General features: G+C 32.1%; 71 protein-coding genes and 4 pseudogenes (1 of these 75 running past the window's edge). 17 read left to right on the top strand and 58 right to left on the bottom strand.

Annotation, left to right across the window (positions count from 1 at the left end; all coding sequences use genetic code 11):
- The 3 genes from ACZDYH_RS17450 to ACZDYH_RS17460 all read right to left on the bottom strand — a co-directional run.
- Positions 1-674 (bottom strand): NAD(P)-binding domain-containing protein (locus ACZDYH_RS17450; protein WP_474886719.1); only part of this gene is annotated, 674 nt, incomplete at its 3' end.
- Positions 675-770: 96 nt separating this feature from the next.
- On the bottom strand, positions 771-1,352 hold the full coding sequence (locus tag ACZDYH_RS17455; RefSeq protein ID WP_458894655.1) for a TetR/AcrR family transcriptional regulator: 582 nt from the start codon (positions 1,350-1,352) through the stop codon (positions 771-773).
- A 480-nt stretch (positions 1,353-1,832) separates the two neighbouring features.
- Entirely contained in the window at positions 1,833-4,553 is a 2,721-nt protein-coding gene (locus tag ACZDYH_RS17460) for a sensor domain-containing protein (protein ID WP_142384931.1), read from the bottom strand.
- Between the two features lie 1,216 nt (positions 4,554-5,769).
- Between ACZDYH_RS17460 and ACZDYH_RS17465 the strand changes: the two genes are divergently transcribed.
- Positions 5,770-6,174 (top strand): DUF3221 domain-containing protein, encoded by a 405-nt coding sequence (locus tag ACZDYH_RS17465; protein ID WP_102956942.1) that lies wholly within the window; start codon positions 5,770-5,772, stop codon positions 6,172-6,174.
- 144 nt (positions 6,175-6,318) lie between these two features.
- On the opposite strand, the gene ACZDYH_RS17470 is transcribed toward ACZDYH_RS17465, so the two are convergent.
- Positions 6,319-6,573 carry a hypothetical protein gene (locus ACZDYH_RS17470; RefSeq protein ID WP_142384932.1) on the bottom strand — a complete coding sequence of 85 codons (255 nt, stop codon included), beginning with the start codon at positions 6,571-6,573 and terminating at the stop codon, positions 6,319-6,321.
- Between the two features lie 492 nt (positions 6,574-7,065).
- Entirely contained in the window at positions 7,066-7,368 is a 303-nt protein-coding gene (locus tag ACZDYH_RS17475; protein ID WP_258009785.1) for a hypothetical protein, read from the bottom strand.
- 704 nt (positions 7,369-8,072) lie between these two features.
- Here ACZDYH_RS17475 and ACZDYH_RS17480 point away from each other — a divergent pair.
- The 3 genes from ACZDYH_RS17480 to ACZDYH_RS17490 all read left to right on the top strand — a co-directional run bounded on the left by ACZDYH_RS17480 (position 8,073) and on the right by ACZDYH_RS17490 (position 9,854).
- The gene (locus tag ACZDYH_RS17480) at positions 8,073-8,369 is read left to right on the top strand and encodes a hypothetical protein (protein WP_088021233.1); all 297 of its coding nucleotides are present in this window, start codon (positions 8,073-8,075) and stop codon (positions 8,367-8,369) included.
- Positions 8,370-8,595: 226 nt separating this feature from the next.
- Entirely contained in the window at positions 8,596-9,696 is a 1,101-nt protein-coding gene (locus ACZDYH_RS17485; RefSeq protein ID WP_434714953.1) for a response regulator aspartate phosphatase, read from the top strand.
- Positions 9,696-9,854: a Phr family secreted Rap phosphatase inhibitor gene (locus ACZDYH_RS17490; RefSeq protein ID WP_082044991.1), complete on the top strand. Its 159-nt coding sequence runs from the start codon at positions 9,696-9,698 to the stop codon at positions 9,852-9,854. Before ACZDYH_RS17485 ends, ACZDYH_RS17490 begins: the two co-directional genes overlap by 1 nt.
- Before the next feature lie 326 nt (positions 9,855-10,180).
- Here the strand turns inward: ACZDYH_RS17490 and ACZDYH_RS17495 are convergent, their stop codons facing one another.
- A complete protein-coding gene (locus ACZDYH_RS17495) occupies positions 10,181-10,357 on the bottom strand; it encodes a hypothetical protein (RefSeq protein WP_180985051.1) in 177 nt (58 codons plus the stop codon).
- 485 nt (positions 10,358-10,842) lie between these two features.
- Here ACZDYH_RS17495 and ACZDYH_RS17500 point away from each other — a divergent pair, with 485 nt between their 5' ends.
- Positions 10,843-11,517, top strand: a complete 675-nt coding sequence (locus ACZDYH_RS17500; RefSeq protein WP_102956939.1) for a hypothetical protein — start codon at positions 10,843-10,845, stop codon at positions 11,515-11,517.
- A gap of 260 nt (positions 11,518-11,777) precedes the next feature.
- On the opposite strand, the gene ACZDYH_RS17505 is transcribed toward ACZDYH_RS17500, so the two are convergent.
- From ACZDYH_RS17505 to ACZDYH_RS17545, 9 genes are all read right to left on the bottom strand, one after another.
- The gene (locus tag ACZDYH_RS17505) at positions 11,778-12,029 is read right to left on the bottom strand and encodes a DUF2164 family protein (protein ID WP_000947505.1); all 252 of its coding nucleotides are present in this window, start codon (positions 12,027-12,029) and stop codon (positions 11,778-11,780) included.
- Between the two features lie 139 nt (positions 12,030-12,168).
- Entirely contained in the window at positions 12,169-12,942 is a 774-nt protein-coding gene (locus ACZDYH_RS17510; protein ID WP_102956938.1) for a ParB N-terminal domain-containing protein, read from the bottom strand.
- Between the two features lie 132 nt (positions 12,943-13,074).
- Positions 13,075-14,043, bottom strand: a complete 969-nt coding sequence (gene sbnB / locus ACZDYH_RS17515) for a 2,3-diaminopropionate biosynthesis protein SbnB (protein WP_474886725.1) — start codon at positions 14,041-14,043, stop codon at positions 13,075-13,077.
- Positions 14,044-14,070: 27 nt separating this feature from the next.
- Entirely contained in the window at positions 14,071-15,048 is a 978-nt protein-coding gene (sbnA, locus tag ACZDYH_RS17520) for a 2,3-diaminopropionate biosynthesis protein SbnA (protein WP_474886727.1), read from the bottom strand.
- 164 nt (positions 15,049-15,212) lie between these two features.
- Positions 15,213-16,145 (bottom strand): ornithine carbamoyltransferase, encoded by a 933-nt coding sequence (locus ACZDYH_RS17525; protein ID WP_474886729.1) that lies wholly within the window; start codon positions 16,143-16,145, stop codon positions 15,213-15,215.
- Positions 16,146-16,556: 411 nt separating this feature from the next.
- Positions 16,557-17,756, bottom strand: a complete 1,200-nt coding sequence (locus tag ACZDYH_RS17530) for an MFS transporter (RefSeq protein WP_474886731.1) — start codon at positions 17,754-17,756, stop codon at positions 16,557-16,559.
- 75 nt (positions 17,757-17,831) lie between these two features.
- Positions 17,832-18,881 (bottom strand): Gfo/Idh/MocA family protein, encoded by a 1,050-nt coding sequence (locus tag ACZDYH_RS17535; protein WP_102956933.1) that lies wholly within the window; start codon positions 18,879-18,881, stop codon positions 17,832-17,834.
- A 16-nt stretch (positions 18,882-18,897) separates the two neighbouring features.
- Positions 18,898-19,758: an HAD-IIB family hydrolase gene (locus ACZDYH_RS17540; RefSeq protein ID WP_474886733.1), complete on the bottom strand. Its 861-nt coding sequence runs from the start codon at positions 19,756-19,758 to the stop codon at positions 18,898-18,900.
- Positions 19,745-21,070: a DegT/DnrJ/EryC1/StrS aminotransferase family protein gene (locus ACZDYH_RS17545; protein WP_102956931.1), complete on the bottom strand. Its 1,326-nt coding sequence runs from the start codon at positions 21,068-21,070 to the stop codon at positions 19,745-19,747. Before ACZDYH_RS17545 ends, ACZDYH_RS17540 begins: the two co-directional genes overlap by 14 nt.
- A gap of 98 nt (positions 21,071-21,168) precedes the next feature.
- Here ACZDYH_RS17545 and ACZDYH_RS17550 point away from each other — a divergent pair.
- Positions 21,169-22,159, top strand: a pseudogene (locus tag ACZDYH_RS17550) (LacI family DNA-binding transcriptional regulator).
- A 133-nt stretch (positions 22,160-22,292) separates the two neighbouring features.
- On the opposite strand, the gene ACZDYH_RS17555 reads toward ACZDYH_RS17550, so the two are convergent.
- The 19 genes from ACZDYH_RS17555 to ACZDYH_RS17645 form a co-directional block, all read right to left on the bottom strand.
- On the bottom strand, positions 22,293-22,991 hold the full coding sequence (locus tag ACZDYH_RS17555; RefSeq protein ID WP_102956929.1) for a 4'-phosphopantetheinyl transferase family protein: 699 nt from the start codon (positions 22,989-22,991) through the stop codon (positions 22,293-22,295).
- Between the two features lie 58 nt (positions 22,992-23,049).
- Positions 23,050-29,592 (bottom strand): amino acid adenylation domain-containing protein, encoded by a 6,543-nt coding sequence (locus tag ACZDYH_RS17560; RefSeq protein WP_474886735.1) that lies wholly within the window; start codon positions 29,590-29,592, stop codon positions 23,050-23,052.
- 242 nt (positions 29,593-29,834) lie between these two features.
- The gene (locus ACZDYH_RS17565; protein ID WP_102956559.1) at positions 29,835-30,566 is read right to left on the bottom strand and encodes a thioesterase II family protein; all 732 of its coding nucleotides are present in this window, start codon (positions 30,564-30,566) and stop codon (positions 29,835-29,837) included.
- Between the two features lie 43 nt (positions 30,567-30,609).
- Entirely contained in the window at positions 30,610-35,106 is a 4,497-nt protein-coding gene (locus ACZDYH_RS17570; protein WP_474886738.1) for an amino acid adenylation domain-containing protein, read from the bottom strand.
- Positions 35,088-36,167, bottom strand: coding sequence for an HAD-IIIC family phosphatase (locus ACZDYH_RS17575; RefSeq protein ID WP_474886739.1), 1,080 nt, complete (start codon positions 36,165-36,167; stop codon positions 35,088-35,090). Before ACZDYH_RS17575 ends, ACZDYH_RS17570 begins: the two co-directional genes overlap by 19 nt.
- Positions 36,164-39,247 carry a cyclic peptide export ABC transporter gene (locus ACZDYH_RS17580; protein ID WP_474886741.1) on the bottom strand — a complete coding sequence of 1,028 codons (3,084 nt, stop codon included), beginning with the start codon at positions 39,245-39,247 and terminating at the stop codon, positions 36,164-36,166. The genes ACZDYH_RS17575 and ACZDYH_RS17580 overlap by 4 nt, the downstream gene beginning before the upstream one ends.
- A gap of 15 nt (positions 39,248-39,262) precedes the next feature.
- Positions 39,263-40,339, bottom strand: coding sequence for an LLM class flavin-dependent oxidoreductase (locus ACZDYH_RS17585; protein WP_474886743.1), 1,077 nt, complete (start codon positions 40,337-40,339; stop codon positions 39,263-39,265).
- Between the two features lie 18 nt (positions 40,340-40,357).
- Entirely contained in the window at positions 40,358-48,046 is a 7,689-nt protein-coding gene (locus ACZDYH_RS17590; RefSeq protein ID WP_474886744.1) for an amino acid adenylation domain-containing protein, read from the bottom strand.
- Positions 48,021-49,598 carry a zwittermicin A synthase ZmaJ gene (gene zmaJ / locus ACZDYH_RS17595; RefSeq protein ID WP_474886746.1) on the bottom strand — a complete coding sequence of 526 codons (1,578 nt, stop codon included), beginning with the start codon at positions 49,596-49,598 and terminating at the stop codon, positions 48,021-48,023. The genes ACZDYH_RS17590 and zmaJ overlap by 26 nt, the downstream gene beginning before the upstream one ends.
- The gene (locus tag ACZDYH_RS17600; RefSeq protein ID WP_474886748.1) at positions 49,595-50,788 is read right to left on the bottom strand and encodes an acyl-CoA dehydrogenase family protein; all 1,194 of its coding nucleotides are present in this window, start codon (positions 50,786-50,788) and stop codon (positions 49,595-49,597) included. Before ACZDYH_RS17600 ends, zmaJ begins: the two co-directional genes overlap by 4 nt.
- Positions 50,788-51,033 carry an acyl carrier protein gene (locus ACZDYH_RS17605; protein WP_001152970.1) on the bottom strand — a complete coding sequence of 82 codons (246 nt, stop codon included), beginning with the start codon at positions 51,031-51,033 and terminating at the stop codon, positions 50,788-50,790. The genes ACZDYH_RS17600 and ACZDYH_RS17605 overlap by 1 nt, the downstream gene beginning before the upstream one ends.
- Before the next feature lie 30 nt (positions 51,034-51,063).
- Positions 51,064-51,912 (bottom strand): 3-hydroxyacyl-CoA dehydrogenase family protein, encoded by an 849-nt coding sequence (locus tag ACZDYH_RS17610; RefSeq protein ID WP_000473351.1) that lies wholly within the window; start codon positions 51,910-51,912, stop codon positions 51,064-51,066.
- A gap of 40 nt (positions 51,913-51,952) precedes the next feature.
- Entirely contained in the window at positions 51,953-53,170 is a 1,218-nt protein-coding gene (locus tag ACZDYH_RS17615) for an ACP S-malonyltransferase (RefSeq protein ID WP_474886751.1), read from the bottom strand.
- Between the two features lie 19 nt (positions 53,171-53,189).
- Positions 53,190-54,317 carry a GNAT family N-acetyltransferase gene (locus tag ACZDYH_RS17620; protein ID WP_474886753.1) on the bottom strand — a complete coding sequence of 376 codons (1,128 nt, stop codon included), beginning with the start codon at positions 54,315-54,317 and terminating at the stop codon, positions 53,190-53,192.
- The gene (locus tag ACZDYH_RS17625; RefSeq protein ID WP_474886755.1) at positions 54,314-55,462 is read right to left on the bottom strand and encodes an acyl-CoA dehydrogenase family protein; all 1,149 of its coding nucleotides are present in this window, start codon (positions 55,460-55,462) and stop codon (positions 54,314-54,316) included. The genes ACZDYH_RS17620 and ACZDYH_RS17625 overlap by 4 nt, the downstream gene beginning before the upstream one ends.
- A complete protein-coding gene (locus ACZDYH_RS17630; protein WP_474886757.1) occupies positions 55,459-55,722 on the bottom strand; it encodes an acyl carrier protein in 264 nt (87 codons plus the stop codon). Before ACZDYH_RS17630 ends, ACZDYH_RS17625 begins: the two co-directional genes overlap by 4 nt.
- Positions 55,723-55,754: 32 nt before the next feature.
- Positions 55,755-58,409, bottom strand: a complete 2,655-nt coding sequence (locus ACZDYH_RS17635; RefSeq protein ID WP_474886758.1) for a condensation domain-containing protein — start codon at positions 58,407-58,409, stop codon at positions 55,755-55,757.
- Between the two features lie 318 nt (positions 58,410-58,727).
- Entirely contained in the window at positions 58,728-64,451 is a 5,724-nt protein-coding gene (locus ACZDYH_RS17640) for an amino acid adenylation domain-containing protein (protein WP_474886760.1), read from the bottom strand.
- A gap of 26 nt (positions 64,452-64,477) precedes the next feature.
- The gene (locus ACZDYH_RS17645; protein WP_474886762.1) at positions 64,478-74,488 is read right to left on the bottom strand and encodes an SDR family NAD(P)-dependent oxidoreductase; all 10,011 of its coding nucleotides are present in this window, start codon (positions 74,486-74,488) and stop codon (positions 64,478-64,480) included.
- A 1,096-nt stretch (positions 74,489-75,584) separates the two neighbouring features.
- On the opposite strand from ACZDYH_RS17645, the gene ACZDYH_RS17650 reads away from it, so the two are divergent.
- Entirely contained in the window at positions 75,585-75,761 is a 177-nt protein-coding gene (locus ACZDYH_RS17650) for a hypothetical protein (protein WP_474886763.1), read from the top strand.
- Positions 75,762-76,413: 652 nt separating this feature from the next.
- Here the strand turns inward: ACZDYH_RS17650 and ACZDYH_RS17655 are convergent.
- The 3 genes and pseudogenes from ACZDYH_RS17655 to ACZDYH_RS17665 all read right to left on the bottom strand — a co-directional run bounded on the left by ACZDYH_RS17655 (position 76,414) and on the right by ACZDYH_RS17665 (position 85,430).
- A complete protein-coding gene (locus ACZDYH_RS17655) occupies positions 76,414-76,908 on the bottom strand; it encodes a hypothetical protein (protein ID WP_098326493.1) in 495 nt (164 codons plus the stop codon).
- 508 nt (positions 76,909-77,416) lie between these two features.
- A pseudogene (locus tag ACZDYH_RS17660) lies at positions 77,417-77,515 on the bottom strand (TetR/AcrR family transcriptional regulator); the annotation flags it as partial.
- 316 nt (positions 77,516-77,831) lie between these two features.
- Entirely contained in the window at positions 77,832-85,430 is a 7,599-nt protein-coding gene (locus ACZDYH_RS17665; RefSeq protein ID WP_474886765.1) for a non-ribosomal peptide synthetase, read from the bottom strand.
- 365 nt (positions 85,431-85,795) lie between these two features.
- On the opposite strand from ACZDYH_RS17665, the gene ACZDYH_RS17670 reads away from it, so the two are divergent.
- The 4 genes from ACZDYH_RS17670 (at position 85,796) to ACZDYH_RS17685 (ending at position 90,041) form a co-directional block, all read left to right on the top strand.
- On the top strand, positions 85,796-86,722 hold the full coding sequence (locus tag ACZDYH_RS17670; RefSeq protein WP_102956573.1) for an aldo/keto reductase: 927 nt from the start codon (positions 85,796-85,798) through the stop codon (positions 86,720-86,722).
- 484 nt (positions 86,723-87,206) lie between these two features.
- Entirely contained in the window at positions 87,207-88,859 is a 1,653-nt protein-coding gene (locus ACZDYH_RS17675; protein WP_474886767.1) for a pyridoxal phosphate-dependent decarboxylase family protein, read from the top strand.
- Between the two features lie 103 nt (positions 88,860-88,962).
- Entirely contained in the window at positions 88,963-89,607 is a 645-nt protein-coding gene (locus tag ACZDYH_RS17680) for a GNAT family N-acetyltransferase (protein ID WP_474886769.1), read from the top strand.
- Between the two features lie 167 nt (positions 89,608-89,774).
- Positions 89,775-90,041 (top strand): hypothetical protein, encoded by a 267-nt coding sequence (locus ACZDYH_RS17685; protein WP_000404243.1) that lies wholly within the window; start codon positions 89,775-89,777, stop codon positions 90,039-90,041.
- Positions 90,042-90,319: 278 nt separating this feature from the next.
- On the opposite strand, the gene ACZDYH_RS17690 is transcribed toward ACZDYH_RS17685, so the two are convergent.
- Positions 90,320-90,445, bottom strand: a complete 126-nt coding sequence (locus ACZDYH_RS17690; protein WP_255289100.1) for a hypothetical protein — start codon at positions 90,443-90,445, stop codon at positions 90,320-90,322.
- Between the two features lie 117 nt (positions 90,446-90,562).
- On the opposite strand from ACZDYH_RS17690, the gene ACZDYH_RS17695 reads away from it, so the two are divergent.
- Positions 90,563-90,865, top strand: a complete 303-nt coding sequence (locus tag ACZDYH_RS17695; protein ID WP_326304656.1) for a hypothetical protein — start codon at positions 90,563-90,565, stop codon at positions 90,863-90,865.
- Between the two features lie 530 nt (positions 90,866-91,395).
- On the opposite strand, the gene ACZDYH_RS17700 is transcribed toward ACZDYH_RS17695, so the two are convergent.
- From ACZDYH_RS17700 to ACZDYH_RS17730, 7 genes are all read right to left on the bottom strand, one after another.
- Entirely contained in the window at positions 91,396-91,962 is a 567-nt protein-coding gene (locus ACZDYH_RS17700; protein WP_097842244.1) for an acyltransferase, read from the bottom strand.
- On the bottom strand, positions 91,955-93,085 hold the full coding sequence (locus tag ACZDYH_RS17705; protein WP_474886773.1) for an aminotransferase class I/II-fold pyridoxal phosphate-dependent enzyme: 1,131 nt from the start codon (positions 93,083-93,085) through the stop codon (positions 91,955-91,957). Before ACZDYH_RS17705 ends, ACZDYH_RS17700 begins: the two co-directional genes overlap by 8 nt.
- Positions 93,086-93,104: 19 nt before the next feature.
- The gene (locus tag ACZDYH_RS17710) at positions 93,105-95,663 is read right to left on the bottom strand and encodes a glycosyltransferase (RefSeq protein WP_474886775.1); all 2,559 of its coding nucleotides are present in this window, start codon (positions 95,661-95,663) and stop codon (positions 93,105-93,107) included.
- 176 nt (positions 95,664-95,839) lie between these two features.
- Positions 95,840-96,631 carry an enoyl-CoA hydratase gene (locus tag ACZDYH_RS17715; RefSeq protein ID WP_474886777.1) on the bottom strand — a complete coding sequence of 264 codons (792 nt, stop codon included), beginning with the start codon at positions 96,629-96,631 and terminating at the stop codon, positions 95,840-95,842.
- A gap of 734 nt (positions 96,632-97,365) precedes the next feature.
- A complete protein-coding gene (locus ACZDYH_RS17720) occupies positions 97,366-98,175 on the bottom strand; it encodes a class I SAM-dependent methyltransferase (protein ID WP_000651406.1) in 810 nt (269 codons plus the stop codon).
- A gap of 384 nt (positions 98,176-98,559) precedes the next feature.
- The gene (locus ACZDYH_RS17725; RefSeq protein WP_474886963.1) at positions 98,560-98,970 is read right to left on the bottom strand and encodes a hypothetical protein; all 411 of its coding nucleotides are present in this window, start codon (positions 98,968-98,970) and stop codon (positions 98,560-98,562) included.
- A 126-nt stretch (positions 98,971-99,096) separates the two neighbouring features.
- Positions 99,097-99,315, bottom strand: coding sequence for a helix-turn-helix transcriptional regulator (locus tag ACZDYH_RS17730; protein WP_061667279.1), 219 nt, complete (start codon positions 99,313-99,315; stop codon positions 99,097-99,099).
- A 145-nt stretch (positions 99,316-99,460) separates the two neighbouring features.
- Here ACZDYH_RS17730 and ACZDYH_RS17735 point away from each other — a divergent pair, with 145 nt between their 5' ends.
- A complete protein-coding gene (locus ACZDYH_RS17735; RefSeq protein ID WP_098348692.1) occupies positions 99,461-99,787 on the top strand; it encodes a helix-turn-helix domain-containing protein in 327 nt (108 codons plus the stop codon).
- Between the two features lie 767 nt (positions 99,788-100,554).
- Entirely contained in the window at positions 100,555-100,848 is a 294-nt protein-coding gene (locus ACZDYH_RS17740) for a hypothetical protein (protein ID WP_000972460.1), read from the top strand.
- A gap of 792 nt (positions 100,849-101,640) precedes the next feature.
- On the opposite strand, the pseudogene ACZDYH_RS17745 reads toward ACZDYH_RS17740, so the two are convergent.
- The 7 genes and pseudogenes from ACZDYH_RS17745 to ACZDYH_RS17775 form a co-directional block, all read right to left on the bottom strand.
- Positions 101,641-102,057: pseudogene (locus tag ACZDYH_RS17745) on the bottom strand (hypothetical protein).
- 13 nt (positions 102,058-102,070) lie between these two features.
- Positions 102,071-102,493: a tetratricopeptide repeat protein gene (locus tag ACZDYH_RS17750; RefSeq protein ID WP_474886780.1), complete on the bottom strand. Its 423-nt coding sequence runs from the start codon at positions 102,491-102,493 to the stop codon at positions 102,071-102,073.
- 16 nt (positions 102,494-102,509) lie between these two features.
- Positions 102,510-102,692, bottom strand: coding sequence for a hypothetical protein (locus ACZDYH_RS17755; RefSeq protein WP_474886782.1), 183 nt, complete (start codon positions 102,690-102,692; stop codon positions 102,510-102,512).
- 314 nt (positions 102,693-103,006) lie between these two features.
- Positions 103,007-104,383, bottom strand: a complete 1,377-nt coding sequence (gene tet / locus ACZDYH_RS17760) for a Tet(L)/Tet(K)/Tet(45) family tetracycline efflux MFS transporter (RefSeq protein ID WP_474886783.1) — start codon at positions 104,381-104,383, stop codon at positions 103,007-103,009.
- A 33-nt stretch (positions 104,384-104,416) separates the two neighbouring features.
- Positions 104,417-104,479: a tetracycline resistance efflux system leader peptide gene (locus tag ACZDYH_RS17765; RefSeq protein ID WP_106081929.1), complete on the bottom strand. Its 63-nt coding sequence runs from the start codon at positions 104,477-104,479 to the stop codon at positions 104,417-104,419.
- A 148-nt stretch (positions 104,480-104,627) separates the two neighbouring features.
- Positions 104,628-105,038 carry a hypothetical protein gene (locus ACZDYH_RS17770; RefSeq protein ID WP_474886786.1) on the bottom strand — a complete coding sequence of 137 codons (411 nt, stop codon included), beginning with the start codon at positions 105,036-105,038 and terminating at the stop codon, positions 104,628-104,630.
- A gap of 105 nt (positions 105,039-105,143) precedes the next feature.
- On the bottom strand, positions 105,144-105,341 hold the full coding sequence (locus tag ACZDYH_RS17775; RefSeq protein ID WP_088120180.1) for a helix-turn-helix transcriptional regulator: 198 nt from the start codon (positions 105,339-105,341) through the stop codon (positions 105,144-105,146).
- 152 nt (positions 105,342-105,493) lie between these two features.
- Between ACZDYH_RS17775 and ACZDYH_RS17780 the strand changes: the two genes are divergently transcribed.
- Positions 105,494-105,853 (top strand): helix-turn-helix domain-containing protein, encoded by a 360-nt coding sequence (locus ACZDYH_RS17780; RefSeq protein WP_474886787.1) that lies wholly within the window; start codon positions 105,494-105,496, stop codon positions 105,851-105,853.
- Between the two features lie 435 nt (positions 105,854-106,288).
- On the opposite strand, the gene ACZDYH_RS17785 is transcribed toward ACZDYH_RS17780, so the two are convergent.
- Complete coding sequence (locus ACZDYH_RS17785) at positions 106,289-107,161, bottom strand: hypothetical protein (RefSeq protein WP_474886788.1); 873 nt, start codon at positions 107,159-107,161, stop codon at positions 106,289-106,291.
- Between the two features lie 308 nt (positions 107,162-107,469).
- Between ACZDYH_RS17785 and ACZDYH_RS17790 the strand changes: the two genes are divergently transcribed.
- Both ACZDYH_RS17790 and ACZDYH_RS17795 read left to right on the top strand, forming a co-directional pair.
- Complete coding sequence (locus ACZDYH_RS17790; protein WP_474886790.1) at positions 107,470-107,652, top strand: hypothetical protein; 183 nt, start codon at positions 107,470-107,472, stop codon at positions 107,650-107,652.
- Positions 107,653-107,715: 63 nt separating this feature from the next.
- Positions 107,716-107,984 (top strand): annotated as a pseudogene (locus tag ACZDYH_RS17795) (IS3 family transposase); the annotation flags it as partial.
- A gap of 77 nt (positions 107,985-108,061) precedes the next feature.
- Here the strand turns inward: ACZDYH_RS17795 and ACZDYH_RS17800 are convergent.
- The 5 genes from ACZDYH_RS17800 to ACZDYH_RS17820 all read right to left on the bottom strand — a co-directional run.
- On the bottom strand, positions 108,062-110,608 hold the full coding sequence (locus ACZDYH_RS17800; protein ID WP_474886792.1) for a DEAD/DEAH box helicase: 2,547 nt from the start codon (positions 110,606-110,608) through the stop codon (positions 108,062-108,064).
- A 13-nt stretch (positions 110,609-110,621) separates the two neighbouring features.
- On the bottom strand, positions 110,622-112,151 hold the full coding sequence (locus tag ACZDYH_RS17805) for a Hachiman antiphage defense system protein HamA (RefSeq protein ID WP_474886793.1): 1,530 nt from the start codon (positions 112,149-112,151) through the stop codon (positions 110,622-110,624).
- A 45-nt stretch (positions 112,152-112,196) separates the two neighbouring features.
- The gene (locus ACZDYH_RS17810) at positions 112,197-113,477 is read right to left on the bottom strand and encodes an MBL fold metallo-hydrolase (protein ID WP_474886795.1); all 1,281 of its coding nucleotides are present in this window, start codon (positions 113,475-113,477) and stop codon (positions 112,197-112,199) included.
- A gap of 903 nt (positions 113,478-114,380) precedes the next feature.
- The gene (locus ACZDYH_RS17815; RefSeq protein WP_474886797.1) at positions 114,381-114,629 is read right to left on the bottom strand and encodes a hypothetical protein; all 249 of its coding nucleotides are present in this window, start codon (positions 114,627-114,629) and stop codon (positions 114,381-114,383) included.
- A 604-nt stretch (positions 114,630-115,233) separates the two neighbouring features.
- Positions 115,234-115,343: the 3' end of a hypothetical protein gene (locus tag ACZDYH_RS17820; RefSeq protein ID WP_474886799.1), read on the bottom strand. 178 nt of this gene lie beyond the right edge of the window; the window shows 110 of its 288 coding nt (coding positions 179-288); the start codon falls outside the window, past its right edge — the gene reads right to left on this strand; its stop codon occupies positions 115,234-115,236.

Consider the following 115,343-nt stretch of genomic DNA (forward strand, 5'->3'; position numbering starts at 1 on the left):
GTGTAGTTTTCTAGATTATCAGGCAAGTGGGTAACCAGTTGGTGACCCACCACTGGAAGTGCTGCCTTAATATGTTTGCAATACTCGGAGATAGGTAATTTGTTTCGTATACAAAGCGCTGAACCTAGTAGGACAAACCAGTAAAGACCAAATTGCAGAGCTGACGTGCTCATCTCAATTATTTCTGCAAAGCTAATGTCTGTCCCAACAAAATGTGGCGAAGAAAGTGCCGAAAGTTGATCTTCAATTTGGTCAAAAGCCTCCTTGGGGCCAGAATATACAAGATATGCGCGATGTGTGCCAATATCGTGAGGATAACAAATAATCACACTTTCAAGGGCGATAGCGCCTCTGTCTTTAATCATTTGCTCAAAAATTTGGGCTTGAGTTGGGGTTGTTGTAGTAGTGTTTACAATGATTTTTCCTTTGATAGCTTTCGATTTGCATTGTTCAATAACCTGCATTGCTATCTTATGATCTGGTAAGTTTAACAGAACGAAATCGCAATCTAGAGCGTCATCCAATGATAATTTGAACGTAGCTCCTTCAGCTACAAATGGCTTGGCTAGCGTGGGATTTTTATCGACAATGGTAATAGTATGACCTGCTTTCATAAACGCGCGAATCAGAGCGCTTCCCATAACACCACAACCAACTACAGTAATTTTTGACATAAGCGACCTCCAATATGATTTATTCAGTCCACTTGGACTAAATAAATCATATTACTCACATCAAGTTTCGTCAATGTTTTTTGAACAATCAAAAAATCACAACGTAATATTTGCTAGCACAGCATCTATTCTTGACTCATCTATCTTTTCGTGAAGTGAATAAATAAGAAGCCCATCAATAATGATTAAAACTGCTTCTGCCTTATATACCATGTGATCATCCTCGCCTCGATAAATCTCTTCCAAAACACGTTTGATAGACTCTCTCCAATCGTTATAAACATTTTTGATTGCAGACCTTATTTCCGTATTGTATTGACCCATAGTGCTTATTTGCGTGAAAGCCCACGATTGTTTTTGATGACTTATCAAAACCATATCTTTGATGAAATGTTTTACTATCGTTTGTGAACTTTCGTTGAGATTGGCTTTATTTTGTTTATACTTTATGTACCAATGCTCAATCTCCGTTTTATATGAAATAGCAAAAAATTCGATATAAGCCAGTAGAAGTTTCTCTTTTGTATTAAAATAATAGTTGATTTTTGAATGAGCAATTTTGGCCTTTGCTGCGATATCTCGCATAGAAACCTTTAGAAGAGGCTTTTCCTCTAAACATTGCTGAAGTGCATGCAGTATTTCTTGCCGTACCTGTTCTCTGTCAACAATAAGTGGCATATCCTTCCTACTCCTTTTCTAATTTGATGTGCCTGATATCTTTTTCCAATCGATACCTCAACACATGAGATTATAGCACATTATTGACCTGTTCGATCTTGAGCATTTTTGCTTTTAGATCCCCATCAATCCAAGATTATATAACTTTAATTCCATGTAAGTTTTTTTCTTTTTTTTAATATCAGTCCGATTTATTTAAAAATAGGAAAATCCCCATCACCATCCACTTAAGAAATTGATTGTTGTTCAAAACGAAAGAATTGAGCCGAATTTTCATGAATAATTGTAAAAAGTTGAAATTTTCGTTATGGGAATAATTAAAAAACCTTAGGTTGATGGGCATTGAGCGGTACCCCTTAAAGGCTGAAACATAGCTGCATAACTATTGAAAATAAACATAAGAAAGACGTTCTACTCCATATAGATAGAACGTCTTTTCACTTTATCTCATAACATATAAAGATTTTTCACTTACTTAAATCACATTGTACTTAAAAAATCGATAAATTCATCTTCATTTACAGGTTTACTGTAGTAATACCCCTGAATTAGATAACATGCATTACGCTGTAACACTGTTAATTGTTCCTTCGTTTCTACCCCTTCTGCGATCACTTTCATGTTTAAAGTATGTGCTAGTGAAATAATGGTTTGTATAATTTCATTTCCATCCTTAGAAGTTCCGATCCTGTTAACAAATTCTCTTGGAATTTTCAAGGTATCAATTGGATACAAAGGAAGATACGCTAATGAGGAATATCCTGTACCAAAATCGTCAATTGATAAATGTACACCATATGATTTCAATGCTTTTAACTTCGATAAGGTTTCTTTTTCATCTACCATTGCTATTCGCTCTGTTAATTCCAAATCAATCGAATTGGCGGGTACTCCTACCTCTTCTATGGTAGATATGATTGTTTGAACAAAACCTTTCTGTTCAAACTCTATAGCTGATAAGTTTATCCCCATCTTTAGATTTACATAGCCCGCTGAATGCCATTCTTTCAGTTGTCGACACGCTTCCTGTAACGTCCATTTCCCAATTGAAATAATCTGCGAAGTTTCTTCCGCGATAGGTATAAACTCAAAAGGTGAAATTAGCCCTAGCTCTGGATGTTGCCAACGTATTAAAGCCTCTGCACCAATAACGATACCCGTCTTACTATCAATTTGTGGTTGATATAATAAAAATAACTCATTATTTTCTAATGCATTCGGTAAATCCTGTTCTAATCGCAATCGTCTTGTTATTTTTTTTGATAATGTCTCGTCATATATGCAAACAGCATTGTTACCTTTTTCTTTTGCACTATACATAGCAATATCAGCATGTTGTAAAAGTGTAGTAGTATTTATTCCTCCAAACGGATACACTGCTATTCCTATACTAAGAGTTAAGTAAAAACTATGTTGATTAACTAAAAATGGTTCTTCAGTTATACGAAATAGAGTTTCACATAACTCCAATAGCTGTTGCTCTGTGCGTTTATGGACAATGATCGCAAACTCATCTCCACCTATTCTTGCTAGAGGAATAGTCGGTGACAGACATGTCCTAAAACGTTTGGCAACTTCTTTTAAAACCCTGTCACCAATCGAATGCCCCAGTGTATCATTAATAGTCTTAAAGCGGTTTAAATCAATATATAGGAGTCCAAACTTATCCTGTGATTTTTGTGCATGCTTAATGGATCTATCTAATTCTTGTTGGAAGAATGTTCGATTTCCAATCTCCGTCACCATATCATGGAATGCTAGATAATTTATCTCATCCTGTTGTTGCTTCATCCTCGTTATGTCTTTTACCATTACATAACTTCCAAAAGTTTGTCCTTCTATCATAATAGGAACAATTGTGACATACCAAAAATGTATGTCCTTCACATTGTTATTTTTTACACGTAACTGTAACGAAGACGAACTACATCGTTTCCCCTTCTTTATAGCCGCCTCCAATTCAGTTTTATCTTCATCTAAAAAAATAGAGAAGCACTCTTGTCCTATTAATGCAGCACTGTCTTCGCCTAATAACATACTTCCAGACTGGTTTATATTTAATACGATACCATTTGAATCAATTGTTAATATAGGATCTGGATGATACTCATATAAAGACTTAAATCTCTCTTGATTTTTTACCAAATCATTAGATTTGTTTATTAAATCCTTTGTTCTTTGAGATACTGTTTGTTCTAATTGGTTATTAAACACTTTTAATGTTTCAGTTAAATCTTTGTTTTGCATTCGTACGATTGTATGACGAATCAGTACAAATACAAAAGCAATACAATTTCCCGTAATCAATGTAGCTGAAGAAGTTTGCTCTTTCAAAGTAAAGCCAATTAAGACTGCAACTGCAAGATAAGGGAATATGACAAGAATTTTCTTTCCAAATGTCGGATTAATAATAAAATAATTTCTTTTAGAAGAAGCATCCTTTGGGATTGTAGCAGCAATAGCGATACATAATAGGAAAACTCTATACAAGCACCTTAATAATATAACTGAGCGGTCTGACAAATCATCTTGTAAGTAGAAATACAGATAGTCCGTAATAGCCAATCCAGTTAATACTAGGATAAAAATAAACAATTTACTTTTTGCATTGAAAATAGCGGGTCGAAAGATTAAGGTAAATCCAAGTAATAGAAGCAATAAATCTATAATCGGAAAAATAAATGATAGAAAAACATCTCCAATTGATAAGAATAAGATATTTGCAGAAGGCTTATTAAATAAATACCACTCTAATGTAAAAATAGCAGTAACAACAATACATAAATCACAAAGTAAATATGCTTTCTCCCATTTGTTACATTCCATCATGATTTTATAAAAGAACGCAAAGAGAAAAAAAAATAAGAAAAACAGTAGAAACACATCAGAAATATTAAAATTTTGTATTGGTAATTCTACATTAAGTACTTGAAAAGCGGATATGAAATTCCCTATCCAAAAACACCCTATTGCAATAGTAATGCAAACCCAGAATACTCCTAACTTAATTTTTTTGGATAATATAGAATACAGTAATGAGATAAATACAGTAGTTTCAACGACTAAAGATGATAGTCGGATATTAAAATCTGATACGAAATAATGATTCGGAAAAACAAATAAAAATATAAAGCAAAAGCTTATATAAGTTATTAAAGCCAATATCAATACATAAAATTGCACATATACATGTTTACGCAATGAACTCACCTTCTTAAATTTTTCTATACGTTTATTAAAAAATGTCTTGATGGTGGCACAAGTCCTACTAATTAAAATGTGTGCTACCTATTATCTATATTATGACCTTTTTAAAAGATTTCTTTCTACATACAACAGTCTTGTTAACTTTTTGTAGATGTTTACAGTTTTCAATATTGAGGATTCCAAAAAGGATCAGTTGAAAAATGTAGTTTTTTAAGTATTTGCACAAAATTTAGAGAGTAAAACTTATCTACTCTTTAAATATGAGATAGAATTTAATCCTCTATTGGATTATAGCTAGTTGCTAACTGTCACACTTAAAAAGGAATGAAAACATACTATCAATAACATAGAAATTCGAATTAGTTTACGAAACCGAATGTAACCATTATAGTTACAACTCAGACTGATGTCAATTTCACATTACTCCCCTTTTTATGGACAAAAGACATGACATTTTTAAAATTCAGTTCATACTTTATTTGCCATGATTCAAATGATTAATAAGTACTTATTAAGTATAGACGAAAGACTAATCCTTCCGATTAATTGGGAGATTTTTTATTCCCTTTTATGTAAGTTGAAATTTATTAATCGTTACATGTACCTAGCAAACGAAAAAAGCCTAATCTCTCTATAATACATTGAGAAATTAGGCTTTTTAATCGAAATAGTAAGATTCATAAAAAATGAATAATGTACATGTTAGGTTTATCTGTTAAAGCAGTAACAACCCTATTTATTAAGCCTTCAGGCATACATTCATAATTAGTATCATTCGTTTCATTTGATCCTAAAGAATCAATGAGTGTTTTAAAATTTGGAAATAAAACAAATGACTTTGAATCCTCCTATAATATAATCAGTTGCTGCTATGAATACTAGAACTTATAATATTATATCCCTTAAAAAACATCGAAAGACACCTTTGAGCTTTACAAGAGACAAAAAAAGAAGAGGGATCTCTTCCCTCTTCACCAATAAAATCGAACATATTTACAATTAAGGAAGGGCATACATCCATCAAAAGATGAAAGGAACAATAATAGTTCACATAGTGAATTATAACACAAAAACACTCCCATTAATAGATAATATTAACATTTATGGAATAGTTGTGACAAAATTGTTAAACATCTTAATATTAAAAGGCTTTATATGTATATAACCAGAAAACGGATATTGTAGGGATAAAATATAAGGGGGATATATGATGTTTACAAAAAAACAAAAATTAGTAACAGCCGTAACAACCTTAACATTAGGATGTGGATTTACTTTCGGATTAACACCAGCTTTTGCAGATTCCAATAAGTCGTCGGTAAGCGCTACACCAATTCATTCTATTCAGAACCAAGAACAAGAGCCTTTTACTGGATATGTTATTTCAGTAGATAATCATTACTTAGTAGTTGCTGCTACATCTACAAAGGACGAAGCACTTGCTTATCAACATGATTGGTGGGAGTTAGTTTCTCAGAATAAGATTTTAAGAGTTCCTATTTCAGGTGGTGCAGACTACACAATAGGTGATAAATTAAACGTATATGCAGTTGGTTGGACCGCATCATTACCACCAATTGCTGTAATGCCTACAATTGAAAAAGTAACTCAGTAGGTAATGTATAGCATGATTAGGGCATTATTCTTAGAATGATGCCCTTTATTTTACCAACGTTTTCCCTTTTAATAACTTTGTCTATTGTTAGATAAGAAAATGGTTGCACCAAGTAAATCCCACACCCTTTATTTAATAATCAATCTACTCCTTAAAAAAGAATACTGAATATAATAATAGAAAAACTCCACTCCCAAATAATATACCTCCTGATATTTGAAAAACATTCGTATAATTGTTTAACATAATATTATATGTCGATGTTTCTACATCACCGCCTAAACTTTGCACCCAAGAGTGAGTAAGGTTATTTGCAAAGTCCAAACTCTTCACAAGAAGTAAAATGCCGATTAATACGATAAATGTTAAAAACACATTACGTATTTTTATATTCTTCAAACAATTCACCCCTTTCCTACCATATTATCAAACTATGAAAAAGAATCCTGAATTTCAAGGATTCTTTTTCTTAACATTATATTAACGATATGTCACAAAGCATATTCCAACAGGTCTTAACGCTGTCCAGTCTCTAACTTTTTTATCACCAAACCATCCAGACTCCCATACATCAAAGCGATAACCAGTATATTCTCCATAAGCTCTAATCTCAGCATATCTTCAATTTGTATCAATTGTATTACTTTGAGTTACAGAATACTCAGCTGATACATTAAATCCTACTCCTGCTGAACACTTACACCTACACTTACATTCCATGAAGCAGCAATTTTTGAAGAAAAACTTAATGTTAAAGAACCTGAATTACCGCTTACTTTTTTAATACAGAACTTCCACAAGCTGAAATAGCTGTTTTATTTTTAAGATAATATGAAACTGGTGCTATACTTTGCGAGTAATTATTTTGATTATTTTCGTTTGATAGAGACCTTACAAAAGTAAGTTCAGCTGGTATAAGATTAGATGGTTTTCAAAATCATTCTCTTCTATATATTTTTTAACAATGTCTTGGTTTGTAATTTTAATAGTTTCAATATTATTCTCCAACGATACAGTCCTCTCAAACTCTTCAACAGAAACACTGTCCAATAGCTTATCACAACTATTAACATGAGGAGGTGCTAAAGGCTCTGAAGAGCTTTCTGCAAAACTTACTGAGGATGTCTGCAAAATAAAAATTAAACATACTAACGACGACACAAACTTAAAAAGAAAATCTCTTCTTTTCTTCACATAACCACCGCTTATGTGAAATTTTAACATAAATTAACCGTGCCTTTATGGATATTTTTGTAAACTTATTTAATTTTATAAATTTTTAACAGAACTTTCCGTAAACTAATAATTTCACTCTTATTATTCATCTGCATAGTTTATCAATATTATAATGGAATAGCATTTAAAAATCTCCCTAACAATATAAATCCCCCTTCTCCAATTCCCCTGAAGCTGAGCAATCCGTACATCCTTACTGCTCTTTTGTTTTTATCGTCACCTTTTCAAATCATCTTCATATGTTGTATATAGATATCTCCTTTCAAATTGCAATGATGCCTCTTTCAAGTCCTAATGTACGCCTTACAAAGAGCACTTTTGAAAAGTGCTCTTTGTACTTTCTAATACACTCACTCTATAATAAAGTAATTTTAATGTATGAATTGTAACTATTTGCACACACTATAATTGGAAGGCTTGAATCATTGTCATTGAAAAATGTTCAGCGCTTCCGCTCCTTAAGAGAACAGTCTACGCAACTGTTCTCTTTTCCTTTTTTTACAAATATAACAGGACAAGCATAGTTAACTATGCTACGATCAATTGCCTTGCAACATTCTCAACGTTCCCTCAACAATTTCTCAATATTTTTCATGGACAATAGCACACTTCCTCAACGTTATTAATATCTTAATATTAAATACTGAAGGAGGTGCTAGAAAATGACTTGGTTCATTATTTTAGGATTTATGCTTATTTTAAGTATAGGCGGCTTTCATACACATAGTATTCATATCATTTTCAAAATAGATTCAGATACAAAAGCTATGCCAAGTTGGTCTTTCGTTAATAAAATAAACTTTCGAACATTTAAAGAATTGTTAAAAAAACCAAACAGGAATAAACTCAAAAGCCTTACCATAGGAGAGCTGTTTATCCCTTTAAGTCTATTCAATAAATTATTTGGCAAAACATTAATTTTTCTAATCCTATTCTTCTATTCTCAATTCTTAAACTAAATATAATATGAGATGAGTAAAAGAATAGCAGTCACCGACCATAACAAACAACAGACCGCCTATTACAGACGGTCTGTTTTAAAACAAATTGACTATATCAACAGAATAAGGATGCCTTTATTATTCAGAATATTCTTATTATTCATGAAAAAAATCATAGTTAAATATAAACTATCCATTTCCTGTTATTATCAGATTAAGCCTTTACAGAGAAAAGGGGGATATTATGACTGTTCAAGAAAAAAGTAATAAGCAACTGATGGAATTGTTAAATGAATGGTATGAAAAAATTCGTTTGTATCATGTAAAAGAAGCAAAACAAACATATCTACAAGTAAAGGAAAGTTTAAAAGTAATAGAAACTGATCAATATTTATCATTTTTTTACTCACTACTGGATTTCAGATATAAAGTATTGGTAGATGGAGTGAGTATTACAAAAGATTCCTTTAAGAATATAGAAAAACTCCCTAATATTGAAGAGGATTTTTTATTTTTATCTTATTATTATCATTTCTTTAAAGCAATCCACTTTACAATTATAGCAAATTATACTGAAGCGAAAACACATTATGAAAAGGCGGAAAGGCTTTTAATTGATATACCTGATGAAATAGAACAGGCCGAGTTTGAGTATAGATTATCAACTTACTTTTATCAATCTTATCAACCATTTGAAGCGATTCAACATGTAGTAAAAGCCAAAAAAATATATTTGAACCATGTAGGATATGAAATTAATACTGCTTTATGCGACAATGTATATGGTTTAGCCTGTATAGATCTAAGAGAATTTGAAAAAGCGGAAGAATGTCTCAATACGGTTATTGATGTTTTTAATAAGCATAATGAGGAACATTTATTATTAAGAGCACGTTACAATTTAGGCTGGTTATATAATATTCAAGATTTATATCCATTGGCGATCCGACAGAGTTCTGAAATTATAAATAAAATACCGAATCATTTTAAAGCATTATTTGTCTTAGCAAGAGCATATTATAAATTAGAAGGCATTGAAACAGCTAAATCATATATCGAGTATGGAATAAACTATACGAATGAAGCAGGAAATGAGGAATATAAGCACCGTTTCGCAGTTTTAAATGAACTACTCACAGAATCACCTAGAATTAAACTAGAAAAAGTAGTTACTGATGCAATGTCTTATTTTGAAAAAGAAGAAATGTGGGATTGTGTAAAAGAATATGCAGAGATTCTAGCAATTCAATTTTATGAGACAAATAACCATGTTAAGGCGAGCAAATATTTCTACATTAGCAGTAATGCTGGTAAGAAACATTTGAAAAAAGGAGCGTTAAAGTGATGAAAAAAATAAAAAAAATTGTATTAAGTATGGTAGTAATAAGTGCATTAGCATATAGTATGAATAGTTTACATGCACCTCAACAATCTTCTTCTAATGGGGGAGATACACCAGCACCAACAATACCTAGTGTCTCTGTAGAAGTATCTATTGATTAACGTAATACATTTTTCTCACTTTTAAAAATCAGAAAATTCAACCTTTTAATAAATAAATATTGAATCCCTAGTCCGAAACAGCTTTGTTTCGGACTATTCACATTACTATACTTGTACCTAGGAAGATATACTAAAAGTTGACGAGATTTTCTATATATAAAAAACGAGCATCCTATCACCAAATATAGGATGCTCGTATATATACTTTTAGTTAATAAGATTTAAATCTATTTCTTAGAAAAATCATAATTCTATAATCATTTATCATGCCTACAATGTATTAGTTAGACTACAAGATTGCAAAATGATACCCACCCTTTGAACACCTAAAGGCGATGGGCTTTCTCGTTCGGAAAGGACTGTAGTTTCTTCTCTTTTTGAACTAAGGCCTTTAACTTTTTTAAACAAACGATTTCCATACGTAAACATTCATTTTCATCTTTTAATGCCTGTATAACCCCTTCAATAGCTGCATTATTTAACTTTGATCTTGTTTTTTCCATAGCTGAACCCCCTTTCTTCTTTTTATATAGGAATTCCACGACTTTTAAATCATATATTTCCCTTCATCTACGAACTATTCCAATAAATCCTTTAACACAAACAACTTATTTATTTATTTATTTCGTTTGTTTTTATTTTATTTTATTTCTCAAAATTTCAGATATATCTTTTGAAAAATCTACTGTATCCCTCCTATATCTATCTCCCCTAAACGAATCGTAATACATATTATACCCAAAACATTTATAAGCTTTAATCGTATTTTTAACAAAACCTACTTAATTTCAAACAGATATTACACTTTATTCTGTCAACTCCTCCTATATTGATAAATATAAAATATCTAATATATTTGACATTTCAATGACTTATGACAGGAAAATATATACATTAAATTAAACCTAATGTATCTTTGATTTGTAAGTCGTAGTTAGTTGGCCAACTTTCAATACACTTTAATAATTAAAAATAAGGGGGATTTAAAATGAATCAAGTATTAAGGAAAAGTAAGAAAAAAATGATGTATCTAGTCGGTTCACTTCTAATTTCTCTATCAATGTTTTCAACTACAAGTTTTGCAGCTACAGAAGGTGCTGTAAAAAGTGTTACAAATAGTAGCTATACCGGGATTGCAGCTGATATAAATCTCCCCAAATCGGTTGTTGTTAAAGATGGATATGTGAATTGGTATTTAGGTATTGGAGCATCTAAAGTTGAAGGCGGTATTTCAAAAACACCAAGTGGATATAAAGTATTTCTTAATTCAGGATATAATGAATCTGGTCAAAACAGTAAGTATTGGAACACACAATATGATACATCAATTAAAGATGGTGATCGAGTAAACCTTAAAATAATTAATAACGGAAATGGTACGGTTACTATGTATGTAAATGGAAGCCCTAGATATGCAAATCAGCCTGTATATGGCTCATTTTCTCAATACGAACCAGTAAAAATGGTTCAGGGCGTTGAAGATACTGGACGTAATTCTTTTAGCCAAGCTAGCTTTTCAAACGTACTTCTAAGAGCAGATACATCTGGATCTAACTACATAAGTTGGAATGGTTCAATTTCTTCCTCATTTTCTAAACACGGTACTTATAGTAACAATTTCACAGTTTATTCTCAAGTACCATTAAGCGCAAGTTTACGCTAAGGTTGTTCTTGTATACGAAAATTTTTTAAAAAGGTAGCTGTATGTACCTTTTGTACAGCTACCTTTTTCATACTTTAATTACAAAAGCGTGTCAAAAATAAAAAGATGAAATTGTAAGTATGTTCACTTCTCAATTTCATCTCTTCTAAAAATTGTATATCACCAATTCTCTTGTTCCTCGCTATTCTATCAAATTAATAGCAATACATTATGTAAGTATAGGTTTATACTATTCTACATTTAAATACATATAATATTGCCTATACTTTGTTATTTTCATGTGAAACTAATTCACTATATATCTCTTTCTCTATATTTTTTAAGAGAATTTCCAACCTATTTTTTGTAGCTAGATTAAAATGTGGATTTAATTCTTTTATTATAAATTCAAGTATCTCAAAGCTTATGTAATCTCCTAATTCAAGTGAATATTGATCACCCAAGAAAGTTTTTAATTTTTTAGAAATCTCCACTTTATCTTTTTTGGTAATATTTACCCCATCCGATAACAAACCTCTCTTAGATTAGTCTTAAATACTAATTCATACAGTTTTTATAGCATAATAAAAATATTTTAGAATTAATATAAATCAAATAATGAAATTTTTACAAATAAATAAAAAATACACATCATAATCACTAAACAATATATTATGCATCATAAACATATATTGGCTCGTCATAAAGGCGTAAACATTTTGACCAATTTCCACATAACGTTTCCCATTCACCAGCAGGATATACTTCCGTACGCAATATATGAAGTGGTATACGTAAATTCAATAACCGACCACTAAGCGTCGTACGAGTAACTCCCGCTGGCATTAAAAACTTTGCTTCAATTACCTTTTTCAGTTCCATCAACGAGTATTCTGGGTAACTCATCAATATTTCATTTGAATGAGGCCAGACCTCAGTATCATTTGAATGACGGCGTACCGTATACTCATGTTGATATAAGCCGACAATACGATGCCATATCTCTAAATGGGTAAATAAATCGCTATTTAAATCCCTTGCATATAAAAAATGTTCTTGTTTATTTGCTTCTGTAATTTTTGCAAGCAAACGTTTATTAGTAATAATCTTACCTGACCAAATTATTGTAGGTTCTTTCTTTAAATTATTTACCCATTCCCCCATTGGTAATAAATGATTCCAAGCACGAATTTTTATTTTTTCATCAGGTACTACTTGTACAGCAACGCGTTTACAACCTAATGCCATCATAGCCTTCATACGATGGGCACCATCAAGTAACAGATAATTACCATCACTAAGCTCAGATACTAAGGGAGGATTCCGTAAAACACCTTCGCTTTCCATTACACGACAAATTTGTTCCAATCTTTTGTGTTCATATGATTCATGAAAGCGGATTTGCTTGGGGTGTAAGAGATCTAAGGCCGAAATAATTTCACTCATAAAAACAGCTCCTCAAATAATTACATAAATTCTAAGCTTATCAAATAACTAATTTTCTATAATGATTAGTCGTGTTTACCGATATTTAGCAGCTATTAGACAATTATTTCAAACTGCGTTTTAATAATTTTACTAGTCTTCTAATAAAACACCAATTTCATTTTCCCTAGCCCTTTGATAGTAATAAGCAGCAATGGCTACATCAAATATAGCCATACCCATTGGATTAAATAATATTGCTTTGTCATAAGGGAAATTTTGCAGTGCTCCTCGGATTACAACATCAGCAATTGATACTGTATCTTCTTTTTGTAAACCTCTTTCAAGGTGCATCCTTTCAATATCAGTTTTTTCACGACAGACTTCTTCCCAATTATCAACAACTAGGGATTTTGTATATTCTAAGATATCAGGCTTAAAATCACGAAGAGAAACATTGAGTAGTAGCGCCCCATCTTTAGGTTTCTTATCAATATAACCTTCTGCAGAAACAGTACAAGTAATAAAAATATCAGCATCATTATAGGCTTCTTCATATACATTAACCTTTTGAGTTTTAGAATAAATTTCCCCAGGAATTAATTCGTCTTTAATTCCATTGATATCATATAAGTAGACACTTTCGATTTTATCGCCTAATAGGGCAGTTACCATCTTTAAATGCATCTGACCAATAGGCCCAAATCCAATAATTCCAACTTTAATATTATTTAAATCTCTTAATTTGGCAAACTCTCGAATCATTAACCCTGTAACAGAAGCTGTTCGTATTACACTAACCATTGCTGTATTAAGTGTCGCAAATGGTTTTCCAGTCATAGCATCATTTAATATAGTAACTGAATGAGCACGTTGAATACCTTTCTCAATATTCTTTGGAAAACTAGCTATCCATTTGATTCCTGAAACCTTAAATTCTCCTCCAATATAAGCTGGCATAGCAATAATTCTATTAGCCGGATCATCGAAACGTAAGTATGGCTTAATTGGCTGAGAAAAATCTTCTGAATCAAGACTTTGTACTGCCTTTGAAATGACATTTATTGTTTCTTCCCAATTAACACCCATTTCATTGATATGTTTAGTATTTAAATACATCATAATTGCTTCCTCATTTCTATATCATTTTTATAAAGAAACTAATTGATCTTCTACTGATTTTTGTGTATTAAGCCATTCTACCCATTCTACGTTGTAAATAGTAGATGTGTAAGCTTGACCATTATCAGGACATAAGAAAACAACATTAGGGGTATTTTGAACATCCCTATTTTCAAAATACTTTTGGATTGCATAATATGAAGTCCCTGATGATCCACCGGCAAATATTGCATGTTTATTAAATAGCTCATAACAACCTGCAACAGTATGAACCTCCGGTACAATCATTACATCATCAATCAATGCTTTTTTAACCATACCAGGTACCATACTGGCACCAATTCCTGGTATATATCGTTTACGAGGCTTATCACCAAAAATAATGGATCCTTGACTATCTACCGCAATAATTTTAATATTAGGGAATTTTTCTTTTAATCGTGTAGATACCCCAGCGATAGTTCCTCCAGTACTCACTCCAATGAAGGCATAATCTAACTGTTTAAAATCATTAGATATTTCTCCACCAATTCCTTGATAATGAGCTTCAAAGTTATCGGCATTATTATATTGATTTGTCCAGTATGCATTAGGAATAGTATTTAAAAGCTCTTTCACCTTATTTAAACGCGTTATTAAGTAGCCACCTGTTTCATCTCGTTCATCCACTTTAGCTACTTGATAGGAAGTTGCTCTCAAAAAACTCTCATAACTATCATTAATATTTGGATCAATAACTGGTATGAATTTCAGACCAATATACCTACAAAGAGTAGCAAGAGCAACCGCAAAGTTACCAGATGAAGATTCGATAATTGTAGAATTTTCAGTCACTTCTCCGCGACTTATTGCTGATTTTAAAATATGGTAAGCAGCACGCACTTTAACACTATTCATTAAATTGTGATATTCTAGTTTTGCATACAGATTAATCTTTTCATACTCTAATTTAATCATAGGTGTGTTGCCGATTACCCTTTCTAAACTTTCTAATTTCTTGAGCATCATTTGCTTCCTTTCTTGGTTAAAATCTAAAAAAATTAATTAAACATTTATAAATTCAAATATAAATCACTTTTAAATAACTTATATTCAGGTTTACTTTAAATGTCCTTTCGAATGTAGATCAAATAGAACTTATAGCTGAAAGACAATAAATGCTAGATTCTTTAGTATTGGTAAGCTAAGCACCATTCAAGTACTGCCATAGCACTATTTAGCTTGTTTTCGGCCTGGGTAAATACAATACTTTTCGGTCCATCAATAACTGTTGCTGCTACTTCTTCACCCCGGTGTGCTGGGAGGTCATGCATAAAAGTAGCTTCCGGATATAAAGTCAAAATTTCCTCTGTCACTGCAAATGGATTAAATGCATCTTTCCATAAAGAATCTATTTTGCTTGTCCCTGTTGTTTGCCACCTTGTTGTATATACAACATCCACTTCACCAGGTAACATTTTTATGTCATGACATTCAATAACTTTAGCACCAGAAAATCGTGCATATTCTTTTGATTTTTCAAGTACACTTGGAGACACTCCATAACCAGCAGGTGTAAAAAGATATAACTCTGTACCTGGAAAACGAGATAAAGAAAGAGCTAGAGCTGCTGCACTGTTATTACCTTCTCCCATATATAAAACCCGTAATCCAGCTATCTCACCAAATTTTTGTTTCATTGTTGTTAAGTCTGTTAGTGCTTGTGTTGGATGTTCTTCCGCACTCATTGCATTAATGACTGCCATACGACTTTGAGATGCCAGTTTTTCCATTTCCTTTTGACTATCTGCAGTTCTTGCTACTAGTCCATCCAGCATTCGCGAAAGTACTTGAGTAGTGTCTTCTATAGACTCTCCTGTATTTTCTTGCAAATCATTTGGACCATACGATACAATTTGTGCACCCATCTTTAATGCTGCAACAGAAAATGCCGATCGAGTTCTAGTCGATGTTTTACGGAAGTAAATCCCAATTATATTTCCCGCTAATATGTGATTAGGTTGCGATTTACCTGTGGCAAACTCTACCCCACGAGTTACAATTTGGTTAATATCACTATCAGTAAGATCCTCAAGAGTAATTAAATGTTTTCGAATAGCCATTATTATATTACCTCCCTTTTGAATAAGTGCATGTAACAAAAATGTATTTACACATATATTTAAATCAAAACTATTAAACAGCTAAGGTAAAAAATAATAGATTACAAATATAATTCATGTGAATCCATTACCACACTTTTCTATATTTGTTTTTAAACTAATGTATAGCAGTTGATATATAGCCTATATGAACTCGAATACTATGTTTACCCATAAATACTCAAATATAATTCTATTGTTAGTCTATATTCCTATTTTTTATGATATAGCTCTGCTGAATATATTACACACTACAACGCTAAAAATATACTCAAAATACTGAATTTTCAGCTTTCTCAACTCTTTTATCAATTTTCTGTAAATTTATACTATAATTTTCTTTTTTACACATTCTATACATAAAAATTTTTTCTATAAAGATTTCATGCTTTCTATTTTTTTAACATCTTTATTACTATAATTGGAGATTTTCCTCATCTTTAAAATAATGCAACCAAGAATAAAAGCAAAAAATGAAAATATCCAAAAGGTAATATTTATAGTATTTAATGATAAGCTCCAACTAATTAGAAAAGAAACTAGAGCTCCTCCCAAACTTGCCGATGCAATAAATAAACTAGTCACTTCATCAATATTATTTTCCATAATACGGGAAGCTAAAATAAGTGTTATCGGAAAAATGCCAGCTATGACTAAACCAATAATGAAGATTACAGATAAATACATACCTGTACCACGAACAAAGGGGAATAGAAATAAGAGAATTACTAATGTGAAGCAACTAGATGAAATATATATCCAATAATTAAACTTATGAACAAGCTTACCTACAAAAATCCTTCCGATAACTATTGCTAGCCAGAAACAAGATATACTTATTGAATTAATTAATTCATTATTAGTAAGAATCATAATTGTAGATAAAAAATTTGCAAGATTGGTTTCTATACCTGCATATAAGAATGCAAAAAGTGATATAAATAATATAATTTTTACTTTTCCATTTTTAAAACTATCAGTTAATGGGGGTAGTGATACTTCCTTTTCATTCTTTGGAGGAAAAAGATTATTAAATCTAGCACTCCCAAACAAGTACCAAACTAATAGTGTGAAAATAAGAAATAGCAAGATTCCATATAAAATGAAATACCATGTATAAAATTTTATAAAATAATTGACTAATAAAGGAAATCCAAGTGCTCCAATCCCAAACCATACTTCAAGAATGCTGAATTTAGCAGCACTATTCTTTTCTGCTGAAATAACAAAGGAACCCATAGTAGTTTCTAACAAACCCGCTCCATAACCCAATCCAAATGCAATTACCGCTAAATATACCCAATCTTTAACAAATATAAAACCTCCTAAAACTATCGACATTGCCAATATCCCAAATGTTAATGTTTTAAAGTAATGATATTTTTTTACTAGAATAGGCGAACTAAGAACGCCAAATAAAAATCCAGTAAATTGAAAAAATATTAAAATACCTAGTTGATCGGGTGTTCTTTCATAATATTGTAGTAACGAAGGAATTAGACTGCCCATACAAACATGTATTACTCCTACAATAAAATAGAACAAGCATCCATAATAAAATATTAACCGCATCTTTTATCAGCTCCAATTCAAAAGAAAAACAGGGATTTATGTTACAAATTATAAATCCCTGTTTTTACAATAAAACTAAATAGTTGTTACAGATAACTCTTTTTTACTTTTGTTCTTATTGAAGAATAAATCTAATATAACTTGTGAACGTAGTCCATCTTCAAATGTTGCAATCGATTCTTTAGGACCACCTGCTGCAGCATTAACCCAGCTTATAATTTCATTTCTAAAGGAATCTGCCCATTCAAAAATCTCGTTTTCTGGATCAACTAATAATGGTAAAGGCAAAAAGATTTCTTGTTTTTCCAAACCATCAAAAATTATATATTTATTAGGTTCTTTAGAAGAGTACTTGTATTCTTTCTTAGTACCTATTACCTCTATACTAAAGCCACAATCTTCAGGAAATGAACTTTTAGATGTTGTAATATTAACAAATACTTTATTTGTTAATTGACCATAAACTTCTGCATAGTCATCTACAAATACTTTTTGTTTTTCTTTTTCTTTAACATTTGTTTTAATTTTAGTTCGAACAGTATCCTCTCTAAAATCACTTTCAAATAAAAACCAAAGTAAATCTATTAAATGAATTCCTAAATCCCCCAGTGCCCCACTAGTTTTATTACTTTGATTATTATCCCGCCAAGTAAACAAAGTTCTTCTAAAGGCACTATTCTTTTTAAAATGTAGTCTTATAACTACTATCTCTCCTAATTCCCCATTTTGAATTAAGCTTTTCAAAGCCTTAATATAAGACAAGTAACGATAGTTAAACCCCATTGCAGCAACTACATTGGTATCTTTGGCTATTTTCATCATGTATTTTGCTTCTTCACAAGAAATTGCCATCGGTTTTTCAACTAAAACATGTTTGTTTTTTAATAACGCTTGAACAGCTTGAGATTTATGACAAAAATTAGGGGAAGATATTATTACCCCATCAACAACTTTAAGTAGCTCCTCATAACTATTAAATACTTCCCCATCATAATCTTCTACTAACCCTCGAGCATTCTCGTAATTAACATCATATACTCCAACTAGTTTACAATTATCAACTGTTGATAAAGCTCTAGAATGAGCTTTTGCAATACTACCTGCACCTATAATTCCAATATTCATTATATGAACATCCCCTTTAATTAATAATGTGCTTTAGAGTATTTAAAATTCCTATTGAGTATTCACCTTGAGTTAGCATTGAGTGTGTTTTTTTAGCCTCTTCTGTTGCATTTTCTACTAAGTAACCATGTCTTACTGCTTGTAGCATCCTTAAATCATTTCCACTATCTCCAAAAGCAATTGCATTTGATTTATCTAATTCATACTTATCTAACATAAATTTCACAATTTCATCTTTACCTGTTCCAAGTGGAATAAAATCTACATCATAGCAATTTTCTGGATCACCAGCTAATGGATTACATTTGTTAATATTAACCCCAACTTGGAATATATTACTTATTTCTTCTATCATCTCTAAATTTTTTACATCAATAGCTTCATTTTGCTCTTCATAATAAAAATTAAATTTGTACTTAGAACTTCCTAATTGTGTCTGAGGTCTTAAAAAAATTCCATATTTTATTTCTAACAATTTGATAATTCTTTCAATCTTTGACGAATCAAAACCACCCTCTACGATTCTCTCTTCCCAAGTTTGATCATCTATAGTAGTCCCATTACTGACAAAGTATGTTATTTCTGTACCTAATCCACTTGCCACAAAATGAGGAAGATACTGAATCCCACCTTTTTTCATTTTTTCAATAATTGATTCTAAACTACTTCCAGTTACCCAACCAATTACTAGCTCCCCATTACTTCCGTGTTCATACAAATATTTTTCTAACAATTTCATATTGTTTCTTTTAGAATCATCCATGTTATGAGGATAATAAGTTTCATCAAAATCACAGAACACTACATATTTAGGGCTTTTAACCTGTGGTAGTCTTTCGAAATTTAAAGTCTTTAAAACTTCATTACTTATTGACATTAATTAATCCCTCCAAAACGAAATTTTGCTCTTCTATCATCATATTTGGGTGTAAAGGTAAATGTAATATCTCTTTATGAACTTGCTCTGTATTTAATAAAGAATCCTGCATATAGTTTTCTTTTACCAACTTAGTATTATGTTTATGAGATAATACTGGATAATAAATATCTGTTTCAATGTTATACAACTGGTACAATTTATTTTTCATCTCATCTCTTCTTCCATTTTCAACTCTAATCGGAAAAAGATGCCAAATATTATCTTCTGTCATCTTAGGTAGTTTTATTAATTCTCTATCCTCTAATTCTTTTAAATTACGAATATATCGTTGAGCTAAAAATGCTCTTTTTAAATTGTTATACGATAGGAACTTAATTCTCTCTAAACCAATAGCTGCTTGGAGGTTATCAATTTTAGAATTAAAACCAAAATCTAATACTTTTTTATTTTTTTTATCAACTTCAAATCCATGATAACTATATTGATTGCAACGAATTGCAAGATTTTCATTATTAGTAACTATTGCACCTGCCTTACCACATACACCAAAGTTTTTATATGGATTAAAACTAAGGACAATAATATCTCCATATTCTCCAAGGTTTGAAGAACCAATAGCCTGACATGCATCTTCAATAACACTTAACTGATAAACATCTGCAATTTCACGAATTTTTTTCATATCACATTGTTTGCCATACAAATGTACAGGTAAAATACATTTTGTCTTTTGGGTTATAGCTTCTTCTATTTTAGATGGGTTAATACAATAACTCTTGTGATCTATATCTACAAATATAGGTTTTGCACCAATTGCTAACACAGCATTTTCAGTAGCAGCAAAACTATTAGCTGGCATAATTACTTCATCACCCGGCTGAATACCAATAGATAACAATGACACCATAAGTGCGTCTGTACCGCTACTTGTTGCAATTACATACTTCTTGTTTAAATACTCCCCAATTACTTCTTCTAATTTTTTAGAAAATGGTCCACTTGTGAATTGACCTGTCGGTAAAACCTCTTTTAAAGTTCCCATTATTCCGTCAATTTCACTTTGAGAAATCAGCCGATTAACTGGCATAAATTCTATTTTTTGTATATTTTTTCTGCTATAATTGAAAATGTCTTTTTCTATATCAATATCTATTTTCAATTTATTTTCTCTAAATAATTTCTCTTTCATTTTGTGATTCGGCAATATATTACTAATTTCAAATTCTTTCTCTTTCGTTTCTCCCTGCAGGCACTTTAATAAAGCTAAATTGTCTTTGCTATGACCAGAAATTGTAGTAAGAGTTTTCACGTTAAATCACCCCTAAGAAATTATTTTAAAAATCATGAATAGACTATATTTTATGTTATCGATTACATGTCAATATTTTTTTTGCGGAGGGATTCTCTATGGTAACAATTAATGAAATTGCTAAATTATGCAATGTATCAAATGCTACAGTTTCAAGAGTTTTAAATAACCATCCATATGTAAATTCGGAAAAACGTGAGAAAATAACAAAAATAATGAAAGAATTAAACTATACTCCTAGTTCTATCGCTAGAAATCTTAGGATAAATAAGACACAAACCATCGCTCTATCGATTCCAAATATAGATCATCCTTTTTTCGGAAAATTAGCTAGAGAAATTTCTAAAGAACTTTTAAAACATAATTATAAATTACTGATTTATCAGACTTTTTATAAAAAAAAAAATAGAGCTTGAATTACTTTCATTACTAAAGAATAAAGCTGTGGATGGTGTAATTCTCGCATCCTTAGAAAATAATTGGGAAAATATAGAGCATTATTTAGCATATGGCCCTATATTACTTTGTAATGAGTATGAGGAAAATGCACCTATTCCGATAATTTGCTATGATGAATTTGAAGCCGGATACAAAGCTGTTAAGCATTTAATAAGCAAAGGACATAAAAAAATTGGCTTTTGTTTTGATACTCTTAATAGTCAAGCACAATTAAAACGCAAACAAGGATATCTGCGTGCATTAGAAGAAAAACAATTATCATACAAAAAAAGTTGGTTATTTGGAGATGCAATTACTATTAAAGATGGAATTAAAATCTTTGAGAGGTTAGATAAATTAAAAGATAAACCTACTGCACTATTTACTGGAAATGATCAAGTTGCTGCTGGAGTAATTAAAGGGGCTTCTTTAAAAGGATATACTATTCCTACTGACCTTGCCGTTTGCGGTTATGATAATCAATTAATTTGTACAGTTACAACTCCAACAATTAGTACAATTGATATTCCAATCGTTGAACTAAGTAAGCGAACTGTTAGTGAAATACTCCTATATATAAATGAAAAGGAATCTATTAAGCGTAAAATTATTGAATATCCAGCAAGCTTAATTATTCGTGAATCGACATAAATAAATAAAAAGCGTCATTTTCAAATTAAAATGACGCTTTTATACAATATCCTAAAATTTACACCGATAGTTTATATAATTTTCTGATTTTATTTTCTAAAAACTTTCTTCAACAATGAGGACACGAGCCATCTTAATCTAAGTAGAAGTTTTTATTTTCTATAAAGTAATTACACAAATCAATAAAATTGATATCAATTATTGATTCTGGAAAACTATCTGAAGAATTACAACAAGAAAGCTTATAATCATTACCAATAGTAAACTTTTTAAAATAAACCTCCTTAGATAGCATATCACCATAAAATATTTTATTTTTATTAATAACAAAAGAATTTAAAGGTATAGTTAATCCTTTTCCCATCCATTTAACAAAACTTTCTTTTATAGTCCATAATTCATAAAAGACATCTAATTGTTGTTCTAAATTTAACGAATTTAGATAATCAAATTCTTCCTCAGTAAATATATTTTTAAACATTGTAGTATCTAAAGGACCTATTTTTTCTACATCTATTCCCACTTCTTCCTCATGAAAAACTCCAACAACCCAACTTTCGGAATGTGATATGTTAAAATGAAAGTTATTTAAATCATCAACATAAGGCTTTCCGTGTTCATTGTATTTATATTTGATGTCCTTATTTTTTTTTGAGAATCTTTTAGTAATTAAATATCTTATTAAAATGTCTGCAATTAAAGCTCTATATTGGTCAGGCTTTCTTTTGTATTTCTGTATTTTCATCTGCTTTTCATTTGAGACCAATCGTATAAGCTTCTGCATATGATCATATTCTATACTTTCAGGCACATGTACCTTATATATATTCATTATATCCTTCCCACCTAATCCCCATAAAATTAATAGTGTACATTTCTTAAAAAGTATTTCACTTATTTACATGTGCTAATATAAGCATTTGTTTAAAACTCCTTTTTATACTCTTTACCAATTCATGAATATGGGGTTTCTCTAACATACTCAGATGGGAACCTGGCACTTGCATAGCGTATACTTCCCCTGATGTGTATTCATTCCATCTAGTATAATCTACCAGTGGGTGAATATCATTAATAGATGCATTAAATAAAAAGACATCTGCTTTTATTTTTTGTTTACAATTATATTTTAGGTATGCATATCTATTAGCTATCATTACTTTTAACTTATTCATCATTGGATCTTCAAAATTTTGCTGACAACTATTTTCATTCAATGTAAATTTTTTCAGTAAAGATTCTATTAATTGTTCTTCACTCATTTGCTCAAAACTATTTTTCTCAATCCCTAACTGATCATTGAATTTTTCCAATTCTTCAAATGAATTCCTAATATTTAAACTAAGAATCTCCTTACCTTGTTCAATAGGATGAACATCAAGTAAACCTAGAAAACTAACTTTATCACCTAGTTCTTCTAATTTTCTAACCATTTCAAATGCAACTATTCCTCCAAAAGACCATCCTAATAAGGTATATGGCCCTTCCTTTTTTACTTGTTTAATCTCTTCTATATATCTTACCGCCATTTCCTCTACAGATAAGTTTGGAAATCTACTATCATCATATCCTATAGATTGTAACCCATATACAGTCTTATCTTCTCCTAATTCTCTAGCCAAATCATAATAGTTTAATATCCCCCCGCCTTGCCCATGAACAATGAACCATTGACTATCCTTGTTTGTTCCATTTTGAATTGGAATTAAACACTCACTGTCTATTCCTTTATTCCTACTTATTACATCACTTAATTGTTCAATAGTAGCCTTTTGAAATAATAAACTTAATGGCAGTTGCACATTAAACATTCTCTTGATATTTTCGAATAACTTTAATCCCTTAAGAGAATGACCACCTAATTCAAAAAAATTATCATTTATACCAATATTATTTACGCCTAATATACTACTCCAAATATCAATTAAACTACTATCTATTTCATTTCTTGGTGGTACATAATTACTATTGCTCATTGTATTTAGCTTTGGTAACTTGCTTCTATCTATTTTCCCATTTTGTGTTAATGGTATATTGTGAATTGGTATGAGTTGTTGAGGTATCATATAATGTGGTAACTTTGTTGCCAAATATGCTCTTACCTCTGGAATACTAATATCTTTTTCGGTAACTACGTATGCACATAAATACTTTTCTCCATCTTCATCTTCTTGATCTATTACTACGGCCGTTTTGATTGTCTCATATTTTAACAAACTCGCTTCTATCTCACCTAGTTCTATTCGATATCCCCTTATTTTTACTTGATGATCCACTCGGCCCAAGTATTCAATGTTACCATCAGGTAGCCACCTTGCTATATCTCCTGTTTTATATAGTTTCTCACCAGGTTCAAATGGATGATCAATAAATTTATCTGCTGTTAATTCTTTTCGATTGATGTATCCTCTAGCTAACCCTATACCAGAAATACATATTTCTCCTGGAACACCTATAGGTTGTATCCTGTGAAATGAATCCAATATATAAATTTTAGTATTTAACAATGGCGAACCTATCGGTACGTTTTGTGTTGTAATTTCTTTATCACTCTCATATCGATAAGTTGTACAACAGACTGTAGCCTCTGTAGGTCCGTATCCATTTAATATTTGGAGGTTCCCCCTAAATAGATGATCGTATTTTGCGAGTAATTCTGTTTTAATTGGTTCTACTCCTACAAGTAGTTTATTTAACACTATCTTCTGGTTATCTCTAACAAAATAATCATATATTTCATTTAATAAAGTAGGTGGAATATATGATAACGTGACCTGTTCCTCAAGAATGACTTGTACAAGTTTTGGTACATCAAACTTCTCACCTTGATAAATAGTCATTCTTGCGCCATATACCAATGGGACAAATATTTCAAATATGGTAACATCAAAAGAGATGCTACTAGAGAATAGAACGTTATCAGATATCCCTATATCTTGAGAGAAATCTTCATACATTGCACACACAAAATTCGTTAAGGATCGATGTTCAATCATTACGCCTTTAGGTTGTCCTGTAGAACCTGATGTATAGATAACATACGCTAAGTTGTGAGGTTCTAACATCATTTGCATGTCTTCTCCTTGCTCTTCTTCAAAAGACATATCCATTAGATCTATTACATTACCTTGGAATTCTATCTCCTTAATAATAGAGTTTTGATGTACTAATACATGTGAACATCCACTGTCTATAAGCATATACTCCACTCTTTGTTTTGGTAAGTCAGTATCAATTGGTAAATACGCCCCACCTGCTTTTAAGACACCTAATATACCTATAACCATCTCGATGGAGCGTTCCATCATCACTCCAACAATGGACTCTCTTTTAACTCCCTGGTCTAATAACCTTCTCGCCAACTGATTAGCTTTTATATTTAATTCATTATATGTAATTCCTTTTTCATTACATACAACGGCTATTTGATTAGGGTTCCGTTTTACTTGTTCTTCAAACATTTTATGCACTAAAAAATGATTAGAATTTGAATTCTCTTTTTTGTTAAATTCATTCATTATACAATGTTCTTCTTCTACAGATAACATATTAATATTACGCAATCGTATTTTAGGGTTATTAGTTACTTCTTGAACTATATTTGTAAAATGTACCATTAACCTTTCTATTGTCTCCGCTTTAAATAACTTAGTACTATATTCTACTTTTAAATGAATGTTATTATCTATTTCCGTTGCTACTAATGACAAATCAAATTTTGAAACTGACTGCTTAAATTGATACGGTGTAAATTCTAATTCACCAATAGATATTGGATTCATATCCATGTTTTGAAAAACAAACATGGTATCAAATAATGGATTTCTACTTGTATCCCTATGCAAGTCTAAATCTTCTAATAGTTCTTCAAAAGGATAGTCTTGATTTTCATAAGCTTCTAATGTATTGAGTTTTAATCTACTCAAAAACTCAATACACTCATCGTCATTTTCTAGATAATTTCTCATTACCAAAGTATTAATAAACATACCAATCATATGATTAGTATCAGAATGAGACCTTCCAGCAATTGGCGAACCTACAATAATGTCTTCTTGACCTGTGTATCTAGATAAAAGTATGTTATAAATGGCCAATAAAATCATATATGGCGTGGTACCAGTTTCAGTTGCTAGCTTATTTACTTTAAAAGTTAAATCTGTTCCCAAATTAAAGGAACAAACCTTACCTTTAAAGCTTTGTATAGTCGGTCTTTGAAAATCGGTTGGAAAATTTAAAACCGGGAGTTCTCCTTTTAAAGTTGTTAACCAATAATTCTTTTGTTCACTAATTAGATTCTTATAGTAAGTTCCATTTTGCCACATCACATAGTCTTTGTACTGCACTCTCAATTTTGGAAGTTCATTTCCTTTATACAATTCTACAAATTCTTTTATTAATATCCCCATTGATAAACCATCAGAGATTATATGATGCATATCTACTACAAGGATATGTCTTTCTTCTGCTATCCTTAAAAGCAACACCCTTAATAATGGAGCTTTTGATAAATCAAATGGACTTATAAACTCATGTATTAAATAATCCGCATCTTTTTCATTTGCATGAACGTATTTAATATTGAATTCTACATTAGGCTCAATTTTCTGCACTAATTCTCCATCTAAGATTTGAAAAGAAGTTCTTAATATTTCATGTCTTTGCATTAAAGATTGAAATATATTTTCAAACTTATCTTTACAAATATCCCCTTCTACTTTAAGTATTGTGGGCATATTATAAGTTGTATTTGTACCATCTTCGAATTGATCTACTATAAACATTCTCTTTTGTGACGTAGAAGCTAAATAATACTCTTGTTGTTTTATAGGTTCTATGGAAATATAATTACTTTTTTCCATTTCTAATATACATTTTGAAAAATCAATCAAAACAGGAAATTTAAATAGGGTTTTAATAGATAATTGCACATCAAATTCTTTATTAACAATAGAAATTAACTTAGCAGCCTTTAATGAATGACCACCTATCTCAAAAAAGTTATCCTGTATTCCTACCCTTTGGATTCCTAAAACATCTTTCCAAATCTCAACTAATTTTCTTTCTGTAGAATTTGTCGGCTCTATATGACTTGATTTTAAATTATAAGTAGGTTGAGGTAATTTTTTTCTATCTATTTTTCCGTTTTGTGTTAACGGTATGTTTTGAATGGGTATGATCTGTTGAGGTATCATATAATATGGTAACTTTGTTGCTAAATATGCTCTTACCTCTGGAATAGGAATATCTTTTTCAGTAACTACATACGCACATAAATACTTTTCTCCACTTTCATCTTCTCGCTGTATTACTACGGCGGTTTTGATTGTCTCATATTTTAACAAACTTGCTTCTATCTCACCTAGTTCTATTCGATATCCCCTTATTTTTACTTGATGATCCACTCGGCCCAAGTATTCAATGTTACCATCAGGTAGCCACCTTGCTATATCTCCTGTTTTATATAGTTTCTCACCAGGTTCAAATGGATGATCAATAAATTTATCTGCTGTTAATTCTTTTCGATTGATGTATCCTCTAGCTAACCCTATGCCAGAAATACATATTTCACCTGGAACACCTATAGGTTGTATCCTGTGAAATGAATCCAATATATAAATTTTAGTATTTAACAATGGCGAACCTATCGGTACGTTTTGTGTTGTAATTTCTTTATCCGTCTCATATTGATAAGATGTACAACAGACTGTAGCCTCTGTAGGTCCGTATAAATTTAATATATGGAGGTTCCCCTCAAATAGATGATCGTATTTTGCGAGTAATTTTGTTTTAATTGGTTCTACTCCCACGAAAAGTTTATTTAACAATATCTTCTGATTCGCTCTTACAAAATAATCATATATTTCATTTAATAAAGTAGGTGGAATATATGCTAACGTGACCTGTTCCTCAAGAATGACTTGTACAAGTTTTGGTACATCAAACTTCTCACCTTGATAAATAGTCATTCTTGCGCCATATACCAATGGGACAAATACTTCAAATATAGTAACATCAAAAGAGATACTACTTGAGAATAGAACATTATCAGTTATCCCTATATCTTGAGAGAAGTCCTCATACATTGCACACAAAAAATTAGTTAAGGAACGATGTTCAATCATTACCCCTTTGGGCTCGCCTGTAGAACCTGATGTATAAATAACATATGCCAAGTTGTGAGGTTCCATCGTTATCTGCAAATCTTCTACTTGTTCTTCTTCTTCTTCAAAAGGAATATCCATTAGATTTATTACACTACCTTGGAATGCTACTCCCTTTATAATAGAGTTTTGATATGTTAGTACATGTGAACACCCACTGTCTGTCAGCATGTATTCCACTCTTTGTTTTGGTAAATCGGTATCAATCGGTAAATACGCCCCACCCGCTTTTAAGATACCTAATATGCCTACAATCATCTCAATAGAGCGTTCCATCATCACACCAACAATGGATTCTCTTTTAACTCCCTGGTTTAATAACCTTCTCGCCAACTGATTAGCTTTTATATTTAATTGCTTATATGTAATTTCTTTTTCATTACATACAATCGCTATTTGATTAGGATTCTGTTTTACCTGCTCTTCAAATAATTGAGGAGCTGTTACAGTCTCACAAAGTAATGTTTTATGAACTCTAGTCGTATGATTGAAATCATATAATATTTGATTCTTTTCTGTTTTAGACATTACATCTAGATCCATTGCAGATTTATTTGGATCTTTCATTAATATATCTAAAATATTATATAAATGATTAACTATTCTACTAACTAATCCTTCACTATATAAAGTAGAATTGTAATCTACTTGAACCTTTAACTGTTCTTCATTTTTCATAAACCTAATAACCATATCCGAGTTTATTTTATCTGTACTCTCATAACAATGAATATCATCTAACATTACTATTGTATTTAATAAGGGAAGATTATTACTCTCTCCACTTAGACTTAATAATTGAGTAAGTTTATTAAAAGGAAAATGACAATGTTCATTTGACTCTAAAATTGTTTCTTTAATTTTATATATTATTTCTTTGAAATTATCTTCTTGATTTATTTGAGTACGTAATAATAAAAAGTTGTTTTGAAAAACCGTCTCTTCTTGACCTTGCTTAAAAACTGGCATTCCAATTACTATATCATCCCTATCGGTATATCTACTTAAGAGATATTTCACACCTGATAATAAAATAGTGTACAGTAACATATCAGAATTATTGCTAATTGCTACAGCTCTCTTCGCAATATCCGATGGGAATTGACAATAATAACTTTCTTTAGAAGCCTGAATACTATTTAAAGACAGACAATCACAAGGAAATCTACTTAACTCAACATCACCTGATAACTTGTCTAACCAATATTCTTTTTCTTTTTTAAATTTTTCACTAGATAATAAAACCTGCTGGGTAAATTTATCAAGCATTTTTTCTTCCCACCATTCTCTATGATATTGATACTAAATACTACATATTTAGTGGTTATGTTCCCCATAGACCCATCCGTTTTATCATGAGGGGACACAATCATACTCGTCATTGGGAGTTTTCTTCCTCGGTAATAAAGCTCCCAATGACGACCAATTGGATTGCTACTTTAGCGATAGAAGTTTCAACATAAAGCATAGAAATGCACTTTTCTCTTACTCAGATACATCTCTTAATTTTTTTACTTCACAGATTTTACCCTATCTAGTATTTTCATAATTAACTCGCCCACGATGTCAGCTTGATGTAGTAAAAACATATGACCACCATTCACTGTTAGAAAATGAACCTCATTGCCCCATTCTACCCACTTCTTAGCCCCTTTTACTGTATAATTGAAGTCTGTTGTTCCACTAATAATGTATAGGGGCGCTTTCAACAATGTTGTGTCATCATTTATATAATTCTCAATGGCGCGAAAGTCTGATCGAATGACTGGAAGGATATAGTTTAAAAGCTCCTGATGTTGTAATACTTCATCCGGTAATCCTCCCAAAGACTTTATATAATCTATAAAGTCTTTATCATCTAAATGATTTGTTTTTCTTCTTATTTCCGGTGGATTCATAGCTGAGATAATAACATTTTTAGGATTTATACCTTTACTTTCTAAAATTTGCGCCATACGGTGAACTATAATTCCTCCCATGCTATGGCCAAATAATGTAACTTCTCCCTCTAAAATTGGTTGCATCTCCATTAAATATAAATTAACAAGATCATCTATGTTATCAACTAGTGGAGAAAGATTGGGACCATGGCCTGGGGGATCAAATGAAATAAGTTTTATATCTTTCGGCAAATAATTCTTTAAAGGTAAAAAAGAATTCGAATAGCCCCCAGCATAAGGAACACAAACCAAATATTTGTTACTATTCAATCCTGGCGATAAATCTTTTATTAATTTTCTCAAGTGACTTCTCCTTTATTAAATAAAATTTTCATCAAATAGTTGTTTAGTCAAACAAATTATCAATTTCTTCATCACTAAGGTTTAAGGTTTCAAAATCTGATGAAGTAAATTCTTTTGTTTGCATTTGACAACAGGATTGGATATATATCTGTAGTCGTTCTAGATAATCTGAAAATAAATTTTCTACAAAATTCTTTTGAAAATGACTTGTACTAAATGTCACATGAATTTCTAAGTTTTTATTCTTAACCATGGCCACAATATCTAATAATGCAGTAATATGATTATCTTTTGATTGTTCACTGCCACTTTGATAATCAACAATAGTAAACCATCCATCCCCGAGAGAATTATCTATCTCTCCTAAATAGTTAAAACGAATTGTATTTTGAGTTAAATCTTTGCAAGAAGGAAACCTCTCTTTAAGAATTCCATATCCAATTCCCTTATTAGGTCTTTTACGAACTTCTTCTTTAACACTCTTTATTTGATTAGCTATATTATGCGAAACTTGTAATACAATAGGATACATCGTCGTAAACCACCCTACTGTACGTGAAATATCAAGATGCTCAAATAATTCCTCTCGACCATGACCTTCTAACTCAAATTTAATTTGATCTTGGTTTGTATATTTACCTAAATTTTCTGTCAACACAGCAAGTAACAACTCCATTGGCTGTGTATTGTAAGGCACATTTGCAGTAGTTAATAGTTTTCTTGTATCATCTGCATTCAATGTAAAGGTAAGAGTAGTACAACTTTCAACAGTACTATTTTCTTTTTCTCTATTAATTTGAAAATTATTATCTAGCGTGTTATCTATGGATTCCCAATAATCTAATTCAGCACGTACTAAATTAACTCCTCGACTATTTAAAGCTTCAGACCAATCTTGGAAAGAGTTAGTTTTTAATGGTAGCGATGGAACTTCTCCTAAATACAAGCTATTCAAACATCGGTTTGCATCTTCAATTAAAATACGCCAGGACACAGCATCAACAATAAGATGGTGTGCAGTTAATAACAACAACTGTTGATCATTTGGAAGCCGGAATAAGACCCCTTTAAATAATGGTCCTTCATTCAAATTTAAACTTCCTTTTAACTCTTCACCTTTTATATGAACTTGATTCAAAGCTATTTCAATTGGAATTTCAGACAGATCAAACATGGTAACCTTAGAATCAGCAATGGACATATCTTCGTCATAATAGAAGTAATCCTGCTTATCCTCATACCTTAGCCGCAACAAATCATGATGATGCATGATCGTATTTAACACCTCATTAATATATTCTTCTTTAACTGACTTCTTCAAAGACAGTAGTACCGATTGATTCCAATGATGCGGGTTCTTAAACTGTTGATCAAGGAACCAACGCATAATAGGAGTAGGCTCTACCTTTCCTGTTACCAATGTTTGTGAGACTGTAACATCTTTTTGTTTAACTAACATTGCTGCCAATTCACTTACAACTGGATAATTTAGTACATCTTTAACTCTAATTTTCCATCCCAGTTCTTGTAATCTAGCGCTCACTTGGATCGCTTTAATAGAATCTCCACCTAAATGATAAAAATTACTATGCAATTCGATTCTATCAGTCTGTAATATTTCCTTGAGAACTTCACTAACCATTCCAGTAACATCTTCATCTACTTCTTCTAAATGAGTATGGTTAGAACCGTTATTTAACATCGGATCTGGCAATGCTTGACGATCTACCTTTCCATTGATAGTAAGCGGTAGCTGATCCATATAGATAAAAAATGAAGGAATCATATAACTTGGTAGCATATGCGAAATAAAGCTGCGTATTTCTATATTTTGAACACTGTCTTTCAAAACAATGTAAGCAACTAGATGATTTGAATTATCCTCACCTTGCCAATTCACCACTACTACATCTTTAACAGACTTGTGTTGTAACAGTGCATTCTCAACTTCCCCTATTTCAATACGATATCCTTTAACTTTCACTTGAGAATCCATCCGTCCTTGATACTCGATTAATCCATTTGGCAACATGACAGCTAAGTCACCACTTCGATACATCTTCTCACTCGAAATAAATGGATTGGATAAAAAACGTTGCGCTGTTAAATCCGGACGATTTAAATAACCTTTAGCTACCCCATCACCCGATATATAAATTTCTCCTTTTACACCAATAGGAACCGGCTGAAGATTCTTATCCAATAAATATATTTGAACATTATCAGCTGGTGTACCAATTGGTACGGATGCTCTTCGATCTAGATCTGGATCATAACGATGAATCATACATCCAACCACAGTTTCAGTTGGTCCATATTCATTAATTATTTCAACTTTACCGCTAAAAAGATCATATATCTTTTCGGCTACTGAGGTTTTCAAATCCTCTCCACCCACAATCAATCTGCGAAGAGATGAAACTCTTGGGGGTGAATAGTTATTTAACAATGCTAAATGTGAAGGCGTAACTTTCAACACTGTTACTACATTTTCCTTTAGGATTTTTGACAAAATAAACTCATCTTCATTATCATGATATATTACTAACAATAAACCACTTATTAAAGGAGTGAATATTGAAGTTACTGTTAAATCAAAAGAAACGGATGAATATAATGCAAAAACATCATTTTCACTACTAATATAGTTCTTTTTAGCCCAGGAAATATAGTTAACCAATCCACGTTGAGTGATTACAGTTCCTTTAGGATTCCCCGTGGTTCCAGAGGTATAAATTATATATATTGGATCATTTGGTGCAGTTACTAGGGTTAGATTGGCATTATCTCCTTCATAAAGTTTCTGATCACATATATTAATTTTCTCACCTAAATATTTTAAATTACCCTCATTTGTATAGTCAGTTAAAAGTAATGTTGTACCGCTATCATTCAAAATATAACGAATTCGGTCCTCTGGGTAGGAAGGATCTATAGGCAAATATGTACCTCCAGCCTTAATAACTCCCCAAATGGCAATTACTATCTCAAGTGAATGTTTAGCTAGTATACCCACGACTTGACCATTTTTGACTCCTTTTTCTCGTAACTTTCTTGCTAACTGATTAGATTTCTTATTTAATTCAAGATAAGTCATTGATCTATCAGCATGTTGAATTGCTATTTTTTCTGGTGTCTGTTTTACTTGTTCTTCAAATAATTCTTGAATAGTTTTTTCTTTCGGATACACAACAGCTGTATTGTTAAATTTCTCTAACATAAACTTTTGTTCATCATCCGATAACAAAGATAATTCTTTTATCGATTGATCTTCATTACGTAAAACTTGTTCTATTAAAGCTAAAAACCTCTCATGCATACAATTGATTTGATCTTCTTCAAAATCCGCGACTTTATAATCATATTGAATTTCTAAACCTTCATCTGCCCATTCCTTAATAACTAACTGCAATGAATAGGCTTGGTAGCCACTATAAAACTCCACGTTTTCTAAAGAAAATCCATCGATAGTATTTTTAAGTTTTGTATTATAGTAATTCACACTATATTGAAATAAACCATCGTATCCTTTACTAGTCAATTGCAAGTCTTTTACCAATAAGTTATAAGGATAACGCTGGTGAAATAGACATTGTTTTATTTCATGATTTACTCTTTTAATGAAAGATAGAACACTCTCATCTTCATCCACATTTAACCGTAACGGCATTGTGCTAGTAAACATACCTACTATTTTCTTTTCTAGTACGCCGGAACGATTTAGTACAGGAGATCCAATGATTATGTCTGATTGATCATACATTTTATGAATATAAATAAGCATAAAGGTTGAAAATAATGTATTCATAGATATTCTATGTTTTTGTATAAAAGACTGTAGTGCAACCGATTTTTCTTTTTCAATTAAAAATATCTTTCGTTTCCCTTCTAGAGAATGAGATGTTTTTGATAAAAAGAAATCTGGTAGATTCATAAATTTCTCATTCCAATAATTCTTATTTTTTACGTATCGAGGGGATTCCAGATATTTCTCCTCTGCTTGTAAATAAGACAGATAAGTAGATTCAACAGTATCATTTATATGCTCATCATTCTTTAACTTAGAGTAAAAATCGATAATTTGACTCGTCATAAGTTGGATTGTCCAACCATCAGCTATAATATGATGAAACTTAACAAAATAGGAGCTTTCTACATCACTTATTTTCAAGAGCACAAATTCAAACAGAGGGCCTCCTTCAAGTGGAATTTGTTTTTGAAATTCATCCTGGGCCCATTTCCAAGCTTCTAAACTTGGATTATGATGATTTGAAAAATCAATTAAACGTATTGGTGTAGGTTCAAATGGTGATATATATTGGTGGGGTTCTCTATGTTGTTGAAAAATCCGTAGACGTAAACCATCATTTTTCTTAATGAATAATTGAATTGCTTTTTCTAAAATTGTAAAATTAATTTCCCCATTAATAAGAACCATCCCTCCGATGTTATACATAGATGTGTTTGGATAAATTTGTTCATTATACCAAACTCTTTTTTGTGGATGCGTAAGAGAATGCTTTACAATTGTTTGTTGCATATTTCCACTTCCCCTCTATCCACATCCGTTGGTGTTTCCGGAAATTGTATATTAATATAGTGAGGATAAGGATTTATATTCTCAAGATTATGTTCTAAAATTAATATTCCATTTTCGTTGCTAGTTTCCTTAAATCCAGCTAATCGATACGTAACAAACATCATACGGTTACGGTCAGTCTGTCGAAACTCAGCCAAAAAGCGTTTACCTGCCTGTTTTGTTCTTTCCATTAGATATGTGAGGAGTATAGTACCAACGCCACGGGACATTACACGACAAGACATGAGAAGAAGTTTTAGACAGTCGGCTTCCTCCGTCCTTTTTACAAGTGTTAAACCAATCTTCCCATAGGAGCCATATTTATCTGATAACTCACAAACTAATAATAAATAATCTGGATGATTACGATAATAGTTTAATTCATCATAATCATAGGTAATACCAGTCGAATTTAATTGATTCGTACGTACTGTTAACTCCTCTGCACGCTGCAAATCTTCCTCACGAGCCTCACTAATCACAAAATTCATCCCAAGTGAAGCTAAAAATTCTTCTTTTGGGCCTTCATATTCTTCTTCATCCTTCGTTCTCTTAAGATTTTCTAAATACATCAGTCTTCGACGGCGTGAATCTTCTGTAATTCTTTTTGGTTGTAGTCGTGGCAAGTCTAATAACGACTTATATTCATTTACATGTATACACAGAATATCATTATGAACACTCTGTACTTCTTCTAATTCAAAAGGTTGGTCATCAATGAACGCAAAAGTATCAATACCTATGTTTAAATTTTTTCTAATTTTCTCAATGGAACTAGATTTAGAGTTCCAATGAATCTCTGGATATAAAAAATACTCTTCTATTCCAAATTCTCGTAATTTAGCTATTGCATCTTCGTAGTTATTTTTACTAGCAACTGATTGCAGTATTCCACGTCGATCTAATTCACATATAATTTCATAAACTCCAGGTTTTAAAGTAACTGTACCACTCTCTAATAAAACACCATCCCAAATTGTACAATCTAAGTCCCAAACAACACATTTAATTTCCTTACTCATGATAATGCCTCCTTTGTTTTATTCATTTTCACAGTTCCCATCTCCATCACTATAAGCTTATCTGCTAAATGAAAATATTGATCGTCGTGAGTAATAGCAATAATACATTTACCCTTCGCTCGCATTTGAGGTAACAATTCTTCATAAAAGAAGCGTCTATAACCAGGATCTTGATCCGCTGCCCATTCATCAAATAAAAGTATAGGTCGATCTTCCAAATACGTAACCAGCAATGCCAACCTTTTCTTTTGTCCAGTTGATAGTTGCGTAGTAGTAAAACGCCCATTCTCAATGCCAACCTTTTCACTCAGTTGGAGAAGTTCTAAATAATGATTGATTTCTGCTTTTATTCCTTCTGTATTAATCCCATATAGCCTATCAAAAACATGAAAATCACTAAGGATAGCTGAATAGTATTGATTCAATTCCTCTGGAGCTATTTCTTTTCCATTTAATAAAACGTTACCTTCATTAGGTTCATATAACCCAGTAATCAGTTTTGATAAAGTAGATTTTCCACTCCCATTACCACCAGCAATAAAGACTATTTCTCCAGAATTAAACTCCATGTCTATTGGACCAATACCAAAACCAGTAAAATCTCCATCTTTATTCTTATACTTATAACTTACATTTTGCAGCTGCAAACAAATTGGCACATCTAAGTACTCTTTTGTTGTCGCGATTTGCTCATTTGCCTTTATATGATCTACACTCTTCACCATTTGTTGAATACGTTGCCAAGAAATACGTACATTTACGAGCTGAGGGATACCGCCCAGTATTTCATTAACTGGACCTGTCATATACAGAAAAACAATTACATAGTTACTTATCGTCTCTTTCGGCATATTAACAAAAATTTCTGGAAATACGAAAACTACAATACCAATAACAAAAATGAATAATAGTTCTCCCAGAACAAACACATTTGCAAATTTAATATCTCCTATCGTTCGTTTAACACGATAGTTATTACAGCTTTCATTCATAACTTCTCGAAAATCGTTTCGTTTTCCAGTATGAAGCCTAAGCTCTTTAAAACCATGCCTTAGATCACCAATCAAACGAAAATATACATTCTGAATATCTCTTGTTTCATTCCAAACTTTATCTGCTTGTCGTCCGATCAGAGAATATACCCCTGCAGTAATAAAGATGATACACAAGGATAGTAAAAAGGCATACATATTCATTACACCAAGATAGAGAAAACAAAACAGTAACGTTAATAAACTTGTTCCAGCAGTAACTAATAGATTGAGAGAACGAGAGATAACTTCCGTATCGTTATTTAATGTCGCCTCTATTCGGCCCTCCTCAATCAACTCCAATTTGTAATAAGGAGTCTGTAACAACTTATCTGTTAATTCCATCCTTTTTTCATAAACTAGCTCGTTTGTATACGATACAATGCTAGTTCTAATAATACGTTGTGAAAAGACATACATAACGATTCCAAGTACAAAGTAAAACAACAAGCCATTTTCCAAATTATTTGATCTAACAAACGTTTCATTAATCACAAAAATGAGAAAGGCATTACCAAATCCTGATATTAATCCCAAAACAATTAAAGTCAAAAGCGACTTTCCCTTTTGTCTTGGAAAACAAAGATTAAAGAATGTATGGATAACATAGGCCAAACCCACCCCAGCAATTGCATATATTGCAAGTACAACAGTTGAAGGAGCCCAAACTTTTATAAATGCCCACGGAAGCCCTCCAAACAAGAGATTTGGTAGTTGATAGAGTGCATAAATCATTAGCCCATATATCGCAACAACTAATACCATATGTAACCATGTTTTTCCCGTTGGTAATATAAATTTTCTTTTTCTAAAAATAATCTCCCTGATTAAATGAAATAACATGACCAATAACGTTAGTAAACACAAAGATGAGATCACAAATAAGGCTGTTCCTATTTGATCCGTTTTCTTATATTCATCATAGAGTAACGGTTTAACTTCTTTATCTATCATCATATTTAAAAGACTGCTACCGATATAGTAAGTGTAATTACTATTCAGATTTGCTAATACTACGACTCCTATCTGTTCCTCATCACGGAAACCAATATACGATGAATAATTTGGGTTACTTCCACCATGTGAAATCTCTCCTCCACCACTTTGATAGACCTCCCATCCAGCTGCATATGAAGCTCCATTGTTATCTGGGGCAACCTTTCTATTCGCTTTATGAGAAACGTTAATCAATTCCTCTGGAAACATCCTAGGCTTTTCAACCCCAAGCTGTAATTTTAACCATCTTTCCATATCATTTATATTTGAAATAAAATATCCAGCCGGTGTATTCCCCCTATAATTAGGAGCGTCATAGGGTAATGATTGTAAGAAATTACGCTTGTAACCTTGGGCCATGTTATCTAATGGGGCCATCTCACGTCCAGCGTATGTACTCAATAAATCCAACTTTGATAGCACATGATCTTGAACATATCTTTCAAATGATTGATTAGTTGCCTTCTCGATTACTAAGCCTAATAGATCGTAGTTAACCGTAGAATATTCAAAATTGCTACCCGGCTCTCGGTTGAGTCCTATTGGCATAACATTTCTAATCGTTTTCTCAATAGAATCTTTGCCATTGGTTATAGGAATATATCCAATGGCCTTTTCCGGTATTCCACTAGTATGGTGTAATAAGTCATAAAGTGTAATTTCATAAGGTTTGCCTTTATACTCCATTTCAAACCATGAAACATATTTAGTTAAAGAATCACTAAATTTAATTTTCCCTTCTTTTTCTAGCTGCAATAAAGCTAATGCCGTAAAAGCTTTTGAAGTAGAACCTAGCTCGAAAAGCGTCTCATTCGTAACTTGACGTTTTTTGTCTGTATCGGCATAGCCATAATTCTTCTTATAAATCGTTTCATTTCCTTTTACAATTACTACTGAAAGTCCAGGAATACCCGCTTGAGATATTTGTTCTTCTATATGCTTCTGTATTTTCTTCTCATTAAACTGTACCGTTTCCTGTGCTTCCACCTGTCGATAAGGGAGTACTATTAAAGTCATTAAAATGATAAACTTCAACCATATGTTTAACTTCATATTTTTAGCCCTCTTTTAGTTAACTTGGATTAACTTTTCAATTTTCTTTTTAAATGGTTGCACAACATTTTGACCAATACGTTCAATTTCATGCTCACTAATCTGAGAAGTAATAAGAAAATAATTTGCCCCTATTTCCCAAAAATCAGTTAACGTCGAGATGACTTCCTCATAGCTACCAACTATAGAAATTGAATTAGATGGGTTAACTAAACTTAGACCTCCCCAAAGATGATCATCTATCCACATACTATCTTTTGTAATTAAATCTTTGTATCGGCGAAGTCCAACAGAATCTGCATTATCTAAAAATAGCTTAGTCATCCTCTTTAAGGCTGCTGGTGTTCTCTCAAGTAGTTCATATGCTTCTTCATATGCTTCTTCCGAAGTCTCACGAGCAATGATGTCTACTAAAATAGCACCCGGAATTTTCTCACGCCCATATTGCTTAGCGTAATTATTAACTGTTTGAAAATGTTCTCTAAGACTTTTGCGGTCTGTTGCATAAAGTATATAAGCATCACCATACTCTGCAGCTACTCTCATTGCCTCCTCGGAGGACCCCGCTACAAAGTAGCGGGCACTTCGAGAGAGATCTTCCTTTGGATAAATATCACTATTTTCTACTTGATAAAACTCACCTTTATAGCTAGTTACTCCTCGTCTTAATTGTTGTAACAGCTCAATATATTCTTTTGTCCGAGCATATCGAACATGGTGTGGTTCTGGTAATCCATCACGTGCAAGGACAAGCGAGGCACTACCAGTTACAATGTTAATATCTGCACGATTACCAATTAAACTATTTAAAGTATTCAATGCTTTTGCTGTTACGGTAGGAAGCATCTGGTTTGTATTTTGCGCAACCAAAATCTTTACAAACTCCGTATTCATTCCAATCATAGACGCTGCTATCATTGGATCAACAGATGTTGGTGCAATGGAAACCAATACCGAGTCAAAGTTATTCTTCTCAGCTCTTTTAGCTTGACTAACATATTCCTCTAGAAGTTCTTTTGTTTGTGGTGTTGGAATAACCGGTAATCCCCAGCAAAATTCAACTTTTGACGGAACTACTTCTTTATTAATCATGTTGTTCCCCTCCCTTTACTACTTTCTACTTTTTAAAGCAGATAATGTATTTTTCATAACTGATTTCGCTTTCAATAACTCTTTTTTATTTGTTAAATTGTTATTTACTTCTTGATTACTTAAATATTTAGCAAGAGATTTAATTGACGTATGCTCATAAAGAACAACTATAGGTAAGTCTCGTTTAAAGGCCTCTTTTAATTTCACATTAATACGAACAAGATCTAAAGAACTCATTCCTAGATCGAAGAAATTATCGTAAATTCCTATTTCTTCGATTCCAAACATATCTTTTAATAATTCGTATAATCGTTGTTCAATTTCATTAGTTGGTGGTCTATACGTTGCGGAAACATCTGAACGATTCTGCTTTAATCTATTCTTACTTCCTTTTTCCAATAGTTCATTATAATAGTTGGCACCATTTAAAAGTTTCCAATGTAAATCTATTGGAGAAACCACGACTTGTTGTTGATTTCTATTGATAATACTACGGAATACTTTTAAGCCCTCTTCTACAGTTACACCATCATGTAATACACTTTCCATATCCATATTAAATTGCTTTGCCCATATTTCAGCCGACTTAAGTGACATACCCACCTCTTGCCAATCTGGCCAGTTAATAGCTACAGTGAACACTCCATCATGAGCCCGCTTATAAAACGCAAATGCATCTAAAAATTCATTCGCTGCATTATAACCACTCTGACCAAATTTCATATGATACGCCACATTACCAATTGATGAACATAGTACGAAGAAATCAATTGGTTCATCTTTTAATAAAGCATCGAGTACTAGTGTACCTTTAATTTTCGAAGCTAAAATTTTATTATTAGATTCTTTTTCACGATTCATCATAATACCTAGATAATCAGCGACACCTGCTGCATGAATTACGCCATTAATAGAACCAAAACGAGATTTAGCCTTTTCAATTGCCTGTTTCATATCATCTTGATTGGAAACATCAGAACTTAGGATCATGTATTCTGCACCTTGAGACTCTATTGTCAACAAATCAGAAATAACTCGACTTACACGCTCGTCTTTATTTTCTAGGTACTGTTCCCATTGATTACGAGGTGGGAACTCTGAGCGACCAATCAATATAAGTTTGACATTTGGTACGCTATTAGCTAAATCTTTTGCAATTTCAAATCCAATTCCACCAAGTCCACCTGTAATTAAATAGACGCCACCCTCTCGTAATCTATCAATTTCTACATCTTCTTCCTCAAAAGGACTTTGAATAATCGTTTGCGCCCATCGATGACGTCCTCGATAAGCTACAACTATATCAGTAGAATCCACAAAACTCTCCATTAAACCCGCTTCTTCAAACATTTGTTGAGAATCTGTATCCATATCAATGGTACGACATTTTATATTTTGAAACTCAAGATTGCATATTTTTGAAAAGCCTAGAATTGTAGCTTGCTCTGGTTTTAAATTCAGCTCTGTACCTGTAACTTCAAACATACGGTCAGTAAAGATATTTAACTGTAATGCTCCCTCATAATTAATTTTCCCAATTGCTTGTGCAATATAAAGTAACGAATAATAGCCTTCATCCATTGACCGTTCAATTCTCTCTTGATCGAGAATAACCTCATTAACTGGATTAAAGCTCCAAGCATGTATCATCTTATTTGGTAATAAATCTTTTTGTTCTAATTCTGAAAATAGCATTTCATAATGCATTTTTTGAGATGGACATATCGTATATAAACCGTCGGATTTTTCAGAGAAAATACCACCTGTTTTAACTTCAATTACATCATGACCTTCTCTTTTTAATTTTTCTATCAGTCGATTGAATCGATTTAGATGATCATTGAAAATAAGCCATTTATATTTTTGTTCTTTCTTTATTTGTATAGATTTTAATGTTTTGCGTTCCCAAGAAGGCAAATAAAACCAGTCTTTAATATTAGCCTGTTTATTATGGCCTCTTGTTTCCTGAGTTAAACTCTGAGATTGAGTATTAAAAAATGGATCAGCTTTAAATCGTTTTTTCATGAAAGGATACGTTGGTAAATCTAATAACCTTTTATTCTCACTGTTATTAAAAGTATTCCAATTTATAGTTCCACCTTGCATCCATAACCGTCCCATTTGCTTGCATAAATGCTCGAAGTCATTTGATTTATCCAGAGGATGACGTAACATGTTTAAAGCCAATTGATCTTTACTTCTATTTAAATGTTTTAATACAAAAGTTGATAATGCATTACCTGGGCCAATCTCAAGGCAAATTACATTTTTTAAATGAAAAATTTCAGATAATCCCTTTGAAAATTGAACAGTACTTCGTAGATGCTGTGCCCAATAAGAAGGTGATGTGGCTTGATTTGCTGTAATCATTTCACCTGTAACATTAGATATATAAGGTATTTTAGGACTTGATAATTTTATATTTCCTACAGCTTGGTCAAATGAATCTAGAACTTCATCCATCATTCGAGAATGGAAAGCATGCGAAGTAAATAGACGCGTTGTCTTTACTCCATGATTTAAAAGTAATTCCTCAATCTTATTGATTGAAAGTACAGTACCAGAAATTACTGAATGTTGAGAGGAATTTACAGCTGCTATATCTACATCAACTGTTATATAGGTTTGTAATTCTTCAACAGATAAATTTACACTTAGCATAGCGCCTTCTGGTACGCTATTCATTAACTTGCCTCTAATCATTACTAAATGTAATGCATCTTCATAAGACATTACTTCTGCTAAACAAGCTGCTACAAACTCACCAATACTATGGCCAAACATGACCCTTGGATAAACTCCCCAATTCATTAGAAGCTTGGCTAATGCATATTCAATAGTGAATAGTAGAGGTTGCGTCATTGAGGTTCTATTTAACTGTTCAGTTGCTTTATCCCCTGTCTCCTTTGTAGGATACAAAATATTTTTCATGTCTATATCTAGCCAATTTGAGAGTAAGGCTAAACCTTGATCAACGTGTTCACGAAATACAGGTTCATTTTCATATAAATCTCTACCCATATTGATATACTGTGATCCTTGCCCTGAAAAAAGAAAGGCTAAAGGTCTACTCTCCATTGCGTTTGTTTTCTCTAGTCCCGTATCACCAAGTTTTTCTATGGCATCCTCTATTCCATTAGCAACTACTGCAGTTCTATATGGAAATTCACGACGACCTTTTTGTAATGTATAAGCTGTATCAGATAGTGATATCTCTGGATTCTCCTTCAAATGCAATAATAGATCGTTAGTAGCTTTATCTAAAGATTCCTCTGTTTTTGCTGAAACAGTTAATAAGTTCCAAGATTGTTTTTCAAAATTCTTAGCATTGTCAGGAACAGACTCTAACACTATATGTGCATTAGTTCCACCCATCCCAAACGAACTAACACCCGCTCTTCTTACCTCTTCTTTCCATGGGATAAGTTCCGTATTTACACGAAACGGATTTTTTCCAAAATCAATGCTAGGGTTTGGGTTATTATAATGAAGGCTCGGCGGAATTTTCTTGTTTTTCAAAGCTAAGACCGTCTTTATAAATCCTCCAACTCCTGCTGCAGCATCTAAATGTCCAATGTTCGTCTTCACTGATCCAATTAAAACTCTACCTGGTTCTTGCTTACCAAAAGCTAACTTCAATGCTTCTATTTCTATAGGATCACCTAGTTGCGTACCAGTACCATGAGTTTCTATATATGAGATTTCTTCAGGCTTAACACCAGCTATTTCATGAGCCGATTTTATAACAGCAGCTTGTCCATCAACCCCTGGCGCTGTAAATCCAGCCTTATTGGACCCATCATTGTTTACTGCAGCTCCTTTAATAACTCCATGTATTAAATTCCCATCTCGAAGAGCGTCCTCTAACCTTTTCAGTACTACAATGCCAGCACCATTTCCACCCACTGTTCCTTGAGCATCCTTATCAAAAGCTCGACAATGACCATCTGGTGAGAAAATCATACCATCTTCATATAAATATCCTGTTTTTGTTGGATAAGTTATACTTACTCCCCCGGCCAAGGCTATGTCGCATCGTTCATCGATAAGATCTGCCCATGCGTTTTGAATAGCAACTAAGGAGGTAGAACAAGCAGTTTGTACTGTAATCGCTGGTCCTTTTAGATTTAATTTATAAGCCAATCGAGTAGCAAAGAAGTCTTTTTCGTTTAACAACATTGCTTGGAAATCTTCTAATGTATTAGAAGATTCACTAGCAATAGAACGAAGCCAGTGGAAATTTGGTGATCCTCCAACATAAACTCCTGTATTCATATGAGAAGAATTAACCTCACCTGCTTGTTCTAGTGCTTCCCATGCGCATTCATGAAGTATACGCAGTTGTGGATCCATCATTTCAGCTTCTTTTAGACTGTAATCAAAAAATTCATTATCAAATGCATCTACATCTTCTAAATACCCTTTAGATTTTATATAATTAGGTTTTTGAATCACTTCTTTTGGTATGCCCATCTCACTAAGTTCTTCATCTGTAAATGTACGAATGGATTCTATCCCTTGTTCTAAATTTGACCAGAATTGCTTAAGATTAGAAGCGCCTGGCATACGAACCGCCATACCAACCACTGCTACATCATTTTTATTCATAGATAAAAGATTTTCTTTCTTAACTTCTTCAGGTTGGTGTTCCATAGCATTATCACTTCTAAAGTAGGAAGCTTGATCATGAACCGTTGGGTATCGGAATAACATAGGCATTGTAAGTTCTTTTTCAAACTTGCTTCGTAAACGAGAGAACAATCGAACCATTTTTAAGGAGTTCCCTCCAACATCAAAGAAATTATCATACAACCCTACTTTTTCTACCCCCAAAACTTCCTTCCAAACATCAGCTACCGTTGTTTCAAGCTCATCTAGTAAATCATTTGGTTGTACTAACTTAGTAGGCTTAGGTAAAGCACGACGATTAACTTTTCCATTCGTAGTTAATGGCATTTCACTTAAAAGCACAAAATACATAGGTATCATATACGAAGGTATTTTGTCAGTAAGATAATAACGTAATTCATTTTGAGATATATCTTGATCAGTTAGTATATAAGCACACAGTTCTTGTTCCTCTCCAAAAGCAATAGATAAAACTACCGCTTCCTTCACATCCGCATGCTGTTGTAAATGATGTTCTATTTCTCCTGTTTCGATTCGATAACCACGTATCTTTACTTGATGATCACTACGACCTATATACTCCATTTCGCCATTTTCAAGAATACGGACTAAATCTCCTGATCTATATAATCTTTCACTTAGATTATAAGGATTCTGTATAAAACGTTCACTGTTTAGTTCAGGACGATTTAGATATCCCCGTGCAACTCCATGTCCTCCAACATAAAGTTCCCCTTGCATTCCCTTAGGTGTAGGATTCATATGTTTGTCAAATACATAGCACGAATACGTAGGAAGAGGCACGCCTATAGCACTAAGATTACTGTGCATTTCTTTTTCTCCAATTTCCTTATAAGTAACATGTACTGTCGTCTCAGTTATTCCATACATATTTACTATGACCGTATTAGGTGAACGCTTAAACCAACTTTGCAGTAAACCTGGCTTCAGCATTTCCCCTCCAAATGTAATTAACCTAATTTTGAAAGAAAGTTTAGGCATTTCTTCAACTACTTGCTGAAAAACATAGAATGCAGATGGAGTTTGATTCAATACCGTTACTCCCTCATCTGCAATCAACTGAGCAAGTTTATACGTATCACGAATTGTTTCTTTTGTTGCCAGGACAAGACGTCCACCATAAGTAAGTGATCCAAATATCTCCCAAACTGACATATCAAAACAGAAAGAATGAAATAGTAACCACACATCATTACTAGAGAATTTAAAACTATTTGGTTGATGCATGACAAGTTGTATTACATTACTATGTTCAATCATAACCCCTTTAGGACGTCCTGTTGTTCCAGAAGTATAAATGACATATGCTAAATTATTTGGGGCAACATCTACTCTCTCGAAATCTTGCATCGGTGTCTCATTAAGTTCTTCAATAAAAAGCATTGTGCTATCAAATTTAACTTTATCCTCAAATAAATTTGAGGTTATTATTACATTTGAACCACTATCTTGAAGAATAAAATCAATTCGTTCCTGAGGATAATCAGGATCAATTGGAACATAAGCCCCACCTGCTTTTAAAATACCAAGTAGAGAGATAATCATATTAAATGAGTAATCCAACATTACAGCTACTGGAGAATCTAAAGTTACACCTTCTTTTAAAAGAGCAAATGCCACCTTATCCGCACGCTCATTCAACTCTCCATAAGTCATCTCACTATTCTCAAATGTAAGTGCCACTCTCTCAGGATGCTTTTCAGCTTGCATCTCAATTAATTGATGAAGTGTTGTTTGTGGGAATGTAGCACTTTGATTTTGACCACCTTGAAGCAAAAACTTTTCTTCTGCCTCATCTAACATTTTAAGAGTTTGTATTGGTTGCCCTTCATCTAAAAGCATTGAATCTAATAGCTGTATAAAATGGTTAGTTATACTGGTAATAATGGATTCATCAAATACATCTTCAGGCCACATCATTGCAAGTTTAATAGAATCGAAACATTCTATTGAGACGGTTAAATCATAGTTGGTCATTTCATTTACTTCATAACCTGAAATTCTTACACTTTCATCAATTTCTTTCAGCTTTGCTATATCAAGAGGATAATTCTCAACTACCATAATAGTGTCAAATGACACGTTTAAATCAACAATTGGAGTCGTTTCATATTCAGTTCTTCTTTGGACATCACTTTGAATTCTTTGTAAAAGATCTGAAACAGTCATTTTCCCATCAGCACTTACACGAAGTGGTGGTGTATTTATAAATAAACCTACCATTTCACTCAGACCGTGCATTGGAATTGAACGCCCGGATACTGTTGTACCGAATATTACGTCCTCTGAATTTTTGTACCTTTGTAATAATAGACCCCAGGCTGTATAGAATAATGTAGCCAATGTTACACCTTGATTACTTGCAAAACTTCGAAATCTATCACTTTGCCCTTTATCTATCTCTTTTACATATGTTTTTGCTTTTTTTAGTTGATTAGAATTTTTATTGGATAAATTTATTTGTTCAGTTAATTCATTTAAATATTGTTCCCAAAAAAGCTTTTGTTTTGATTTATCTTGTTTTTGTTGCCATAGTATATATTCTTTAAATTTCTTTTTATTTATAGATGATGGTACATCTCCCTTTATTAACTCTCGATATACCTTAATAAACTCTTGTAAAATAATACTATTACTCCAACCATCAAACAAAATATGATGATGACGTAAAACCATTTCATATTCGCCTTCGTTCAAATGGCACAGTTCGATAGAAAAGGGAACTGTTTGTAAATCAAAGCTTTCTGTATCATTAGAGACTTTGCCATCACTATAAATAATGTTCGGAGTATGCTCTTTTAGTATAAGTTGTACAGGTTGTTTAACTTTTTCCCATCGAAAAATTGTACGCAGCATTTCATTTTCCCGCGTTACATAATTCCACGCCTCTTCAAATTTTGGAATATTAATTTTTCCAGTTAAGCAAAGTCGAAGTTCTTCATGATATAGCTTTCCTTCGGGTTCTTTCAAATAATGATAAAGAATACCTTCCTGCACTGGTGTAAGGGCGATTACATCTTCAATATCTTCTTTATGAATCTTTACTGCTTTCCTCATTAACAGAACCTCCTACAAGTGTGGTATGGTGTGAATATTTATCGGAACCTAATAAGGCAAGTGCTTTTCTATCTATCTTTCCGCTATCCGTTAATGGCATTTCATTTACACGTACAAAACTGTTAGGTATCATATAATCTGGTAAAAATAAGCGAAGATATTTTTTTAACCTCTCTAACTCAATATCATTTTCTGACTCATAGAAAGCTATTAACTTAACTACCATCTCAGATTCTTGTCTTACAATTACCGCACATTGTAAAACTCCTTCACAAGGCATTAAACACGATTCTATTTCCCCTAACTCAATACGAAGCCCATTAACTTTAACTTGAAAATCAATTCTTCCATGAAACTCAATATTCCCATCCGATCTTATTAAAGCTAAGTCACCGGTTTTATATATACGGGTATCAAGGGAATATTGTACAAACTTTTCTGCCGTTAATTGCGGCCTATTTACATATCCACGTGCTAATCCTATACCTGAGATACATAATTCTCCTATATGGCCTTTCGGAAGTTTATTACCATATTTATCAACAACAAACATCTCAATATTCTTAATTGGTCGCCCTATTGGAACGCTCCCTTCTTTAATCTCATGTGTCGGACAATCATAAGCAGTCACATCAATGGTTGCTTCAGTAGGTCCGTACAGATTAGTAAGAAGTGTACCATTAGAGAAATTTAGCAGCTTGTTAAAACGGTTTACATGTTGAGACAGTAGTGCCTCACCACTAACAAATACTTGTTTCAACGATTTTATTCGGTTAGTTTCACCTGTCACATCAAGATAGTGTAAAAATGCACTTAACATAGATGGTACAAAATGCATAATTGTCACGTCATTACTTTCAGTTGTCTCAATAATAGCCTGTGGAAACTTCTCCATCCCCGGCGCAAGAATACATACTTTGGCTCCAACTATTGCCCACCAGAACATCTCCCATACGGATACATCAAATGTATAAGGGGTCTTTTGTAATATAGTATCCTTTGAACTAATTGGATAAGCCTCTTGCATCCACTCAATTCGATTTATTAAGGCCGAATGCTCAATCATAACACCCTTAGGTTTCCCGGTTGAACCAGAAGTGTATATTACGTACACAAGATCAGAGGGTTTGTTAATACACTCTAGATTTTCATCCTTTCCTTCATAGGAAATCGAATCTAAAGCCAACATATCAGCTTTCAAACTATCTTGAAAACGATGTAGGATTTGCTTTTGCGTAAGTATTAATTTAGCACCGCTATCTTCTATAATGAATTGTAATCGTGATGATGGATGATTCGGGGAAAGCGGAAGATATGCTCCGCCCGCTTTCAATATCCCGAAAATTCCGACAACCATTTCGATAGATCGCTCTACCATAATACCTACAACTGTATCTGGACCAACTCCACCTTCACGTAAAAGACGAGCTAATTGGTTACTTTTTTCATTTAATTCCTTATAGGTTAATGTTTCTTTTTTAAAGATAACAGCAACCTCATCTGGCGTACGGACTACTTGTTCTTCAAACAGCTTTTGTATACATGTACTCATCCGGGTTGTATCACTCCTTTAGTTACAGGTATTTTTTCAATGGCACGTTTCGCTTTTTTAGCAAATCCCTTACCAAGTAATAGCTGATGAATCTGATTACTCCCCTCAACAATCTCCATTGTTTTAGAATCTCTAAAGCACCTTGATATTGAATAATTATCATTACAACCAAGTGCTCCCATAATCTGTACAGCATTCGTTGAATGCCTTGTACCTGAGCGCGATGCAAAATATTTTGCAATCATAATCTTTTCAGTAGCATCAGCTCGATGTTCATTTTTGGCCTTACAAGCTTCTAAACTAAGGAGTATAGAAGCTTCTAAATCTACTCCCATATCCGTAACCATATGTGAAATCATGCCATGATCAATTAGAGAGTTACCAAATGCGCTTCTATGTAATACATGATTCCCACAGATTTCTAAACAAGTACGTAATACACCAAGAGCAGCAAAGGCAATTGAAATACGCCCAAATTCTAAAGCATACGGTGCAAGGTAAGTAAAAGCAAATCCTGGTCTACCAATGATATTTTCTAAAGGTATTTCTACATTATTGAATTCAATTTCTGCCAAATATGCAGCTTTAAATCCAAGCATGTCTCTTATATGAGTAACATTGACACCCATACTATCTTTTGGTACTAAACAGGCAATTGGTTGTTCACCATTAAGCTTTCCAAATACCAAAAACACATCAGCAGCTGCACCAAAAGTGATCCACTTTTTCACTCCGTTAAGTATTAATTTATCCCCGTGTTGATCGAAGTTCGTTTTAATCATATTTAAATCTGATCCTGCTCCAGGTTCAGTAAGAGCTAATGCAGCTATTTGATTACCAGATGCAAGTAATGGTAACCACTGATTTTTTTGATTTTCTGTTCCCCATTTTAAAATCGTTTCTGTTACCATCGTATGGACATTAAATAATCCCGAAAGAGAGACACTACCTCTTGCTATTGCTTCAGTAAATAACCCATACGTTACATAATCCCATTCTAATCCACCATACTCTGCTGGAAGTGTTCCACCTAAATAACCATTTTTAGCACAAGTCTTTATTATGTCTGATGGAATGCCCTGTTCAATCTCCCAACTATTAGCGTGAGGTTCTATATTTTCACAAACAAAACCCAAAAAATTCTGATACATTTTATATTGAGATGGCTCTAAGTATTGTTTCATGTCCATTACCGAACCATTTGCTTATTTCTTATAAAATTACCAATAGAATTTACAGACTTATAGTTATCCATATCTAAATCATCCATAGTTACCTTTATGGCAAATTCTTTTTCAAGAAAAGTCATCAATTGGATTGCAAATAAAGAATTAACTAGTCCTTCTTCAAAAATCTCAGTATCATCATTAAATTCAATACCTACATGATCTTGAATATACATATGAATAATTTGTTCTAAATTTTTATCTTGCATTTTATACACCCCTATTTGTAATTTTTAATTTTAATAAGCGTAAAAACCTTTACCACTCTTTCTACCACATTCACCTGCATCTACCATCTTTTTAAGTAATGGACAACATCTAAACTTTGGATCTTGATATTCCTCATAAAGTACATTTAATGAATGTAATACTGTATCTAACCCAATTAAATCTGCTGTTTCTAATGGACCCATTGTGTGTCCAAAGCATTTTTTAAATATATCGTCTACCTGTTTAGGTGTTGCTACACCATCCATTACAACCCAAGCTGATTCATTCATGAATAAGTGGGAGATACGGTTAGAAACAAAACCAGTCTGATCATTAACAACAATTGCATCTTTATCTAATTGTTTTAGGAAAGCTTGAGCCTTCGTGACCGTTTCATCTGAAGTTAAATATCCTCTAATAACTTCTATAGATGGTTTCATATATACCGGATTCATAAAATGCATTCCTATTATTTTATCTGGACGCTTTGTTACTCCTCCTACTTTTGTTATTGAGATACAAGACGTATTTACTCCGAAAATTGTATCCTTTTTACATATCTCATCTAATCTTCTATAGATCGGCTCTTTAATTTGCCAGTTTTCTGGAACATTTTCTACTATATAATCACATTCAGCCACTTCATCAAGATTAGTAGAGCTACTTATTAACGAAAGTACTTCTTCCTTATGCATTCTAGGAAATGCTTTATTAATTAGAGGAGCAAAGCGAACTGTCTCTAATATTTTCTCTTCCGCTTTTTCTAACTGCTCTTCTGTAACATCAATTAATACCGTTTCTAGACCATGCAGCACTAAATCTACTGCCATGCCGATTCCCATTGTTCCAGCACCTACAATACCAATTTTCTTGAACATTTATCCATCATCGCTCCCTTAATATATTTATAATTTATATCTAAAAACTTTTACATTGAAGAACTCTTTGCAGGTAACGTTTTTGTTCTCTCTCTTTAATCTGTTTTTCAGTAAGTGCTGTTTTCATCATTTGGATTGCTTCTTCTACATCACTTTTCTCCACTGAATACCCCGAATTAATTTTTTCTTCCAATTGACTTTGTACCTTTTGAAATGGGCGTACTACCTTTTTCTGATACTCACTTAAATCTGTATTATAATTTTTTGTACTTACAACTACAGTTAAACACCCTGATATTACTTCTTCATAATCAGATTCTTGTAATGTAAAAGAATTTTTTGTATTTAGGATATCTTTCTCCCTTTCATAATTACATGTCGATAGAGCAGGGTTAATAGCTTGCAGAAGATACTTCAAGACTTCCTTTGGTCCCATTTCAATAGCTTTCATAGACCCTTGATTCATTAGATAGTGAATCATGTCCAACCATTTCACAGGCTTTATTAATTGTAAGTAAAGGTTTTCTCTTATATTTTCTACACCTTTATACATTGAACTATCATGATTCGCTATGACAGGTATTAATGGCTGTTTCATATCTATATTTTCTAGTACACTCTTATATTTTTCAGCAGCAGGTTGCATCATAGGAGAATGGAATGGCCCACTTAATTTAAGGGGGATTGCAATTCCCCCATGCTCTACTACCATTTCACAAGCTAACTGAACCGCAGAGTTTGTACCAGAAATTGATGTTTTATTTGGAGTGTCATAAGCCGATATATATACTTCCTGTCCCTTGGTTAACAATTCTGAACAAATACCTTCAACAATTTCTGGAGCAAGATTGTTAACCCATGCCATAGTTCCATCTATAGTTAATGCATAGCTACTCAAAATCGTACTACGTTCTTGTACTAATTTTAAGGTATCTGAAAATGCAATTGCTCCAGAAGCACATAGAGCTGTATATTCTCCCAAAGAATATCCAATCAGTGCCACTGGTTTATTGCCTATTTCCTGTTCAAAAACTCGAAAAGCTGCCATGCTAGTTGTTACTAAAGCAGTCTGTGAATTTTGTAATTTTTCAAGGTCAACTTTGTATGTCTTCTCCATACAAAGGGAAGCCATGTCTATTTTTAGAGTGTCACTTGCTTCTTCAAATATCTCACGTGCTGCAGGGAAGTTTTCATAAAGGTACTTACCCATTCCAGAATAATGGGATCCTACGCCAGGAAACATAAATACAATATTCATCTTTTTATCTCCCTTATTTTCATCTTAAGCTATCTTCAACTCTATCTAATAAAGCTCGTCCCTCTTCAGTTTTTCTTAAATTCACTAAATCAACTACATAGCGAATATCTGATACATCATTCCATCCTAGATCTAGTGCAAGATTCATATGCTTTAACGAAAAATCGATTCTATCAATTAATGAATAACCACATGAAAGTAAAAAGTGATGCCATGCATTTAAATCTCCTATAGTACGAGCTTTTTGTACAAACTCACTAGCTTTATTAAAATTTGAATAGTATCTTAATTGATGGTACGCGGTAAAAACGAAATTATCTAATTCGTTATAAGGAAACACATAAGCTGTATAGGTTTGAAGATTTGTGAATCCAACTTTTCCCGCTAGTTTAATTGATGGAATACGAAAATCCTCCGTCTTCCAATGTGGTGTTCTTCCTTGTTTTAAACAGTCATCCAAGAATGCTCTTGCAGCCAACCAAGCATACCCTTTACCTCGCTGGAATAAATCATAAGTATTAATTCCAATTTCCACATCAGTATCTGTTGCAAAAACCGATAAGCAACTAGTTACAACTTGTTCATGTACCATTACTACATAACCAAATCCATTTTGGATGAAATCCTGAGTTGACTCCCAAAAATCAACAATATCATCCCGTACCATTGCGAACTTTTTATCTGATAGCATGTCGATTGTAATACGTTCCACCGTTACCTCTTCAGGTATATTAGGTTTAGATAACTTGTTATAAGACTCCGGATCAAAAGCAAATGTTACTCGAGTGTAAGGTTTAGGAATAAACATTTGCAATTGTTCCTCGACAACCTGTTTCCATTTTGATTCGGGTAATAATTCAACCTGAAAAAAGTCATCCCCTATCTGCTCAGCCTCAGGTGCAATTACTTCTTTAATAAAAGTTGGCAGACTTGAAACAAAATTATTTGTAGGATCACCTAGTAAATAAAAAATTTCTTGTTCTGCCCATACAAGTGCACATCTAGGGTTATTAGGATTATCCACATAAATATGTCCCTTATTGTAACCATGAGCTATACCGTTAAGTATTGGATGGTTCTTATAATCAACGAGAAGTGGAGCTATTTGTTTGAATTCATCCTTTTCTTTTACCAATTCATAAATCATATTCTTAAAAGTCCTCCCTTTTGAGAACAAGTGTGAAGTGCATGCTGCGCAATAATTGGCTGAAGTACCTGCGAGGTACCTTCAATAATTTCTAAAACCTTTGCTTCCCTAAATAAACGCTCAACAGAATATTCTCTTGAAAATCCGTTTCCACCAAACACTTGGACAGCGTCTGTGGCTACCTTCATAGCCATCTTTGAGGCAAAATATTTTGCAATGGTTGTTTCAATTACAGCATCAGTATGTCTATCCTGACGCTTTTTCCCAGCCTCTTGGCATAACGAACGAGCTGCTTTTATATTTACACTTGCTTCTGCTAAAATTGTTTGAATTGCTTCATATTCACATATATATTTATTTCCTTGTTTTCTTCTTCTTGAATAAGCTACCATTGCTTCTAGTGCTTCTTGAGCAATGGCTACTCCTGCCCAGGCAATACTATATCTACCATGATCAAGAGCTGTGTTAACTACATAACTCCAACCACCCCCAATTGGTCCTAACAAATTTTCAGCTGGTACCTTTACATCTTGCAAATGAATCTCAGCTATATGCGAAGAATTACTTGCTAACAGTTTACTCATTTTATTTGTAGAAACACCCGTCATTGACCGTTCAACAATAAAGGCACTAACTTTTCCTTCACTGGACGCAAAAACCAAAAAGCAATCTGCAATGTCTGCAAAAGAAATCCATTTTTTGTGCCCATTAAGAATAAAATGATCATCAACTTGTTTATAGGAAGTTCCAACGGCTTTTGCATCAGAACCAACCTCTGGCTCAGTTAGGGCAAATGAAAATAATAGGTTCCCCGTTGCCATCTCAGGTAACCATTTTCTCTTTTGCTCTTCAGTCCCCCACCTTTTAATTGACTCCCCTACTAAAGATACATGAACTGTAAGTAATTCACGAACCGAATTACAAGCTTTACCAATGATTTCAGTAAGACGACCATAATCTAAAGAATCAAGAGAAAGTCCCCCATATTCTTTTGGTATCGTTGCACCCAATACACCATAACTTGAGAGTTCTTGTATCACATCATAGGGAAGCTCTTCATTACTTTCAAACTCACTTGCTCGAGGCCGAAGCTTCTTTTCCGCAAACTCATCAACTACTCCCAGAATCTCTTCTGCATTACTCATACTGTGAAATTCCCATTCTTCTTTTTGTTAATTAGATCAACCATATTATTAATAGTAGAAAAGTTAATAATATCAAGTTCATCATTATCTACTACTATATCAAACTCCGTTTCTATGAAATTTAACATTTGCATAGCAAAGAGCGAATTCACATAACCTTTTTCAAATATGTTGTCATCATTAGCAACATTAGTTTCCTCTGCATTAAAAATAATAAGATTTTTTTTAATGTATTGACGTATTTTTTCATGATTATCCATGTAATTACTCCTTCTGAGACCTGGGAAATCAATTAACCAATATCCCAATTAAAATCGGTCTCTATTTTTATTTTTTCTTTCTCCTGAGTCGCAGATAAAACAAGTTCTTTTTCCTCACTTGTTAACATTTGAATATCTTTTAGACTAACATTAGGATGAGTTGTTATTTCTTCTAATAGAAGGTTAAATCGCCGTCCAAATTCTACTATTGTTGATTTATCAAATAAAGATGTAGCATATTCAAAAGTGAATTCATATATATCTTTATTTTCTTCAGCAATAAGAGTTAAATCAAACTTACTTGTTAGTGTATCTGTGTTTGTTTCTGTGCTAATTTCTAATCCATCCACAACTGTATGTTTTTCATCCGAATTTTGTAATACAAACATGACATCAAATAAAGCACTTCGGCTTAAGTCTCTAGAAAGATCTAATTTTTCCACTAATTGATCAAATGGATACACCTGATGTTCGAAAGCTTCTAACGTATCGTTTTTCACTTTTTTCAAGTGATTAATAAAAGATTGATCTGGATTTATTTGATAACGTAATGCAATTGTATTTACAAACAGCCCCATAAGAGGTAACAAGTCAGCATGCGGCCTACCTGCAACTGGTGATCCTATAATGACATCCTTTTGTTCCCCATGCTTGTACAGAAAAATAGTGAAAGTAGCCATAAGTAACATAAAAGGTGTCGTATCAGTTTCTAGTGCTATTTTTTTTATTTTTCGAGTAATTTCCTTGTTTACTTGGAAATTGTATTGTTCACCCTCAAAACTCTTTACTGGTGGTCGACCTCGATCGTATGGTAATTCAAGAACTGGTATATCCCCTGAGAATAATTCCTCCCAGTATTTCTTATGGATATCAAATTCTTTAGAAGATAATAATTTTTGTTCCCACACAGCATAATCTTTATATTGCAAACGATTTTCCGGCAATGTTTCCCCAGCATATAGGGCCTTAAAATCATGCATAAAGATACTTAAAGACACGCCATCTGTTATGATGTGATGAAGGTCAATTACAAGTAAATAACTATTATCTTTTAGCTCCTTTAGTCCAGCCCGCATTAACGGAACCTTAGAAAGATTAAATGGTTGTAACCATTCTTTATAATCTCCCTTTATCATTTCTAGCTCAAATGTTACCTGTTCTAATACTCTCTGTATTAATTGATCCCCCTGCCACTCAAACTGTGTTCTGAGTATTTCATGGCGTTTAATAAGCTTTTCAAAGACTAATTCTATCCTTTTCCGGTCCACCGTTCCTTTAAGAATAAAACAACTTGGTACATTGTATGTCATCTGTACCCCATCCATCTCTTGTAATAACATCATTCTTTTTTGAGTCGATGAAACTGGGTATACCTCAGATTCCGGTACTATTTCTATCTCTTGCAACCTATTTTCTTTTGAATTTTTAATATAATGACTTAAAGTTCTTATTGTTGGATACTCAAAAAGATTTGCTAATGATAATTGCACATTAAATTCTTTCCATATTTTAGCGTTGATTACAGTAGCATGAAGGGAATGACCACCAAGTGCGAAAAAATTATCTTCCACACCAATACAAGGATTACCTATAACTTCTTTCCATATATCAACTAGCTTTCTCTCCATATCATCGAATGGTTTTACATAATTAGTAGTCTCTTCTATCGATGGAGAAGAATCTATGATTACATTCTTTGTATTACCTTCTATAACAGAAATAAGAAATGTCATTATTTGTTCAGCTAAATTTTGCTCGTATTCTGCAGCATGGTGAATTTTATCTGAAATATTTACTATGCCTTCTTTAGTTACTGATTTTGTTAAGTGCATTTTTATCAATGATCCACGAATTACTCCCCAATTGGCAGCTGCTGTCTTCATAGATTCAGCAATAGTTTGGAAATCCGAGTGATAATGCTCACCAAGAAACGAAAGCATTTTTGAAAACTTTACTCGGCCATCTACAACTTGACCCAAATGTGAGAATAACGGAACATCATTAAAGTCTAAATATCCATCTGTCTCTTTATTCAAATCAAACTTACTTATTAGTTGCGTAGCAAAAAGGTGCATTTGTGAAAAAATATGTTTTTCATCTTTTATATGTTTTATCCAATTTGACAAATCGGTTGTAATCGATTGTATGTCTGTGATCTCATCTTCAGTAACTTTTAAAGTACTTACTTTTTGATAACCCTTATGAAAAAGTTCTGTTGAAAGTTGTGCATTTTTAACCATAAAATATGGATCGGTAATAATTAAACAGTCTTCTTCGGGCTCATATCCTACAATAACAAATGAATGAACAATATGATTTTTTAGATAATTATCATCCCAAGGAAGCCAGTATGCATTCATGGTTACCACCACAGGAAATCCCGAGTATAATTGTTCTAATATAATTTCAAATCCTTCATCGGATGAATCTGTATTAAATATAGTACTTTTTATACCATGATATTTTTCTAAATCACTTACAAAATAACCAGACTCTGTATATAAACCATCCCCTAAATTTCCATTATCGACAGGAGAAAAACCAAAATCCCATAATCTAGCGTACATTAAATAATGTTTACGCTTAAACCAATTAGCTAACGTAGCAATTACATCATCAATACAATTCTGTTCAGAACTTTTACAAGGCTCAACATCATATAAGATTGAAGAAGTATAATTTCCCATTTACTCACCTCTATATTTTTACCAACAGGAAAAACTATTGTAATTTGGTTATTTCTCTATACTAAGTTGACAGAGATATGTATATCTTCTTTAAAAAGCTATCAATTATTATTAACGCATTTAATATGAAGAATCTTATTTCTCGAATCACCTTTTTATTTTAATCATTCTAAAATAGGGAGGAGAATTCCCTAGCTCATAATCACCAGAATAAACACTAATATTCCAGAAAGCTAAGAGGGAAATCTCCTGTAATCCCACAGTATAGCAAGTGTAAATTTAAACTCTTAAAAGTCTTGTTTACAATATAAAGTAATATTAATTATTTTTCTTTTCTGCTATATAAGCCGCTAGTTGTTTAATATTTCGCTTTGTATATGCGACTAAGTCATCCGTATTAAGATTCTCGTTTTCTAAAGCAAGATCAAGCTCAATAGCTAGTAGAGAATTTCCTCCTAAGTCAAAGAAATCATCCTCTACACCGACAGCTTCAATCTTCAATATACTTTTCCATATTTCAACCAAACGAGATTCTAACTCATTACTAGGAGACATCATACTCTCCTCCTCATTCTTAGGTAAAGATCTAGGTGAAGGTAAGGAATGTCGATCAACCTTTCCACTTGGTGTTAATGGTATGTTTTCAACTTCAACAAAGAAAGTAGGTATCATATAACTTGGAACTAATTTCGCAAGATGCAATTTCAAATCAGAAATGGATACAAGTGATTTTGCTACGAAATAAGCTATAAGCTTTTTCTGCCCATCTTCATCTTGAATGTCTACTATCACTGCTTCTTTAATTGCATGGTGTGAAGATAAAGCATCTAAAATTTCACCTGGCTCAATTCGATATCCTCTAATTTTTAATTGTTCATCATTTCTACCGAGGAATTCTATATTTCCATCAGGTAACCAGCGTGAAAGATCCCCTGTCCTGTACATTTTCTCCCCTTTTACAAATGGGTCTGATAAAAACTTCTCTTCAGTTAATCTCATTTGATTTACATATCCCCTTGCAAGCCCTTCTCCCGCAATATACAGCTCTCCTACCGCTCCAATAGGCTGAAGTCTCTGTTTTTGATTAAGTATATAAAGCCTTACATTCGGAATAGGCTTTCCAATAGGAATAGTATTATAGTTTTCACTTTCTTGAAGTGAAAACGTACTTGCGATAACCGTCGCCTCAGTAGGACCATACATATTTTCTATTTGAGTCGATAGTCGATGCTTTTTAAACTTATTAACCACCTCATGTGTCAAAGCTTCACCCGCAAGTAATATATACTTTACTTTATTTAAAACCTGGCTATTTTCATTATTAAGTGTATTTACGAAAGCTCTAAACATAGACGGTACAAAATTTAATAATTTCACATCATATTTATCTATAGTTCTTAAAATTGCTCTTGGGTTTCGATGTTCCCCATTTTCCATTATTACTAATTTACTACCTACTATGGCCCACCCAAACAACTCTAGAACAGATACATCAAATATATAAGGTGTCTTCAGTAAATACGTATCTGATTCATCCATAGGATATAAATGAGACATTGAAAATAAGAAATTCACAATACTACAATGTTCAATCATGACTCCTTTTGGTCTACCTGTAGAACCGGAGGTGTATAAAATATAAGCTAAGTTATTTGGTTTTCCAGTAATCTCCAGGTTGCTTGTATCACCAACGTACAAATTTTCTTGCTTTAAATCAATAATCTCTCCTACAAATGGAATTTCACCTACGTATTTAGATTCTGTAAGTACAAATTGAGGATTACAATCTTCTAAAATATGTTCCATTCGACGCTTTGGATATTCAGGATCAATTGGTACATATGCAGCTCCAGATTTTAGCGCAGCAAATATAGCTATAATCATTTCTACGGATCTTTCAACAACGATACCAATTTTAGTTTCCTGATCTACACCTTTTTGTCTAAGAATACGAGCAAGCTGATTTGCTCGATTATTAATATACGAATAACTGTACGGTATATCATTTGAAATAACTGCGATTTCTTCTGGTTTATTTTCAACCTGATCCTCAAAAAATTGATGAACTAATTTATTCTGAGGAAAATCTAATTTTGTATTATTAAGTTCATTTAACATCCTCATGGATTCACTCTTACTTAAGACATTAACATCTTCAATTTTCGCTTCAGGATTAGCTACCATCCACTCTAGCGTATTTTTAAAATGCATCATAAATCGCTCGATAGTTTGCGGATAATATAGTCCTGTCGCGTATTCCAATTCTAATCGTAGACCCTCTTCTTCCGGAAATACTTCTATACTCATATCTACCTTTGAAGCTTGATGCTTAATTTCGTAAGATTTAAATGTAATATCTTTTATTTTTTCTGATGTTCTTCCGATATTCTGCATCACTAACATGACATCAAATACAGGGTTCCGGTTAGTATGATAAGCCATGTCTAACTTATTTACTAACTCATCAAATGGGTATTCTTGATATTGAAATGCTTCTAGCGCATTTTCTTTTACTTCATTTAAGAATTGGATTATCGTCTTTTCCGCTTTAGGATGATTTCTCATAGGTAATGTATTTACAAACATACCTATGATAGGCTCAAGATCATGATGAATTCTTCCCGCAATTGGAGAACCTACTATAATATCTTCCTGTTGCGTATACACATGCAACACTATATTTAGTGACGAAAGAAGTACCATATATAAAGTTGCTTCTCTTTCATCTGCAAAGGACTTTAATTTATTAGAAAGTTCAGGTGTTAGATGGAATACTAATCTATCACCTTCAAAAGTTTGATTTAGCCCACGTGGCTTATCGGTTGGGAACATAAGAATTGGTAACTCACCTTTAAACTTATCTACCCAATACTCTTCAATTTCTTTCAGCCCTTCATCATGTAAACGATTGGTTTGCCAATTGGCATAATCTTTGTATTGTATTTTAATAGGCTCTAAGACTTTGCCTGAATATAAATCTATAAACTCTTTTTCTAACTTCGCTAAAGATACTCCATCTGCTATTATGTGATGAAGATCAAATAGTAACAGATATTGATTGAATTCTAATTTCATTAAACCGACGCGCATAAGTGGGGCCCTATCTAACTGAAAAGGACGAACAAATTCCTGTATTAACTCTTCAATTGTTGATCTATCAGATTTATATAGATGTTCAATTCTAATATCTAAACCATCATGAATAAATTGAACCGGTTCACCTTTAATAAATTGGAATGAAGTTCTTAATGATTCATGACGTTCCACTAATTCTTTGACACATTGTTCTGCCTTTATAAAATCAAACTCACCTTCTATTAACATTGCACCTGGTATATTGTAGGCAGTTCCTATTCCAGCAAAGCGGTTTAATATATATAATCTTTTTTGTGAAGAAGAAGCTTGATAAAATTCTCTATCAGGTACGATCTCAATTTGAGAATAATTTTTCTTCCCTTCATATTTCTCTATATACTCCGCTAATAGCATAATTGTAGGCCTTTGAAACATTTCACGTATAGGTACATCTACACCTAAACGTTTATATATGTGTGAAACAACAGAAGTAATTTGTAATGAATTACCTCCTAATTCGAAAAAGTTATCATTCACACCTATTTTCTCTATTCCAAGTACTACTTTCCATATCTCAGAGAGCATTTGTTCAATTTCATTACGTGGTTCAATAAATACAGCTGTGGATTGCTCCCAAATTGGATTTGGAAGAGCTTTCCGATCTATTTTACCGTTTGATGAGATTGGAAACTGCTCAATCGGGATGATGTATGCAGGAATCATATAAAAAGGTAAATACTCTCTAAGGAATTGGCGTACCTCTTCTACTTTAGCTGAAGAATTCATAACAACATATGCACATAAAACCGGAGCATCTTCTCCCTCTTTTTTACGTGTAATTACAATAGCTTCACCAATTTCAGGATATCGTAATAGTTGCTTTTCTATTTCTCCCAATTCAATTCGTAATCCACGAATTTTGACTTGATCATCTATACGGCCTAAATATTCAAGATTTCCATCTGGTAACCAGCGAGCCAAATCTCCAGTACGATAAACCTTGTCATCTATAATAGAAGAACCCTCTTTGTTAATTTGTATAGGAACAAATTTGTCCATAGTTAACTTAGGTTGATTTAAATAACCTCTTGCTAGCCCTTCTCCTGAAATACACAACTCCCCAGGAATTCCAACGGGTTGTAATTGTTGATTATCACCCATAATATAAACTTTTTGATTAGCTAAAGGTCTTCCTATTGGTAATTGATTCATAAATTCTAACTCAGCGTGCTGAACATGATAACATGTAGAATCTACAGTTGTCTCTGTAGGTCCATAAGCATTTGTTAAATTTGGTCGGCAGTTTTCATTAAATAAACCAAGGAATTTCCGTGCTAATTTTGGTGGTAATTCCTCTCCAGCAATAATAAAATGTTTAAATGAATATTCTACCTCTTCATCTATAAAATTAGTTAATAATCGAAGATGCATCGGCGTTCCATCAGCGATATTTATTTGCTTTTCTTGATAAAAATTAATTAGCTTCTGCCCATCAGTTCTTGCTTCCTCAGGTACTATAAATAAACTATTTCCTAATAGAAGCGCACCAAACATGTTTTGTACTGAAGCGTCAAACTCAAAAGGGGAAACTAACCCGATTCGCATAGAAGAACTATATTTATCATATATTTCATTTTTTAACCCAAATATTAAATTTACAACACTACGATTTTCAACCATAATTCCTTTAGGATTACCTGTAGTTCCAGAGGTAAAAATAACATATGCCAAATCGTAAGGTGTACTTACTGAAGGGAAACTAACCAACTCTGTTTCAAGTAGTTCATTAAAACTCACCATACTACAATCTTGGATTTCCCTTGTAAAATCTTCACTAATAACTTCTGGTTTTACTATACAAAGTGGAGACTTACATTCTTTTAGCATCGCCTCTATCCGTTTATACGGCAAATATATGTTAATAGGTAAATAAGCAGCCCCACTTTTTAAAATACCTAGCATTGCAATTACTGCATCAATTGATCGATCCATCATAAGACCAACAATGTGTCCTTTTCCAATTCCTTTTTTATGTAGAGAACTGGCAACCAGATCTACCTTTTCTTTTAATTGAGCGTATGTTATTTCTCTTATGTCATCAGAAACAGCAAGTTTATTAGGATTATGCATGACTTGTTCTTCAAATAACTGTATCACCGTTAAATGATGCGGGTAATCTAACTCAGTTTGATTAAATGTGATTAACTCTCTTATATCATTATCACTAACCCAATCTAAATCTATATGCGGCGTATTCGGTTGTAGTAAAGCTTGCTCTAACAAGTCTATAAAATGATGACCAAATCGCGTAACAGTAGATGCTTTGTATAGATGCTCATTAAAATACATATCAACTTCTATACACCCATTTACTTGACGGAAAGAGAATATAATCTCAGCATTGCTCTCACTTAAATAATTTAAATCTTGAATTTCCTCTAGCAAAATTGCAGTACGGAATGGATAATTACGCCCCTCTGGAAGGTAGTTACTCAAAAACGGTTGTAAACTTTCCAATGGGAAATTTTGATGTTCTAAAGCATTAACCATTACTGTACTAACATGCTGGAGAATTTGTCTAAATGTCATATGTTCCTCAAGACCATGTCTTAAAACTAACAAAGTATTAATAAGGTTAGTATCACTGTCTTGTTTTAAAACAGGTGTACCAATGCATATATCTTGCAATCTAGTATATTTATTTAACAGCAAAGTAAGTCCAGCAGTAAGAATCATGTGCAATTGAAGATCTGATCCATTTGCTAACTTTAAAATCTTCTCGGACAATTCCTCTTTTAGTTTTATGCTAACATTTGATAAATTCACCTGTTTGTTTGATGTCCGGTAATCATAAGGGAAATGGCAGTCAGCCAGTTCCCCTGATAAGTTTTCTAACCAAAATTCTCTTTCCTTTATTCGTTCATTTGCGGCAATTACTTTATCTTTATTCGCTATTCGTTCAGCCATAGTTACTCACTCCTGACAATAATCAATTAAAAGTTAAAATCCCCAAAATCTACTGATACCTTAACTGGTTGCAGTTCTTGAATTTCTTGTTTAAATGAAATATCTTTTAATAAAATTTCAGGATGATCTACAATTTGTTCAAAAATCTCAACATAACGCTCACATAACTTTTGAACCGTGCCCCTAGTATATAAAGAGGTTGCATATTCCATAGTCAGTTCAATTGTATCTTCCAATTCAACCACTCTTAGCAATAAATCCATTTGCGCGCGCTTAAAGTCGTGATCATATGTCTTTAGTTCTAAACCATCGATAAACATATGATCTGCATCCATATTTTGCATAACAAATGAAACATCGAAAAGTGGGTTCCTATTATACGTTCCTTGAAGTCCTAATTGATTAACCAGGTCCTCATATTGACATTTTTGATGTTCAAACGCTTGTAAGACCTGTTCTTTTACTTCAAATAGGAACTGAGTAAACCTTTGTTCAGCTCTTGGATAGTTCCTTATCCCTAACATGTTTACAAATACTCCTATAATATCTTGTAAATCCGCATGTGGGCGACCAGTAATTGGTGAACCAATAACAACATCCTCTTGGCCAGTATATTTACCTAGCAAAATATTATATACAGAGAGCATTAGCGTATATAATGTAGTTTCTTCTTTTGCTAATAAACGCTTAATTTTCTTGGTAACATTTGAATCAATAGTAAAGGATATTTTACTACCTTTCAGATCATATATTTCAGGTCTTGTATAATCAGTAGGCATGTTCAAGACAGGTACACCATCTTTAAATTGCTCTAGCCAATACTGTTCATGTTTGAGAGCAATTTCTTTTTCTTTTTCACTCTGCTGCCATTCTGAGTAATCCTTATACTGTATTTTTAAGCTTGGTAATTTCTCTCCAGAGTAAAGCGCAAATAGATCTCTAACGAAAATATCATAGGAAACTCCATCAGTTACTATATGATGTAAATCAATAATTAAAATATGTTTTTGTTCTTCCAATCTAATTAACCCTACACGGAAATATGGAGCATTATTAAAATTAAATGGGCGAATAAACTCATTAATTATTTGTTCCACTTCAGATTCGAAGCCCTCAATTTGAGTAATATGGAAATCAGCATGATCATGAATAATTTGTACCGGTTTATCATTTTTCATTTCAATAGTAGTTCTAAATATCTCATGACGCTTAATCAATTGAGTGAACGCCTTTTCTAAACGTTCAATGTTTAATTTTCCATTCAAAAGAATAACGGAAGTATCATTATAAGCTGTACTTTCTGGATACAATCGGTGTAATACATAAAATCTCTTCTGAGCTGAAGAAAGCTGATAATGAGATTTAGGTTCAGCTGGAACAATAACATCAAATTCACTCTTATCTGCCCTTGAAATATAATTTGCTAGTTTCTCAATATTTGATAGAGTAAAGAGTTCTTTAATAGGAACTTCAACATTAAACTCTTTATGAATTTTTGAAACAATAGTAATAGCCTTAAGTGAATCTCCACCTAGTTCTAGAAGATCATCATGAACACCAACTTCAGAAACTTTAAATATATTTCTCCAAATTTTTGAAAGCTTTTCTTCTACCTCATTACGAGGTGCTACATATTCAGTCAAGAGTTGTGGTCTAGAATGGTATAACGTAGAATCTAATTCTTCTTCCTTCTCATCATTGAAAGAATTTAATAACACCCATTGATCAATACGCGCTTGCAGTTCCCCTGGAGAATGAATCAGTACTTCCCCTTGTTTCCATGACAGCGCTATATTAAAGGCCTGAACTCCTTCTTCAGGTGTCATAGATAATTCATGTACACTTGCACCTATCTGCATATCTTTTTCTTCATCTTCCCAGTATTTCCAATCACTCCAATTGACACTTATCCAAGGCAGTTTGGAATAACGATTTATATATTGTGCAAAAACATCCATGTATATATTTGAAGCAGCGTATGAAACATACCCTAATCCGCCTAAGACCGCTGAAATGGAAGACATTAGAACACAAAAATCTAAGTCTTTATTTCGTAAGCACTCTTCTAAATTGAGAAGACCATAAACTTTTGCAGAAAATTGTTCCTCACAGTCCCCTTTTTCAAGTTCCTGAATTAAATTAAAAGTTTTTCCACCGAGAATACCTGCACCATGAATTACACCATTAATCTTTCCAAATTTTTGTTCTGCCTTATGAATTGCTTCGTATAGTTGTGATTGATCTGTAACATCAGCAGCAAGTACATAAACTTTAGATCCCGTTTCTTCTATCTCTAAAACTTTACGAATTCTGTCCGAATACATCGTATTTTCCTTCAAATGCATATCCCACTCATCACTATTTGGCAGACCTGTACGTGTAAGAAGAACTAAGTTGGCTTTTACAGTTTGAGCCAAGTGTTTCGCAAGAATTGTACCAATACCTCCGAGTCCTCCTGTAATAAGGTAAACTCCATTTTTTCGTAAAGGCAGTTTCTCTTTAGCTGGCTGTTCTAGTTGTAAAGGCTCGTAAGTTTGAACAAATCTTTTATTTCCTCGATAAGCAATCATCTTATCATTCGTATTTGAAAGACATTCTTCTACTAATTGATTTATTAGCCTATTCTTCAATTCTTTGTTTACAGGTAAAACAACATCAATACTTGAACAAGAAAGATAAGAATACTCTTGCGGAACAACTAATGACGTTCCAAGTACAGTTGATTTTTCTGGAATTAATTCTTCATCACCAATCACTTGTTGAACACCATTTGTAATGATTCGAATTGAGATTGAATCAGAGATATTCTTATCTCCTAGTGCCTGAGTTAAATAAAAGATTGAATAGAATCCTAAGTTTTGTTTACAATTTACATATTCAATTGAGGCTTGTCTTTCCTCATCCGTAATTCCCCACATATGAACTATTCTTGTAGGTAAACCACATATTTCTTGTACTTCATCCAATAACTTAACGTAATCTGTACGCTCTTCAGGATTTATAATAAAGTGACCGTTATTCTCCTTATTAAAAGCAAAGCCAGGTTCTACTGTAACTACTCTCTGCTCTTTATTTAATAAGTCCTTAACTAGTTCATTACCTAATCCTTCTTGATCTACAAAAACAATCCATGTCTCATTCACATCATGATTTGGTTCAAACAATGTAGAACTTTTCCATTGCGGCGTATAGAACCATTCAGAAATGTTGTTATTCTTACTAATTTTAGATTGCTTACTATTAAGCTTTTGACCTAAATCATACGGATTACCTTGTAATTTATAAGATATTTTATTGAAAGAATACATTGGTAATGGGATACGTCTTCTCTTCTCATCTTTATAAAATTGTTCCCAATCTATAGAAATACCTGTTACCCACATTCGAGTGATGTGACTAAATAAGAAATACATATCTGATACATCTTGTTGAACAGATCGAACCGTATTAAATATTCTTTCATTACCATTTTCATAGTCTAAAAGGCGACTAGTAAGCCTACTAAGGTCATTTCCAGGACCAATCTCTATGAATAGACTTGTATTGTCCCTATTCAACTCTTGAATTCCATCAGAGAATCGAACAGTTCCACGCATATGTTTTACCCAATAAACTGGGTTTGTTGCTTCTTCAGGTCGTATCCAAGTACCGGTCAAGTTTGACAAATAAGGTATTTTAGGTTCTCTAAGTGTCAATGTACTAACATAGGAAGCATACTCGTCCAGAATTGAATCCAGTTCGTGTGAATGTGCTGCTCCTTCTATTGTTACTCGCATACACATTAAACGCTTTTTCTTTAATTCATTTTCAAAATCTACAATTGCTTCTTCTGTCCCAGAAACTATACAAGCTGGACCATTAACTACCGCTAAAGAAATGGTATGTTGATATTCTTTTTCAAAAGAATTAATCAAATGAATTAATTCCTCTTCTGGAAGTGGAACGCTAAGCATTACTCCTGTAGGAAGACTACTCATTAGCTGACCTCTTTTTACAACCAATTTAAGTGCATCTTCCAAAGTAAATACTTCTGCTAAACAAGCAGCCACATATTCACCAAATGAATATCCAATCATTGCTTCAGGTTTAATTCCCCAACCCATTAATAGTTTCGCAACTGAGTATTCAAACGCGAAAAGAATTGGTTGACTAAATTCCATTCTTTTCAATTTTTCCGTCGCCTCATCAATACTGAAAGTAGTTGGGTATAACACTTCTTTCATGTTTACATTCGTAACAGATTGTAGGATTGCAAAGCATTCATCCATAGCTTCACGGAAAATTGCCTCTTGTTCGTATAATTCTAACCCCATGTTTACATATTGCGATCCGTTCCCAGAAAACAGGAAGTTAATTTTAGGATGTTCCTCTTTTACATTTGCATATTGTACTCTTCTTCCTTCTGGCTGGTTTAATTGTTCAATTCCCTCTTGGGTACTGGAACAAACTAAAGCTCTCCTATGCTTGAATTCCTTACGTCCAATTTGCAATGTATAACTAGCGTCAGCCAAATTCACATGAGAATTCTGTTCAAGGTGATTTCCTAAATTCAAAGTCATACGATCCAAAGCATCTTTCGATTTTGCCGAAATCATTAACATCTGGTATGGTCTACTATTTGAGGTTGCTTCAAGTTTTGGTGCCTCCTCCAAAATAATATGTGCATTTGTACCACCAATACCAAATGAACTAACACCTGCACGTAATGGTTTATTATCCTCTTTCCACTCATTTAATTGTTGATTTACATAAAAAGGTGTGTTTTCAAATCCAATTTGCGTGTTTGGTTTTGTAAAATTGACACTTGGCGGAAGAACCTGATCTTTCATCGCAAAGACCGTTTTAATTAGTCCAGCAACACCAGACGCTGCATTTAGGTGGCCCACATTTGCTTTAACAGATCCAATTGGTACAGATTGTTTTTCATTAGAGTTAAACACTTCACTAAGCGCCTTGATCTCAATGGTATCTCCTAGTTTAGTAGCAGTTCCGTGTGTTTCAATATAGGAAATGGACTCAGGTTCTATATTTGCTTCATGTTGCGCCATTTTAATAACTTCTACTTGGCCCTCTACACTAGGTGCAGTGTAACCAATTTTCCGATTCCCATCATTATTGATCGCCGTTCCTTTTATTACTGCATGTATAGTATCTCCATCATTTATAGCTTCCTGTAAAGGCTTCAGGACAACAATCCCAACTCCGTCTCCAAAAAGCATTCCATTTGCATTTTCATCAAAAGGACGACAATGACCATCTGAAGAAAACAGCATTCCTTCTTGGTAGGTATAACCTGCTTTTTCAGGTTGAGTTAATGTAATTCCCCCAGCTATAGCAATATCACAATGCCCCTGTAATAATGCTTGGCATGCATTATGAATAGCCACCAATGATGTTGAACATCCCGTAAAGATATTCATACTTGGTCCTTTAAGGTTAAATTTGTAAGAAATTTGAGTGCTTAGTGAGTCTTTGTCGTTAAGTAATGAAATTAAGAATTGTCCAGCTGGTTCATTTGCCTCTGAAAGAGTAGATAACACTTGCCAATATAAGTTAGGAGATGCCCCACTATATACACCTATTAGGCCCGGGTATGTCTCGATATTATATCCAGCATGTTCAATGGCAGACCATGCACATTCATGAAATACTCGTAGTTGCGGATCCATTAACGATGCATCTTGAGGTGTATAATCAAAGAATGGAGCATCAAAATTATCAGTTCCCTCTAAATACCCTTTCGCTTTAACATAATTAGGGCTTTTTACTTCCATAGGATTCACACCAGATTCAATTAACTCTTCATCTGTAAAAAATTGAATAGACTCTGTTCCAGACTTTATATTATTCCAGAATTCATTTACATTCTGTGCTCCAGGAAAACGTCCATCTATTCCTATAATTGCAATATCGTTATCTTCTTTCGTTTTTCGATTAAATCGTTTTGTATGTTTAACTTGATTCTTTTGTTTATCTCCACTTAAGTATTTCGCTAAAGAACGAATACTTGGATACTCAAACATAACTCCAATTGAAATATGTTTTTCTAATCTATTAATTAATCTCTCATGAATTTGAATTATATGAAGTGAAGTTGCACCTAGATCAAAGAAATTTTCATTTACATTTACAGTATCAACACTGTAAAACTCTTTCCAAATTCCTATAATTACTTCCTCTACTTCATCTTGATTTCTGAACTTATCTCCCGTTTTCGTTTGAATTTCCAATTCAGAAATCCGCTTGCGAGAATTCAGATTGATCCATTGATCAAAACGTTTATTTAAATCTCCTGAAGAAATAATTACCTGATTTAAACCACTTAAACCAAGCACACATTGGAATGTTTTTTGTCCTTCCTCAGATGTCATTTCAAGTGCTTCTATACTTTGAGCATTGAATATTTTATTAACCTGTTCAGTTCCCGTGTACTGCCAATCTCCCCAGTTAATACTAGTCCATCTATTATTAGATGTATTACTCACTTTGTCTGAAAAACTATCTAAGTAAAGGTTTGCTGCTGAATAGGCTACAAAACCTAATCCACCCAAAATAGGTGAAAGTGATGAAACAAGATAACAAAAATCAAGATTATAATTACTCAATAACTTATCAAGAACTAGCACACCATGTACTTTAGGAAGAAATTGTTCTTCACATTCAATCCTACTTATCTTTTCCATTGGACACTGAGCTGATTTAACACGTAAGACACCTGCTGCATGAATTACCCCATTTATGTGACCAAAATTAGCCTCGGCCTGATGAATCACGTTTCTCATCTGCTCTTCATCAGCAACATCTGCGACAGCTGTCATTACTTTTGCTCCCAATGACTCCAACTTCTGAATATGGTTAATACGTTGACATAAGTGTTCATTTTCAATCTGTGATTGAAGAATTTGATCCCATTCTTCACGATCAGGAAGAGCTGTTCTACTAACTAATATTAGTTTAGCCTTTACTGTACGCGCCAAATATTCTGCTAATTTAAGGCCTACTCCTCCCATTCCACCAGTAATTAAATAAACCCCTTCCGATCGAATATTCGGAATTTTCGAAGCTAATTCATTTTCATTTATTACTAGCATTTCACTTACTTTTTCATCAGGTATAGGCTCATAAATTTGAATGTAACGAGTATTATTTCGAATTGCTATTACAGTGTCAATAATGTCCGTTTGAATCTCAGAATATAAGTTTGATATTAATGCTTCTTCATTATCAGACAACATAAAATCTACACTACGGCATCTAATATTTGGATACTCTTGCGGAAATACTTTTATAGGAGCCAAAAGAGTAGATTTTTCTGCAATAATAGACTCGTCTCCTACTACCTTTTGCATATTATTCGTCATCACATTTATATTAATAGGATAAAGTAAATTAAATTTACTAATTGTCTTTGCAAGTGATATTAATGAATAGAATCCAGTATCTAAGGTCTTGATACCTAAATCCTTATTATCCACATTCCATAGGTGAACAATCTCTTCTGGTAAACACTCTTGTTTTTGTAGCTCGTTAAATAACTGATAATAATCTTCTTGTTCAGTAGGGCATATTGTAAATTCATTTAAACTAATCTTTTTATATGAAGGACCCACACCGACTGTTATAACACGATGTCCATCTCTTTCAAGCTTTTCTTTAAGAGCTAAGCCTATATGCTCATTGTCTATAAATAACAACCAACTTTTAGTAGATCCTTTAATTACATCTACAATTTCTTTTTCCATCCATCCTGGAGTATAGAACCACTCAGCTATATTAGAACGTTTCTTTATCGATGTTTCTTCACTATTAGTTATATTTTGCTGTTCAGCTGGATCTATCCAATATCGTTTTTTCTCAAAAGGATAAGTTGGTAAGGCAATACGTAATCTATATTCCTCTTCATACAGTTTACTCCAATTAATTTCTACCCCTAACTCCCACGCTTGTCCCAATACCTCTAACAAGTCGTCTCGTAAAATAATCTGATTATTATGAATTCCATAATTTAATAACTCTCCAATATGTACAATCACAGAATTAGGATCTACATCCTTAACTTGTGTTAGAAGTTCTACTTTTTCTACATGCGTCCATTCTGTTTGTAACTCTGTATAATTCTCAACTAATTGATTCAGGACATCTTCTGGCTTAAGAGATTTATTATAAATATCTGAAACCATTCCAGCTAAGCCTGTACCAATAATGTTAGAAGGACGTACATCACATTCAATTAATACATCAATAATCGATTGCAAGCAGACGAAAAAGGTTAAATTTTCAACCAAGCTATCATCTGTTCCTTTAAAGAATGCTTCTTCCAATGCTTTTCCAGTATACATTTGGGCATCAGTCATATTACGCTCAAATACTTTTAAGAATAATGTTTCCTTTTGGTATAGTTCTTTTACATTCTCAATAATTGATGAGTATTCGCTAGGTAATACAAATACCAAATCTGGATTTTCTTGCGTTTTTACGTGAAAATCTTTAACTGTTTTTAAATTGTCTATGGCGCTATCTATATCCTTACATAAGACCGCTCTTCTATACGGAAATGGGCGACGGCCAGTTTGCAATGTGTATGCTACATCTGCTAATTCAACATCTTTATTAGATTCCAGATATTCAACCATATTTACTGTAGCATTATTTAAAGCTTCTTTTGATCTAGCAGAAAGAACCATTAACTTTTTCTCTCTAGTAGAAGCAGAACTTTTAACTTTAGGCGCTTCTTCTAATACAATATGAACGTTAGTTCCACCATATCCAAAAGCACTCACACCTGCTCGAAGGAGATCATTATCTTCACTTTGCCAATTCACCAAATCAGTATTGATATAAAATGGGCTATCTATAAAATCAATTTTCGAGTTAGGGCGCTTCACATTTAAAGTTGGCGGGAGTTGTTTATGCCTCATAGATAAAACTGTCTTTATAAGTCCCGTCACCCCTGCAGCTGTATCTAAATGACCTACATTACTCTTAACAGAACCAATTGCACAAAAAGATTTCTTGTCCACATCTTGAAACGCTCTCTTTAGAGCCTCTACTTCGATAGAATCCCCTAATGGCGTTGCCGTCCCATGCGTTTCTATATAACTAATTGTAGAAGGATCAACTTCAGCAAAACTATGAGCTGCTTGAATTACTTCAGCCTGTCCCTCAACACTCGGAGCAGTATAGCCTACTTTTCGACCTCCATCATTATTTGCCGCTGATCCCTTAATTACACCATAGATTGTATCCCCATCAGCAATTGCATCTTCTAATCTCTTTAGTATTACCATACCTACACCATCACTAAAAACTGCACCCTGGGCTTCTGCATCAAAAGTACGTACTTTGCCATCAGGTGAACTTGTCATTCCTTCATGGTATTTATAACCATTCTTTTTAGGATACGTTATAGATACTCCACCTGCAGCTGCAATAGAGCATTCTCCAGTTAACAATGATCTACATGCAAGATGAATGCTCAAAAGAGATGTAGAGCATGCTGTATATAATGTAAAACTCGGTCCCTTAAGTCCCAACTTATAGGATGTAAGTGTTGAAATCGCATCTTTATAGGAAAGAGTACCTGCCTCTGAAAACTCAACCACACTATCACTGTTTAATAATGGCGTGTGCTTCATCCAATTAAAATTAGTAGATGCTCCTACGTATAATCCTATTAATCCTTCATAATCAAATGGATTATAGCCTGCCATCTCTAATGCTTCCCATGTTGTTTCCTGTAACATACGAATCTGAGGATCCATTATTTTCGCTTCTCTAGGTGTATAAGAAAAAAAGGATTCATCAAAATATTCTACTTCCTCCAAATACCCTTTTGCTTTCACAAAATTAGGATGTTGTAAAACATCTAAATTAATACCTTCTTTAATTAACTCGTCTTCGGTAAATGTAGAAATTGAATCAACACCATTTTTTAGGTTATCCCAGAATTGGTTTATTTCATTTGCACCTGGAAATTTACCTGCCATTCCAATAATCGCTATTTCCAAACCAGTTTTACTATCATCTTGATGCTTCATTTTCACTTTCCTCCTATTTTGTTTAATTTGGATTTTCTATGCTTTACATACTCTTAGCTACAATATTTAGAGCTAATACTCCTATTTCATAAACTTAAGCAAAAGAAAAAACACATGAAATTACCCATAAAGTAGCTAAAGTGATTTACATACCTGACAGAAAACAAAAATTTTAATTACGATTTCTATTCCTGGATTTCAATGATTTTTTGAGCACTCATTTTCATTCTAAAAAACCTAATACTTTGGTAATAATTCTGTTAATATTACGCTTTATGTAGTTAGTAACATATTCACAAGAAGTTTTCTTTAAGAAATTAATTTGTAGAGTAATAATTTTGTAGGGGATTTATGTTATAAAATTAAGCATACTTTTTCCAATATCATATAGAAAAAAACAAAAAAGTGACATACAGTGAATATTGAGAAATAAAATTCATTTATTCCATATCTAACCAAAATAGAACTAATTTTCAATTTTAAATTAGATTTTCTTGCATTTATAATTGCATTCTCTATAAATCATCTATGGTGAGCTTTTAAACTTTAAACATAAATGAAGTTATATGCGAAATTTTTTAGTTTAGATGAGGATCTATAAGTGAATTCATTCAAACGTTTTAAGAAAATATTGAGGATGAACATTGTTAGCGGAGCGCTTACTACCGAAGTCAAACTTATTTCTAGGATTGCTGACTTACAATTTTGCTTTGTACGACTCCTAAGACAGATTCAAATAAGTTCATATACTACAGTACTGTTTATCTTTCCGTTCATGCTGTTGATTTTCCGTTATGTTTTGATATGCACATACAATATTTTTATCTTATACCCATTACTATTGTCCTGCAGACACTTTATATTATTTTCAAATCCACTATTTCACTAAACTATAAAATTAAAACCGCTAAATTTCCGAATAAACTGAAAACTTATGAGAAATTGACAAGAAATCTCAATAAGATCTTTTGAATATATCTTAACTTCAAACGCATGGAATCAGTACTCAATAATGATGCTATACAGGGGGATATTCTATTAAATAGAATTACTAAATAAGATATCTAGAGAGAACTCAGATGTTAAAGAGAATGCTTTGGATTTTGTTGAAGAAATAGCACAAAATGTAAAACAAGGTGCAGCTGTAAAACCCTCTCTTCTTAGACAAGCAAAAGCGGCTTTAACTGATATTAACTTAATGGTTGCTCATGGCTCCCAAGTTGCAGCTAAGATTGGCCAATTCATTAGTAAAATTAATGAATTTATTTCATAATTATCGTTTTTTAAATTCTTTTTTATTGCTAAGAATTTAATAAATGTTTCTAGTACAATCAGAAAAGCAAAAAGAACTTGTAGAAATCACTACAAGTTCTTTTTCAGGTAATGTATAAAAGATGAATCAAACTATCTCATTACTTGTAACGTGGAAACCATCTTAGTTCTTCTTAACGTTTTTTCTTCATGAGAAGTAATTATTTTTTAAACTTTCCCAATATTCCCAACCACTATTTGTAATTCAATCCACATATTGTTGATACCATTACAGTTACAGGTATGTTAAAATCCATTTGAAACATTGCTTTTGGGAATACAATTGCTATTATAATCGCAATTTATTTTCTACAAACTGATTGGGTTTCAACCCAAATTGTGGCTTTATTCCGCAGACCTTAACAAATTGTTAAGGTCCTTTTTTATTTGTCCTTTAGTTGCAAAAAAATAAAGTTTTCATTCTGGGGGTATCTTAAAATCTTAGCTTGATAGCGATGGGCTTTTTTCCAGTACAATAAGAAAAACAAAAAGAACTTGTAGGAATTCTACAAGTTCTTTTTTAAATAATGTAAAAAGTTGAGACAAACTATCTCATAATTTATAACGGAAAAATCAGATTAATTAGGCTTGATTCCATAAAACTATTATTCAATCTATCGACCTTCTACTACGGTCTCACCAGAATAATAAAATTTCCCGTTTTTAGCTTGTGCATATGCATACACTGTTAAGCCTTTGTGTATCTCTGGTACATCTTCTAACCGCTCAGTTATTTCCACTGTATTCGTTCCATCGCTCAAATCAGTTGGAGGAGCCCATGCAGTTGTAATATATCTATTAGGTCCATATTTCTCTGATACAGTACTTGGCTTTTCTACTGACCATACAATTCTTTCGTAATATTCCATATTAAATGGATTTTGTAATTTCCAAACTCTAAATGTTACCTCATCGCCATAAATTCTCACAGAAGTTTTTGCTTGATTACCAAATTGTGCAATAGATAAACCCACATTTTGATTCAAATAATTTGATGGTAATGTTATAGCTTCTTGTTCTGCTGCACTTGCCTTCGTTGTAACTACAGTTCCTAACCCACCAATACCGATTGCTCCTGCTAAAGCTCCTACAACTAGTTTTTTTAACATATAACCATCTCCTTTTTTTAATAAAATTTTTGGTACAAATTAAGCATATTCTACTTTTTAACTTGTGTAAATATTTAGAATTTTTAGAAATAAATACCTGAAAATTCACCATTTTCTGGATAAATTGTAGAAAAATTAAATTAATAAGGCGGATATAATAACTGCCGTTAGCTTACTGATTGTGCAAATAAGATGGATAATATTGTAGCATGTCCATCTTCAGAACTAATTGGCCTCACCATATTAAAAAAGAAAATTGTACGTTTAGATACAATTTTGACACATTTTAAGATGTTAGGTGTACGCTAATTCTATTTTTTAGCTAAATATAATCTATTTGACATTAAAAAGTAAATGTTTTATAAAATGTCAACTGGAATATTATTATCACTAATAGGAAAAGTAAATATCCGTTTATAAAGGTATATATTTATAAACAGAAAGGCTTTATGTACGAAACATTGGAATATCAAGTTTATTAAGGTGATTAAGTTTATTTTATAAACGTTTTTTTCAATGGATACCTTTCCAAACCTTCGTCTTTAATTAACTCCAATATTGTATTCAAAATCTTTTCTTTCGTTGATATGTTTTCATTTTCCCTCAACTTATCTCCCCCCTCTAGAATACATAAATTAAGAAATGTTTTAATTGTCATTTAACTCCAAGATATCACCTTCGATTTTTAATATTAATAAATAAATTTCTAAAAAATTTAAAACTATCTATGAAAAACTTTTCAATTATATATCAAATTTTATTACTATAAAAACGCATAATTGTATATTCATATTTTCAATAGTGCGTTCCCAACCCTATTGAGAAGAAATCTGTTCCGTACCACTAAGTAGTTATCTTTCCAGAAAAAGAACCTGTTCTCAATGGAAAACAGGTTCTTTTTTATTCAAAATTGATAGAGTATACTACAACAATATTGGTTCTTTAATTAATGGTAAATACTTTATACTCATAGCATAATTTAATAACAAATTGATATACTCTTGATTTGGCTCTAAACAATGTACATTCTTCAAATATCCTTGCGTGTATAAACAAGATGGTATAGCTACTGATAGCTCTTCTACAGATTCTAATAAAGGCATTATGAGCTCTAAAGCTTTCTGTTCATCAGTAGTTAGATTCGTATTAAAAAACTTCTCTATATACTTCTCTTGTTTCATTAACAGGATATCGTATCCAAAAGCTTGTAAACTATTAATAAATTGGTCCCATTTTAGCTGAATTGGATTACAAATATGCATGGTTTTATTTACTGTATTGGCCTTATAGGATAATTCAGTAATAGCTAAACTTCCATAGTCTACAGGCGTTAAATCTACATACGTATTGACGTCAGGAGCTATGCTAGATAGACATATCCCTTTTAATAATCTATAAAATGCGTTTTCATTAATATTGTATTGAAATTTACCTGTTTTAGAGTTACCCACTAAATTCCCCACACGGTATATTGTGGCACGAACTCCTTTTTCCATTGCTTCTCTGACCATTTTCTCGCCTTGAAACTTACTTTCTAGGTACAGATTATCTAAATTTTGCCCTCTATCAAAATTAGACTCAAAGAATTCAAATTCTTTTGGATCGCTTTCAGCCTGACCTACTACACTTAAAGTCGATATATAATTAAAACGAGCATTTGTGTTCTTAGCTAATTCCAATAAGTATTTTGTAGACTGAACATTTACCTTTTGAAAATGCTCACGTTCTCCATAGTGTCTAACTTCTCCACCACAATGTATGATTGACTCTACCCTATTCTTTAAATGGTCCAATTGCTTTGAATCTAGACCTAGATTCATCAAAGATAAATCTCCTTCAATTAATTCTACTCTCTCCTTCAACTTTTGGAGGATTTCTTTACCGAAATAAAACTCCATTCTTTCTTTTAACTTTGCACCAATTACTTGATTCTCTTTTTTTCTTACTAAACAGTAAATAGTCGTAGATGGCAACTGTAATAACCTTTCTAAAATATGTGCTCCTAAATATCCAGTTGCCCCTGTAAGGAAAACTGTTTTTGGATAATTCACCATATCTAACTCACATTCTTCTAATTTAGTTCTTTCATAAAAAGGAGTCGTTTTCGTTTCATTTTCCCTACATGCTACATTCATATTTTTCTCTTTCTTGAACGACATATCTTCCATCTCTTCAATATGAGAGGCTAATTTTTCTATTGTTCTATACTTAAAGAAATCTTGAATTTTCAAGTTAGGGTATAACGGTTTTAATTTGACTAATGCCGGCATAACTTTTAAAGAATGTCCACCCAAATTAAAGAAATCATCTTTTAAACCTATAGATTTAATGTTTAGAACTTCTGACCATACTTTTGCAATGTTTTTTTGCACTTTAGTTTGAGGTTTAAGTTTACACTCATCGTTTTTCTCATGATCAAACTCTATTTTTGGCAGTTTTTCAAAATCAATTTTCCCGTTCGCCGTTATTGGTATTTCTAACACATGAGAGTAATATTTAGGGACCATATATTCTGGAAATATATTTGATAAATGTAAAGCTAACTTATTTTTCTCTATCCCTATACCGTCCACTGTTTTATAATAAGCTTGCAGTAACATTCCATCTTTCGTTTGTGTTACCACAGCCTGACTTATCCCCTCAAGTTGTAACATTGCATCTTCTATTTCTCCTAATTCAATTCTGTGCCCTCTAATTTTAACCTGCTTATCTTTTCTTCCCATAAATTCTATATTTCCATTTGGTAACCATCTTGCTAAATCACCTGTTCGATATACTCTTTTACTATTGTCTTCTGAAAATAGGTTTGAAATAAATGCCTGTTTTGTTTTCTCTTCCTGCTTCCAATACCCTTGGGCCAATCCTAAACTTTCAATATATAATTCACCCATGCTCCCTACCGGACAATGTTGCATATATGAATTCAATATATGAACCTTTGTATTAGAAATTGGAATACCAATCGGTATGCTTCCTAAAAGATTATTGTCGCCTTCTAAAACCGGTATGAAATAATACATTGCTGAGACAGTTGCTTCAGTAGGGCCATACTCATTTACCAGCTGAACTTGGTTTTTAAAAGTACTTTGCCAACTTCTAATAGCATTTGTTGATGCAGCTTCCCCTCCCATTATTATAAATCTTAAAGAACGTATCTTTTCGCAATCCAGTTTCGTTAATGAAGTCGATAATTCATTGAAAAATACTGTTGGTAAGTCAGAAATAGTTGCTTGTGTTTCTTGAATGGCTTGAGCATATGCGACAGTTGAATAGCGCTGTTCATCACTTAATACATATAGTTCCGCCCCATTTAACAAGGTAGAAAAAATTTCTGATACTGAAGAATCAAAACTATGGGAATAAAACTGTGTTACTTTATCATTTGAAGAAATCTGAAATACTTCATTTCTCCATTCAACTAAATTTAATACTCCTTTATGTGTTAATAATGTACCTTTTGGTTTACCTGTTGATCCTGAAGTATAAATTACATATGCCAAATCATCTGGTTTATTTAAAATTTTCACATCATCATTTAGAGTCGTACGATATATATCCTCTATTATTGAAACCTTATAATTACTTACATTCAAATGACTTTTGTATTTGTTACTCGTTATAATTCTACATGCCTCACTGTCACGAACTATATAATTTATTCTATCCTCAGGGTATTTTACATCGATTGGTATATAGGCAGCACCGGCTTTTAATATTCCAAGCATAGAAACGATACTATTCATACTTCTATCTAAAAATATGGCTACCTTATCCCCTCTTTTTATACCTTTTTCGAGTAAATGTTGAGCTACTTGATTAGAGCTCATATTTAATTGTCTATATGTTAAAGATTCCGTTTCAGTCGCTATAGCAGTTCGATTGGAATGTCTCTCTACTTGCATATGGAATTGCTCCTGTATATTTTGAAAATAAGGATATGGTCTTTCTGTATGATTTACCTTTTTATATAAAGATTCTTCTTCCTGTGATAGGAATGTAAGATTTTCATATGTTACTGTTCGTTGATGAATAAAGGCGTCCAGTATATTAAGTAAGTTTTGAGTAAACCTGTTAATTGACTCTTCCTTGAAAAGATTAATATCATACTCAAATGAAACCCCTACATAATCCAATCCTTCTTCAACAGCTAAAGAAATGTCAAACTTACTAATATCTTGTTTATTAGGTAACAATCGAAGCTTGTACGCATCATGTTGCTGCAGAATATCTTTCTGATAACTAAACATAGTAGAAAAGATCGGGTTATTTCCAAAGCTTCTATCAGGATTTATTTGTTCAATTACTTTATCAAATGGATACGATTGATTTTGGAAAGAATTCAAACATTTTTCTCTCACTACTTGTAATAGCTGCGTTAAATTTTTCACATCATTTAATTGTGTTCTAATTGCTAGGGTATTTACAAAAAAACCTTGTATTTGTTCAAATTCTTGATGATTCCTTCCAACAACCGGTGTACCTACAATAATATCTTTTTGATCCGTTAGATAATGTAACAATTGAATATACGCTGCTAAAAATAGCATATACATAGAAATATTCTCTTGTTCACATACTTGTTTCAAAGACTCTTTCATTTTATTATCTAACTTCATTTCAAATACTGTACCTTTATTTGTACTTTGATGATTCCTACTAAAATCTAAAGGAAGATTTAGTATAGGAAGAGGTGCTGAAAGTTCAGCCATCCAATAAGATTTTTCCGTATCCCACCGACCTAAATTTAACTGCTCCTGTTCCCACTCAGCATAATCTACATATCGATTAGAGATAGTTGGCAACTCAGGATTTCTACGTTTTGCAAAGGCACTATATACCTTCAATAATTCATCTAATAAATTCCTTACACTCCACTCATCTGTAATAATGTGATGTAAATTGATATATAAATAAGATTTTTTCTTATTCAGATTAAAAATTCTAATCCTAAAAAGAGGGCCATTTTCTAAATCAAATGGTGTATAATCCGTTTGATTTATTGTTGTACGTATATATTCTTGTTGTTCTTTTTTAGACATGTGTTCAATCTCATCGTGAATCAAGTCAATCGCTATTGAGTTTAAGATGACTTGTCTAGGCTCCCCATTTCTTTCAATAAACACTGTTCGTAGCATTTCGTGTCGTTCAACTAAAAATCTTATGGTATCTTGTAAAATATCCTTTTTTAAACTCGGCTCAATATATATGTGTAGTGGTGTATCATATACTCTATTAATGGCGTTATACTTATTTAAAAACCAGATTCTTTTTTGAGCACTTGATAATTGATAACTTTCCTTATCTGCAACTTTTAATACTTGCGTCTCCTGTTCTTCCCTATCATGATTTACTGCCATTAATTTATCGATGTAAGCAGACAGACTAGCAATCGTTGTATGCTCAAAAATATCTCTAATTTCAATTTTTAGATGAAACTCTTTTTGAATTTGATTTAACACTTGCACAGCAATTAATGAATGTCCCCCAAGTTTAAAAAAGTCATCATCTCTGCCGATTTTATATTTCCCTAAATTTAAAATCCCTGCCCATGTTCTTGCCAATCTTTTTTCTGTTTCACTTATCGGTGGAACATATTGCTTCTGCATGTTTTCAAGTAAAGATGGGATTTGTAATTCTAATTTTTTTCTATCTAGTTTCCCGCTTGGTGATACAGGAAAACTTTTAAGGTGAAATACATAATTTGGCATCATAAAATCTGGTAAACTTTCGCTTAAGAATGTTTTTAATGCCTCTTGTTTAAGTTCTGTATTGTCTTTTGATAAATAAAAACTAACGATTTTGTCGTTTTGATAAGTGAATACTACAGCATCTCTCACTTCTGGATGTTTCAATAATGTTCCTTCGATTTCATCCAGCTCAATTCGATACCCACGTATTTTTACTTGATTATCTTTCCTTCCGATAAATTCTAAATTTCCATTCGGTAAAAGACGTACTAAATCTCCAGTGCGATACATCTTTTTATCAAGATTATAGGATTTATCGAAAGAAATAAACGCCTCTTTTGTTTTTTTCTTTTGATTTAAATATCCGTTGGCAACTCCATCCCCGCCAATAAATAACTCACCTACTACACCTGACGGACATAACGTATTAAACGGACTCACCACAAAAACTTCACTATTAGCAATTGGTTTACCTATTGGGATATTAGAGATTTCTTTTTGTATCTCACCATTTACTTCATACATGGTTACACATACAGTAGTTTCAGTAGGACCATATGCATTAAGAACTGGAATCTTTAACCCTAATTTACTTTGCCATTTACGAACTGATTCAGCAGGTAAAGTTTCCCCTCCTACAAATACACGTTTTACAGAATTTAATTTAAGTAACATTTCTTTTGGCATATCAGCTATTAATTTAAAAAACGCAGTTGGTAAAACCACATTTGTAATACCATTCTTCTCAATTACATTTATAAATTCCTCTGCTGAACGTTTTTCGATTTCAGAAATTAAATGCATTCTCCCTCCACATAGCAAAATCGGAAATATTTCCATAATGGAGGCGTCAAAAATGATCGTTGCAAATTGTAAAAACACATCTTCTTTTCCTAAATGAAATGTATTAATTACTGAATATGATAAATTAATTACTCCTTTATGTGGTACAACGACTCCTTTTGGCAAACCTGTTGAACCTGACGTGTAGATAATATAAGCTGCATCTTCTATGGTATGTGTAGGCGCAATATTTTCTTTTGAATTAGCGCAATGAAAATCTTCTAGATAAATTGTATGAATTGCAAAACTTTCAACCAATCCGCTGTATTCTTTCTTCGTAATAATCATTTGACTTTCGCTATCTTTTAAGATGTATTCTATTCTTTTTTCAGGAAACTTTGGATCGATTGGTACATAAACTCCACCTGATTTTAGGATACCTAGAATCCATACAATGGTATCAATCTCTCTTTCCATAGTAATACTTACACGTTGTCCCTTTTTTATATCATTTTCACATAAATAATTCGCAATTTGATTTGACCTTTGCTGCAATTCATAATAGGTAATGGATTTATCCCCCATAGAAATTGCTATTTGATTTGGCGATTTTAATGTTTGTAGATCGATTAATTGATCTAGTGTTTTTGAATTAGGATACGTAAGAGCATTTGAATTCATTTCTTTGTATAGACGATGATCTTTCTCTAAAAGTAAATCCAATGAATGTATCGGCTCGTTCACATTCTTCATTAGTTTTTGCAACAAATATATATATCTTTCAACTAAATTACTAATACTCTCTGGTTTATATAATGCTGAGTTATAGTCAACCTCAATTTTATTCTCTGTTTCCCCTTCATATCTCATTATTCTCCAGGTCATATTAAAAGGATTTACTCTTTTACAATCTGTTAAAACTGTTGACTCAATATCAGGAATTTTTAATTCTGGTATCTTCATCGTATTAAATGCTGTGGAATATACTATATTATGATTTGTATTTGTATTTAGATTTAAATCTTTTACTATATGTGAATAAGGATTATGTTTATACGTAATAGCTAGATGAATAGATTTATTAACTTTATTAAGTATCCCCTTAAATGTTTCTCCCTTTTCTATTGTTATACGTATAGGTACTGTATTAACAAAATAGCCAAAAGTATCTCGTTCTTCTGTATGTGGTCTAGTATTAATTGGAATACCAACAATTATCTCTTCAGCATTTGTCATTTGATGAAGTAAGGTACAATAAGTACTTAACATTACTCGATAAATACTTATATTATTTTTTTTAGCAAAACATTGTATTTGATAAAATAGATCCGAATTAATATTCTTGCTTATATTTTTATCTGTATATCTCTTTTCATTTATTTTATTAAAATCAATAGGAAACTCTGTAGGAGTTAATTCACCTTGTAAATAATCTTTCCAATACGATGATCCTTCTTTATATATTGCACTATCAATAAAACCCTCCTCATACTCTACGAGGTTCTTATAAGGAGATTCAAATTCTACATTCGTCTTCCCTTGAAGTAATTCACCATACGTATTGGATAATTGTCGGATGAAAACTCCTAAACTCCATCCATCGTAAATAATGTGATGAAACATTAAATGTAAAACAAATGTATCTTCACTGAATTTAATAATGTGGAATTTAAACAAAGGCCCCTCTTCTAAACTAAATTTCTCATTCACTATAGATTCTAAAAGATTTTTAAAAATAGATTTTTGTTCTGTGTTTTTAAAGGCAGTTAAATCCTTAATTGGTATATCAAAATCTACACTTTTTTGAATTAATTGCTTTATTTTTTCATCCCTCTTCTTAAATATTGTACGCAGCGCCGGATGTGATTGCACTATTAAAGCGAACGCTTTCTTCAAAACCTCTATTTGAAGATTTCCTTTTAACTTTATTATAATCGGTTCATTATTCATTCCTTTTTCTATTTCCATTTGATGAGCTATCCATAATGCTTCTTGGCCTACTGTTGCATCCAATTCTTCTACAATTTCATATTTCTCTTGTATTTCTTTCATATGAATTTCTCCTTTTATAAATATTTAAAAACGGATAATATTTACAGTTACAACTATATGTACATATTCTGCAATTTGTAAATCTATACTTTCCGACTAAATTCAACATTTATTTCGCTTATTGCATAGTTATTAAAATTATGAATAAAACTCATATTTATACTGTATCAGTTCATACTTTTATTCAATTTAAGCATAAAAAACCATTTCACTAATAATTCTAATTTCTTTTTATACAGTAATCTTACATATTTTATTAAAGGAAATAGCCTAATTTATACTCCGAAAACAAATTCAAGAATATTCCAACTGGTCGCTATATATACTGCTAATAACATAAAATGTAAAGGAGGAGTCCGTACATAATGGAATATAGATTATTAGGTAACACGGGATTAATAGTTTCCGAGATAGGATTCGGTTCTTGGGCAATTGGTGGAGATGAATGGGGAGCAGTAAAAGATAATGAATCGCTTGATGCAATTGAAAAAGCAATTGACCTAGGGGTTAATTTTATTGACACTGCTGATGTTTATGGATTAGGTCATAGTGAAACGTTAGTTGCAAAAGCTATAAATAATCGCAGACAGGATATCATTCTTTCTACAAAAGGTGGATTAATTGGTCATCATTATGACCCCAATCAACCAGCCGTTTATGGAGATCCTCAAAAGATCATTGATGCGTTTGAGGCTAGTTTACTGCGGCTTAAAACGGATTATATAGATGTGTACTTTTGTCACATTTGGTGGGATAAACCTGAAGAAACAGAAGCCTTTCTACAAGCTTTCCAAACCTTAAAAAATTCTGGAAAAGTAAGAGCTGTTGGCGTTTCTACTAATGATTTAGATTATATTAAACATTTTAATCAGAATAGTGATTTAGATGTTGTACAATTCGATTATAGTATTCTGAATAAAGAACCTGAAAAAGACATCCTTCCTTATATTGAAAAACATAATTTAGGTGCTGTGATAAGAGGTCCACTTAAGATGGGAATTTTAACTGGGAAATTTAATCATGAAACTCAATTTCCAGACGATGATTTAAGAAAAGATTGGCCAAAAGAAAAGTGGTTTAAAGATAGCTTACACACAGTAGAGAAATTACGTTCACTTGTACGTTCAAATCGAAGTTTAGCGCAAGTTGCTTTACGTTATGTTTTAAGTCACCCAGCAGTTTCAGTTGCTATTCCTGGTGCAAAAAATTCTACTCAGGTTGAAGAAAATTCTTCACACTTAACTCGTCCATTATTATTAGATAATGAAATTGAATTCATTAAAAAGCTTTGATCAGATTATTATTCACCTACAAAAATTATGCTGATTCTTCTACCAAATCCATACTACTACTTCTTCTCAACTAGAACATATTTTTAACACTTCCACCCTATTTTTTTCTCTTTTTCCAACAATATCTACAGTTTATAAGGTAGTTGAGCTCTTATATTCAACTACCTTATAATAGTTCTACATTAGATTAAATTACCTACTACATTAGTTGCATACATGCTAGGGCATCATGCAAACAAAATAAACAATTAATTCAGAAATATTTTTAGAAACTTCATTATCTCACAATTAATTTTTTTGAAATAAATCAAAAAAATTTTCTTTACTTTAAATTCTATAATTCATATAATCTTCTATGGAATTACATTTTTTTCTAAATAGCTCCTCATTTCTAAGTATTCAAAAGGGCAATTACAAATTATTACACCCTTATGTTTAACCAAGTAAAATAAAAATCCAGTTTTTCACAAGGAGAAGTGACTGCATGCAAGATATTTTAAAATTATTTCCGAGCGTTGACGGAAATGAAGAAAAACAACAACTTTTATTAGAATCTATGCAGAAAATAATTAAAAATCTTGACCGATTAAAAAATGAAGAGCGAGCTACTTTAGGTAAATGTGAGGAAAAATCAGAAGGATACTACAATGGCTTAATTCACCAAAGTCATATTCCACTAGCTGGCATCACTATGTCTGAGGTTATAGAAGAGCTAAACCAATTTATGAATGGCCATCCTTATCCAAATAAATACTACTTATCGAACGCCGTACCACTACCAAGTATTCCGTCATTATTGGGGCAACTAACCATGGCTCTTTTAAATGGTAATGGTGTTTGGGATGTCTATGGCCCAGGGGCAGCAGAAGCAGAAGTAAAAGTTGTATCCATGCTTTCAAAACTGATTGGTTATAATCCGCATAATAGCGGCGGTTATACAACATGGGGTGGACAAGGTTGTGTATTTTCGAGCTTACGCTTAGCAATTTCTAAACAATTCCCATTAGCCAAAGAATATGGTGCTCCACAAAATGTATATTGCTTTGCTTCTGAAAATGCACACTATAGTTTATTAAAATCAGCTGAAGCAACTGGCATTGGATCAAATCACTTAATTAAAGTGAAAACTGATCCTTATTCAAATTCTATGGATATAGATGATTTAGAGGCCAAAATGTTACAAGTTATTAATACTGGCGGTATCCCCCTTTATATTCTAGCTACTATGGGGTCAACAGATACTTTTACCATTGATGATATAAAAAAAATTAAAGAGAGCGCTGAAGCAATACAAAAAAAATATAAATTAAAACCTATTTATATCCATGCGGATTCTGCAATGGGTGGATTCTATAGTTTCTTTAATAATTATAATTTCGAAGAAAATCCACTTTCATTTGAAATTAACTTAAAAAATGCTTTACTATACGTACAAGATAAAATGCAATACATGGCACTTGCTGATAGTGTATGTTTTGATTTTCATAAATTAGGACAAACACCTTATGCTTCAAGTATTTTAATCGTAAAAAATCATACTGATTTACAACTGATGGACATTGAACAAGATGACACACCTTATCTTGGTAATAGGTCATATGGAAGTTATCATACAGGCTATACCTTAGAATGTTCACGATCTGGTAGCGCTATTCCAATGTATATCAATCTATTAGCCTTTGGAATTGAAGGATATCAAAAAATATTAGCAAATTATATTCGTGTAAATCTATTATTTAGAGAGAAGTTGCGCAAGGCCCTCCCTCAAGTCGCAATCACAAATGATTTTACATATGGACCAATTACAACTTTTCGGTTCTATATGAATGGAGATGGCAAAGAAAATTGGAAAAAAGAACGAATAGGTCTTGCAACAAAGGAAGAAATTGAGGATACAAACCGATTAAATATAGAATTATTCAATTATCTAGGAAAAAATCGCGATCAAATATTTTTAGGCGATACAACTCGTTCATGTGTAGTAGACGCAATAAACAGTTGTGATAGAAATCCGATTTCTACATTAAAATTCTTTTCTATCTCCCCATATACAACTGTTGAATGTTTAGATGAGGTCATAGCATTTCTTTATGAACATATTTCGATTGCTACTAAACAGATTCATTCATATGTTTAATAATCATATTTGTTAGCGCTTTAATAGTTAAACTTAACTAAATGAAATAAAATTTTTAATCCTTTTAATTACTATTAACTATATCAGGAAAGAGGAAAAACATATGAATATAGAACTACTTGATACACACCATGTGAAAGATGCAGCACATTTACTTGCACATTCTTTTGTGAAGAATGAACCTCTTGTAAGCAGTTTACAAATTCCTTTTGCTCCTTTTCACAGAATGTGCGAAGAAATGATGAAACAAGCTGTATCTCAAGCTATGTCATTTGTAGCAATCGAAAATTTTCAAATTGTTGGAGTTCTTTTAACAAAAAAAGTAACCCAGCCACTAATATATACAGAGAAAGCGATTGAACTATGCCCACAAATGGAACCTATTTTTCAACTTTTAGATACATTAGAGACAGAATCTATTAAGTTTTCTCATTTAAATAAAGAAAAATTGGTCTATCTAGATATGGGCGCTTGTCATCCAGATTGGATGGGAAGTGGTATAGTCACTACCCTTCTTTCACATGCCATTCAAGAAATAAGTAAAAGAGATTATGATTTTATTGCTGCTTGTACAAATAAAATTTCTCAAAAAATCCTAAAAAAACTGTGTACGACCTATGAAATGAATGAAATAGTGTATAGTAATTTTCTTTATAAGGAAGCATACCCATTTGCTAATACAACAACTTCCATAGCAGCCCAATTACTTTATATACCTCAATCTCAATTTGTCATCGAGGCCATATAAATTTGTGAAGAAGACTAGCTGTACTTTTGCGCAGCTATTTTTTATACAGAATAAGGTAGTAAAAGATATTCAAGTTAACATAAGTGTTACCTTTCACAATTTTACCAAATCATTAAAGGAATCTCCTTTCCCCTATCGAATTATTGTAGAGGAAAGGAGAGGAATACATGGAAATTCTAGGATTAGATCCTCGCGCACTAGCAACTTTAGGTGCACTTGAATACACCAATCGACGCAATAAATTAATTGAAGACTCGGAGAATAACATATACGAGTGTAAAGAAATAAAAGAAATACTACAATCACTCCCTAAAGAGAAGCAGATTGAGGTTCTTGAGAATCAAGCTCACTTTGAAGCAGTGGCAAAGATGATTGAACAAAACAATTTAATTCTTTTAGAACAGATGAAAGCTCTACAGCTAATTCAGAAATAACAAACTTATGATTAATTAATTCTACATATGCTTCCATAAATAATGTATCTTTATCTATACGATCAGCCTCTGTTTTTACAGAGGTTTTTGTTATGCGTTGATTCATATTTTGAATTTAAATGGTTTCTTTCACATGTACGAGTATATCTTCTAATAAACCTGGAGTAGACTCTAATTCTTACTTTTCCATAAACTTAATAACGCTCATTTTTGTATATTTTTCATTACCGCTCTTCAATAAATCTTGAATGCTCTGTAACTAACTGAATCAGAAAATTTCAGAATGGTACAAAAGGTTGTTCTTCTAATATAAACAACGACATCAAACTACTTACGAAAATTACTGTCTTATTTCTATCAGACGGCAGTGACTGGCAATATGTAATCCATTGTAAAAATATCAAATCCATTCCCCCATACGATTTTCCCTATTATTATGTTTTAGCCTATACACAAATTAAATTAATGAATATATAGGTTAATGTATTAAATAAATTTACAAAAAGAAAGAGGTTAGATTTATGTATCAAAATCTATATCCATATAACTATTATAATAATTCAAATGAATTTCGTGCATTTGAGGTTGGACATTTTTATGACACGCAAAAAGATTTAAAAATAGAAATGACCCTTACTGGTCAAACACCTTTTCTATTTGTAATTCCTGCTGGAACACGTTTATTTGTACACAGCATTGACCATGAAGCAGGTCATGAGATGGTTACAGGAATATTCTCTTTTAAAGATAATGGGATGTGTACAATTAAATCTCTTAGAATGCCAACTGATATGCTTAACACCAGCGGAGCAAGAAGATTATAAATCTATAATACAACCACCAAGATAGGATAAGAAAAAAGAGTATTCATATCATGGTTTTTTATAAAAAAATTATTACTTTTTACATTCACAGCAATAATTGTAATATAGACCATTCTCTATCTGAATTTACTCATTTACAAAACGGGTTGGAACTTTTAGATACCCAACCTCTTTTTTATATAACACTCGATATTCACCATTAGCGTTTTTGACTTCTTTACACACACACAAACAAATAATCACTACTCTTCAACTAACCAATAACCGATAGATTAAGTACATTTTTTCATCATAACTATCACCAGTTTAATATATATTTCTAAATCATCTACTTTTACATTTTTGTTTCAGATATTTTTTAAATGCTTTATTTAAACCAAAAAAGTACTCACGTATTAAGTGAGTACTTAAACAATATTCTTTTTTCTTTTTCTAATTGCTCTGTAAAGAGTAGCTTTTGATACATTTGATTTGTCATTTCTTCTATTTTTATTTTTTTAAGAAATGCTGCAACAAAATCTTTTAAACACTCAGGAATTAATACTTTTTAAAAATTCATTTTCTAATTCTACTATATTTTTTTTACGAGCTTTTATTTTTCTTACGGGCACCCCAACATATATATACCAATCATCTAAACTTTCTTTTACCATACTCATCGCGCCAACTGCCGCTCCTTCTCCTATTACTACATTTGGAAAGATAATAGAATGCGCACCAACAATGGCATGCTTTTTTAAAACAACTTTTCCAGCTTTCACATTTTTATATTGATGTGGAATAGTCGGTCCCATTAATGTATTTCCACTAAAATCATCAATTGCTGCATATACAATTGTTTTTGATGAAATATTTGCAAAATCATGCATTTCAATCCCCATTTCTCCTCCAAATAACGCTGTATATGCCGCTATATGCGAATAACTTCCAATTGTAATTTTGCCACTTAAAATGCAAAAGTCATCGATTCTTACATTATTTCCAACAGATATAGCACCTGGATTATATATGCTGGTTTTTTTACTTATTAATACATTTTCCCCGACAGATAGAAAGCCAATTTCGCTCAACTCCTCTTGACTATAAAAACTATTCATCTGTGGAAACCCCCTTCTGCATTAAACACATTATAATTTTCTCTACGATTTCTTTTGTCATTCCTTCCCATAAAGGTAGACTAATTATTCGTTTTTCTATTTTATTTGTATTTGTTAAATCTGTAGACTTATATTTTTTAAAGAAATCTTGTTGATAGCAAGATGGTGAAAAATATGATCTAGCTTCTATCTTTTGCTTTTTCAACTTTTCTATTATCTGCATATTGTTAATTTTTTCTGGACCGAGAATAGGCATAAATTGATGAATAACTGCTTTTGTCTTTTGAACTTGCCAGCCTTTTTTTATTAATCCCGTACTTTGTAATAACTGTTTATACCATTCAGAGATACGATTTCGTTCTTGCATTTTATGATTCCATTTATTTATCGTTGTAATCCCAATAGCTGCTGCATATTCAGTCATTTTACAGTTAAACCCCATCATCGTACATTCACGATTATGATCAAATCCAAAATTCCCCATTCTTTTAATTTGATTTATCTCTTCCTCATTATGGCTATATATCATACCACCTTCACCAATTCCGAAAGGCTTTGTTGCATGAAAACTATATACAATCATACCACTAAAATTCTGACCGTAATGTATACCCTCATGCATTAATCCAAACCCTGGTGCCGCATCTACAACAACCGGAACACCCTTTTTCTCTAATTCTTCATAGTCTTTCAAGTCCATCCATGATCCGAATGTTGCATATGGAACAACAACTGCAACCTCTTCTTTTAATTCATCAATCTTATCCAAAAGTACCGTTTTATCCATACACCAATCATCTAATGAAATATCAATAAAATAAGGCTCCAAGCCACACCAAATAGCTGCCAATGGAGTGGCAGGGAATGTAAAACTAGGCATAAGAGCATACTTTCCTTTTTTTCTTTTCTTACATTGAATTGCCGCCATTAACCCTAGCGTTGCGTTTGCTACTGTTGTAACTGCTCCCCTGTTCTGAAAAAATTCCGACATAATTGTTTCTTCAAAACGTTGATTTATAGGTCCATAATTTGTATATATGTGGGATATATCAATTTGCTCTAATTTATCTAAGTACTCGTTTGCAGGTACAATTGACGCACGTAAAAAAGGAATATTCTCCATATGCATCTATTCCTTTCTATCATTTTCGGACAATATAGAGCATATCCGTTTCAGATAATCCGAATTTCCTAGCAATTTCTATTCCTTGTTTCTCAGCTATGTTATACAATTCTACCTTAAAGCCCGCATCTGTTAATCGTTGAATAAATCCCGATCGATTATAAATCCTAACATGATCTTCTTGACCAAAGGCTAATTTTCTCAATAATGGCGTTACAATAGATTTATCCTCTATAATAAAATCTACATTCATTACGATTGGCACTTGAATAATTCCCCATCCATTTGGCTTTAGTACCCTATATAATTCTCGCATTGCTTTTTCATCGTCAGGCACGTGTTCTAATACATGACTACATAAAATAACATCAAAGGTATTATCTTCGTATGCAATTCTCGTAATATCAATTTCATTCATTAAAGAATCCTTTGGTTCTAAATCCCCACATGTATAAGTAATGTTTTTAAACTGGTTAAGCCACCCTCTTACCTTCTCTTCAGGTGCAATATGAAGCATAGTATAATTCCTACTTAACAAATCCGTCTCTGTTTCAATGTACGCACGATACAACCTGTCACGATCCATCGAATAGCAAACTGGACAGATACCTGTATCTTTATTCCACATCTCAAATTCATATTTTAGAAAATCATAATGTGCTGGCCAAGGAGAAAAACTTTTAAATTCTTGATTGCAATATTGGCAATAACAAATATTTTTCTCAAATATATGAGTAACTAGTTTAATTAACCCGTTTTTTATCTTTTCATTATAAATTTGATCTAGTTCTCCACTTCTTACTGCATCCTTAAGTATAAATCCCGCATTCTCCAAACAATAAGATAAGCTCTCTTTATAATCTTGTTCAGTATTTAAAAATCCACTATTATGTGCATCTGTAATTAATTCAATCCATTCTTCAATTGTCATTAATATAAAGTACATTTGTTTTTGATTTTGTCCACTATGTTGTCTAAAGTAGCTAAGAGGTTCCTCTATATAAACTACTTTTCCTTTCCTCATCATATCTAACCAAGTTGCAATGTCATTAATAGAAGAATACGCTTTCCCCTTAAAATAACCAAATTTCCCTCCAAAAAAATTGCGATTAAACAAAACCGTTGTCGGTTCTCCAACTACGTTTTTCAAGTTTTTTAACATATAATTCCCTAGTGTTTCCCCTTCAAAAATTGTAGTTTCTGTGGCAATTTTCAAATTCAATGTTGAGGGGGGTAATACCTCTCCATTCTCATCAATCAGTTCACGGTACGACGTCACAAATGCAATGTTTTCTAATTCAAAAAAGTATTTCATCATTCTCTCAATCTTTTCAAGATGAAATAAATCATCATCTAATAAAAAATTTATATATTCACCAGTAGCAAGCTCTATACATTGATTAAAATTTTCAGCCACCAATGGATTTTCATTTTTAACATATGTTATACATTCATGTTCTTTTAAGTATGGCTGGATCATTGTTTTTACTTCATCATTTGTACTATCGTCAGAAATTATAATTTCAATATTTTCATAGGTTTGATTCAAAGCACTTTTGAGGGCTAATTCTAAGTAATGAGGTCTATTGTAGGCAGGAATTAGTATACTGACTTTTGGGAGGTGCGAGTTGATATTCATACGCTGTTTTTTCTTTTCAATATTTATTTTCTTTAGCTTGATTTGTTGATAGTAATCCAATGAATATAATATGGATGATGGAACAATTCTTCTTGCATAGTCTAGAAAATTTGTAATAGCTCTGTCTAACTCCTCTTCGGAGGATAAGAAACCATATTTTTCTCCAGCTATAATAATACTATGAGAAAAATCCTCTAACCCATCCATCATTTTATTAGATTCATTTAACTGCTGATTTGAATGTAATCGAAAGTAACTGAGTGTCTCCGCTATATATACTGCTTTCCCTTTACTCAGTAAGGATAACCATGAAGCTACATCTACGTTGCAAAGATACCGCCTTTTATCAAATACACCATACGGTTCTGTTAAATCACTTTTACGAAATAAAACCGTTGTCGGTTCTCCTATATAATTCTTTTGATTCATAATCACCATTTTTCCTAATTGTAGCCCATCTATAATCGTATCTGTAAAAAATAAACGCATCGTTGCATAAACATCTGGCAATAGGTTTCCTTCTGCATCCATTACTTGGCGATGGGATGTTACAAGCTTAATTTCATTATCTAGGTCATTTAAAAAGTATTTCATCATTTTTTCAATTTTATTTACATGAAATAAATCATCATCCATTAAGAAGTTTATATACTCACCTTTCGCTTTATGAAATAACATACGTGAGTTCTCAAATTGTCCAAGAGTTGACTTATTTTTTATATAAATAATATTTGAATGATCATACAAGTACTTTTGTAACACTTTCTCTGTTTCGTCGTTTGTACTATCATCCCCTATTATAATTTCAATATTAGGATACGTTTGTTCTAATACACTACATAAAGCTTTTTCAAAGTAGTGTGGACGATTATACGTAGGAATTAATACACTTACTAAAGGCGTTTGATTTATTTCCTTTTCATTTGTACCATTTTCCATTCTATTCCTCCGCCTTTTTATTTATTTTCACTTTTGAAATAGACATGCTACTACAAATCTATTTATTAGACGAACTAGATCTGAAAGGTGTTGCGAAAAACAAATAAATAGCTTTAAAAACAGCAGCTATGTTGACATAGTGTAGAATAAACCTGGATAACTTTTTTCGTCCCATTCTATTTATTTGTAAAATGCGGCATTCTTTTTTCAATAAATGCCTTTACCCCCTCCTTCACATCTTCTGTTTGAAATACTTTTCCAAAGTAACGCGCTTCAATCTCAAGCCCTTCTTGTAAAGGTACTGCTGTCCCTTCGCGAATTGCCAACTTCATATAGGCGAGAGCTGGAAGAGAAAATTTACTTATATCCCTTGCAATCTCTTTTGCTTTATTTAACGCCTCTCCTCGAGGGGTAATGTAGTTAACCAAGCCTATTTCTTTTGCTTCTTTAGCTGTAATCGATTTCCCTGTGAACATCATCTCTTTTGCTTTCCCTTCTCCAATTAATCTAGGTAAGCGTTGGGTTCCTCCAGCCCCAGGAAATAAACCTAACGTAATTTCCGGTAATCCAATTAAAGATTGTTCTTCTATTATCCTTAAGTCACAAGCAAGTGCTAATTCACATCCACCACCTAGTGCTAAACCATTAACAGCAGCTATAGTCGGTTTAGACAGATTCTCTAGTTGATTAAGAGGTTGTTGCAATTCTAATGATTTCATCTCGGCATATTTTTCACCTTTGCCCATCCAATCTGGAAATTCTTTTATATTCCCTCCTGCTACAAAGGCCTTTTCTCCACTTCCAGTTATAATTACGACTGAAATATCATTATCAATTTCTATTTCCTCTAATACATCTACTAATTGTTGAACTACTTCTAAACTTAAAGTGTTGACTGGTGGATTTTTAATTGTAACGACAGCAATACTTCCTTTTTTATTACAAGTTACTACTCGTTCATTCTTCATAAAAAATCCCCTTTTAAACTACCTAATTTTTCACAACACCAAGCATTTTTACTTCACTCACCATCAGCCTAAATTTCCGAATATGGTTCCGCTTTTAGAAATTCATCAATTTATTGTATGAACTGTAGAAGCATAAAATGAGCAATCCTTTCTTGGCACCATTTTATAATCTCAACATATTTTTAAATGGTTCTTTTACTATATTAATTAGCTTCATGTTTCTTTGGTTTCCGTTACACAGTTTCTGAAGCTGGGATGACTATTAGAAAAAATGAGATAAGAAGACTGTTACATGAGGTACATTAAATGCGAACAATTTAAGAAAGGCACTATTTTAGTAACCACTTGTATTTAAGTCTTTCTTAACTAATTTGTTGTAATTACAATTGAATTACCCCCACTTTCACTTCGTTTAGAAGTGGGGGAATTCCTAAGTTAAGAGTTCTATCGAACTCTAAATAAAAAAGCTTATCCTTCAACACGTAATGATAAGCTTTTTTATTATTCTTTTCATTTTTGTTTTCGGAAATATTTCTTTAAGTTGATAGCAATGCGGTGCTCTCAAGCTAAAACTTTATAGTGCCCTCAAAACGGAAACAACAAGTTGCATTTATATAAATAGCTTTTGGAAAATTGATAATTTTGTTTAGGGATACTTTAAGATTTTAGCTTGAGAGGCATATAGTACAACCTCATACAGAGGGATTAGGATATTAAACTTAAACGTGTTATTTTTAGCATTCTAAATAATCGGGTTCAATGTATTTTTCTGTTTCAGGAGAGCTTTTAATTTCTATAGGATATTTCTTAAAAGCTACAACAGTAACCCTATCTTCTTGAACTAAACTTCTGGATTCATTTATAGAAGAGAAACCTGTTCGCGTTAAAAAATTGTATAGAGAGGATTTTGTCATCCAAAAACTAGTTATGTTATCTAATGATGCCCATTTTGATTTTAAACGTTCTTCTACTGATGAATTAGCAGAGTGTTCTAGCATTGTGTGCCCCTTATATTCATAATTTTTATAGAGTACTGATACATTGGGAGTATGAGTGATATGAGTATCAATTATTACAAACCTTTTGCATACTTCATACACTTTTTCTAAAAAAGGGAATACATCTGAGCAATCTAAATGATATAAAATACCAGAGCATAAAACAATATCAAATTGACCATATTTTTCAGCACTTAAATTTCTTACATCATCTTGATAAAAGGTTAAGTTTTCCAACCTTAATAAATCTTTAGCGAATATAGCTTTTTGTACGTTTGATTCTCTTCCTTCTATCCCTACAACAGTTGCTCCTTGCATAGCAAACTCAATTGCGTAATGCCCCTCTAAACAAGCTAAATCTAAGATTCGAAGATTTTTAAAATCACATTGTGTGATATCTTGAATCATTGTCACAATTTTTTTTAACGCAGGATTTGGTTGTCGAATATCTCTTGTATATAGAGTATCCGTTAATTTAATATCATAAGCGGTCCATTCACCATATTTACGAATAATGTTTTCTTTTTCGAGAACAAAATCTTTCATGATACAATTCGCCACCTTTAACATAATATTATGTGTAATATATACCTTTATAAGATCAATATATGTGTGTATAACTTGTATTTAGACGAAGGTAAACATTTTAAGTCTAATTCTAGAGTATTCCTGCAAAATAAAATTCTCACTAATAAAAAATATGTTATATAACTATAAAAACTCTACCAAATTATTAAAGGAATCTCCTTCCCCCTATCGAATTATTGTAGAGGAAAGGAGAGGAATACATGGAAATTCTAGGTTTAGATCCTCGCGCATTAGCGACTTTAGGTGCACTTGAATACACCAATCGTCGCAATAAATTAATCGAAGACTCGGAGAATAACATATACGAGTGTAAAGAAATAAAAGAAATACTTCAATCACTCCCTAAAGAGAAGCAGATTGAGGTTCTTGAGAATCAAGCTCACTTTGAAGCTGTGGCAAAGATGATTGAACAAAACAATTTAATTCTTTTAGAACAGATGAAAGCTCTACAGCTAATTCAGAAATAACAAACTTATGATTGATTAACTCTACATATGCTTCCATAAATAATGTATCTTTATTTATACCTTCAGCCTCTGTTTTTACAGGGGCTTTTGTTATGCGTTGATTCATCTTTTGAATTTGAATAGTTTCTTTTACATGTATGAATAGATCTTCTAATAAACCTGGTGTAGACTCTAATTCCTGCTTTTCAATTTCCTCTGTGACGGCACTGATAAATTCCCATAGTACTTTTGCACCTAGTAGTTCTGCTAATCGTTTTTCACGTATTTCAAATGTTTTCATGTTTATGTAAATACCCCCTATAATTTATATATAATGATAAAAACATTATAATTTTATGTAAAATTGCCTAATACATTTTCTAAGCTTACATTTCTAAAAAATCACTACATCATCTTAAAAGTCTAACATTATTCAACACACTTCGTGCTGTTCGGAATCAAAAAAAATTGTTTGGACTGTAACACCATAGAATTTCGCTAATTTTATTTTTATATTATCTCGTGGGATTCTCTGGCCATTTTCATACATCTGCAATGTACTAATACTGATTCCCACTGCTTTTGCCACCTCTTCTCTAGATCTCCCATTTCTTAGATTAATTAAATTTTCAGCTACTCTTTCATAATTCATATATTCTCACTCCTAAAACCACATTTCGTGTTGTTATTTAAAATATAAACCGCACGAAATGTGTTGTCAATAGATATTAATTATCAATTTTTAAAAATTTTAATATATTAACACATATTGTGTTAATATATTATCAGGTGATAGAATGAAAACGTTTGGAAATATAATTCGTGATTTAAGAAAACAAAAAGGAATTACGCAAAAAGAACTTGCTCAATCGCTTCAACTAAGTGAGAGTACAATTGGTATGTATGAACGTAACGAGCGTCAACCTGATTACAATACCTTGATACGTATAGCAGATTACTTTAAAGTATCTACTGATTTTCTTCTAGGGAGAGGTTTTTATACCGAAGAGAAAAGAAATGATTCAGAACTAGATCAATGGTTAAATGATATAAAGCTTGCTCCATCCCAAAAGCGTGAAGAATTAAAACGTTTTTGGAATTTTATAATGCAGGAAGAAAAGTAATAAACTAAACCTTCACCTTCATATGGGTGAACGGCATGAATTTGATCCTCTCCGGGGTCATACGGATACAATGAAATGGCGTTCTATCAACGAATAGAGCGTTATTTTTATGCAGTAATTTGGTCACCAAAGTTATTGAGGAAAATAAAATTTAAATTACAAAATGTATGAACAGAGAATACGATCCACTCAAAACAATCTGGTTGAATTACGAAAGGTAATAAATCCTTCTACAGTAAATGAAATGTGCAAAGAAAATATTAAAAGAGTCAATATTGAAACACTAGCTAAAGTATCAGGTTATTTTAAAAAGAGGATATTAGGGAATTATTCGTGACTATAATAGAAGATGAGGAGAATTCTGAATAAGGTCAGCTTTTTGATGGAATTTTTCTGACGTCGGGAACCATGTGGAGAGATAGGAGATCTAAATTCAAGCTATTCGAAGTATAAAATTTTGTTATCTCGCATTATTTCTTACAAATTTGTCCATAAAAAACAATTCACACTCCCATAATATCCTTTTATTTGTTATAATTACATTCTAATATATTAATTAAAGTGAATGAACTGACTGATACAAATGACAATAAATCTAGTGATCTGTTTATGAAAATACAAATAACTCGTGATGACTTTAATAAAATTACATTCGATTACTTTGATTATAAAAATATACCTAAAGTCGTTACAGAATACTGGGAATCTCCTGCGTATAATAGAATGTAATTAGTATCAATATTCTTATTTGAAAGGTGGCGATTGCTATGATGATTTTTGATGATATCAATGTACCTATTGCTCTCTTTTTCTTGTTTTTCATTATGTTTCTTGGGAATAAAGAAAAAGATGCCAGCACGTTATGTTTATCACTTTTATTCGGTGGGATGGTAGTGGATTACTGGCTAAATATAAAAGGACTAAACGATACGTATATTAGTACCGCTTGGAATATATTCTATTGTATTATAATGATCATTCTAATACCTTTTATGATTCATAAAACTATTAAAAATATAAAATACATAAAGGCAAAAATAAAAAGAAATCGAACTATATAAAAATGCGACCGCCCGTAATAGGCGGTTTTCTTATTCATCTCTATTCACCTTTCCTCTTAAATCCACTGCCGCATGACCCAATCCTCCCCCTCCGCATAGCATGTACTAAAAGGAAGTACGTAATAATATGTCAAACTACTATTACGATCGGTCTAAAAATTATTATCGGACGAAACGTAACCACCACCAAAAATGCAACTGCGAATGTAACCGCCATCCACGCTATCATACGTTCACATCCGGCCCTTTATTCCGTAATGTAGACACCGATTTCATCCAAGTGTCCGCGCTTAATCAAACCGACGAACTACAAGAGGAAATTGCTGTACTTACAGTTGATGAATTACGACGTTTACTTGATGCTCAAAATAAACGAGGCTATAGCAATTTTCAAGATTACGTTATTATGAATCTCTTATAGGCACATTCTTGCGTATCAGCGAAGCGCTGTCACTTACAGTTAACGATATTGATTTTTCAATAGTAACTACCTCCGATTGTTATTGAATTCTTTTTTCTATGTATAAATCCGACCCCTGAATTGCTTCGTAACGTTAATTACAAAAAAGCTTCAAAACTTCTTTTCGTATATCTTGGAAGAGGCGCCGGTAGAAAGATGGCCAGCTACTACTCGTCTCTCACACTATTAAATCCGACCCTAAGTCGATTTGGTAACGGAGAAATTGAAAAAAATGCAAAAAGACGTGAATCGAGGTTCACGCCTATATTTCAATTATTCTTCATCTTCGTCATACATAAAATGTTTAGCTATCTACCACCTAGCCTACACTCTTAACTTTTGAAGAATTTAAGATACTTAACATCCTCATCTTCAAAACATCTTCCTTCTGATTTTTTGTTAGCAAAGTTGAAAAACTCTTTTGCGATTTCTAAATCACCCAATTCATACGCAACTTTTCCTGAAATAAATTATTTTTCACCTGTATCAATACGCATAAATCCGGTTAAAAGCATTTTATCTGACCATTTTTTTGCTGTCTTAAAATCTTTTACAATAAAACAAGTATCAATAATATCATTCACTAAATCATAACTTTCATTATAAATACCTTTCGGATTAGGCAATATACTCCAAGCCTCTTCTAATAATGTAATAGATTCATTATGATTACCTTTATCAAATTCATCATTACTCTGATTAACGAGACTTGCGAATTTCTCTTTTATAGGTGATTGTAATATAGCCATTTTGCTCTCCTCCTTAAATAATGTCTTTAATCAAGTCAAAATATTTATCATCTTCTTCAAAAAATATCTTGTAACCTTCTAGCATGTATGCTTTTAATAAATATTCCTTAGCTTTTTCAAGTTCTCCACATTCGAACAAGCTCTCTCCAAGTCTTAATAAAATCAATGGATTCGAAATACCGTTTGGACAGTTTAAAGCATTATAAAAATTACTCTTTGCCATTTCATAGTCATCTTTAATAAGATAAGTGTCGCCTATTACTGTATATAACCAAGTACTTGCTTCCCAATCCGTCTTTGGTGCTGGCACCATATCTAAAGCCACCAAATATTTCTCCAGTGCTTGATCAAATTGTTCTACTTCAAATAGAATATCTCCCTCTTCACATAGTTGTACAATTTGATTGTATACTTTGTCATCTAGTTCTAGTTCCACTTCCCTTTACCTCCAATTATTTTCTAGTTGGTGGCAAATATCTCTCACCTAATTTAGCGCCTGCTGATCTATTTAAACTAAAATGATCCAATTCATAATTAACAGAATCTAGCATCCATTTTCTACCTTCCTTAGACTTTGCTCCATAATGCCTACCAATACTATTCCACCACGAGACAGCATCGGTTAGATGAGCCATATCTGATTTACTAAGATCATACCACACTCCATCACTTGCCTTACCGAGGTTGTTTTTATTGGCTCCTGTTTCCTATTTATCGCTATGTAACTTATACTTTTCCTTTACCACTTCCATAAATTCAATAATGTTTATTCTGTATATGTTTTGTAAAGGGACAATAAGATTATTAAATTTTAAAAGTTCAAACAAGTATAACCCCGTTCTATAATTAGAACGAGGTTATACTTAAAATCGTTTAATTTTTGATATAAGATATTCACTACCAAAAAATATAACAATAAATTCGTTTAAAAAAGACTTCTTTGGCTCTTTTATATATTTCTTCTTGAGCGTTTATACATTTTCATTGTAACTAACCAGCTAGTAATTGTGATTCCTGCAAAAAGTAATAGCAAATTACTATACAAATGAGTGGACAAATCAGCATTTATAGGTAATAATTTTCGATTTAGCAAATGTATCGATAATAATCCACCTACAATCGCAATACCCATTCCTTCTGATAGAAAGCTTGTAAAATTAAGCAAACTCATTCCAGCACCTGTTTCCTTTTGTTCCAAACTACTTGAAACGATGTTAGAGATAACTGTTTTCGTAAAAGAAAGCCCACCAAAAACAAAAATTACTATAATTGTTATGATCCAAGGCGTTGTTTCTATAAAAAGGGCCGCTACTAAAAAGCTTATAGAAAGAAATGCAACTCCAGTTGTTAATACAAATAGAGAACCTTTCTTATCAACAAGCACTCCTCCAATATAACCGAAAACAATAACACTCATTGCTCCAGGAAAAATAATCCCACTTCCAATTGTGGCAGTACTTAATTGGTAGACATCTCTCATCATATAAGGAACCATAGAAATAAATCCTGCTACGGTTCCCAATATAAGTCCTCCACAAATGATTCCAATCATAAATGATATATTTTTTCCTAGCGAAGGATTAACAAAAGGATTAGACACTTTCCTAATATGTTTAACAAATATCAAGAAACATATAATGCTAACGACTAGAAAGGAAATTCTATAAGATGTCGTAAACATTACAAAAAATACAATACCGACGGACATAAATATTATTCCTTTAACATCAATACTTCCTTTTATTACATCTTCCTGTTTCAATAATTTTGCAAGGAAGGGAACAGCGATAATCGTTACAACAGGCAAAAGCAGTATATAAGACCAATGAGCATATTCGGCAATTACTCCACCAACAGATGGTCCGACACCTTCTCCCATTGCTACAATGGACCCAATAAGACCAAATACTTTACCGCTATTTTCTTTTGGAATATAGCGCGCAACAACAACCATTACAAGTGCTGGAAATGCAGCTGCGCCAGCTCCCTGAATAAACCGAGCCAAAATAAGTACAGAAAAGAACGAATGTCCAACAAACCCGATAACTGATCCGAAGCAATTCACTATAATTCCAAATAAGAGTAGCTTCTTGATGCCTAACTGATCTGATAACTTTCCATATACAGCTGTTCCTATAGAAAAAGTTAATATGAACGCTGTGTTTATCCAGTTTATACTTGCTGGCTCCTTATTAAAATCACTAGCAATATCAGGTAATGAAACATTCAAAACCATTTCGTTTAAAACACTGAAAAAAGAAAGAACACAGAGCCATAATAAAATTTGATTATGACGTAATATTGAATGTGAATGAGATGAATTCACAATTTACCCTCCAATAATAAGGGTAGACGTAGTTTATAGGGTCATTGATACGCTTTCCCTCTTTAAATGTACCCAATTATATTTATTGCACTTCATAAATAATTCCTCCCCAAAAATGATTTATATATTATATCACATATATATAATTTTAAATAAAACATATTCTACAATACTTTGTGCATAGATAATAAATTAATCCGACAATCCAGAAATAACATATTTGAGCATAAAGAAATAAAATTCCTTAAAGAGAAGCAGGTTGAGGTTCTTGAGAGTCAAGCTTATTTTGAAGCTGTGGCAAAGATGATTGAACAAAACAATTTAATTCTTTTAGAACAGATGAAAGCTCTACAGCTAATTCAGAAATAACAAACTTATGATTGATTAATTCTACATAGGCTTCCATAAATAATGTATCTTTATTTATACCACCAGCCTCTGTTTTTACAGGGGCTTTTGTTATGCGTTGATTCATATTCTGAATTTGAATAGTCTCTTTCACATGTATGAATAGATCTTCTAATAAACCTGGTGTAGACTCTAATTCCTGTTTTTCAATTTCCTCTGTGACAGCACTTATAAATTCCCATAGTACTTTTGCACCTAATAGTCCTGCTAATCGCTTTTCACGCATTTCAAATGTTTTCATGTTCATATTTAAACACTTCCTCTTCTGTATTTTTTACTATTAATTGAACTATCTAAATTATGATGGAACAGCTATATTGGCAATCAAATTCTCTACCTCTTTTATCGTAAACTATAGTTTACAAGAGGAGCTAAAAATAGATTCCACGCTTGTTCCTAAAACTTTTGCTATTTTTATAGCTAACTTAACGCTAGGTTGTTTTTTATTATTTTCTATCTCAGAAATATAAGTGCGCGATAAACCAACTTGTGCCGCTAACTTTTCTTGGGATATTAATTTTTCTTTCCTTAATTCAGCTATCTTATTCATTGCTCTACTCCTCTCCATTTATGTATTCATATAATTACACAACAATTGTAAACCATAGTTTACTACAACGTCAACAATGTTTTACATATTTTTTCTCTATTTTAGTTTCTTTTTGTAAATTATTGTTTACAATTATACTAGGAGGATTACACATGAAGAAAACTCTTGGTGAAATTATTAAAAATTATCGTTTAACAAATAAGCTATCCTTGCGCGATTTTGCTCAAAAATGTGATGTTAGTCATACTTATATAGACAAACTTGAAAAAGGCGTAGATTCCAGAACTGGAAAACCTGTAGAACCAACACTATTAGTAATAGAAAAGATATCAAACGCCATGAATATAAGTACTAAATCCTTACTAGAAGAAATAGGATTCATTACAAAAGATAGTACCGAAGTAATTGATACAGAACTAGAGAAATGGTTTAAAGCTATTAAAAGTTCCTCTCCCCAAAAGCGAGAGGAACTAAAGAAGTTTTGGGAGTTTATAATACAGAAAAAAGATTAATATGTTAAAAAGACCTCTACCTTGACAGGGAATGTCCTGAGTTCGAGCCTCTTCGGGATCATAAATATAAAAACCGTATCAAATTAACATTTGATACGGTTTTTATTTGTTTACTTTTATACTCTACAGAGCCAGTAATCAAAGAAATGGTCAAACTTCTCACAAAATCCTATATATTCGAATTCTATAATAAAGAGGATAGGGTGCTCTTACTTTAATTCCTATCCTTTGTTTTTGACATAAATCTTGATTTTATTTCAATGTATTAAATTCTATTCTTCATTCTATCTAAGCACAATATTCCTTAATTTTTCTGCTAACAATCCCTCTTCTTAGTTCTTCATATTATTTATTTACTTTATCTAAGAAAAAATAAACTACAGAATTCAGCACTTTTCCCACAATCATGGGATAATTAAGATTATAAGTCAATTATTATTCAACTTTTTGTCGAGCATACATTGCAGCAACGGAAGGTAGACTTCTTCCATGAATAGAAAAATCTTCTCCATTAAAGACAACTAATTCTAAATTTTCTTTGTCTCTATTTCTTCTCACTTCACCTATTCCACTAAATATAACGGCATCATTTTCCTTAATAAGCTTCTTAACAAGATAAAATAAACCGACATAATTGGGATTGTTAGCAAAGAATGTCTCTTCAAATTTAACATATACCCCCTGGTTTCTTCCTTGTATTTCTATTGTAGCATTTGTATTACTATACTCAATTCCTTTAATTTCCCCATAAAGTAATCTAAGCTTGCCAACATCAGAATGATTTAACGTATTAGGATTTCTTTTAAGGATATTTTGTCCTCTACTTCCACTTGCGTTTTCCATCTCTGCCTCTTCTGATGGATTTGTTACTATATTCACAGCTATATTGTTTCGCTTTCCTTCTGTCTTTGGTCTTTCATTCTTCCTTGTCCTTCTTTTTTCATTCCTTTTCTGAAGTTCTTCTTCTGTCATTTGTGCTTGACGAAAAGCATCTTTTAAAGCTCTAGCCTTTCGCTCTTTTGATAAAACCACGTTAACAGTGTGTTCAGTATTGACCCCCGTTTTTCCTGCAACCCTATCAAAACGGTATATACAAGTTGGTGAATGATTTTCAAATGGATGGGTTTTGAAATAGCTGGATTTAGACGTACTATTTACAAACACTATCTTAGCATTACAATTTTCTATAGGACAGTAAAGGTTTCCCTTGTATTTTGTATTGTACAAATTTGGGGTCATATCTAAGATACGTAATTCTCTGCTTTCTTTGTCTGTTTTATAAATTACTGAACCGATACTTACTGGCACTACTCTCGCCTCCATTTTATAGATATTTATCACTAAAATCCTTATTCGACGTTATTCGACTATCCCCTCTTTAAAGGAAGAAAAAAACTGCAGTAATCCAAGAAAAGGATTTCTCTAAAAAAATAGCACTAAAAATAAATTCTCTTCTGTTAGTCCTTTTCAATCTTCAAACCTAAAAAGACAGGGACTCTGCTAAATTGCACCTCAATTTTGGGACACAGTCTTACAATGCGGTATAGTTTTTTTATTACAAAAGCCAAAATGAATGTATAAAGGACATTGGGAAATCATTGGGAGCGAATCACGAAATGGTTCACAAGTGGATAAAACAATTTGAATATCATGGGACACCAAGGATAGAAAAAAGCTACTTAACGTATTCTGCACAGTATAAACTAGACGTATTAAATTATATGATTGAGCATGGAACGTCTACAAACAAAACGGCAGTCATTTTTCATATCCCTTCACCTGGACTTATTAGAAAATGACGTATTCAGTACATCAAGAAGAGGTGACACCCCATTATTCACTCTGATTAAAATCAATACTAACAAACGAAGAAGTATCGTTATGCCTTAAAAGAACGAGAGATTACGCAAAATATATCTTATTAAGGGAAATGTTACGATAATGCGGTTATTGAAAGTTTTTTTGGTATTATGAAATCTGAATTTCTTTACCTAAAAATTTTAAAAGCATAGAACAGTTTAAATAAAAATTTTAAAAATATATCTATTACTATAATTACAAAAGAATTAAGGCAAAACTAAAAGGCATGAGTCCGGTACAATATCGAACTCATGCCCTAAAGGCTGCCTAATGAAACGACCTGTCTAACTTTATGGGGTCAGTTCAATCAGTTCTCTGTCTTTTATATAAATCATCTATTTTATATTATTAAAAAATCTTTTGTACTTGAATTATTTGTTGTTTTAAATAATTTGGCATTTCTAAAGTATTAACATCTATAGTCTTCAACCATTCTAAATAATAATTAGGATCTTCTATCTTATGATTTATCCCAAATTCTTTATCTAACCTAATTGCTGCTTCTCTAGGAAGTCCTATAGCCATAAATTCAAGAGCCGGGGTTGAACAAGCTCCATATTCTAAATACGAAGACAGCTTTACTAATTTTTCTGCATCTTCTTTTTGATTAATTGATTCCAAAAACACTCTTAAAACTTCTATATATACCTGGGTATACTTTACCATTTCATAACGAATTCTTTTATTTAGAAAATCAATTTGATTTTTCACATAACCAGTTAATTTTTTATTTGTATAAATATTTGATGATTCATCATAAAATATTATATCAGAAAGAGAAAAACCGAGCATCCACTTATAACTATTTATAGATAATCTTTTAATATGGTCCTCCCTCCATTGCACTCTATTCATAAAGAATTTGTTAATTAATTTTACAATTACTTTAAATCTATTATATCCTTTATCATACATATAAGTAGGAAAGATGGGCATAAATTCTTTATACTTCTCTTTGTTTTTTTCGAAATACATCCACAAATCATTAATTCTGTCCGGCATTATTCCTGGTGTATTACTTAATAAACTTAAAGGTGGCTTAAAATCATTAATAATTATTTCAGTAACTTTATCAATTTCTATTAAATCCTTTTCGTTATTTTCATCCTTATATGGAGAGTCAATTAATTTTTTACCTACCACTCTATCTCGAACTACCATGGAAACTAATTGTTCATTATAATCATCCATGCCAGATGGATTTTTTCTATCAAAAATATATTCTTTAAAATCATTTACTTGATTTTTCAATTTATATTCAGAAGATGGAATTATAGAAAATGATTTTTCACCTAATAAAAGATTTTCCTTCCAACTCTCAGGATCTATACAAATTATATTTCCTGAAAAGTCATTTCCCATTCTCCCTGCTCTACCAGCTAAATTCCAGAAATTAAGTTTATCCATAGGATTATGTCTACCTCTTTCTGGTTTATAAATAAATATATTTTTAGCAGGCATATTCAAACCTTCTAGTAGCGTAGATGTACAACTTACAATTTTCAATGCACCAGATTTAAACAATTCTTCTATTCCAGCTCTAATTATTGTTGGTAATGAACCAAAATGAAATGCAATTCCGCATCGAATAAATTGAGCTAATTCATAATTAGGCGAAATATATTCTTCTATAAAATCTGCAAAGTCTTCTAGGCGTTCATCATTTAAAACTGGAAAGTTATCACTTTCATATAATATTCTTGCTACATCAGTAGATAACATTGGTTCATTTGAATATATTATTGAAGTTTGTTCATTCCATAATTTAATTGCAACATTTGCAAGAATACTTGCTCTAGACTTACCTTTATCTTCATAAGGTATCTCACTAACCTGTATTTCTTCATCTTGATAAATAACATTTATCTTTATATGTTTAGCCACTTTTTTAACTTTAATTATATTTTGAATTACTAACGGGAAGTAATCTTTTTCTTTTTCACCATCTATAATATTAAATGTAGTAAGTAACTTTTCTGGATTACTAACCAAAGGACTAGCAAACAATGTTTTTGCATTAGGAAACAGTTCTTGTACAAACTTTAAAGCCCCTTCTAATAAAACACCTCTTCCATCACTCTGAATATTATGTGCCTCATCAACCACAATCATAGCTATATTTAGTTTAGTTACATCAGCTCGTGTACAAAGTTGGTATAATCTTTCTTGAGTCAACACTAAAATATTTGATTTGCCTAAGTTACTTGTTATATTTTCAACCTCTGATGAACACCCTACATAAATGTTTTTCAAAGCTAATTCATTAATATGTTCAATAAAATCATTCATAACTTGCTTAATAAGGGCTCGTGTCGGAACAACATAAACAACTGTAATATTATTACGATTCTGGTAGATTAAATCTAAAATATATTTTAAAATAATATATGATTTACCAGCAGAAGTTGGAGCAGATATACTGATTCCTTGATGACCATTTATAATCTCGGACACTTTTTTTTGAAAGTTAGTTAAAAGGTACTGTTTATCAATAAGGGTTTTTTCATTAAAACTCTCAAAAATATATTCTTCCAAAGCAGTCATGCCATTTAAGAGATCTTTATATTCACTTATTCCAGTTGTAGTTTCAAGTAATTTTATTGCTGGAAAATTCCCTAGTTTTCTTAGTATTAAGAACGAACATAGGAAAATACCTTTACTTGGCATCACTTGAGGCAATGAAATAGCAATCTCTAAAGCATCCATCTTATCTTGATTATCTACCGACCTCGCTAGTGTGTTTCCAGCCTCTGCCAATATTTTTATTTCTAATTTTGAAAAATGCTCTGTCACGTTGGAAAATAGATCTTGTTGAACTTGTATTTTCTTTAGCCTCTTTAATAATAATAATAGCGTTGCTCTGTCCGATTGATTCATTAATTTTTCAGAATTCATCCCATTCACCTTCTTAGGTAATTTCAGTAATAACTAGATTTTCAAAAACATCAATTGTGTTAAACGGAATAATAAACCAATTAATATTAATGTTTTTAATAGGCGAATTTCCCGTTAACATTTCATATATAATTTGCTCGTTTTTTGTACATTCTTCTATATATTTTTGCTCAATAAAAGCTTCCTTATGTTCTTTAGACAATCCTCTTTGCTCAACTTTCTTTAGTAAGTCTGAATCATATCCTGTAAAAACAGTAAGTTCTAGTATAATATCATCCCATCTTCTATCAAACTTTTTAAAATCACTAAGTAACTTTTTAATTTCAATAGAGTCAACTTGGTCATAAATATAATCATCCGGATAAAAAATATCATCATTTATATTAATAATTTTCCCTAATGTTTGAATAGATTCATGAACTGCCGTTTTTAAATCACTCTTTAACTTACCCTCGCCCAAATATAAAACTAATTTATAATCCGTGTTCATTCCAATATGTAATTCATTGAAGATATCAAGTTCGTCATCAATACTGATCCGCTTTAATCCTTTAGGTGCACCTAGTATACCCTCGATCAACATCCAAAGAATTATAGAACCTAACTTTTCCTGATTTTTAATTTGTTCTATTACCTTATTTGTCTTTTTAACTATAGAAAGTGGTTTAATAATACGTTTTTCTAATTTTTCTAAATCAGCAAGAGTACATGCGTAATCTGAAACTGAATCTGCAAGATACTCCGAAAATTGTTTCATTAGAGAAGTTCCATCTTTACTATATTTCAAATAATATGCACTGATTAATAAATCAATATCCGATTTCTTTCCATAATAATCAACCTTCTTAAAAAGTTCCTCACATTTATTTCTTTGGGCATCAAGCCGACTATTAATTAAGTTATTCTTAGGTCCAAATGAGCTATTAAATTTAATACCATTTTGTTCAAGAAAATTTACTATTCTATTAATACTAATTGATTTAATTGGAGACTTTATTAAACTATATTCTTCCACTACAACAATTGCTTTAATTTCACCATTAATCATGACGGGGGAACCCGATAATCCTTCTAGACTCTCATCCCAACCATCATTTATATATTTACCATCTAAATGCAAATCATATTTAACCACTTGTTCAAAGCTTGAATCTTGATAAATACCTCCTTTTATATAACAAAATCTACTTCCACCTTCCCCGGAATCCCATCCTACAGGAAAACCTACGCATTCCCAATTATCTTCAAGGTTTACTTTCTGACTACTTAAATTCGGCCAAGATTCTACTGACCTTACTGATTTCTCTAAACTCAAAATAGCCACATCATATCTTTTACTTTCTCCAATAATTGATGCAAAGACCTCCTTTGTTTCCTGGCCTTCAGATAATCCATAAAACTCCAATCTAATAGGTGTTTGATTTTTAATATTATCTGTAACTGCATGTCTTGCTGTAATAGCTGTATTCTCGTTAATTAAAAATGCAGTAGCTTGCTTTTTACAAAACAACTTTGCAGTGATATGATATAAAATTTCACTCATGCTTATATAGTTCCTCCAATAATTATTTAGTCACTATTAATAAAACTACTTAATAATAATTTTGGTGGTTTCATTAATAATCCCTTTTGTTGAATCATTAGTGTATTCTATTTCAAAATTATAATTATCCTGTAACTCTTTATTATTAATTCTGTTAAATAAACGAGTTGGTTTATAATTAAAAATAATTTTTTTCTTTTTTTCTTTATTACTACTAATAATTCTATACAATGTTTCTATATCTGGATGATAGAAATTCTTCCCTCTTCCATTGGTTGAAATGATATAGTTCTTTGTATCAATTAAATTTAGTAATTCTTTACTAGTATTATGTTTACTCCCATGATGAGATATCTTAACAGCGTCAAAATACATTCTTTCTTGCCCACTCTTTGTTAATATTTCTTTTAAGTATTGTTCAATTGTTTCTGAATGAGAATCTCCTAAAAAAAGTATTTTCTTTTCACCAAATTCTAATATAAACGCTATTGAACTTCCATTCACTGGCTTATGATCTGGCTCAAAATCTTGATTAGCAATAGCATCAATATCTACTTCTCCAGAAACTCTTTTTACTTTACGTGATTTCTTTTTACTATCAACAAAATTTGCCATATATATTTCAAAAGCATCTTCCATTAATTCGTTACTTTCTATTTTATCTTTAAATCCCAAGTCAACCAATTTTGATTCCCACGCTTTATCTAGTTCCTTTATTTTTTTTTCGTCAGGTGAAAGAATAGTTATTTTAACTTCGTCATTAATACTAACTGTTCTTAAAGTATTATCGCTATTCTCTACTGAAACTGCTTGATTATTAAAGATTTTATTCCATCTATCTGTATATCCATTTTTATAAAGTGCCCCTACCAATGTCCAGGCTTGTTCAAAGCTTATATCTGACACTTCTTTTACACCATTTTCTTTACCATGGCCTTTTTGGATTATTTTAGTCAACATTTCTTCTGAACTTTCTTTCAGTTCTTCTTTTTCTTGAAGTAGCTTTTTTTTCTCAAATTGCAAGTGTTTATAGCTATTGTGCCAAACTTCATCAACTTCGATTATCTTTGGACTATTTACATCTCCATTTTCCTCTAGAAACTTAATCCCGCCTAAAATGTGATCTTCATCGACATGTGTAAAAATCAATAAAGATAATTTTCCACCTTCTTTACTGATTTCTTTAAGTTCCTTTTTTATTGTTTTATTATATGTGCCCTTAAAACCCATATCTATTAATATATGAGTTTGTTTTTCACCTTTACAAGTAACTAAAAAACTATCTCCATATGAAGCAGGAAACATTTTTATTGCTATTTCTTTCATCATAAGCACTCCATCCCTATTCACTTAAAGATAATATTAAAATATAATTTCATAATTTAATTAAATATATTTATACAATAATTATCTATCATAAAAGCTTAACTTATTCCTATTATGCCATAAATTACAAAGTTTTATTGTTACATAAATCCATTTTTTAATTTATATAATAAAATTAATTAATATTTAAAATCTTAAATATCATGATAATAATTTCTTAAAATAAATATATACATATAAAATGTTTTATTTTCTATAGATTTTACATAAAAATCGCACAAAAACAATACAAAAAACTGCATATTTTTTATTCAAGTTAGGGATGAGAATCCATCAGTGGTGCGGGTCTACGCAATTTTCTGCGGCTAAAAAATGTCATTTTCTCAAATTTTAGAACTTCGGAAACGATTTTTTTATTCTCCCACCCTTCTGTCCCTTTGTTCCTCTAGGATTTTTCTTTTTCGGTAGCGGGGGCTATAATTCTATTTTTTGCCACCCTTTATTTTTCTTAATTTTCTATATTTTACGTTTATTAGAGTTATACTATATATACATTTCTCAAATATACAAAAAACATAGTTGTTTACCGTTCTGTTTGCATTTACACCCAATTAAATGCTCGCATACTTTACAATGCTTTGCTTCATATATGCTTAATATATAATATGTTTCATCTGTATATAAACCAAAGTCATAGTTACCTGCATATATTGAATACACTTCTTCTAATGTTCGGTCATCGTATTTATTCTTAATTAAACCTTGAGAGAATAGTTACTCCTGTTTTGTCTATTATCGTTGGACACATCGTTTATATGAACACTCAAATACAAAATGTTCGTAACGAGTATTTAAAAATATAATTCGAATTCTTTTCATATAATAGTTGTGCCTAATATACATCTACTTGATTATCCGACAAATTCTGTAAATAACCATACTCCTTTTTAAATCAGTCAACCTTCTAGTTGGTTCAATTCTTTTAGTACGTTCACGCGCTTCTCTGCTTGCTTCCCCAGATTCTTCAAAAAGTCGTATAATCATGTTGCCTTCACTAGAGTCGATATTATATTTATCTAGTATCGCAAACACTTTTGTAATTTTATTTGCCATCATTGCTTCACTAATTGCTAATTTAACGTTTTCTTCCATGATTCATTATCCTTTTTATTACGAACAGTAAACGGACGTGCTTTTAAAAAAATATTAATACAAATTCAACAAATGTACGTCTTGTGTCCCATACAATCTATGTTCTTTTAATCGTAAAATTGTTATTTTTTCTTTATCAATCGTTTTACATATTCGGTTGACTTTAAAAATATGTTCCTGTATAAATTTATTGATATTCGTAAAATTTGCTAATCTCTTAATCTTTTTTGATACTCCAAAGTTATAACTGATCTACGATTCAAAATCTCGCTTGGCTTCATTCATCAGTTGGATGCCTTCGAGAGATTCCAAATACGGTAATAATTCATTCGCTATACGATTTTTAAATTCTTGTTGTTTTGCATCATAAGTGCTTGACCATTACAACTTGGATAAGCGTCCGAACAATTCTTTTATTAGAATTTGATAATTGCGTACAATGAGCTTTTTCATAATAGATTTTGATGCGCCTGTTTCATCTGTTTCTTCTACTGGATTTTCCATTAATAACGGAATGATATTTTTCTTTTGGAATGTCAGTAATCCTACATAATGTTCATTTTGTAAGTGATGACGATTTAATTTTAATGCTGCGATTCTTTCTTCAATTTCCTCGTCTACATATCACTCCAAGAACGTTTTTTACACTTTCTCCAAAGTTGTTTTTTTCTAATTTCTCGTTGATAAACTCTACTTCATTCATTTCTAATTCCA

The sequence above is a fragment of the Bacillus sp. EB V-12 genome (assembly GCF_056158125.1).

Coding starts and splice junctions, on each gene's coding strand:
- ACZDYH_RS17455 (WP_458894655.1), bottom strand. CDS start 1,352: ATGCCACTTATTGTTGACAGAGAACAGGTACGGCAAGAAATACTGCAT.
- ACZDYH_RS17465 (WP_102956942.1), top strand. CDS start 5,770: ATGTTTACAAAAAAACAAAAATTAGTAACAGCCGTAACAACCTTAACA.
- ACZDYH_RS17480 (WP_088021233.1), top strand. CDS start 8,073: ATGACTTGGTTCATTATTTTAGGATTTATGCTTATTTTAAGTATAGGC.
- ACZDYH_RS17485 (WP_434714953.1), top strand. CDS start 8,596: ATGACTGTTCAAGAAAAAAGTAATAAGCAACTGATGGAATTGTTAAAT.
- ACZDYH_RS17490 (WP_082044991.1), top strand. CDS start 9,696: ATGAAAAAAATAAAAAAAATTGTATTAAGTATGGTAGTAATAAGTGCA.
- ACZDYH_RS17495 (WP_180985051.1), bottom strand. CDS start 10,357: ATGGAAAAAACAAGATCAAAGTTAAATAATGCAGCTATTGAAGGGGTT.
- ACZDYH_RS17500 (WP_102956939.1), top strand. CDS start 10,843: ATGAATCAAGTATTAAGGAAAAGTAAGAAAAAAATGATGTATCTAGTC.
- ACZDYH_RS17510 (WP_102956938.1), bottom strand. CDS start 12,942: ATGAGTGAAATTATTTCGGCCTTAGATCTCTTACACCCCAAGCAAATC.
- sbnB (WP_474886725.1), bottom strand. CDS start 14,043: ATGATGTATTTAAATACTAAACATATCAATGAAATGGGTGTTAATTGG.
- sbnA (WP_474886727.1), bottom strand. CDS start 15,048: ATGCTCAAGAAATTAGAAAGTTTAGAAAGGGTAATCGGCAACACACCT.
- ACZDYH_RS17525 (WP_474886729.1), bottom strand. CDS start 16,145: ATGGCTATTCGAAAACATTTAATTACTCTTGAGGATCTTACTGATAGT.
- ACZDYH_RS17530 (WP_474886731.1), bottom strand. CDS start 17,756: ATGCGGTTAATATTTTATTATGGATGCTTGTTCTATTTTATTGTAGGA.
- ACZDYH_RS17535 (WP_102956933.1), bottom strand. CDS start 18,881: ATGAATATTGGAATTATAGGTGCAGGTAGTATTGCAAAAGCTCATTCT.
- ACZDYH_RS17540 (WP_474886733.1), bottom strand. CDS start 19,758: ATGTCAATAAGTAATGAAGTTTTAAAGACTTTAAATTTCGAAAGACTA.
- ACZDYH_RS17555 (WP_102956929.1), bottom strand. CDS start 22,991: ATGAATATATATAAGGTACATGTGCCTGAAAGTATAGAATATGATCAT.
- ACZDYH_RS17560 (WP_474886735.1), bottom strand. CDS start 29,592: ATGCTTGATAAATTTACCCAGCAGGTTTTATTATCTAGTGAAAAATTT.
- ACZDYH_RS17570 (WP_474886738.1), bottom strand. CDS start 35,106: ATGCAACAAACAATTGTAAAGCATTCTCTTACGCATCCACAAAAAAGA.
- ACZDYH_RS17575 (WP_474886739.1), bottom strand. CDS start 36,167: ATGAGTAAGGAAATTAAATGTGTTGTTTGGGACTTAGATTGTACAATT.
- ACZDYH_RS17580 (WP_474886741.1), bottom strand. CDS start 39,247: ATGAAGTTAAACATATGGTTGAAGTTTATCATTTTAATGACTTTAATA.
- ACZDYH_RS17585 (WP_474886743.1), bottom strand. CDS start 40,339: ATGATTAATAAAGAAGTAGTTCCGTCAAAAGTTGAATTTTGCTGGGGA.
- ACZDYH_RS17590 (WP_474886744.1), bottom strand. CDS start 48,046: ATGAGGAAAGCAGTAAAGATTCATAAAGAAGATATTGAAGATGTAATC.
- zmaJ (WP_474886746.1), bottom strand. CDS start 49,598: ATGAGTACATGTATACAAAAGCTGTTTGAAGAACAAGTAGTCCGTACG.
- ACZDYH_RS17600 (WP_474886748.1), bottom strand. CDS start 50,788: ATGGACATGAAACAATACTTAGAGCCATCTCAATATAAAATGTATCAG.
- ACZDYH_RS17605 (WP_001152970.1), bottom strand. CDS start 51,033: ATGCAAGATAAAAATTTAGAACAAATTATTCATATGTATATTCAAGAT.
- ACZDYH_RS17610 (WP_000473351.1), bottom strand. CDS start 51,912: ATGTTCAAGAAAATTGGTATTGTAGGTGCTGGAACAATGGGAATCGGC.
- ACZDYH_RS17615 (WP_474886751.1), bottom strand. CDS start 53,170: ATGAATATTGTATTTATGTTTCCTGGCGTAGGATCCCATTATTCTGGA.
- ACZDYH_RS17620 (WP_474886753.1), bottom strand. CDS start 54,317: ATGATTTATGAATTGGTAAAAGAAAAGGATGAATTCAAACAAATAGCT.
- ACZDYH_RS17625 (WP_474886755.1), bottom strand. CDS start 55,462: ATGAGTAATGCAGAAGAGATTCTGGGAGTAGTTGATGAGTTTGCGGAA.
- ACZDYH_RS17630 (WP_474886757.1), bottom strand. CDS start 55,722: ATGGATAATCATGAAAAAATACGTCAATACATTAAAAAAAATCTTATT.
- ACZDYH_RS17635 (WP_474886758.1), bottom strand. CDS start 58,409: ATGGGAAATTATACTTCTTCAATCTTATATGATGTTGAGCCTTGTAAA.
- ACZDYH_RS17640 (WP_474886760.1), bottom strand. CDS start 64,451: ATGGCTGAACGAATAGCGAATAAAGATAAAGTAATTGCCGCAAATGAA.
- ACZDYH_RS17645 (WP_474886762.1), bottom strand. CDS start 74,488: ATGAAGCATCAAGATGATAGTAAAACTGGTTTGGAAATAGCGATTATT.
- ACZDYH_RS17655 (WP_098326493.1), bottom strand. CDS start 76,908: ATGTTAAAAAAACTAGTTGTAGGAGCTTTAGCAGGAGCAATCGGTATT.
- ACZDYH_RS17665 (WP_474886765.1), bottom strand. CDS start 85,430: ATGAAAGAAATACAAGAGAAATATGAAATTGTAGAAGAATTGGATGCA.
- ACZDYH_RS17670 (WP_102956573.1), top strand. CDS start 85,796: ATGGAATATAGATTATTAGGTAACACGGGATTAATAGTTTCCGAGATA.
- ACZDYH_RS17675 (WP_474886767.1), top strand. CDS start 87,207: ATGCAAGATATTTTAAAATTATTTCCGAGCGTTGACGGAAATGAAGAA.
- ACZDYH_RS17680 (WP_474886769.1), top strand. CDS start 88,963: ATGAATATAGAACTACTTGATACACACCATGTGAAAGATGCAGCACAT.
- ACZDYH_RS17685 (WP_000404243.1), top strand. CDS start 89,775: ATGGAAATTCTAGGATTAGATCCTCGCGCACTAGCAACTTTAGGTGCA.
- ACZDYH_RS17695 (WP_326304656.1), top strand. CDS start 90,563: ATGTATCAAAATCTATATCCATATAACTATTATAATAATTCAAATGAA.
- ACZDYH_RS17700 (WP_097842244.1), bottom strand. CDS start 91,962: ATGAATAGTTTTTATAGTCAAGAGGAGTTGAGCGAAATTGGCTTTCTA.
- ACZDYH_RS17705 (WP_474886773.1), bottom strand. CDS start 93,085: ATGGAGAATATTCCTTTTTTACGTGCGTCAATTGTACCTGCAAACGAG.
- ACZDYH_RS17710 (WP_474886775.1), bottom strand. CDS start 95,663: ATGGAAAATGGTACAAATGAAAAGGAAATAAATCAAACGCCTTTAGTA.
- ACZDYH_RS17715 (WP_474886777.1), bottom strand. CDS start 96,631: ATGAAGAATGAACGAGTAGTAACTTGTAATAAAAAAGGAAGTATTGCT.
- ACZDYH_RS17720 (WP_000651406.1), bottom strand. CDS start 98,175: ATGAAAGATTTTGTTCTCGAAAAAGAAAACATTATTCGTAAATATGGT.
- ACZDYH_RS17730 (WP_061667279.1), bottom strand. CDS start 99,315: ATGAATTATGAAAGAGTAGCTGAAAATTTAATTAATCTAAGAAATGGG.
- ACZDYH_RS17735 (WP_098348692.1), top strand. CDS start 99,461: ATGAAAACGTTTGGAAATATAATTCGTGATTTAAGAAAACAAAAAGGA.
- ACZDYH_RS17740 (WP_000972460.1), top strand. CDS start 100,555: ATGATGATTTTTGATGATATCAATGTACCTATTGCTCTCTTTTTCTTG.
- ACZDYH_RS17755 (WP_474886782.1), bottom strand. CDS start 102,692: ATGGCTCATCTAACCGATGCTGTCTCGTGGTGGAATAGTATTGGTAGG.
- ACZDYH_RS17770 (WP_474886786.1), bottom strand. CDS start 105,038: ATGAACATGAAAACATTTGAAATGCGTGAAAAGCGATTAGCAGGACTA.
- ACZDYH_RS17775 (WP_088120180.1), bottom strand. CDS start 105,341: ATGAATAAGATAGCTGAATTAAGGAAAGAAAAATTAATATCCCAAGAA.
- ACZDYH_RS17780 (WP_474886787.1), top strand. CDS start 105,494: ATGAAGAAAACTCTTGGTGAAATTATTAAAAATTATCGTTTAACAAAT.
- ACZDYH_RS17790 (WP_474886790.1), top strand. CDS start 107,470: ATGGTTCACAAGTGGATAAAACAATTTGAATATCATGGGACACCAAGG.
- ACZDYH_RS17800 (WP_474886792.1), bottom strand. CDS start 110,608: ATGAATTCTGAAAAATTAATGAATCAATCGGACAGAGCAACGCTATTA.
- ACZDYH_RS17805 (WP_474886793.1), bottom strand. CDS start 112,151: ATGAGTGAAATTTTATATCATATCACTGCAAAGTTGTTTTGTAAAAAG.
- ACZDYH_RS17810 (WP_474886795.1), bottom strand. CDS start 113,477: ATGAAAGAAATAGCAATAAAAATGTTTCCTGCTTCATATGGAGATAGT.
- ACZDYH_RS17815 (WP_474886797.1), bottom strand. CDS start 114,629: ATGGAAGAAAACGTTAAATTAGCAATTAGTGAAGCAATGATGGCAAAT.